This window comes from Saccharopolyspora dendranthemae (assembly GCF_007829955.1).
GTDB classification, from domain to species: Bacteria; Actinomycetota; Actinomycetes; order Mycobacteriales; family Pseudonocardiaceae; genus Saccharopolyspora; species Saccharopolyspora dendranthemae.
Genome location: NZ_VIWX01000003.1, coordinates 565196 through 676932, shown reverse-complemented (window position 1 = coordinate 676932; position 111737 = coordinate 565196). Strand labels below are relative to the sequence as shown.

Genomic DNA, 111737 nt, shown 5'->3' with positions numbered 1-111737 from the left:
CAAGCACGAATAATTGATAAATTCATGCGTCATGGGCATGGATCTGACGGTGCAGCAGCTCCGGCTGGTTCTCGCGGTGCACGACACCGGCGGGTTCACCCCGGCCGCCGAGCAGCTGCACCTGGCGCAGTCCTCGATCAGCCGCGCGGTGCGCGACGTGGAGCGACGACTCGGCATCACGCTGTTCCAGCGCACCACGCGCCACTTGGTCACGACCCCGGAAGGCGCCGAGTTCTGCCTGGTCGCGCGGCGGGTCGTGGATTCCTTCGACTCCGGGATCAACCACTTCCGCGGCTTCCTCGCCGGTACCCGCGGACGGGTCCGGGTCGCGGCGCTGCCGTCGATGGCGGCCGTCCTGCTGCCCTCGGCCGTCTCCGCCTACCACTCGGAGCATCCCGACGTGGAGCTGTCGATCGAGGACGGCATGTCCGACGAGGTGCTGGCGAAGATCAGGGCCGGCACAGCCGACCTCGGCGTCACCGTCGTCGCCGACGAACCGCCCGATCTGGCGGTGCACCCCATCGCGACCGACCGGATGTGCGCGGTGTTCCCGCCGGAGCACCGCTTCGCCTCACGCGAGTCGCTGACCTGGGCGGAGCTGGCGACCGAACCGCACATCGCGTTCGCGTCGAACTCCAGCATCCGGCAGCACGCCGACCGCGCCTTCACCGCTGCGCGAGCGCATCCCGACGTGGTCCTGGAATCCGGCAACATCACCGCCGTCGCCGGCCTCGTGGCAGCGGGCCTGGGTGCCGCGGCGATGCCCGGGATGGTCCTGCCCCTGGTCGCCTTCGCGGCACTCGCGCACGTCCCCCTCGCCGCGCCCGAAACGCACCGCCGCATCGCGGTGATCCGCGCCCCGGACCACCCGCTGCCCCCGGCCACCCGGGCGTTCATCGCGGCGCTCACCCAGACGCGACCGAACACCCCCGAAACGACCTGGGCCTAGAGTCTTCGGAGCGGTTCCTAAGAGCTTGTGAGGAGTGCGGCGGAGCCGCTGTTTCAGGTGTGGGACTCAGCCCGCAACAGCCCCTAGGCGGGGTTCTTGGCGTGGTGGATGGTGACGACACCGCTGGTGAGGTTCTTCCAGGTGGTGTCGGTCCAGCCGGCTTCGCCGATGAGCTCGGCGAGGGCGCGCTGGTCAGGCCAGGATCGGATCGACTCGGCCAGGTAGACGTAGGCGTCCGGGTTGGAGGACACCGCGCGGGCGATCGGGGGCAGCGCGCGCATCAGGTAGTTCATGTAGACGCCGCGGAAGGGCTGCCAGGTCGGGGTGGAGAACTCGCACACGACCAGTCGCCCGCCGGGCCGGACCACGCGCCGCATCTCCTGCAACCCGGCGACCGTGTCGGCGAGGTTGCGCAGGCCGAAGGAGATCGTCGCCGCGTCGAACGCGTCGTCGGCGAACGGCAGGTTCAGGGCGTCGGCGGCCACCAGGGGCACGCCGCGGTCCTTGCCGACCGAGAGCATGCCCAGCGAGAAGTCCGCCGCGACGCAGTAGGCACCGGCCCTGGCGAACTCCACGGTCGAAACACCGCTGCCCGCAGCGAGGTCCAGGATCCGCTCGTCCTTCTGGGGCGCGAGCAGCTGCCGGGTCACCTTCCGCCAGCGCCGGTCCTGCCCGAAGGACAGCACGGTGTTGGTCAGGTCGTACCGACGCGCGACGCCGTCGAACATCGCCGCGACTTCGCGAGGGTTCTTGTCCAAGCCTGCCCGAGACACACCCGAAGCGTACGTGGCCCGATCCGGAGCAGGTTCAGGCAGCTGCCGACTCGACGTACCCGCTGACCGCCGCGTAGTGATCCACCAGCTGGCGGCACAGCGCGGGCCAGGTGCGACCCGCGACGGCGTTGCGGGCGTGGATGCCGAAGCGCTCGCGCAGCGCCGGGTCGCGCAGCTCGGAGATGGCCCTGCGCAGCGCAGCCGCGTGCTCGGCGTCGTCGTGCGCGGGCAGCAGGTATCCGGTGCGGCCCACGTCGACGAGGTCGCGAGGCCCGCCGGCATCGGGCGCGACGACCGGGACGCCGGAGGCCATCGCCTCCTGCACGGCCTGGCAGAACGTCTCGTGCGGACCGGTGTGCACGAACACGTCGAAACTCGCGTAGAGGCGTGCCAGCTCGTCACCGGTGCGCTGGCCGAGGAACGCCGCGTTCGGCAGCTCCTCGCGCAGCCGCTCACGCTCCGGCCCGTCGCCGACCACGACCACCCGCACGCCCGGCGTGCCGTCCAGCTCGGCGAGCCGCTCGATGCGCTTCTCCGGCGCCAACCGGCCGACGTAACCCACCAGCAGCTCGCCGTTCGGGGCCAGCTCCGAGCGCAGCCCGGCATCGCGCTTGCCCGGGGTGAACCGGTCGGTGTCCACGCCGCGGCCCCAGCGGTGCACGCGCGGAATGCCGTGCTCCCGCAGCGTCTCCACCGCCCACGTCGAGGGGGCGAGCGTGCGGTCGGCGTGGCAGTGCAGGCGACGGATCCACTTCCACGCCGCCTTCGCGGTCAGCCCGAGCCCGTAGGACTCGGCGAATCCCGCCACGTCGGTCTGGTAAACGGCGACCGTCGGAACGCCCAGCCGGCGAGCCGCGTTGAGCCCCCGCGCCCCCACCACGAACGGTGAGGCCAGGTGCACCACGTCGGGTCCGAACTCCTGGAGACCGCGCAGCACGCGGCGGCTCGGGAACCCGATGGGCAGCGAGGACACCACCGGCAGGTCCACCGCGGGCAGCCTGATGACGGGGAAGCCCGCGTACTCGTTCGGGCCGGGTCCGGGCGCGATGACCAGGGCCTGGTCGCCTCGACGACGCAAGTGCTCCAGCACCCGCAACACCGAGTTCGTCACTCCGTTGATCTGCGGCAGGAAGCTCTCGGTCACGATCGCGATGCGCACGCACATCACGGTCGCCGCCGCTTCCGGCGAGCAGCCGAAGGCAATGTGACGCGGCCGCCAACGACAACCGAAGAGCACCCCAACTCGGTCATCGGCCCGCAAACGTGGCTTGCGGGCCGATGGCCGGTCACCTCGGCTTTGCTGAGCGGTCACCCGCCACGCGGAGGCTGGGGACGCATGACGGCCCTGCCTTCCCCACCCGCCCAGATCGAACCGGCCCTGGTGTCGCGGGCTTTCGAGGTCGCCGGTCGACTGGCCAACGACGCCGCTGACGTGATCATCGCGACCGCGGGCAGGGGCGCCCGGCCCGCGCCGAGCGAGTCGCCGTTCGACTGGGTCACCGACACCGGGCGCACGCTGGAACGGCACACTCGCCGCATCCTCGCCGACGAGTTCCCCGGCACACCGGTGTTCGGCGAGGAGTTCGGCGCGGAACCGAGCGTGCCACCGCAGCAAGGCGTCTCGCACTTCCGCTGGTCCGTCGACCCGGTCGACGGGACCGCCAACTACGTGGCCGGACTGCCGTGGTGCGCCTACAGCCTGGCGATGCTCGACGGGTACGGGCCGGTCGTCGGCGTGGTCGCCGATCCGTACCGGACGCAGATCTACGCGGCCGCCCGCGGCCGGGGCATGCGGGCCAACGGCACGCCGGTGCGCCTGCCCGACCGGTCCGAGATCCGCGGCGGCATCGTGTGCACCGAGCTCACCAAGAACGGGCCGTGGCCGGGCATGGACCGGTTCATCACCAACGCGGCGAGCGCGCAGGTCGGCGTGCGCTTGCTGGGTTCACCGGCGCTGGCCATCGCCCAGGTCGCGCTCGGCCACAGCATCGCCGCGGTGCTCGACCACTACGAGGAGTGGGACGTGGCGGGCGCGCTCGCGCTGGCCACCGAATCCGGTGCGACGGTCCTCGACCGCCGGGGCCGGCCCGACCCGCTTCCCCGCGACGGCCTGCTCGTCGCAGCACCCGGTGCGGCAGCCGAGGTGCACGAGTGGTGGACGCAGGCAGCGGAGGTACCGGCTAGCTGACGGGTTCGGGCAGGACCGCCGAGATCGGGCGCAGAAGCGGGAACCGCGCGCGCAGCTCGCGCACCCGTTCGGCGTCGGGGTCCTCGACGAGTTCCAGCACCTCGCCGGTGACCGCGCCGAAGCGCTTCTCCGCCTCGGTGAGCTCGGCGCGCACCCGCCCGGCTATCTCGGCGTCGCGCGAGCTGCTGCCCAGACCACGGCCGAGTTCGGCGAGCACGCGCAGGTTCGGCAGCTCGGCATCCATCCGGCGCACGACGGTCCGCAGGCGGTTGCGGGCCTGCTGCGAGGACATGGCCTCCACCGACCGGCTCGCCCGCAGCACCGCCTGCTCGCAGTGCTGCACGTGCGGCTCCCACACGTCCGGTGGCATCCGGGGCAGCGGGTCGGGCTCCTCCGCCGCGACCTGCTCCTCGGGACGTCGGCGCAGCGCGAGCACCACGCCCGCTCCCGCACATCCGGCCATCAACGCCACGAGCACCTGCAACCAGATCTGGTCCATCCGCGTTGCGCCCTTCCACTAGACCCCGACCGAGGAACGCGGGAAGCCCCCAGCAACGCCTCCCGCGGTTCCGATCCCCCTCGATCAGGGTGCGCCCGGCCAGGGCTCATCGGCTTGCGGGGAACTACTCATCTTGCATTTCGTTTCCGACACTTCCCGGTCCTCGCTCGTCCACCGGCTTCTGCGGGACCCGGCCGCTGGCCAGGCCGGCCCGGACCAAGTACTGCAGGTCCGCCAGCAGGAACTCCATGGATTCGGTGTGCGCGCCGTCGCGGCCGCCGGGCGGCGCGAACTCGCCGAACGCGCCAGGGGCCGGAGCGTCCAGGCGTGCGATGGAGAACACCTCGTCGAGCGCCTGCCCGGCGCGCACTCGCACGCTCGCGGGGTCCACCCCGCAACGCGCGTCGGCCAGCCGCGTCTCGACCGGGTGCGCGACGAACAGCTCGGCGGCCAGCGGCCACACGCGGTGCAAACCAGAGCTCATCAGTCGCGGCCCGCCCGGTCCGGAGTCGCCGAGCTTGATCAGCCACTGCGCGGCGTGGTCCCGGTGCTGTTCGAGCAGCTGCAGCGACCGCGCCGCCAGCGTCCCCAGAACCGCGTCCCGGCTGGTGGCAAGCTCCTCGAAGACCGCGAGCCGCCAGGTGCTGAACAGCAGCAACCGGGCGACGGTGGTCGGGAAGTCGCCACCCGGCCCCGGTCCGCAGTCGACCTCGACCAGTCGGACGTTCCGGAACTCGGCGGGTTCGCGCAGGTAGGCGAGCTGCTCCTCGTCCTCCGCGCCGCGCACCTCGGCGGCCCGGCCGAGCAGGACACGCGCCTGCCCGAGCAGGTCGTGCGCGATCCCGCCGAGGGCGGCGGATTCCTCCAGGCCCGCGCGCATCCCCCACTCCGACAGGCGGTGGGCGAGCACCAGGGCGTCGTCGCCGAGCATCGTGCAGTAGAGCGCCAACTCGGCGGGATCCACCCCGTCGGGCACCGATCGATCGACGGTGGACAGCACCGGGGATCCGAGCACCCACTGCTGCTGGTCCTGCGACGAGCTGGACAACGCTCCTGGCGTGTTCATGGGCAACGACCTCGCAGACGCGGGGTCGGCACATCGACCTGGGTTCCACCGACCCCCTTTCGGCGGATGCCCAAGTCTGGCACCGGGCGAGGGTTCTAGGAAGGGCCCTCAGCCTCTGTTAGATCGTCTGAGCAGCCAATACGTCGGAAGCAGGACCGCCCACAGGATGGCCAGCGCGCTGAAGACGGGCAGCAGCGAGATCAGCGCGGTGCGGCCCTCGGCGCGCACCAGGTCGGGGTTGCGGGAGTCGTACTCGACCCGCACCAGCTGCCCGACCTGCAGGTCCGTCGGGTAGAGCACGCCGTTCGGCGGGATGTAGACGCGCCCGTCCTCGGTGTTGAAGCGCACCACGGTCCGGGTCAGCGAGGTGTCCACGACCTCGGCGACCGCCTGACCTCGCGATTCGGTGATGGTGACGTCGTTGATGAAACAGGCACCGATGATCGACAAACCCATGACCGTCAGCAACGCACCGGTGATGAGCACGCCGCGCGCCACCCTGCGGCGAACCCGCCCAGGCGAGGGTGTCGACACCGACCGGTCACCGTCCGTGTCTGAGCCGGTCACCGAGTCGGCCGCGTCCTGGGTCACCGCGTCGCCTGCCACGGTGACCGATTGTAGGGGCCAGCGGTCGTGTCCAGGGCCACGCGGCCGCTGAGCCCACCGGAATCCGCACTCCGAATACGCTCCAAGCGTGGCGATTACTTCCAGGCGGCTGACGGCGCGCACCCGCAGGCTCGATCCAGCCGACCCACGGCACGGCCGACCGCTGCTGGAGCTGCTGCCCGGTGGCGAGTCGCTGAGCTGGGTCCGGGAGGGCGAGGGCTTGGTCGGTTGGGGTTGCGCAGCGCGGCTGGACACGTCCGGCACGGCGCGCTTCACCGACGCCGACTCCTGGTGGCGGCAGCTGTGCGGGCACATCGACGTCGAGGACGAGGTGGGGCTGCCGGGCTGCGGACCGGTCGCCTTCACCAGCCTCGCCTTCGCCGACCAGCCGGGGGACTCGGTGCTGGTGCTGCCCGAGGTCGTGGTCGGTGAGCGCGACGGGGTCCGCTGGATCACCACGATCGGCGACGCGCCGGAGCCCGTGGTCGAGCCGGTCCGCCAGCCCGGGACGGTGTCCTACAGCGACGGCCGGTTGTCCTCAACGGGCTACCGGCAGGCGGTGACCGCAGCGGTCGATCGGATGCGCGACTCCGGCGGGGACCTGCTCAAGGTCGTCCTCGCGCACGACCTCGTCGCCAACACCTCCGAGCCGCTCGACGAGCGGTTCCTGCTGCACAACCTGGCCTCGCGCTACTCGAACTGCTGGACCTTCGCGGTGGACGGCTTGGTCGGCGCCACCCCCGAACTGCTGCTGGAGCGACGCGGCTACGAGGTCCGCTCGCGGGTGCTGGCGGGCACGGCTTGGCCGCACCCGGGCCGCACCGACGACGAGATCGCCGCGGAGCTGCTGGCGTCGGCCAAGAACCGCAGCGAGCACCAGTACGCCTCGGAGTCGCTGGCGGAGCGGCTGCGGCCCTTCTGCAGCGAGCTGTCCGTCCCGGCCTCGCCCTCGGTTCTGCGGCTGCGCAACGTGCTGCACCTGGCCACCGACGTCGAGGGGAAGCTGGCCGACACCCCTGAAGGTCCGGGACTGCTGAGCGTCGTCGAAGCCGTGCACCCCACAGCCGCCGTCGGTGGCACGCCCACGGCCAACGCGGTCCCGTTGATCGCCGAGCTGGAGGGCATGGACCGGGGCCGCTACGCGGGTCCGGTCGGCTGGATCGACGGTTCCGGCAACGGCGAGTTCGGGATCGCCCTGCGCTGCGGGCAGGTCGAACAGCAGAGCACCGCCGGCGCTGGGTCCGGCGGTGCTCGCGGTGGCAGGGTTCGGTTGTTCGCCGGAGGCGGGATCGTTCCCGACTCCGACCCTGATCAGGAAGTGGCTGAGGCCGAGGCGAAACTCCTCCCGGTGCGGGAAGCGCTGGAAGGAGTTCGCTGACCCCCGCGTCCTTTCAGAATCGCTGTGCCGAACTGGCTCAGCCGTGGTCGTGCAGCAGTTCGTGCGCGCGATCGATCTCGGCGACCGCGGCAGGTTCGGGCACGTTCTCCCGGGCGGCGCTGGCGGCGACGCCGGTCGCCGGGCTCACGGCCGGCTTGCCCTTGGTGAACAGCCAGGCGTTGAACAGCTCGTCGAGCTGCTTGCCGGACTTCTGCTCCGCCAGCTCGATGAACTGCTCGACGGTGCCGGTCGAGTTCCGGTGCTCGGCGACCCAGGTGCGGGTGATGTCCAGCATCGCCTCGTCACCGACGGCGGTGCGCAACGCGTGCAGCGCCATCGCGCCCCGGTCGTAGACCGCGGTGTGGAAGACGTCCTCGGCGCCGGGGTCTCCCGGCGGGACCTGCCAGAACGGGTCGTCGGCCGGGTAGGAGTTGTAGTAGTGGTCGAACAGCTCCTGCGTGGTGCCGGTGCCGTGGGCCTCCGACCACAGCCACTCCGCGTAGGACGCGAAGCCCTCGTTGACCCAGATGTTGCGCCAGGTGTCCACCGACACCGAGTCGCCGAACCACTGGTGCGCGTTCTCGTGCACGACCACCGAGACGTTCGCCGCGCGCTGGAAGAACAGGTGGCTGTAGGTCGGGCGGGTCTGGTTCTCCAGCGCGAAGCCGAGTCCCTCGGACGGGACGACACCGCCCTGCGCGCTGAACGGGTACTCGCCGAACAGCTGGCTCAGGAAGTCCAGGACCTCCGGGGTGCGTTCGACGCTGGCCTTCGCCGGTCCGGCCAGCGGGCCGAGCTTGTCGGAGTAGGCGGTGACGAACGGCTGGCCGAACGCGCCGGTCTTGCTGCTGATCTCGTACTGGCCGATGGCCATGAACGCCAGGTACGTGGCGGTCGGTTCGGTGTTGCGCCAGTTCCAGGTGGTCCACCCGGCCAGGCTGCTGTTGCGGGTGTTCACCCCGTTGGAGATGGCCTCGGTCCCGTCGGGAACGGAGATGGCGACGTCGTAGGTGGCCTTGTCCCTCGGGTGGTCGTTGCCGGGGAACCACCAGGCGGAGATCTCCGGCTGGCCGACCGCGAGCGCTCCGTCGGAGGTGCGCACCCACGGGTTGACGGGGCCGACGTCGGCGGCGGAGGGAGTGCCCTCGTACTCCACGACGAAGGTCGCCATCTCGCCCTGCGGCAGGGTCGCCGACGGGGTCACGGTGAGCTCCAGGCCGTTCTGGCTGAACTGCGCCGGCATGCCGTTGACCCGCACCGACTTCGCGGTGAGCGCGAAGTCCAGGTTGAAGGCCGTCAGGTCCTGCGTCGCGTTCGCGACGATCGTCGCGGTGCCCTGCAGGTGGTCGTCCGCGGGTTGGTAGCGAAGCTGCAGGTCGTAGTGCGAGACGTCGTAGCCGCCGTTGCCGTACCCGGGGAAGTAGTCGTCGCCGGCTCCGGGCGCACCCGGCCCTTCGGCACCCGCGAGCGCCGGTGCGGCGAACACCGCGCTCGCGCAGCAGGCCGCGATCACCGCGCGCAGGCCCTGTCGTCGAATCACCCTGCCACCTCCTCGAAAAACTGGTTCCGATCAGGAGACTAGGCAACCACGTTCACACTCGGTGCGCTTTTCGCACCGAGTTTTTCCCATCATCACGCGGAAAAACGCGAATGCACACCAATGGGGCAACGCGGTGATGCGACCACAGTGGCCGGTCGACCCGGACTCCACCTGACGAGGAAACCGTCCCGTCACGTCCGGGCAGCACGAACCGGGCTTCACGCAAGAGTTCTCACGTCCGGTGGTGGATCACCCGAGAAGAGCCGAGCGGACCGCCGCGTGCAACCGCTGGTGAACCGCGCGCAGCTCGTCCCTGCTCGCCCGCACCTCGACCACGCGCAGACCGGACGCGGGACGCAGGGCCTCGCGCAGTTCGGAGTGACCCGGCACCTGGACGTGCTCGACACCGTGCGCCGCGCACAACTGCCCCAGGTCGGTGCCGTGCGGCGTCCCGAAGACGCGGTCGAAGGAGTCGTTGTGCTCGGGGCCGCCCTGTTCGAGGAGGCTGAAGATGCCGCCGCCGTCGTCGTTGAACACCACGATCGTCAGGTCGGGCCGCTGCTCGTACGGGCCGAGCATCAGGCCGTTGCTGTCGTGCAGGAACGTCAGATCGCCCAGCAGCGCGTACGCCGGGCCGTCGTGCCCGGTGGCCGCGCCGATGGCGGTCGAGATCGTCCCGTCGATGCCGGCGGCCCCGCGGTTGCGGTGCACCAGCACGTCGGGTCGCTGCCGCGCGGCGAGCGCGACGTCCCGGCTCGGGTTGGACGACCCGAGCACGAGCAGGGAATCCTCCGGAAGCGCTCCGACCAACTCGCGCGCCACAGCGGGACCGTTCGGCCACCGCTCCAGGTCGAGGGCGGCGTGCAGTGCGGCGGAGGCCTTCTGGTCGGCCTGCTGCCAGGCCGTGAGCCACTGCGGGTCCACGGCGCTGTCGGGTCCGGCTCCGAACCCCTCGGCCACCTCCCTGACGTTGTGCGCAGGGGCCGGCCAGTCGACCCCGCCGTGCGCCAGCAGCACCTCCACCCCGGTGTCGGCCAGCAGCTGCTGGACTTGACGGAAGACCGTCGGCCGACCCACGCACAGCACCTGCTCGGGCCGGTGCTCGCGGATGAACTCCGGCAGGTTGAGCAGCCACATGCCCGTGCTGATCGCAGCCGGGCCGGACACCCCGACGCCGCCGACCTCCGACAGCACCGGCCAGCCGCAGCGCTCGCCCCAGGCGCTGGCCGCCTCGGAACCCCAGTCGCCCACGAGCACCAGTCCACGACCGGACCGCAACCGCGAGAGGGAGCTCGGCGCCACACCGCGGTCGGCGACCTCCGTCCACGGATGTCCGTCCGGGCGCCCTTCCAGCGACTCGAACCACTCGGTATCGCCATCGGGCACCAACGGCTCGCGGAACGGCACGTTGAGGTGCACCGGACCGCCGCGCATCCCGCAGTCGGCGGCGGCCCAGACCCGGCACACCTGACTGCGCCAGTAGGCGTTCTGACCCGCTCGCGCCTCGGCGACGCCGAGCTCGTCGAACAGCCGCACCTCGCTGCCGTACAGCCGGTGCTGGTCGATGGTCTGGTTCGCACCCGCCGCGCGCAGCTCCGGCGGCCGGTCGGCCGTGATGACCAGCAGCGGAACACCTGCGTGGTACGCCTCGCTGACCGCCGGGTGCAGGTTGCTCGCGGCGGTGCCAGAGGTGCAGAACACCGGTACCGGTCGGCCCGTGCGGGCCGCGATGCCCAGGGCCAGGAATCCGGCGCTGCGCTCGTCGATCCGAACGTGCAGCCGCAATCGCGCAGAGTGCGCGGCCCGGTGCAGAGCGTAAGCGAGAGGTGCGTTGCGCGACCCCGGGGCGAGCACCGCGTGCCGCACCCCGTTTCGGACGAGCTCGTCGACGATGACCTCAGCCTGGGCTGTGGACGGGTTCAACCGATCACCTCTGAAATCGCCTGGCGGACAACGGCGAAGGATCCGCGGTATCCCACGCCGACGTCCACGCAAGCACCGGACGGTCACGGGGAGGACCCCGCACCGAGCACTTGCTACGCCTATTGTCCCAGGTGTGCAGAATCCCGTTGTGTCTGAGCTGTTTGACCCGAAGTTGTGGGAGCCGGTCGAGGGCTTCGACTTCACCGACATCACCTATCACCGCTGCGTCGAGGACGGCCCCGGCAAGGGCACGGTGCGCATCGCCTTCGATCGCCCCGAGGTCCGCAACGCCTTCCGGCCGCACACCGTCGACGAGCTCTACCGCGCCCTGGACCACGCGCGCATGAGCAGCGGCGTCGGATGCGTGCTGATCACCGGCAACGGCCCGTCCGCCAAGGACGGCGGCTGGGCCTTCTGCTCCGGTGGCGACCAGCGCATCCGGGGCCGTTCCGGGTACCAGTACGCCGGAGGCGAGACCGCCGAGACGGTCGACCCGGCGCGTGCCGGCCGACTGCACATCCTGGAAGTGCAGCGCCTGATCCGCTTCATGCCCAAGGTCGTCATCGCGGTGGTCCCGGGCTGGGCCGCGGGTGGCGGGCACAGCCTCCACGTGGTGTGCGATCTCACCCTCGCCAGCGCCGAGCACGCCATGTTCAAGCAGACCGACGCCGACGTCGGCAGCTTCGACGGAGGCTTCGGGTCGGCGTACCTCGCGCGCCAGGTGGGGCAGAAGTTCGCTCGCGAGATCTTCTTCCTCGGGCGTCCCTACACCGCCGAGCAGGCTCACCAGATGGGCGCGGTCAACGAGGTCGTCCCGCACGCCGAACTGGAGGCCACCGCGCTCCAGTGGTCCAGGGAGATCAACGGCAAGTCCCCGACGGCGCAGCGCATGCTCAAGTACGCGTTCAACGCCATCGACGATGGGCTCGTCGGTCAGCAGCTCTTCGCCGGTGAAACCACCCGGCTCGCCTACATGACCGATGAGGCCGTCGAGGGCAGGGACGCGTTCCTGGAGAAGCGGGACCCCGACTGGTCCTCCTTCCCCTGGTACTACTGAGACCTCCCACTCGCCTTCGGGCAGGACGCCGGACAGGAACAGCCCGGCAGGGCGCTCCTCGTCCGGCGTCCCCCACCCGGGGTCGACCGGGCCGGTGGCATCGCCGACTCCCGACCTGTCTCGTCGCGACCACGAAGACCGCTGTTGCGATGCCTGGGATGACTGGGGCGACTGAGATGACGGGGGCGTTCCGGTGAAGACCGGGACGACCACCACGAAAACGAGGAACATCGCCTTCTCCTTCCGCTCGTACCCAGAACATCGGCCGCGCCATTCGAACACTTGATCGCTCGAACAGGTGAGCTAGTGCCGGAGGTCTCGGGCGCCCGGCTCCGCCCGGAGGCGCGGCGACGCCGAGAATGGGTGCCATGCCGAACGCCCGGGACCTGGAGCCGCTGGAAGTGCCTTCGGGCACCGGAGCGTTGGAGGTGCTGCCCGCGCTGCGCCGCGCGCTGGACGGCGAGGGCCCCGCGCTGCTGCCGGTCGCGGCCGATGCCCCCGACGAGGCGCAAACCCTGATCACCGCGCTCAGCGGGCCGCTGGGTCCTGGAGAGGACGCCGAGCACGACCCGACAGCCCTGGTCATCGCCACCTCGGGCTCGACCGGCGTCCCCAAGGGCGTGCTGCTGCCCGCGAGCTCGCTGCGCGCGTCGGCGGAGTCCACCCACCGCAGGCTCGGCGGTCCCGGGCACTGGCTGCTGGCGATGCCCGCGCACCACGTCGCCGGGATCCAGGTCCTGATCCGCGCGCTGCTGGCAGGCACCGCTCCGCACGCCGTCGACACCTCGGGCGGGTTCCGCCCCGACGTCTTCGCCGCCGCTGCGCGCGAGCTGCCGTCCTCCGGCCGGCCGCACTACACGGCCCTGGTGCCGACCCAGCTCTCCCGCCTGATCAACGACGGCGGCGAAGGCCTGGCCGCGCTGCGCGGGTTCGACGCGGTGCTGCTCGGCGGCGCCGCGACCCCACCTGCCCTGCTGGCCCGCGCGAGGGACAGCGGCGTGCGGGTGACCACCACCTACGGCATGAGCGAGACCGCAGGCGGCTGCGTGTACGACGGGGTCCCGCTGGACGTCGCGGAGGTCGACGTCGATGGCGAGCTCGGACCGATCCGGCTCGCCGGGCCCATGCTGGCCAGGGGCTACCGCAACCAGCCGGACGCGCCCGCGTTCGCCGGCGGCTGGTTCCGCACCGGCGATCTCGGGCGGTTCGCCGACGGCAGGCTGGAGGTCCTCGGACGGGCCGACGACGTGATCATCACCGGTGGCGAGAAGGTCGCGCCGCTGCCGGTCGAGCGGGTGCTGACCGAGCAGCCGGGCGTGCGCGAGGCCTGCGTGCTGGGCGTTCCCGACCCCGAGTGGGGGCAGGCGGTGGTGGCCGCCGTCGTCGCCGACCCCGCCGCGCGACCCGACGAGGACGCCCTCCGGGAGGCCGTGCGCGGGCGGCTGGGAGCCGCGGCCGCCCCGAAGCGGATCGCGCTGGTGGACGAGCTCCCGCTGCGCGGGCCGGGCAAACCGGATCGGCGGGCGTTGGCCGAGCAGCTGACCTGCTAGCCGACGGGCTTGCCGGGTGAGCGAAGATGTTGCTCATGGCGACTGTCGCGCAATGGATCGAAGGTGCCCGTCTGCGCACCTTCCCGAATGCGATCACACCGGTGCTGGCCGGGTCCGGCGCCGCCGCGGGGATGGACGGGTTCGACCCGCTGATCGCACTGCTGGCGCTGGTCGTCTCGCTGAGCCTGATCATCGGGGTGAACTTCGCCAACGACTACTCGGACGGCATCCGCGGCACCGATGACTCCCGCGTGGGCCCGTTCCGCCTGGTCGGATCGCGATCGGCCGCACCGGGTGCGGTGCGCAACGCGGCCTTCGCCTGCTTCGGGATCGCAGCGCTGGCGGGACTCGGCGTGGTCGCGCTGAGCGGCCAGTGGTGGATGCTCGCGATCGGCGCGCTGTGCATCGCGGGCGCCTGGTTCTACACCGGCGGCAGCAAGCCCTACGGCTACGCGGGCTTCGGCGAGGTCGCGGTGTTCCTGTTCTTCGGCCTGATCGCCGTGCTGGGCACGATGTTCGTGCAGGCCGGGCAGGTCTCCGGGTTCGGCATCGGTGCCGCCGTGGGAGTGGGCGCGCTGTCGTGCGCGGTGCTGGTGGCCAACAACCTCCGCGACATCCCCTCCGACCAGGTCTCGGGCAAGCGAACCCTGGCGGTCATGCTCGGCGACCGCGACACCCGCACGCTCTACACGGCGCTGGCCCTGGTCCCGTTCGTCATCACGGTCCTGATCGGCCTGCGCAACTCCTGGGTGCTGCTGGGCTTCCTGGCCCTGCCGCTGCTGCTGACGCCGCTGCGCGCCGTGGTCCGGGGAGCGACCGGCCGGTACCTGATCCCCGCCGTCCGGGACACGGGATTCGCCATGCTCGGCTGGGGCACCATCACCGGTCTCGCCCTGGCCTTCGGCTGAGAGGGGTGTCCCGCGAGCGGACGAACCGCTCGCGGGACACCGCTCGATCACGCGTGGGTCTTGCGCCTTCCGACTCCGAACACGCTGACCGCGAGGAACGGCGCGACGGCGACGATGACGGTCCCGAACTGCGCGATGCGGTTCTTGGTGGCCAGCTCGTAGATGGTCACCTGCGAGCCGGTGCGGATCCGAACCGGCGTCGTGCAGGTCATGTCCGCCGAACCGGAGAACCAGGGCGTGATCCGGTTGACCCGGTACCGGCTCTCGTTGCGGTAGCTGGTCACGTCGCGCGCCTCACCCTGAGCGGGCACGACGTGGCAGACGGCGGTCTTCTTCTTGTCCGAGCTGACGATCATCATCGGCTTGCCGTCCCACTGGTAGACCGGGCCGGACGAACCCGATGCCGTGGAGGACTTGGCCAGCGAAGTGCCGCTGAACATGGCCGTTCCGAGGAGCACGGCCGCGATCAGGCCGATCAGCACCGCCCACCCGATGGTGATGCCGAGTAACGTCTTGCGGTTCATCGTTGTTCAGTCCACCCCTCACCGCAGGAACGAATCCGGCGGTTCGTCGTCGTAATCAGCCCCGGCCGACCGGTTCGGATCGTTGTTGATGACGGTCGCCGGATCGTAGCCCGCGTCGAGCATGTCCTTCGCTTGCTGCATGTTCTGCACGCTCGCGGAGAACGCCGACCGCACCGACTCGTCGCGGAAAGCGGTGCCGTCGGCCACGTCCTGCCAGCTGAACTCACCCTCGTCGACGCGGCGCTGGAAAGCGACGATCTCCGGTGGTGCGTTGCCGTTGCGGATCTGCTGCTCGATCTCCTCGATCCGCTCGTCGGTGAGCTTCACCTCGGGCAACTCGGACTCGAACAGGGTCGCCTTCGCCAGCGCCTCCTCGGCCTGGGTCATCCGCTCCTCGACCATGTCCTCGGCCGCGCGGATCTCCGGTGTCTTGCCGTCTGCGCTCATCGCGGATCCCCCGATCAAATGCTGCCGGACGACAGCGTCTGGAAGCCGCCCGAGCCCGTTCCGGAACCGCCCGACGTCGCGGAACGCACGCCCTGGGCGGAGTTGCGCACGCCCGTCGCGGCACCGCGCGCGCCCGTGGCCGCCTCGGACACGGCGGTGGCGTCGTCCTTGGCCTGGATGCCGACGTTGACCACGTCGCCGAGGCTGTTCGCGTCCTTGATCTGCGCGAGGTTGGTGCCCGCGCCCTTGATGGCATTGACCAGCTGCACCACGGATTCGTACATCTGCTGCAGCGCTTCGAAGAGCTCCAGCACCGCGATCACGATCTCGACGCACTTCTCGACGTTGCGCACGACGTTCGCCCAGCCGGCCACCGGGATCCAGCCGGTGGCGGCCGTTTCGATGAGCCGGTCGACGAGCTTCTTGATCAGCTCGAGCGCCTTGTCGGTCATCTTGCGCGACATCTCGGCGGCCTTGGTGAAGCCCTTGCCGACGAGCTGCGCCAGCATCGCATCGCCTTCGAGGGCGACGGTCCAGGTGCTCACCAGCAGGGTTTCGAAGGCGATCGCGCCGTCGCCGTCCCAGCTCTCCCGGAGATCGCTGATGCCCTGGTTGAGGTTCTTGCGCACCGCGCGCAGCGCTTCACCGATCTGGTTCCACGCCTCGGCGTTGGTCTCGATCTTCGAGAAGTCACCCGTGATCGGCGAGATGAGCTGCTCGATGAGGTTCTCGCCGGTGACCTGCTCGTAGACCCAGTTGACGGTCTGGACCTGCCAGCCCGCGTCCTCGATGGCCTGCTGCAGCGAGTCCTGGTTGCTCTGGCTCGGATCCGCTTCGAGGAGGGCGATCGGGTCCTCGGCGTCTTCGTAGGAAGCCATGTCCGCTCCTCCCTCAGACCTTGATCTCGTCGAGGTCGGACTGGATCTTCTGGAACATCACCGCGATCTTGCGTTCGGTCTCCTCGTAGTCCGAGACCGTTTCGGCGAGGTCTTCCTTGATCTTCATCAGCGCGGAATTCGCCAGATCCAACGTTTCGCCGTAGAGCGCGGTGACCACCTCCACGACCGGGACCAGCACCACCATCAGGCCGGTGAATCCGCTGGTGTCCGACGCGGTGCTTTCCGCCCATTCGCCAATTTTCCGGAAATGTCCGGCATTCCGGTCGAGGAGCTCGCCGAATCCGTTCAGCTCCTCCGGAATCGCGCGCAGGTTCTCCGCCATCACATCCCCCATCTCTGCACAGTTCGGGGATCGCACTGGCATCACCTGGCACGATGAACCCGGCCGGTGCTGGCGCGATGACCTTCCCGGCGACGCCGCCCGAAGGAATCGCGGCGTGGGAATTGCCCCCCAGATGCGATCTTCCCGATCGCCAGGATTCGACCTGATCGGGTTGATCAGCGCGGAAGGTTCACGGGCAACGTTACGAGTTCGAGATCCACTGCGTCAGCGAACCACGGCGGCCATCGCGTACTGGGCGATGTCCGAGGCGGTGGTGCACTGGTCGGCGTCGGTCTCGCCGGTGATCACCGAGATCTGCAGCGTGGCGTCGGCGACGGGGGCGTAGACGGTGCATCCCCCGGTCCGCATCACCTGGGTCCCGCGGACCGCACCGAGCTCGACCTCCTCGGTCCCGAGATCGGCGAAACCCGCGGGCTGGGCTCCGACGAGGACTTCCCGGTTCCCGCTGCGAGCGTGGAACCCGCATCCGCGCACCGGGGGCTCGATCCCCACTTCCCGCGGCACGCCGGGCTCGACGTCGAAGGCCATCGCCGCGATCTCCTCGGGCCGGATCAGCCCGCACAGGTCCGCCGCCGGGAGCGCTCCGAGCATCCGCCGCTGCTCCGGCGGGACCTCGCGCGTGATCGACGGGGCCGTGCTGGTCTCCGCGGACTCCTCGGACGTGCTGGGCTGCGCTGAGGGCGGCCCCGGCACGACCTCCTGCACCGCGGTGCAGGAGGTGAGTCCGGCGCTCGCGAGCACCACGCCGACCAGCACGCGCTTGGCGACCACCAGATCATCCTCCGGGCGAATTCGTCGATGTGCGGATCAGGGGTGTTTCGGAGCGCGGCGGGGATCGCTCAGCTCGTGCTGCGACCTCAACCCGCCTGGAACTCGCCGGTGGCGTGGAAGTGGTCCAGCACCTTGAGCGGAGCGTCGAGGTCCATGCCCTGCTCGCGGACCCAGCGGTCGTCGAAGTAGGTGTTGGTGTAGCGCTCACCGCCGTCGCAGAGCAGCGTGACGATGCTGCCCGTGCGGCCCTCGGCGAGCATCTGGGAGACCAGCTCGAACACGCCCCACAGGTTGGTCCCGGTGGAACCGCCGACGCGGCGACCGAGGACCTGCTCGGTGCAGCGGATGGTGGCGATCGAGGCGGCGTCCGGGACCTTGATCATCCGGTCGATGGCCTCCCCGATGAAGGACGGCTCCACCCGCGGCCTGCCGATGCCCTCGATGAGCGAGCCCGATCCGCTGGTCAGCGAGAGGTCGTGATCCCGCCAGGCTTCGAAGAAGACGGAGCGCTGCGGGTCGACCACGGCCAGCCGGGTGCCGAGCCTGCGGTAGCGCACGTAGCGGCCGATGGTGGCGCTGGTCCCGCCGGTTCCGGCGCCGACGACGATCCACGCCGGTTCCGGGTGCGGTTCGAGCGCGAGCTGCTCGAAGATCGACTCGGCGATGTTGTTGTTGCCGCGCCAGTCGGTGGCCCGCTCGGCGTTGGTGAACTGGTCCATGAAGTGGCCGCCGAGCTCCGCCGCCAGCCGGCGGGACTCGGTGTAGATCGCGCCGGGCTCGTCGACGAAGTGGCAGCGCCCTCCCTGCCACTCGATCAGCGCGACCTTCTCGCCGCTGGTGGAGCGGGGCATGACGGCGATGAAGGGGAGCCCCAGCAGCCGGGCGAAGTACGCCTCCGAGACCGCGGTCGATCCGGACGACGCCTCGATCACGGGTGTGTTTTCGGTCACCCACCCGTTGCAGATGGCGTAGAGGAACAGCGAACGGGCCAACCGGTGCTTGAGCGAACCGGTCGGATGTGTTGACTCGTCCTTGAGGTAGAGGTCGATTCCCCACTCCGCGGGCAGCGGATACCGCAGCAAGTGGGTGTCGGCGCTGCGGTTGGCGTCGGCCTCGATGATCCGGACGGCCTCGCTGGTCCAGGCTCGCGTGCGCTCGCAGGAGCGGTCGACGTCGCTGGTCATTCGGCGTCCGCCGGGGCGTCGCCGCGCAGTTGCGCGCGCAGCCGCTCGCGGCGTTCGCGGCGGTCCTGGGTGTGCTCGGCCATGCCGACCGCGACCCGGCGCCGCAACCGCCCGAAGACCAGCAGCGACAACGGCATGACCACGACGACGGACACGGCGAGCGCGACCAGCACCGGCACCTGAGCCAGCATCAGCAGCACGGCGACGACCGCGACCAGGCCGAACCGGGCAGCGGTGTAGAGCGCGATGTCGAGAGCAAGGTTGGGCTTGACCTCGGACGTCTCACCGGTCGCCTGCTGCGCACCCGCTCCGGGGGCGGCGACGGCCGGGGCTTCGGACTCGTCCGTTCTCGTCTCCTGCTGTTCCCGCACGTCATCCAGGGTAGAGCACCCCGCGCACCGGATTGACCGGCGGCCGCATCGCCCGAGGTCACGCGCCCGAAGCGCCGTTTTCGTCCCTTACCTTCCCTTTACCTAAACCCAAACGTTCGAGTACCTGGCCCTCCAGGTGCCACGATGCGACCGGAATGCCCGAATACCAGTTATCGCAAAAGTGGAGGTCACCTGTGACCGCGTCGACTCAGCAGCCTCGCCAGAACGGTCAGGAGCAGCTCCTCACCCCGGGTGAGGTCGCGGCGCTCTTCCGGGTCGACCCCAAGACCGTGACCCGATGGGCGACCGCCGGGCGGATCGGTTCGATCCGCACCCCCGGTGGCCACCGTCGCTTCCGCGAGTCTGAGGTCCGCACCCTGCTGGCCGAGCTGACCAACGACGTGAACCGCACCGCCTGACCACAGGTCCGGCAGCGGAGAACGTCGGAGAAGCGGCGCGGAAGTCAAGGCTGCGGCATCGAGATCACTTGTCAGACCCCTCGTGACGAGTGCCCTCGGCGCACCGCAGCCGGCGCCGGAGAAGCAGTCGCAACAGCCGTGAATCACTGCACGAAGTCGAAGATCGCCTGGGCGGCCGGCCGATGACGACCGCCGCCTCTGGTGACGCCTCGCGTCCCTGCGAGGCGTCACCAGAGGCCCGCTCGTAAATCGGACACCTCCGGACAAAGACACCAGCCGCTCTGATTGGCTACTGTCGTAAGCGGAACGGTTTGGAGGTGGCCCACGATGATCTACGCCCTCGCCGCCATCGGCGCGCTCACCATCGCTGTGCTGATGTGGAAGGCGTTCGGCCCGCAGCAGGCCACGACGCGCCCGCGCCAAGCCCCGGTCGCCCCGGACGACGACCCGGAATTCCTCCGCAAGATCGCGGAACAGCAGCGCAAGAACCACAACCCCGCAGAAGAAGACTGAGAAAACCAAGAGGGCCCGAGAAACCAAGAGCGCGCACCCAAGCCCGTCAGGCAACCGGCGAAGCCGGTTTCTCAGTGCCCACGCAAGCAACCGGCACCGCCGCGGGTTCTCAGACGCCTTCTGGCGAGGACAGCCGCGCCGTGGTCGCGGCCCCTTCTCACGCCCATGCCGTCACGCGCGCGATGATCAGCGAAAACCCAGCAACGCCCACGAGCTCGGGTTCAGCTCAGCGAGAACGGTTCCCAGTTTTAGTCCAAACCGAGGAGCCTCCGCGCCCGGAATGTCCGCTCAGTTTGGACTAAAACTGGGAATTGCCGCGCTCTGCCCACCTGGAGCGCCGCGGTGGGCGGGGTGGACTTGATCAGCCCTGCTGCTGGCGGCCTGGGGCGTGGGGGAAGTCGTCGGCGACCATCGCCGCCAGCTCCAGCAACGCCATCCGCGTGGGCGCGGCCAGCTGGTCGAGTTCGACTTCGGCTCCCTCTTCGAGGTGCGGGTCGAAGGGAATCCGCGACACCGCGCGGCAGCGGGACGCGAAGTGGGCTCCGAGCTTGTCGACGTCGACCTTGCCGGAGGCGGGCCGGACGGAGTTGATCACCGCTACGGAGCGGGAGACGAGGCCGCCGTAGCCGTGGGCGTCCAGCCAGTCCAGGGTGGCCGAGGCGCTCCGGGCGCCGTCGATGGAGCTGGAGGAGACGATCACGAGCGAGTCCGCGACGTCGAGCACGCCCTTCATCGCGGAGTGCATGAGTCCGGTGCCGCAGTCGGTGAGCACCACGTTGTAGAAGTGCTCGAGCAGGGTCACGGTGCGCCGGTAGTCGTCTTCGCTGAACGCTTCGGACACGGCGGGGTCCTGCTCGCTGGCGAGGATCTCCAGCCGGCTGGGGCCTTGCGAGGTGTAGGAGCGCACGTCGCTGTAGCGGCGGATGCGGTGGGCGTCGCGCAGCAGGTGCCGGACGGTGGCGGTGGTCTCCAGCGGGATCTTCTGGCTGAGCGTGCCGCGGTCCGGGTTGGCGTCGACGGCGATGACGCGGTCGCCGCGCAGCGAGGCGAAGGTGGCGCCGAGCGTGGCGGTCGCGGTGGTCTTGCCGACGCCGCCCTTGAGGCTGAGCATCGCGATCTTGTAGCAGCCCTGCAACGGCTGGTTGATGCGGGTGATCAGCTCGCGACGTCGCTGGTCGGTGGGACCTTCACCGAAGTTGACCTTCTTGCCGCTGGCCATGTAGACGGCCTTGCGCCAGCCGGACTGCGGCGGCCGCTTGGTCTGCCGCAGCAGCTGCGCGGACGACAGGTCGGTGTTCGGCGGCTGGCCCTGCTGCTGGAAACCGGGCTGCTGCTGACCCGGTTGCTGGGGTCCTTGCTGCTGCGGTCCGGGCTGCTGGTTCGGCGGCTGCTGCGGGTACTGCTGACCGGTCGGGTACTGCTGACCGGTCGGGTACGGCCCGGAGGGCCCGCCGGCGACCGGCGCGTACGGGCTGACCGGTGCCGGACCGGAACCGCCGTCGGCCACCTGGTGCGGTCCGGAAACCTGGTGCGGTCCCGAGACCTGGTGAGGCCCGGACGGGTTCCCGGGGTGCCCGGGCCACTGCTGCTGCGGGTGCGGTCCGGACTGGGACGGGTCGGGGTACACCGGCGCTCCGCTCGGGTTCGGGTAGTACGGCTGCGGGTTGTCCGCGACCGGGAAGGGGCCGGACGCGTCGGGCTGCGACGGGTCCACGTACGACGGTTCCGGGTGCTCCGGAACCGGTTTGGGCTGCTGAGGCCGCGTCTCCGGTTCGGTGTAGGAGCTGTTCCCGCCCTTGTTCCCGGTCTCGGTGCCGGTTGGGCCGTCGGCCTGCGGCGACACGGCACCGACATCCCGCCGCGTCTCGGGCTCCTCGTACTGTCCCGTCACCGTTGCCGTCCCTCCACGTTCGAGTCGAGCTGTGCCGCGCTTCCCGCGAAGCAACCTAAACCCACCAATACCCCCTAGTCACCATAGGTGGCTGGTAGGCGCCGCGGGTTTCTCACCGACACCAAACGCGATGCACGCCACGGCTGCGAGCCGAACGCGCCGCGGCGCTCCTGCGAACGCCGGATCGAGTGCCGCTCACAGCCCGGCGTAGGAGTGCAGACCCGAGACGACGAGGTTGACGAAGAACAGGTTGAAGATCATCACTGCCAGGCCGAGGACGTTGATCCAGGCCGAGCGCACCCCGCGCCAGCCCGCGGTCGCCCGGGCGTGCAGGTAGGCGGCGTAGACGATCCAGGCGATGAAAGCGCAGGTCTCCTTGGGGTCCCAGCCCCAGAAGCGACCCCACGCGGCCTCCGCCCAGATGGCACCGGCGACGATCGCGAACGTCCACACCGGGAAGATGATCACGGTGGCGCGGTAGGCCATCCGGTCCAGCGCCTGGCTGGTGGGCAGCCGCGAACCGAACTTGGACATCTTCAGCGGGTTGTTCTCGTACCGGCTGCGCAGCAGGTAGAGGACGCTGGCGGTACCGGCGAACAGCAGCGCGCCGCTGGAGACGATCGCGGCGGCGACGTGGATGACGATCCAGTACGACTGCAGCGCGGGCTGCAGCGGCGCGGCCTGCGCGTAGAGCACGGTTCCGGACAGGAACAGCAGCACCACGACCGGCAGCATCAGGAAGCCGCCGAGGCCGCGCAGCTGGGCCGGGGTCGCCTCGCGCCGGGAATTGCGCAGCTGCCGGAACAGCACGATCAACCAGGCCACCACCGCGGCGAGGCAGATCGCCGAGCCGAACTCGTACATGTTGCCCCACGGCACGCGGTCGGTGGCCAGTCCGCGGGTGAGCAGGGATCCGAAGTGCACGAGCGCGCCGAGCACGGTCATCGACACGGCCATGCCGCCGAGCTTCTCGGCGAGCGGCCGCTTGGGCTTGGCCGGGACGTGGCCGACGACGTCCCGGGAATCCGCCGTCGTCACCGTCGAGGAGTTGGAGGACCCCACCAGGGCGGCTTCGCGAGCGGCGGTGCCGGTGGCGACCCGGCCGAGGGCGAACTCGCCGAAGTACAGCAGCATCGCGGCGATGTAGATCACCACGGAGGTGGCGTAGGCCATGTCGCTGTAGTTCGACAGCGTCTCGTTGACCGGCATCAGCTCTTCCTTTCGCGCGCGGTCCCTGCGTCCGCGCGGGGCTGGGGCGAGTGGTCGACATCCGCGCCGAGCAGGTCGTCGGCGATCCGGGCGAACTCCTCGCCGTATCCCGCCTGGTCGGTGCGGGCGAGCCCGCCGACCTCGACAACGGTACGCGCGGCGGGGGTTTCACCAGGTTCCGGGTGCGGGGCGGCCCGCACCCAGATGCGTCGGCGCTTGACGATGAGCGAGGTGCCGAGTCCGAAGATGATGAGCACCGCGAAGACCAGCACGGAGGTCTGGAACGGGTCGTGCGAGACCTGCAGGTTCGCCCAGCGCTCCACGCCGTCGAAGCGGACGGTGGTGCCGTCGTCGAGGCGGATCTCCTCGCCGATGCGGACGTTCTCGCGCGCGACCCGCTTGAGCCTGCCCTGCTCGACCATCGACTGGTCCACGCCGAAGATCGACTGCCCGCGTCCGGAGTCCAGGCCCAGGTCGCCGCGCATCACGTCGATGGCCGCGGTCGGGTCCAGCAGGTCGGGATACCCGGAGCTGAGGATCTTGCCGTCGTAGGAGGCGGTCGGCGCGAACAGGCCGGTGATGGCCATCTGGCTCTGCCTGCGCTGCACCTCGTCGGTGACTCCGGGCTGGTCGAACTTGGTGGCGCCCTGCGAGAGCATCGTCTGCGGCGACATCGGCTGCCACTGCACGAGACTGGTGCGCTTCTGGCCGTCCGGCCAGGTGACGGTGAACTGGGGCGCGTAGCCGTTGCCGGTCAGGTACACCCGGTCGCCTGCGGTGCGCAGCGGGTGGTTGACCTGGAGCACGTACGGCTTCCAGGCGTTGTTCTCCAGGTCTTCCTCGGACTGGTACTGCATGCCCACGTGGTAGCTGGCGACCTGGCCGCTGGGCTGGTACTTGATGTCGAAGTCGTCGACCTTGACGCAGAACGGGGACAGCTGGGTGCCGTCGACCGACAGTCCCGCGCGGAACGAGTCGTAGTTGTAGGTGCCGGAGTTGCAGAACTCCGAGCCGTCGGCGACCACGATGACCTGGCCCTCGTAGCCGTAGAGCTTGCCTCCGGCGAGACCGATCAGCAGGCCGACGAGCGCGAAGTGGAACACGAGGTTGCCTGCCTCGCGGAGGTATCCGCGCTCGGCGCTGATGGATCGGGCGCCGTCGGCTTCCTCGTGCTCGACCATCCGCCAGCCGCGCAGCCGCTTCTTGGCCGCGGAGATCGCCTCGTCGACGGAGGAGTCCTGGAACGTCTTCTCGGCGTGGTGCGGCAACCGGCCGAGGTTGCGCGGGGTGCGGACCGGCTTGCTGCGCCACTGCTTGTAGTGGTCCCAGCAGCGCGGCAGCAGGCAGCCGATCAGCGAGATGAACAGCAGCACGTAGATGGAGGCGAACCAGACGGAGCTGAACACCTCGAACATGCCGATCTTGTCCAGGAACGGCGCGAGGTCCGGGTACTCCTGGAAGTACTTGTCCACTTCGGTCTGGTTCAGCGAGCGCTGCGGGATCAGGGCGCCCGGCAGCGCGGCCATGGCGAGCAGGAACAGCAGCACCAGGGCGGTGCGCATGGACGTCAGCCCGCGCCAGGTGTTGCGCAGGAAGGCGAATGCGGTCTTGAGGTGCTCGCGCATCAGATCGGCGTCTCGAAACCGTTGATCGGGCCACGAAGCATCGAGATCAATTCTCCCCACAGACCGGTGACGAGCAGCAGGCCCACCACCACGAGCAGCACTCCTCCCGCGATCTGGATCGCGCGTCCGCGTCGTCGCAGCCAGCCGGCGCTGCGCACGGCCCAGCGAGCGCCGAGCGCCAGCACCACGAACGGAACGCCGAGGCCCACGCAGTAGGCGAGCACCAGCAGGATTCCGCGCAGCGCGGTCCCGGTGTCGACATCGGTGCCCGCGGCGACCGAGATGACGCCGACCAGGGTCGGCCCCAGGCACGGGGTCCAGCCGAGGCCGAACACCGCGCCGAGCAGCGGCGCGCCCCACATCCCGGCCCGGGGCACGCGGTGCACCCGGACGTCGCGCTGCAGGGCGGGGATCAGGCCCAGGAACACCAGGCCCATGGCGACCGTGACGACGCCACCGATGCGCTGCAGGAGCGGTTCGTTGGCGATCAGGGCGTCGGAGACCCCGAGCAGCAGCAGCGCTCCGGCCGCGAACACGACGCTGAAACCGGCCACGAACAGCAGCGCAGCACCGGCGACCCGCCAGCGACCGCGCCGGTTCTCCCGGGATTCAGCCTCGTCGACGGGCGGCGCATCGGCTCCCACGACTCCGGCGAGGTACGCCAGGTAGCCGGGCACCAGCGGCACCACGCAGGGGGAGGCGAAGCTGATCGCCCCCGCGAGAGCCGCGATGACCGCCGCGAACAGCAGCGGTCCGGACGCGGCGAGCTCGGTGGGGTTCACGCTTCGAGGGTAGGAAAGCCGACGTCGCCCTCACGCACCGGGCTAGGTGAACGACCCCACAAACGCCCAGGTGAAAGCGATGCCCAGGCACGAACCACACCCCCGGAGGACCAAGGTCCCCACAACAACAGGACCAAAGCCCAAGAACAAGAGGCACAAGTCACAGGGAAAAGAGAGGAAGGAGAAGAAGCCCAACCCACGTCAGAAGCGCCGAAGGTGCTTTCGCCCTACCCCAGCAAGCAACCCACGTCAGGCAAGCACCGAAGGTGCTTTCTCAATACCCCCCAGCAAGCAACCGGCACCGCCGCGGGTTCTGAGCGGCTCTCTGGTGAGGACAGCCGTAGCGCCGCGTATCCGTTCATACTCAAGTCTCGGATCCCGGAGCCAGAGAGCCGCTCAGGTTCCGCTTCCGGCACCGCGAAGCAACAAGACCACAGAGCAGTGTCAGTAGAACCGACCCGAACCAGAACCCGGCGCAGTCACTCCACACGACACCACCGCTAGACCCGAACACGGATCAAGCCGGCTCAGAAGCGATCTTCTGCACCTCTGGAAGCAGCTCACTCTCGAGCATCTCGGTCAAAAACACGGCCGCCACCCGGTGCTGCCGGTCGAGCACGATGGTGGCCGGCACTGTGCTGCGCGGGAACTGCCGGAGCGACAGCAGTGTCCGCCCGGCCGGGTCGAAGATCGACGGGTAGGTGAGTCCGCGATCGCGGTGGAAGTCGGCTGCCGCGCTCTGGGTGTCGCGCACGTCGATGCCGAGCACCTGCACGCCTTGCGGGCCGAGCTTGTCCTGCACGGCTTGCAGGTCGTCGGCTTCGGAGCGGCAGGGTCCGCACCAGGAGCCCCAGATGTTGAGCACCACGACCTGGCCGGGGAAGTCCTGGATTCCCAGCTGCTTGCCGGGGGTGAGCAGGTCGTCCCCGGAGAGCTTGCTGATCCGGCCGCGCTCGGCGGCCGGGTAGAAGATGCGGGTTTGGCCGCCGGGCGAGACGAAGGTGAACTCGCCGCCGGCCTGGGGGTCGTCGCCTTGGGTGGCGCAGCCACCGACCATCGCCAGCACGGCCGTGATCAGGCCGAGCCGTACCAGAAGCTTCCTCATGCGCCCGTCACTCTCGGATCGGTGCCACCTGCGGGTTCGACGTAGGCCACCCGCACCAGTTGTTCGCCGCGGAACACCAGCGTCGTCAGGGACGCCAGCGAGCACTGCCTGCGCCTGGGGTCGTGCCACATGGGTTTGCCTTCGACGTAGCGCCGAAGCGTCCAGATCGGCAGCTGGTGCGAGACGCACACCGCTTCTCGTCCGGCGACGGCGGCACGCGCGCGGTGCGCGGCGCCGAGCATCCGGTGCGCGATCTCCAGGTAGGGCTCGCCCCAGGAGGGTTCGAACGGGTTCCACAGCTTCGGCCAGTGCCGGGGGGAGCGCAGCGCGCCGTCACCGACGGAGACCTTCAGCCCTTCGAAGCGGTTGTCGGCTTCGATGAGGCGCTCGTCGGTGGCCACGTCGGCTTGGAACATCGCGCCCAGCGGGCGGGCGGTCTCCTGCGCGCGTTGCAGGGGCGAGGCGATCACGCGGGCGATGTCGTGCCCGGAGAGGAATTCGGCGACGAGCTTGGCCTGCCGCTCGCCGTTGTCGGACAGCCGGTAGCCGGGGAGACGTCCGTAGAGGACGCCTTCCGGGTTGTGCACCTCGCCGTGGCGGAGGAAGTGCACGAGGGTCTTCTCTCCTTGCGGTTCGCTCATTTCGCCGCCTCCGGAGCGGTCGCCGCAGCGGCGGCGCGCGCGGCGTGCGGCAGGGCGTCGGCGATCTGCTCGAACGCCGCGTCGTCCATGGCGGCGTTGACGAACCAGCTCTCGAAGGCGCTGGGCGGCGGGTAGATGCCGCGGGCGAGCAGTTCGTGGAAGAACGCCGGGAAGCGCCAGGTCTGCTGGGCGCGGGCCTGCTCGTAGTCGTGCACCGGCGTCTCGCTGAAGAAGATGCTGAGCATGTTGCCCGCGGATGCGATCTGGTGGACGACGCCTTCGGCGTTGAGCGCGGAGCCGATGAGCTCGCGCAGCCGGTCGGCGTTGCGGTCGAGCGTCGCGTAGATGGAGGCGTCGGCGGCGCGGAGGTTGGCGAGGCCGGCGGCGACGGCGATCGGGTTCCCGGCCAGGGTGCCCGCCTGGTAGACGGGTCCGGTCGGTGCGAGGCGGGACATCACGTCGGCGCGTCCGCCGAAGGCGGCGGCGGGAAGCCCGCCGGACATGACCTTGCCGAAGGTGTAGAGGTCGCCGGCGACGCCGTCGATGCCGAACCAGCCCGCTGCGGAGACGCGGAAGCCGGTCATGACCTCGTCCATGATCAGCAGCGCGCCGTGGGCGGCGGTGAGCTCCTTGAGCCCGGCGTTGAAGCCGGGGACGGGGGCGACGGTGCCCATGTTGCCCGCGGCGGCCTCGGTGATGACGCAGGCGATCTCGTCGCCGAGTTCGGCGAAGACCTGCCGCACGGCGTCGAGGTCGTTGTAGGGCAGCACGATGGTGTCGGCGGCCTGGGCGCCGGTGACGCCCGGCGAGGTCGGCAGACCGAGGGTCGCGACGCCCGATCCGGCGCCGGCCAGCAGCGCGTCGACGTGACCGTGGTAGCAGCCCTCGAACTTGACGATCTTCTGCTTGCCGGTGAAGGCGCGGGCGAGCCGCACGGCGGTCATGGTCGCTTCGGTGCCGGAGTTGACGAGGCGAACCTGCTCGACGGGTTCGACGCGGTCGATGATCTCCTGCGCCAGGTCGATCTCACCGACGCCGGGCGTGCCGAAGGACGTGCCGTGCACGGCGGTGTCCCGCACCGCGGCGACGACGTCGGGGTGCGCGTGCCCGTTGATCATCGGGCCCCACGACGACACCAGGTCCACGTACCGGTTGTCGTCGGCGTCCCAAATGTGGGGTCCTTCGCCGCGCACCATGAACCGCGGCGTGCCGCCGACGGACTGGAAGGCGCGGACCGGGGAGTTGACGCCGCCGGGCGTCACCGCCTGCGCGCGATCGAACAGCTGCCGCGACTGCGGAGCCGGATCGTCGTGCCGGGTCGAAGCGGAGTTCGCAGAAGCTGTCACGTCACCAGTTTGACACTCCTGGCGGTGTGGCCGGGCGCACCCCGACCCGGGGTCGCCCTCGACGCGGGTGCCGCCGCTTCATCCGTTCGGCGAATCCTTCGCCCGCGGGAGCGCTGCACGGGTTCGCAGCGCGCACGCGGTGGCGCCGGTCGTCCGCGGCGGGTCAGGTCCTGCCCGCGCCCTGCCGTTCGGGGAAGTGGTCCCGGCCCGGCTTCACGCTCGGTCACCACCCGCTCGGATGGCGAGGGCGGCCTGGCGGAGGACGTCGATGAGCAGCAGTCCGGCGAACGTGGCGGCGACGACGGCACCGGACAGCCAGTTGCCGAGGGTGCGGGTGACCACGTCCGCGGCGCCGCCCGGTCCGGGCAGGTAGATGGTCACCGTGCCCTGGTCCCAGGCCCACCACGCGAGCAGGGCCAGCGCGACGGCGGCGACCAGTTCGAGTCCGGCCACGGCCGCGCGCCACGGCTGGTTCAGCCGGCCGCCGGAGCGCTCCGGTTCCGCGTCGCCGTCGAGCTTCGGGCCGCTGGCGGGCCACGGTTCGGCAGTTGTCACGGCGGAAAGCGTCTCACACGTCGCGGGCGTCGAGGGCCGCGCTGATCTCGTCGGTCCGCTCGGCGTGCCGGGCCGCGTCCTGCGAGAGGTAGCCGAGCAGGCGGTAGATGCGCTCGTGGTACTCGGGCAGGTCGAGGTAGAAGATCGGCTCGTGGTGCATGACCCGGTTGCGGAAGTCGAGGATGCCCATGAAGTCCTCGTGCAGCGCGCTGCGCGGTCCGCTGTAGTGGGGGAAGGCGCGATGCGCTGCGGGCACCCAGATCTGCCGGTCGTGGGTGCGGCTGAGCAGCGAGACCCAGAACCCGAAGGTCAGCTCGGCCACCACGTCGTCGGGGGTGTGGTCCTGGCGGCGTTCGATCTTGCGGCGAGCGCGGCCGATCTTGAACTTGGCGTTGTCGGCCAGCTGCGCGGCCTTCCACCAGTCCTCCCTGCCGAAGCGCTCCCGCAGCCGGTGGTGCAGGGCGTTGCGCAGCGCGACCTCGAGCCAGTGCAGCGGGCCGTAGAAGGCCGCCGAAGCCTGCAGGTTCCAGTCGTAGAGCCGGACCGCGACGTCGACCTCACCACCGGCCTTCTTGAGGTACCGGTCGAAGCGGGATTCCGACAGCAGTTCCCGAACCCACGCGGGGAGTTCGGCGTTGTCCCTGGTCAAGGGGATTTCCTTTCGACCGCTGTGGATCTCCTGCTAGAGTGGACGGCGTAGGCCCCGGGTCCGCCTCTGCTCAGGCATGCCACCCGGGGCACTTTGCTGTTCAGACTTCGGAGCTGTTCAGAGCTCGGAGCTGTTCAGAGCTCGGAGCTGTTCAGAGCTCGGAAGCCCGCTTGTCGACGAGCTTCACCAGTTCCGCGGACAGCGTCTCGGAGTCCTTGGCCCAGGCCAGCACGACGGTGTCGTCGTCCAGCCGCAGCGGGATCTCGCCTGCGCCCTTCGGCACGGTCCAGCTGCCGCCCAGCACCCTGGCGCCGACGGGCGCGCCCACGTCGCTGACCTGCGCGATGCGCTTGACCTCGATCGTCTCCCTGCCGAGCACCAGTTCGGACGGGGTGAGGCTGACCGCGAGCAGCCGCCGCCTGCCGTAGGCCCAGACGGCGGCGGCGATGGCGAGCCCGAGGCCGACCAGGATCCACATCGCGACGTGCTCCGGGCCGAGCGTCACCTGCTCGGCCAGGATCCCCAGGACCGCGAACGCCGGGCCCCACAGCACGGGCCACCAGCTGCTGCCGCGTTCGGAGTACAACACCGGATCGCTCATCGCTCACCTGTCAGGAAGTCGGAGCTCTGCTGCGCCCACATCAATACGGTTCCAGCCGCGCCCAGCACAAGCAGCAGGACCGGAATCCCGAAGCCCGCACCCGAAACGATCATCAGCACCAGGTGCACGGCGGCGAACACCGTGAGCACGAGCCGGGCCCACGCCACGCGGCGGAAGACCAGCGCGCCCAAGGCGAGGTAGATGGCGGCCATGACGGTCCCGACAACGGTGTTGACCAGCATCAACCGTCCGTCGACGGTGGGATCGAACCAGGTCAGTGCGGTCTCCAGCAGGAGCAGCAGGGCGACGGTCCACCACAGGACGACCGCGATGCGCAGCGGTTTCGGCGGCGGCATCAGTACCGACGACTCGCCGCGTCGAAGAAGGCGTTGGACTTGGGCAGGAAGACCAGCGCGACGAACGCGACCGTGCCGATGATCCCGAGCCCGCCCTGCGCGTAGCTCAGCGCGTAGTAGGAACCGGGAAGCGCCTCGGTGTCGCTGAGACCCGCCATGCCGCCCGATCCGATGGTGCCGAGGCTCGACATCGCCCAGAACCCGGCGAGGATCGTCAGGGTGATCCGCGCCCAGTTGCGCCCTGCCCGCAGCTTGAAGCCGAAGGTGATCCACAGGCCGGTCAGGATCAGGTAGAAGATCGTCAGGATGATGAAGAAGACCAGCATCACGCCGTTGACCGCGGAGGCGACTTCCCGCTCGACGTCGTCCGTGCCTCCGCCGATCGACTCGCGCACGTGGCCCTGCAGCACGAGGTAGCTGACCACGTTGAGCACCGTCACCAGGAGCGGGAGCACCACGGCGATCCAGAACGCGGTCTCCACCTGCGCGGGCCGCTGCGGCACCGCCATCTCGTGCATCGGCACCGGCGGCGCGCTGAACGGGTTCTGCGAGTAGGGCTGGTATCCGCCGGGCTGCTGCTGCGGCTGCTGCGGAAAACCGCCGGAGGGAGTCCCCGACTGCGGGTATCCACCCTGCTGCCAAGGATTCTGCGGGAAGTTCACGCACGAACCCTAGAAACCACCCGATACCCCTGTCCACCGGTTCGGGTCAAGTCCCCCGCAGACGACGCGCGCGCGTTGCGAATATTTCGTTTGTTTCGGATACTGCGAATAGCAGCCCGAACGGGAGGTCGTCATGGCTCACCTCGCCCTCGACTCGATCCAACCGAGCAAGACCGACTCGGCCACCGCGGTCAAAGCACTTCCGCACATCCGGGACTACCTCGACAGGCACCACGAGAGCGGCGTGCGTCTGGCGGACGAGGATGGTGATCAACTCGTCGTACCGCGGGGCGCGGTCGAACTCTTCGCTCGCATCTTGGCGCACATGGCAGCCGGCAAGGGAGTATCGGTCGTCCCAGCAGGTGCGGACCTGACGACGCAACAGGCCGCCAACTTGCTCAACGTCTCGCGGCCGTACCTGATCGGCCTGCTCGAAGCGGGCGAGATCGAATACCGCATGGTCGGCACGCACCGCAGGGTCAAGATCGAATCCGTGCTGGAGTACCTGCGCAACGACGACCACCGCCGTCGCGAAGCCGCCGAAGAACTCACCCGGCTCACCCAAGACATGGACCTCTAGATGGCCTTCACCGTCATCTACGACGCCAACGTCCTCTACCCGAGCGTCCTGCGCGACCTGCTCATCAGGGTCGCGCAGGCCGGGCTCGTGCAGGCCAAATGGACGAATCAGATCCTCGACGAGACTTTCCGGAATCTCAAAGAGAACCGGCCCGATCTCGACCCTGCGAAGCTCGACCGCACTCGCGAGCTGATGATTCGAGCGATTCGCGACTGCCTGGTCCAAGGGCACGAACCGCTGATCGAATCCATCACACTTCCCGACCCTGGGGACCGGCACGTGTTGGCTGCTGCGATCAAAGCCCGCGCCCAAGTCATCGTGACCACGAACCTCCGCGACTTTCCCCGCGAGTCACTTGCCGTGTGGGATGTCGAGGCCAAGCACCCAGATGCATTCATCCTCGATCAGATTCACCTCGACCGGGCGGCAGTTTACGCGGGTGTCCAACGCATCGCGGATTCCTGCACCAAGCCGCCACGCACGATCCAAGACGTGCTCGGGCGCCTCGAAGACCTCGGCTTGGTCGAATCAGCGGCGGCTCTGCACGCCTGACCGAGGAGCCTGACCTCAGCGGGGTTGGAGGTAGTGGTTGGAGGGGGCGAGGTAGGCGTAGACGATCGTGGCGCCGACGGCGACCATCTGGAGGACGGCGACCAGGGCCGTGCCGATCCCGCCTGCCGCGCCTCCGAGGACGGTGGGGATCGACAGCAGGAACCACAGCGCGCCGATCACCGTGATCACGACGCGGGCCCAGTTGCGGCCGTTGCGCATGAAGATCAGGAACATGATCCACAACCCCGCCAGCACCAGGCAGAAGACGACCACGATCGCGATGGTGACGCGGAACAGCGCACGCACCTGGTCGATGTCGAGCGCCGGCTGACCGGCCGCGCCTGCCTGGCTGAGCACCATCTGCAGCTCGGCGTCGTTGATCGTCGCGAACGACAGCGCGATCAACACGAATCCGATCACGGGACTGGCGATCCCGGCCCAGAACGCGAAGTCGATCGTGCGCGGACGCTGCGGCCCGGACGATCGTTCCGGCGGAGGCGGGGCGGAACCGTACGGGTTGGCTGCGTCTGGCGGCGTCACCAGGTCAGGCTATGAACGAAACCGGGACGTGTCCACCGAAACGTCACCACACGGTGCGAGGACGTCGCGGAGCGGCACCGCGCATCTCGCGGAGGAAGCGGTTGGCCTCCGGGCGGTACAGGAACACGATCGCCACGATCTCGACCGCTGCCACCAGCACGGCGAACACCACGTCCAGCGCGCTCACGGTCGTCCCGGTCAGCCGCTTGATCAGCTCCTGGCCGACCAGCGACACCGTGAGCACCGTGATCACCGCGTTGAACACGCCGAATCCGCCGAACACCGTCAGCGTCACCCGGGCCCAGTTGCGCCCCTCCAGCATCCGCCTGCTCAGCAGCACGTACACCATCAGCGTGAGCGCCTTGAACATGAAGGTGAACAGGATGCCGCTGTTGGCCGCCGCGTCGAGGTCGGTCTGGGTCATCTCCGGTTGCAGCTGTCGCAGCTCGCGGATCAACCGCTCGCGGTCGAGCAGCTCGATGAACGCCTGCACCACTCCGACGAGCACCGCTCCGACCCACAGCCACCGCGCGATCTGCAGCGCCTTCGGCGGCTGCGGAGGTTCCGGCGGCTGAACCGGTCGGCCGAACGCGTCCACCCGCTGCTCCAAGTCGGTCATGCGCGCGCGTCCTGCAGCCACTGCGCGGCTTCGGTGGCCCAGTAGGTGAGCACGACGTCCGCGCCCGCGCGGCGGATCGAGGTCAGCGTCTCCAGGACGGTGCGACGGCGCTCCAGCCAGCCGTTGGCCACCGCGGCCTCGACCATCGCGTACTCGCCCGACACCTGGTAGGCGGCGACGGGGACGTCGGCCACACCGGCGATGTCCCGCAGGACGTCCAGGTAGGACATGGCGGGCTTGACCATCACCATGTCCGCACCCTCGGCCAGGTCGAGGTCGGCTTCGCGCAACGCCTCGCGGCCGTTGGCCGGATCCTGCTGGTAGGTCTTGCGGTCGCCCTTGAGCTGCGAGTCCACCGCCTCGCGGAACGGGCCGAAGAACGCGGAGGCGTACTTCGCCGAGTAGGCCATGATCGACACGTCGTCGTAGCCGGTGGCGTCCAGCGAATCGCGGATCACGCCGACCTGGCCGTCCATCATGCCGCTCGGGCCGACCATGTGAGCCCCGGACTGCGCCTGCACCACGGCCATCTCGCCGTAGATCTGCAGCGTGCGGTCGTTGTCGACGTTGCCGTCCTCGTCCAGGACGCCGCAGTGGCCGTGATCGGTGAACTCGTCGAGGCACAGGTCGGCCATCAGCACCGTGCTGTCGCCGACCTCGGAGCGCAGGTCGCGCAGGGCGACGTTGAGGATGCCGTAGGGATCGACCGCGCCCGAGCCGGACGCGTCGTGCTCCTGCGGCACGCCGAAGAGCATCAACCCGCCGACACCCGCGCTGACCGCCTCCGCCGCCGCCTTCTTCAGCGAGTCGCGGGTGTGCTGCACGACCCCGGGCATCGACGTGATCGGCACCGGTTCGGAGGCACCCTCGCGGACGAACATCGGCAGCACGAGGTGCCGCGGTTCTACGGAGGTCTCGGAAACCAGCCGACGCACCGCCGGGTTGCGGCGGAGTCGACGGGGACGGCTCGTCGGATACATAACTGCGGCTCCCCAAGCTGACTAGGCGGGGTGACCCCCCGAGCGTAACGACACCGGAAAATCGGACTCCGCTGACCTCTACCGGGCGTGAGCGAATCCTCAGCGCCCGAATGCCGAACCCGGTCGGCTCGCCGACATCGCCGCGCGAGGCCGCACGCCCTGACAAGCTGGAACGCCGGAAACAAGGCGAAGGGACACCGCACGTGAGAATCAGGCCCGTCGACGAGCGGGATGTGAGCGTCGAGGACGATCACCCCGTCTTCCGGGTGCACCTGTGGTCCCCGACCGCTCCCGCCGCGCAGGTCCCTCCCGAACGGATCGGCTGGTGGAACGACTCCTACGAGCTCCGCGAGTGCGACGTGCACGACGCGATCGCGTGGGCGCAGGACAACTCGCCCGAGGACGGTCGCTACGTGCTGCAGGCGTGCCACCGTCGCGAGGACGGTCACCTGGCCGCGATCGTGCTGGCCGGGCGGGAACCCGCGGGTCCTGCCGCGTGACGCCGAAGGGCGCCTTCCGTCCTGGGGACGGGAGGCGCCCTTCTTCGCTCAACGATCAGCTGCGGCGAGCTCGCTTGGCCTTGCGCGGGGGCGGCAGAGCGCCTTCCGCGCGGAGGCGTGCGGCGTGGTCCGCGAGGGCGTCGACCAGCTCCTCGACCCGGGGGGCCTCCGGCTGGACGTCGACCCGCAGGCCGAACTCCTTCGCCGTCTCGGCCGTGTTCGGGCCGATGCAGGCGACCAGCGTGCGGGCGTGCGGCTTGCCCGCGATGCCGACGAGGTTGCGGACCGTGGAGGACGAGGTGAAGCAGACGGCGTCGAAACCACCGGTCTTGATCATCTCGCGGGTGTCGGCCGGCGGCGGCGCGGCGCGCACGGTCCGGTAGGCCGTGACGTCGTCGACCTCCCAGCCGCGCTCCTGCAGACCCGCCGACAGCGTCTCCGTGGCGATGTCGGCGCGCGGCAGCAGCACCCGGTCAACCGGATCCAGTATGTCGTCGTGCGGCGGGAACTCCTGCAGCAAGCCCTCGCTCGACTGGTCACCCGAGGGCAGCAGCTCCGGGATGATGCCGAACTCGCGCACCTTCTCCGCGGTGGCCTCACCGACGCAGGCGATCTTCACGCCGGAGAACGCGCGGGCGTCCAGACCGAACTCCGCGAACTTCTCCCACACCGCGCGGACCGCGTTCGCCGAGGTGAACACGACCCACTGGTAGCGGCCGTCGACCAGGCCCTTGACCGCGCGCTCCATCTGCGCGGGGCTGCGCGGCGGCTCCACGGAGATGGTCGGCACCTCGTGCGAGACCGCACCGTGCGACCACAGGCGCTCGCTCATCACTCCGGCCTGCTCCTTGGTGCGCGGCACCAGGATCTTCCAGCCGTACAGGGCTCGGGACTCCCACCAGGACAGCTTGTTCCGCTCGGAGACGACGTCGCCGATCGTCACCACCAGGTGTCCCTGGAGCTCGCCGGCATCGGCGGCCAGGGAAGCCAGCGTGGTGTCGATCGTGCGCTGCTGCACCGTGGTGCCGGACGCGGTCACCGCGACCGGGGCGGTCGCCGGACGGCCGTGCTCGACCAGCCGCGAGGCGGCTTCGGCGAGGTGGCTTCCGGTGGTGTGCAGCACCAGCGCGCCGGGCACACCGGCCAGCGCCGGCCAGTCGGCGTCACCGCGGACGTCGACCTCGGTGTGCACCGCGCCCAGCGCGATGCCGGCGTAGGCCGGAACCGCGCTGCCGCCGGCAACACCGGGGATCACGTCGAACGGCGCCTCGGTCTTGGCGACCTCCTGCGCCTCGCGGACCACCGCGTCGGCGGTCAGCGGGTCACCGGCGACCAGACGCACCACGTTGCGGCCGGTGTCGGCCTCGTTCGCCAGGTCCTTGGCCACGTCGGCCGGGTCGCCGACGGCGGGGCGGACCTCCGCCCCCTCGGCTGCCAGCGCGACGATGTCGGCGGGTACGTCCGGGTCGGTCACCAGCAGCGAAGCGCGGGCGATCACATCCCGGCCCCGAACGGTGAGCAGTCCCGCATCACCAGGACCGGAACCCACGAAAGCAATCCGTCCGGGGGTCTTACGTGCTCGGGTCATCAGGGCACTCCCCATCAACTACTGCCGGGACCGCTGAGCAAAGCGGCCCTGGCTTCGAGCAGCTCATCGGCCAGTTCCAGGCCGAGCTGCTCTGCGGCGGTCGTCTCACCAGTGGCGGAAGCGCGGACCAGGACATCGTCGTCGGTCGCTACCACTCCACGCAGGGACAGGCGCAGCGCCACGCGCCCGTCATCGTCGAGGTCCTCCACCACTTCGGCCAGCGCGCCGACCGGCGCGTGGCAGCCGGCTTCAAGCCGGGCCAGCACAGCGCGTTCGGCGGCAACCGCGGCGCGGCTGGCCTGATCGTCCAAAACGGACTGCAGCAAGTGCTCGGTGTCGACGTCATCGACGCGACATTCCACTGCGAGCGCGCCCTGAGCGGGCGCGGGCAGCATCTGCAGCGGATCGAGCGTTTCCGTGATCACCGAAAGCCGGCCCACCCGGGCCAGCCCGGCGCGGGCGAGGACGACGGCGTCCAGCTCACCGTCGGTCACCTTGCGCATTCGAGTGTCCACGTTGCCGCGGATGCCGCGCACCTCCAGTCCCAGGCCGGAGGCCCGGAGCTGGCTGGCGCGGCGCGGCGAACCGGTGCCCACAACGGACCCCGGGGGCAGTTCGCCGAGCGTCAGACCGTCCCGTGCCACCAGCGCGTCCCTCGGGTCCTCCCGGACCGGGACTGCGGCCAGCGACAACCGGGGGTCCGGTTCGGTCGGCAGATCTTTGCAGGAGTGGATGGCGACGTCGACCTCGTCGGCCACCAGCGCCTCGCGCACGGCGGAGGTGAACACGCCGACGCCGATCTCGGCGATCGGGGCCGACGACCGGTCACCAGGGGTCTCGACCGCCACCAGCTGAGTCGGGTACCCGGCGGCCTCCAGCTGCTCGGCGACCCACGTGCTCTGCGCCATCGCCAGCGCGCTGCCGCGGGTACCGATCCGGAGAGTCTTGTTCAACGGTCCTCACCGTCCTGTTCCGCCCGGCCGCGCAGCAGCGCCTGGGCGACCGTGACCCCGCCGGGGAGGTTCTCCTCGGCCTGCGGGGTGCCGATCACCGCAGCGGTCTGCGGGTCGAGCTCGAAAAGCTCACGTAGTGCGTCGGCGTAACCGGAGCCACCCGGCTGCGACGCCAGTTGTTTGACGCGGACGGTCGGCGCGTGCAGCAGCTTGTCCACCACGCGGCGCACCGTGCGGCTCAGCTCCTCGCGCGTCGGCTCGTCGATGTCGGGCAACCGCGAGTCCAGCCGCAGCAGTTCGCTGTCGACGACCTCGGCGGCCCGCTTGCGCAGCGCGGTCACCGTGGGGGTGACCTCCGCGGAGCGCTGCGCGGCGAGGTAGCCGCGCACCTCCTCGGCGACGATCCCGGCTGCGCGCTCGGACTCGTTGCCGCCCTGCTTGGCCGAGAGCCGCTGCTGCAGGCTCGCCAGGTCCACGACGGTGACACCGGGCAGGTCGCCGACCTCGGCGGCGATGTCGCGCGGCAGACCGAGGTCGCAGCACAGCAGGGGCTTGTCGTCGCGGGCCATCTCCCGGCGCATCGACGCGGCGGCGGACACCACTTCTTCGGTCACCACGGCACCGATCGCGCCGGTGCAGGCGACGACCAGGTCGGCCTCGGCGATCGCCTCGGCCAGGCCGGAGAGGTCCGCGGTGCCCGCATCGACGTCGTCGGCGCGCAGCGACTCCGCGAGCCGCTCGCCGTTCGCGGCGGTGCGGTTGGCGATCACGATGCGACCGATGCCGGCGCGCTTGAGCTGCGCGGCCGTCAGCCCGCCCATCGAGCCGGCACCCACCAGCAGCGCGTTCTTGCCCTCGAGGCCACCGAGCGCCGCTTCGGCGTCGGCCAGGGCCTCGGAGACCACCGAGGCGCCCTCGTTGTCGATGCCCGTCTCGCTGTGCACGCGCTTGCCGACGCGGAGCGCCTGCTGGGCCAGCTCGTGCAGCGTCTTGCCGACCGTGCCGCGCTCGTCGGCGGTGCCGTAGGCCTGGCGCAGCTGCCCGAGGATCTGGGCCTCGCCCACGACCATCGAGTCCAGCCCGGCCGAGACCGAGAACAGGTGCTCGACGGCGGCGCCCGCGTAGTAGACGTAGAGGTGGTCGGCGAGCTCGCCGACCTCGGTGCCCGAGTGGCGGGACAGCACGGCCGTCACGTCGTCGAGGCCGCCGTGGAAGGTCTCCGCCAGCGCGTAGATCTCGACCCTGTTGCAGGTGGAGATCACGAACGCCTCGGCGATGTGCTCGCGCAGGACGAGCTCGTCGAGGATCTTGTTGATGTCACCGCCACTGATGGCGACCCGCTCCAGGACGCGGACCGGGGCGCTGTGGTGGGAAATCCCGACGGTGAGCAGGTTCACAGCCGTTCCACCATCCTGTTCGCCGAATCGATCTCTCCCGGGAGGCCCGCGCCGCCGCCCGGCGGTCCAGCGCCGTCGGCTTCGCCTGCGGCAGCGGCTTCCTGCTGCCGTCGGGCCACGTGGAAGGACAGGATCTGCATCTCCACCGCCAGGTCGACCTTGCGCACCTCGACGTGCTCGGGGACCTGCAGCACGACAGGTGCGAAGTTCAGGATGCACGTGACGCCGCCGGCGACCAAGCGGTCGCAGACCTCCTGAGCGCCCTTGGTCGGGGTGGCGATGACGCCGATGGTGACCTCGCGCGTGGAGCACACCTCGACGATGTCGTCGACGTGGCTGACCGGGATGCCGCCGACCGGCACGCCGACCAGGTCGTCGTCGAGGTCGAACAGCGCCGAGACCGGGAAGCCGCGGCTCGGGAAACCGCCGTAGTTGGCCAGCGCGTGACCGAGGTTGCCGATCCCGGCCACGGCGACGCTGTGCTTGCGGGTCAGGCCGAGCGTCCGCTCGATCTGACCGACCAGCACCTCGACCTCGTAGCCGACGCCGCGGGTGCCGTAGGAACCGATGTAGGAGAGGTCCTTGCGCAGCTTGGCGGAGTTGACGCCCGCCGCGGTGGCGAGCTCCTCGCTGGAGACCGTGGTGGTGCCCTGCTCGGCGAGCGCGGACAGGGTCCGCAGGTAGACCGCGAGCCGGGCGACGGCGGCTTCCGGGATGGCTCGGGCGCGCTCGCGGGCGGCGGGCACCGCGATGGCGGCCCCGTTGGCGTCGGTCCCGTTCGCCCCGGTTCCGCTGGCGTCGGTCGTGTTGGCGTCCGGGGTGCGCGGAGACGCAGCGGTCCGGGCAGTGGTTCGCCCGTCTCCTTCTGGCACGTCCGCTCCTTGGGCCGTCACGCTGGATCTCCCTCGCCTGCTGGTGGTCTGCCCCTCGGGCGGCATCGGAGTGGCGCGAACACCGGGGAAACGGTGAGTCGGGGCCACCCGATCCGCTGATCCGCGCCGGAAAATCCGGCGGGGAGTTCCGGCGGCACGACCCTTACACCGTAGCCATTTGTGAATGCATGCACAAAGTCGGCGGGGCGAGCGCACCGGAGGCGCAAACCTTCTCCGCCATCATTCCGGATACCCCCCTGAAGTGCCAAAACGGGTGGTACAGGGCACGTTGGCCGCTCAGCCCGGCCGACAACGAGGTCAGTTCCGGAGCGCTCGGCGGAGGCGTTCTTCCTCGACCTTCCAGAAGCCGTGCTCGACTCCATCGATCAAGATCACCGGAACCTGGTCTCCGTACTCGGCGCGCAGCTCCGCGTCGGCGTCGACATCGCTCACCGACCAGGGCACGCCCAGCTCATCGCAGATCCGGCGCACCTCGACGATCGCGTCATCGCAGGCGTGGCAGCCCTCGCGGGACATCACGGTCACCTCGTGCACGGCGGCTCCTCGGCGCGTCGGTTCGAAAAAATTTCGACGGCTCCAACGTACTCAGCCCGCGACCGCGCGGAGAGCTGGCTCACCAGCCCGATCGTCCTGCTCACGTGTGCAAAATCACGCGGAGTGATCAGGCTCATTCCGCCCGAACGACACGGAAAGCGACCGGACCGTCACCGCATTGCCCTACCTACTTCTGAGTAACAACACGTATGCTGCTGCTCCAACGCCCACGCGAGTGGGAAACGGCCAGTCGAGTGAAGGCCCGATCGAGCGGTACCGGCGCGACCCGTCGGCCTGATCGGTCCCCGGATCAGGTGTCCGCCACGGGCACGACGACATGGTTGCCGACCCGGTGAGTCCCAACACCACCGAGCCGGTGAAGCCAACGAAGGCAGGAGGTCGCCGGAGATGAGCAGTTCCAAGACGCTCACACCCCCCGCCCCCGACACCGCAGGCCGCATTCATCACGTCTCGCCCCGGCCGGTGAGTTCAACGACGACGACGACGAACGTGTCCCTCCCGGACAGCTGGACCTGCGAGACGATCACCCCGGAACCCTGGGCCGCCCCCGACAACTGGGCCTACGTCAGCGCTGCGCAGCAGGGCGACAACGACGCCTTCGGCAGGCTCTACGACGAGTACTCCCAGACCGTCTACCGCTACGTGCTGTTCCGGGTCAGCGATCACTGCCTGGCCGAGGACATCACCAGCGAGACGTTCCTGCGGGCGCTCCGGCGCATCGCCTCCATCAGCTACCAGGGCCGCGACGTGGCCGCCTGGTTCATCACGATCGCCAAGAACCTCATACTCGACCACATCAAGTCGAGCAGGAACCGGCTGGAGGTCCCGACCTCCGAGGTCACCGACCACCTGCCCGCCAAGGGCTCGCACGCCGGGCCCGAGCACCAGGTGCTGCTCGACGCCACCAACGACGAACTCCTGCAGTGCATCCGCCAGCTCAACCCCGACCAGCGGGAATGCATCCGGCTGCGGTTCCTGAAGGACATGTCGGTCACCGAGACCGCCATCGCCATGCAGCGCAACGAAGGCGCGGTGAAGGCGCTCCAGCACCGCGCCGTCCGCCGGCTGGCACAACTGCTTCCCGACGATCTCCGGTAGTCGGTTGCCGATCCCGGCGGAGGTGCGCAATCGTGGCGCGGACGAGGTCTTAAGCTATGAGGTAGCCGGCCCTGCTCGGGGTCGGCTCGGACCACGGATCTCGCACACCACTCCGGAGGACCCTGGGAGGCGCGGCGGTGCCGACACGGCAGGGCTCGGCCGATGACGCGGACCACAACGGCATGCGCACGTCCAGCACAGATCAGATCGACAGCGCGAAAGTAGCGGGTCGAGCCTCGGCCGAGGCAGCGGTCGCCGCTGCCTCGGTCCAGGACGGCACGCTGACGACACCGCCGGACTTGACCGCGGCGGCGTTCTTCGACGTCGACAACACGATGATGATGGGCGCCTCGCTGTTCCACTTCGCGCGCGGACTGGCCGCCCGGAAGTTCTTCAACCCGGGTGACCTGGCCGGGTTCGCCTGGCAGCAGCTGAAGTTCCGGATCGGTGGCCGGGAGAACCCGCAGGACATCCAGGCCAGCCGCGAGCAGGCGCTGTCCTTCGTCGCCGGGCGCAGCGTCGAGGAGCTGGTCAACCTCAGCGAGGAGATCTACGACGAGCTGATGGCCGACCGGATCTGGGCAGGCACCCGCGCGCTCGCGCAGATGCACCTCGACGCAGGGCAGCGCGTGTGGCTGGTGACCGCGACCCCGGTCGAGCTCGCCTCGATCATCGCCCGGCGGCTGGGGCTGACCGGCGCGCTGGGCACCGTCTCCGAGAGCGAGGACGGCATCTACACCGGACGCCTCGTCGGCGAGATGCTGCACGGCCGCGCCAAGGCGCACGCGGTGCGCGCGATCGCCGCCAGTGAAGGCCTGGACCTGCGGCGGTGCACGGCCTACTCGGATTCGGCCAACGACATCCCGATGCTGTCGGTGGTCGGCACAGCGGTGGCGGTCAACCCGGACCAGCGGCTGCGCGAGATCGCCCGCGCCCGGAGCTGGGAGGTCCGCGACTTCCGGACCGGTCGCAAAGCCGTCCGGATCGGGTTCAACTCCATGCTCGGCGCGGGCGCCGCAGCAGGCGCGGTCGCAGCGGGAATGGCCTACCGCAGGCGCGACCGCTCCTGACCAGCGCCGAAGGGTCTGAGGTTCCCCCACCCGCACCGCTTAGCAAGCCGACGACCGTCAAGCGGAAATGTCGACCATCCAGTTGATGCCGAACTTGTCGGTGCACATGCCGAACTCGTCGCCCCACATCTGCTTCTCGATGGGCACGTGGACCTGGCCGCCCTCGGACAGCGCGACGAAGTAACCGCGCAGCGCTTCCGCGTCCGCCGCGTCGCCGCTGATGCTGATCGAGAAGTTGTTGCCCGGCTGCGGGGTCATGTCCGGCGGGGCGTCGGCGACCATCAGCGTGAAACCGAGCTGGGACGTCAGGCTCCCGTGCATGATCTTGTCCGCGAGCGGCCCGTCGGCCTGGCCGAACTGGCCGTAGGTGTTCAGCGCGGTCTCGCCGCCGAGCACCGAGTGGTAGAACTCCAACGCCTGCTTGGCGTCGCCGTTGAACTGCAAGTACGGGTTGAGCTTCGCCGTCATCGGACATCGCCTCCGATCGTCGGGATGCGGTCGGGTCGGCGCGGCGCCATCCCCGCCCGCCGCGCCGACCCGCTACATCCTCGTCACGCGGCGGCTCGGCACGCACGCCCGACGGCCGCGCATCATCAGTCCGGGTGGATATCAGCCGAGGAAAACGCTCGTGCGCTGGGACAGCAACCGGTAGAGCATCTGCTGGATGTTCTCCCGGACCTGGTCGGAGAGGCTGAAGACCAGCATCGGATCGTCCGCGGCACCCTCCGGGTAACCGCTGGTCTCGATCGGTTCGCCGAACTCGATGTACCACTTGGAGGGCAGCGGAACCGCACCCAGCGGCCCGAAGTGCGGGAACAGCGGCGTCACCGGGAAGTAGGGCAGCCCGAGCAACCGTGCGATCGGCTTCAGGTCGGCCAGCTTCGGGTAGATCTCCTCGGCGCCGACGATCGCGCACGGGATGATCGGCGCGCCGGTGCGCAGCGCGGCCGAGACGAAACCGCCGCGGCCGAAGCGCTGCAGCTTGTAGCGGTCCTTGAACGGTTTGCCGATGCCCTTGAAGCCCTCCGGCCACACCCCGACGAGCTCGCCGCCGGTCAGCAGCCGCTCGGCGTCCGGGCTGCAGGCCAGCGTGTGCCCGGCCTTCCGGGCCAGCGGACCCAGCATCGGCATCCGGAACACCAGGTCCGCGCCCAGCATCCGCAGGTGCCGCTCGGCGGGGTGGTGGTCGTGCAGCGCGACCGTGGTCATCAGCGCGTCCCACGGCAAGGTCCCGGAGTGGTTGGCCACCACCAGAGCGCCGCTGTCGGGCACGTTGTGGGCGCCGATCGTCTCGACCCGGAACCACTTCTCGTAGAACGGGCGGATCAGCCGCAGCAGGACTTCGTCGGTGAGCTCCTCGTCGAAGCCGAACTCGTCGACCCGGTAGTCGCCGAGCAGCCTGCGACGGGCGAAGGCGAGCACGTCGATGACGGCTTCCTCCCACCCGGGTTCCCCCGGCTGGGGCGGGACCTGGTCGCCGTTCTCGGGTCGCAGCGGGATCACCTGCGCATCGGCCATCGCGCCTCCCTCTCGCCTTGCACTCACCGCAGCCTCGAAAGCAGGTCCCCGGCGCGCTGTTCCAACCCCACGATGTTCTCCGGCGTCACCACGGGGCGCAGCCCTCGGCCGCGCACGAAGTCGTCGAAGGCCTGCTGCGTGGTCCAGCGCGGGGTGAACCCGAACGTCTCACGAAGCCGCGTGGTGTCCAGCACCCGGCCGAAGTTGAGGAACCGCAGCTGCTCCGGCGAGAAGTCCACCAACCGGGCGCTCCGGAACAGCTGGGTCACGGCGGGCACCGACGGGCTCGGCAGCGGCAGCGCCACCCGGCCCGCCCGCCGGATCGCCTGCGACAGCATCAGCACGCCATCGCCCGCGACGTTGTAGACACCCGTCTTGTCCCCGAAGGTCGCGCGCTCCAGCACCGCCAGCGCGTCCTCGGAGTGCAGCAGCTGGAAGCGCGCGTCGAAGCCGAGCACGGTGGGAACCACCGGCAGCATGAAGTAGCGGGCCAGCATCGCGTCGATGCGCGGACCGATCAGGTTGGAGAAGCGCAGCGTCGTGACGTCCACGTCGGGCCTGCGGCGGCCGAAACCGCGCACGTAGCCCTCGATCTCCACCGCGTCCTTGGCGTAACCGGACGACGGCAGATCCTTGGGCTCGATGTCCTCGGTGAACACCGCGGGATCCCGCGAGCTCGACCCGTAGACGGCGCAGGTGGAGCGCACCACGACCTTGCGGACCCGCGGCGACTGCTGGCAGGCGGCCAGCAGCTGCATGGTGCCGATGACGTTCATCTCCTTGAGCGTCGCCCGGCCACCGGGCCCCGTGTGCGTGTTGATCGCCGCGTGCACCACGGTGTCGACCCCGGCGTTGCTGATCACCTTGCCGATCAGCGGATTGCGGATGTCGGCGCGCACGAACTCGGTGCGCCCCATCCGCCGCAGGAGGTCGCGGCCGGGCTGGACCGTGTCCACGCCCAGCACCCGGTCGATCGAGGGGTCCGCCGCCAGCCGCGCCGCCAGGTGACCGCCCAGGAAACGGCTCACACCCGTCACGAGCACGACGTTCGGCCCCATGTTCACCCCGCGCAGTCGAAGGAGCGCTGACCGAGATCGATGCTACAGGCGCACCTGCGGACGACCGGCCGACCCGGCGTTACCGAACGGGGTCGAAACAGCAAAAACCGCCGTCGACATCCGATGGTCGACGGCGGTTCGTGGGAGTTGCCCGGAACGAGGCGGTAGCCGCTGGACTACGCGAACCGGCCCCGGAACGGCCCCCGGTAGATCACTTGCCCAACTTGCGACGCTGGACGCGCGTCTTGCGAAGCAGCTTGCGGTGCTTCTTCTTGGACATACGCTTGCGGCGCTTCTTGATGACCGAGCCCATGCGGACTCCTTCACTCTTGACGGCGGTTCGAACGTCTTCCGTGCCGGAGCAGCTGCCAGGAGCGCATCAGGCACGACCAACCCAAAACTTTACCTGCCCTGGTCTCGGCCCTGCCGCCGTGGTCCGGCAAGCGCCCTCGAATCGCCCCCGGGAGACCCCGGGAGCGATCTTCGAGACGGCTCAGCCCGCGTCGTAGTAGGCGTGTTCGAGGTAGGCGTGAACGTCCTTCTCAGCCACGCGGAAGGAGCGGCCCACCCTGGCGGCCGGCAGCTCACCTGCGTGCACGAGGCGGTAGACCGTCATCTTCGACACCCGCATCAGCTTGGCCACCTCGGCGACGGTGAGGAACCGCACCTGCCCCATGCTGGGCGGTGCCTGCTGGCCGGGTTCGGAGTTCGAAGACATGCTTCACCGTGCCCTCCACACGTGTCGCCCCCGGCGGCTTCCCCTTCCGCCGGAAACCTCACGCACGTGCTCTACCGAGACTAACGGGACAAACAACAATTGTTGAGTTGACTTTTGTCCCTTGGGGGTCCGTGGGTCACCTTGCTTAGCGGTGCGGGTGGGGGAACCTGAGCGGCGCTGTGGACTCCGCGCGCCACTCCTGATGTATGCCAATACACGTCGTCGCGGCGTGCTCGCCACGAAGCCGCTCAGAACCCCCGGCGGTGCCAGGTGCTCAGGTGGGGTACTGCTAAACCGGCTTCGCCGGTTGCCTGACGGTGGGGCCGGCTGCCTGGTCAGGCTTCGTCTTCGTCGTGGGCGCTGCCGAGCTCTACCGAGCGGTCTCGCGCTGCTTCTATGGCGTCGATGAGGGCCGCGCGGACTCCGTGCTTCTCCAGCTCCCTGATGCCCGCGATGGTGGTGCCCGCCGGCGAGGTGACCGCTTCGCGGAGCATCACGGGGTGGCCGCCGCCCTCGCGGAGCATGGCTGCCGCGCCGACCGCGGACTGGACGATGAGGTCGGCGGCGGTCGCGCGCGGGATGCCCAGCAGGATCCCGGCGTCGATCATGGCCTCGACCAGGTAGAAGAAGTAGGCCGGGCCCGATCCGGACAGCGCGGTGACCGCGTCCTGCTGGCTCTCCGGAACCCTGGCGACCTTGCCGACGCTGCCCAGCAGCTCCTCGACCAGGTCCAGGTCTCGGCCCTCGGCGTGCGCACCGCCGGAGATGGCGGCCATGGCCTCGCCGACCAGCATCGGAGTGTTGGGCATGACCCGGACGACCGCCGTCCCCTCGGGCAGGCGCCGCTCGAACAGCTTCGTCGGCAGGCCCGCGCACAACGAGACGATCAGCTTGCCGCTCGGGAGCTTCGGCGCCACCTCGTCCAGCAGCGGCTCGATGTCCTGCGGCTTGACCGCCACCACGATCACGTCCGCGCGCTGCACCGCCGCGGGCACGTCCACGTGCGAGATGCCGTAGGTCTTGGTCAGCTCCTCGGCACGGGTCGGGAAGCGCTCGGTGAACAGCAGATCGGACGGGGCCCGTCCGGCCTTGATCAGGCCCGAGAGCAGGGCTTCTCCGATCTTTCCGGCTCCGAGCACGGCGATGGTCGTCATGGAGCTCAGGGTGCCAGACCACGCTGCGTGTCGACCCCTCCCGTTGTCCCGCAGCTCCGGCTACTGTGTTTCGCACCACAAAAACGAAGGTCTTTCATCCCGTCGCAGCCGAGCGATCTCCCCACGGAAGCAGCGAAGGAGCTTCGACCATGTTGAGCACGATGAACGACGGTCCCCTCTCGATCGCCCGGATCCTGCAGCAGGGATCCGGTCCGCACGGCTCCTCCGCCGAGGTGGTGACCTGGACCGGTGCCGAACCCCGGCGCAGCTCCTTCTCCGAGGTGGGCCGGGAAGCCGCTCGGCTGGCGCACGCGCTGCGCGCGCTCGGGGTCACCGGTGACCAGCGCGTCGGCACCTTCATGTGGAACAACGCGGAGCACCTGGCCGCCTACCTCGCGGTTCCCTCGATGGGCGCGGTGCTGCACACCCTCAACATCCGCCTGTTCCCCGAGCAGGTGATCTACGTCGCCAACCACGCCGAGGACCACGTGGTGCTGGTCGATCACACGCTGCTGCCGCTGTTCGCGAAGCTCCTGCCGGAGATGAAGACCGTCCGGCACGCCGTGGTCGTCGGCGGCGACGCGAGCGCGCTGGAGGCCCCTCCCGGGGTCGAGGTGCACGGCTACGCGGACCTGCTGGTCGGTCAGCCGGAGGAGTTCGACTGGCCCGTGCTAGACGAGCGATCCGCCGCCGCCATGTGCTACACGTCCGGGACCACGGCCAACCCCAAGGGCGTCGTCTACTCGCACCGCTCGATCTACCTGCACTCGATGCAGGTGTGCATGACCGACGGGATGAGCCTCGCTCAAGGCGACCGGGGCCTGGCGGTGGTGCCGATGTTCCACGCGATGTCGTGGGGCCTGCCCTACGCGGCGTTCATGGTCGGCGCCTCGATGATCATGCCGGACCGGTTCCTCCAGCCCGAACCGCTGGTGGAGATGATGGCCGCCGAACGCCCGACGATGGCGGCCGCGGTGCCGACGATCTGGCAGGGCGTGCTCGCGGAGCTCGAGTCCTCACCCCGCGACATCTCCTCGCTCGACGACGTGGTGGTGGGCGGTTCGGCGTGCCCGCCGGCGATGATGCGGACCTTCGAGGAGGACTACGGCATCACCGTGGTGCACGCCTGGGGCATGACCGAGACCTCCCCGCTGGGCAGCCTCGCCCGGCCACCGGCCGGGGTCACCGGCGAGGAGCAGTGGGCCTACCGGGCGAGCCAGGGCCGGCTTCCCGCGTCGGTCGAGGGAAGGCTGGTCGGCGACGACGGCCAGGCGCTCCAGCGGGACGGGCAGAGCGTCGGTGAGCTGGAGGTCCGCGGCCCGTGGGTCGCCAAGGCCTACTACGGCGACGACGACCCGGAGCGGTTCCACGACGGCTGGCTGCGCACCGGCGACGTCGGGTACCTGACGCCCGAGGGCTTCCTGCACCTGACCGACCGGGCCAAGGACGTGATCAAGTCCGGCGGCGAGTGGATCTCGTCGGTGGAGCTGGAGAACCAGGTGATGGCCCACCCCGCGGTGGCCGAGGCGATGGTCATCGGGGTTCCGGACGAGAAGTGGTCGGAGCGACCGCTGGTGGCGGTGGTGCTCCGCGAGGGGCAGATCGCCGACGCCGCGGAACTGCGGGAATTCCTCTCCGGCTCGGTCGCCCGCTGGCAGCTGCCCGAGTACTGGACCTTCCTCACCGAGGCCCCGAAGACCAGCGTCGGCAAGTTCGACAAGAAGCGCCTCCGCACGCAGCACGCCGAAGGCGCACTCGACGTCGTCCACCTGACGTGACGTGGGGTGGGGAAGTTTTCATGAGAACTTCCCCACCCCACCCGCACGACATTCGAATCGCGCTGGTCAGGACGGCGACAGGGCGAGCTGGCGGGATTGGCAGATGAGGCGGCCCACGGAGTCGACGACCTGGACGTCCTCGTCGAACCACTGGCCGTGCACGGCCCGGCAGTCCACGTGCATGCGCAGCCAGCCGTTGGCGGGGTGGGCGCGCAGGTAAGCGGTCAGCTGAACCGTCGGGGCCCAGCCGAAGCGCCCCATGTTCAGCGTCACCGGAACCGTGAGGTCTCCCGCGACCAGCCCGAACAGCAGGTCGGGCTGACCTTCGCGGGGCTTGACCCACATCCGGTAGCGGGGCTCGCCGGTCCCGCCGTTGAGGAACTCCGCGGTGTCCGGGTCCAAGCGCATGTCGCAGACGTCCGCGAGGTGGAAGAACCTCGTCGACTGGCTGAGATCGATGGCGTCCGGCGGCGGGTTGACCGGCATGGACGGCAGATCCGACCACTCCGGCTCGGCGGCCGGCATCCTGCCCGCCGTCACCGTCGAGTCGACGCACACCTGCCCCCGCTGCTCCAGCACCGCGCGCACGACCGTGACGGTCTTGCCGGTCTTGAGCGCCTGCACGCGGACCATCACGGGCCCGACGCGAGGGGGACGCAGGTACTGCGCGCTGATCGACAGCGGTTCGAGCCCGGTTCCCTCGGAGACGGCTCTGGTGAGCAGCGCCAGCAGGTACCCGCCGTGCGGGTTGTCCCCGACGGCCCAGTCCGGGTGGAGGTTCGCGACGTAACTGCCGTCGCCGAGCGAACGCACCGAAGTGGCCGCGGAGAACGGATCCTGGACCTCGGTCACGTGCGATCCACCGGTCGAACGCCCACTACGCGCAACGAGTTCATGGTCGAAGATTCTAATGACCTTCACCGAAGTTGATCATCAGGCGTCGGTTAGCGACCCTAAGCGGTCGTTTCCGATCGCGGCGAGGGACGCCGCTCCAGGTCCGGCCTCCGCGGGCACCGCCGAGCGAGGCACCCCGCACCGGCTGCTAAGCCCCGAGAGGCTCCAGGTGGAGGCGGGCGAAGAGCAGCGCTTCGGCGAGCATGTCCGCTCGTTGCTGGGGATTCCGGGCCTTCCGAGTGTTCACCTCGAGCACCACCGAGCCGTCGTAGCCGTCGGCCGCCAGCGCCTCGCAGACCTCCGCGCACGGCTGGTTCCCCTGCCCCGGCAGGAGGTGCTCGTCGCGGGCCGCTCCCGTGCCGTCCGCGAGGTGCACGTGCGCCAGCCCGTCCCGCATCCGCTTCAGCAGTTCGATGGCGTCCACGTGCGCGGCGGCGGCGTGCGAGAGGTCCAGCGTGTAGTTGCGGAATCCCACGTCGGTGGGGTCGGGGGACGGCTTGAACGCCGAGAGCCCGCTGTTGGTCCTGCCGCCCGGAACGCGTCCGTTGCGGAGCCGGTTCAACGAGTTCGGCGGGCGCAGCGGGAACATGTTCTCCACCGCAACCTTGATGCCGCTCGTCTCCTCCAGCTCCTCGACCAGCTCGGAGAACGCGTCCGCGTAGCGGCGCTGCCAGCGGAACGGCGGGTGCACCACGACCGTCGAAGCGCCCAGCTCCTCCGCCACGACCACCGCCTTGCGCAGCCGCTCCTCAGGTTCCGGCGACCAGACCCGCTGGGTGATCAGCAGGCAGGGCGCGTGCACCGCGAGCACCGGAACCCCGTGCTGCTGCGACAACCGGCTCAGCGCCTCGACGTCCTGGCTGACCGCATCGGCCCACACCATCACCTCGACCCCGTCGAAGCCGAGGTCCGCGGACATCTCGAAGGCCGCCCGAGCGGGCTGCGGCCACACCGAAGCGCTGGACAGCCCCACCGGTGCGCGACCGGCGGTGCCCTGGCGCTCAGGCGGCTGCGATTGTCCCGTCATCTCGAACCAAGCATGACCTACGACTCGTAGGAGGTTGCGCGGCGGTGGGCGGGCCGGCTGTCACCTGTCCGGCCACTTCCACGACCTCTCACTGGTTGATCAACAGCAACGCGGCGGGCGACACCGTGCAGAACAGGCCGACCAGCACCGAGAGCAGGATGGTCTGCAGGTCGTTGGTGCGGAAGAACTTCCACGCGACGAGCACCAGGAGACCGGTGAACACCAGCGCCGCGCCGAACGCGGCGATCGTCGCGTTGATCCACAGCCAGCGGAAACCGACCCACACGGCACCGCCACCGACGAGGCCGGCGATGCCCTGCAGGGCGAGGGTGCCCCACTCCTTGCCCGCCGACGGAGGCCGATCGCCCTCGTCGGGGTCGTAGTCCTCGTCCAGGCCCGCGGGCGCGGAGTTGTCGTAGTCCTCGTCGTAGGACTGCTGGTAGCCGACGTCGTCGGCGAAGACCTGCCCGGAATCGCCGAAGGAGTCGTAGTCGTAGGGATCGGCGTCCGGCTCCGCCTGAGCCGGGTACGCCTGTTCAGCACCACCGTCTATGCGCGGCAACTGCTCGGTCAGGTTCTCCGGCAGCTGCGGCGGACCGGCGGGCGCGATCGGCGGCCTCGATCGAGCGGGCGGCAGCGCGGGCTGCCGGACCGTCGCCTCGGCGTCGTTGCTGGGCGCGGAGGGCGCCGGTGGAGTGGCGGCAGCACCACCAGCGCCGCTGAAGCGCTGTGCCCAGTACCCGGCGCTGCCCGGCTGCGGACCGGACTCGGCGGGAGGTTCGCTCGCGGGCTGAGGCTTGGCCGGTGAAGCGGGCCCGGCGGCCTGCGCCTGCTGCTGAGGCTGTGCGGCGGGCGGTGGTCCAGCGGGCGGTTGTGCGGGCTGCTGGGTCGCGGGCTGCTGAGTCGCGGGCTGCTGGGCAGCCGCGGGTTGCGCGGCAGGAGGCTGGGCCGCGGGAGGCTGGGCCGGGGGCGGGCCTGCTGGAGCCGCCGGTGGCTGACCGTTCGCCGGACCGGGGTTCCTGCGGCTGCTCGGCGGTTCCTCGTCGGGCTTGACCGGGCGCATCTTGCCGCTGTCCGACAGCACCCGGTTGATGATCTCCTGCGGCGCCGTCTCCGACGGGTCCTCGGGCTTCCTGCGCCGACGCCGGGAGCCCTTCTCCGAGCTGCCGCCGTACTCGGCGAGCAGCTCCGCAACGGTGCGCTGGGTGGGCTGATCCGCCCCGCTGTCCCGACTCATCGTTCCCACCGTGCCCCGTGCCGCGTTCGCAGTCCAGTTCCGTCCACCGGTGCCTCGGTTTCATCCCGTGTCGGGCCGGGCGCATTCTCCTGCGCCGGCACGAGCCCGTCCGTGCCCCCCGCACGCACCGGAACGCCGCTCTTGAACGCAGTGTGACTATCTCCGTTGGTGTGGTCCAGCCGCCGAAGGATGACTCCCTCGCGCAGCGCCCACGGGCAGATGTCGAGCTCCGTGACGCCCAGCGCCTTCATCGCGGCCTCGGCGACCAGCGCACCGCCGACGAGCTGGTGCGACCGCGCCGAGCTCACGCCGTCGAGCGCGGCCAGGTCGTTGGAGGACATCCTGGTGATGAACGCCAACAGCTGCCGCAGGCCGGTGTCGGTCAGCTTGCGCGACACGCGCTGCCCCGCCGAGGACGGTGCGGACCCGGTCAGCCTGGCCAGGGAGCGGAACGTCTTCGACGTCGCCACCACGCGGTCCGGCTTGGCCAGCTTGCGGAACTGCTTGGCCGTGGGCGCGAGCTGGCCCTCGAGCCAGTCCCGCAGCTTCTTGATCTCGTCCTGCTTCGGCGGGTCCTTGAGCATCGTGCGGCTCATCCGGCCCGCGCCCAGCGGCAGCGAGACGGCCAGGTCCGGCTGCTCGTCGATGCCCAGAGCCATCTCCAGCGAGCCACCGCCGATGTCGAGCAGCAGCAGGTTGCCCGCCGACCAGCCGTACCAGCGGCGGGCCGCGAGGAAGGTGTAGCGGGCCTCGTCCTCGCCCGGCAGCACCTCCAGCTCGATCCCGGTCTCGGCGCGCAGCCGGTCCAGGACCTCCGGGGAGTTGTCCGCGTCGCGGATCGCCGAGGTCGCGAAGGCCATCACCTCGTCGCACCCGGCCGCCGCGGCGGCTTTCTGCGACTCGCTGATCGTCCTGATCAGCTCGTCGGCATCGTCGTCGGAGATCCGTCCGTCGTGCGCGCCGATCCGCTCGGCGAGCCGCAGCACGGTCTTGTCCGATGTCATCGGAGTCGGATGCGCACCGCGGTGCGCGTCCACCACGAGCAGGTGGACGGTGTTGGATCCGACGTCGAGGACCCCTAGGCGCATGACCAACAAATTACCGGCTGCGCACGTGGCGGGGCGGCAGGTGGGCGGGAAACTGCGTTCCGGAACACTCCTGCCACGCCCGCCACCAGGTCAGCAGGCCCCCGGGGATGCGACGAATCACACCCGGCCGGCTCAGGCCTCGAACTTGTAGCCGAGACCACGGACAGTGATCAGGTAGCGCGGGTCCGCCGGGTCCGGCTCGACCTTCGAGCGAAGTCGCTTGACGTGCACGTCGAGGGTCTTGGTGTCGCCGACGTAGTCCGCGCCCCACACCCGGTCGATGAGCTGACCGCGAGTGAGCACCCGGCCGACGTTGCGCAGCAGGTACTCCAGCAGGTCGAACTCCTTGAGCGGCAGGCTCACGTCCTCGCCCTCCACGGTCACCACGTGCCGCTCGACGTCCAGCCGCACCGGACCGGCCGCGAGGACCTGCGGCTGCAGCTCCTCCGCCTCGCCGCGGCGGCGCAGCACCGCGCGCACCCGGGCGATCAGCTCGCGCGCCGAGTAGGGCTTGGTGACGTAGTCGTCGGCGCCGAGCTCCAGGCCCACGACCTTGTCGATCTCGCTGTCGCGGGCGGTCACCATGATCACCGGGACCGCGGAGCGCTGCCGCAACTGCTTGCACACGTCGGTGCCGCTCATCCCGGGCAGCATCAGGTCCAGCAGCACGATGTCCGCGCCGTTGCGGTCGAACTCGTCCAGGGCATCGGTGCCGTTGGTCGCTACGGCGGCCGTGAAGCCCTCCTTGCGCAGCAGGAAGGCAAGTGGGTCGGCGAAGGACTCCTCGTCCTCCACGATCAACACTCTGGTCACCGGACTCCTCCCGTTTCGACGGTTGTCACGCCGTCCGCACTTTCGGTGGTGGACCGCGCGGCAGGTGCCGCCCGATCGGGCTCGGTGGCCGGCTCCTCGCCCTCGACCTCGCCCGCGCTGTGCCTGGGCACCCGGATCGTGAAGGTGGAGCCCGTCCCCGGCCTGCTCCACAGCTTCACCTCGCCTCCGTGGTTCGCGGCGACGTGCTTGACGATGGCCAACCCCAAACCGGTACCGCCGGTGGCCCGCGAACGAGCGGGATCCACCCGGAAGAACCGCTCGAACACCCTTTCGTGGTGCTCGGCTTCGATCCCGATACCGCGGTCGGTGACCGCGATCTCGACGTAGTCCTCGGACAACCGGCGCGAGATCGACACCGGGCTCCCGTGGGACGAGTAGTTGATCGCGTTGGTGACCAGGTTGGTCAGCGCGGTGACCAGCAGTGCCCGGTCGCCTTCCAGCAGGTAACCGGACGATCCGTCGACCGCGATCTCGATGCCCGCGGACTCGGCGGGCAGCCGGGAGCGCCCCAGCGCCTCCTCGACCACCTCGTCGACGTCGATCGTGGTGAGCTCCGGCAACCGCTCAGCGCCCTGCAGGCGGGACAGCGCGATCAGCTCGGACACGAGCGTTCCCAAGCGGGTCGACTCGTGCAGGATCTTGGTGGAGAAGCGCCGCACCTCGTCCGGGTCGTCCGCGCTGTCCAGCAGCGCCTCGGCCAGCAGCGCCAGCGCCCCCACCGGGGTCTTGAGCTCGTGGCTGACGTTGGCGACGAAATCGCGCCGGGTCGCCTCCAGGCGCACCGAGTCGGACTGGTCCGCCGCGTCGACGACGGTGAAGCCGTCGCCGAGCGACCGGACGTCACCGAGCACGGCGCTCGGGGCGCGACCGGACAGCGAGGCTCGTCCGTCCAGCGGGCCGAGGTCGACGGTCACCGTCTCGCCGGTCTCGCGCGCTTGCTCAGCGGCCTTCTGCGCGCGGGGATCGGCCCGGTAGTCGTGGATGACGCCCAGCTCCACGGCACGCGGGTTGTGCAGGACCACGTCGCCGAAGCGGTTGAGGAGCACGACCCCGCTGGTGCTGGTGTGCACCTGGCGCTGCAGGAGCTCGGCGACGGTGGGGCCCTGCGGCTGGGACTTGCGGTAGGGCCGGGGTCCTCCGGCTGCCACGAATCCGCCGGCCGCGCCCAGCAGGAGCGCGGCGATGATCAGGGCGGTGTAGCCCAAAGCGGTCACATCTGCATCGTAAGCAAGCGGTGGTGGGGAAAGGCCAGTCCACAAGGGCGTTCAGTGACGCCCATGACACGAATCGGGAGCTTCTTCACCTGTGGTTCACCCCCTGATCGGAGCTGGTTCAGCTACCGACCGGGCTGCCGTAGCGCTCCGTTGGGCAAGTGGGCGAATTCTCGCCACCCATCACCCACGTGAGTGACGACTGGAGGGCACCTCGGATTCGTGCTCCGAGATGCCCTCCAGTCGACGGCTCGGGTTCAGCGACCCTGGTTGGCCACGGCCGCGGCGGCCTGGGCAGCGGCCTCCGGGTCCAGGTAGGTGCCACCCGGGTTGGTGGGCTTGAAGTTCTCGTCGAGGTCGTAGCGCAGCGGGATGCCCGTGGGGATGTTCAGCCCGGCGATGCTCTCGTCCGAGATCCCGTCCAGGTGCTTGACCAGCGCGCGCAGCGAGTTGCCGTGGGCCGCGACCAGCACGACCTTGCCGGCCTTCAGGTCGGGCACGATCGCCGACTCCCAGTAGGGCAGCAGCCGGGCCACCACGTCTTTGAGGCATTCGGTGCGCGGCATCTCGGCACCGAGATCGGCGTAGCGCGGTTCCGCGTCCTGGCTGAACTCGTCGCCGAGCTCGATCTCCGGCGGCGGGGTGTCGTAGGAGCGGCGCCAGAGCATGAACTGCTCTTCGCCGTAGGACTCCAACGTCTGCTTCTTGTTCTTGCCCTGCAGGGCGCCGTAGTGGCGCTCGTTGAGCCGCCAGTCGCGCTTGACCGGGATCCAGTGCCGGTCCGCGCCGTCCAGGGCGATGTTGGCGGTGGAGATCGCGCGGCGCAGCAGCGAGGTGTGCAGCACGTCCGGCAGCGCCCCCGCCTCGCGCAGCAGATCACCGCCGCGCTTGGCCTCGGCCTGGCCCTTGTCCGACAGCGGGACGTCCACCCAGCCGGTGAACAGGTTCTCGGCGTTCCACGTGCTCTCACCGTGCCGCAGCAGCACCAAAGTCGAAGTCATGGCCCCAGGCTATCCGCACCGATTCCCGAGGCAGCGGGGTTGTGAGGTTCACCCGAGAGTTACGGGATCACCGCACGGATGTGACACGACAGTGGCGATCGTCACTTTCCGTCGAAGATATGGGCCTCTCCAGGGCAGGTGCCTTAGATTTCTTTCACAACATCACACGAATGGAGTAATGCGGCGGCCTTGTGGCGGCTACGTAACTCTGCGAAGTTGACAATGCTCTCCTTGATCGGCTCCCACGCACTCCCCGATCCTGCGAGAGCGAGAAACGCGGTTCAGCTCCCCCAACGAACCGCACCCGCCTGGCCTCAGGGTGCCCCCCGCCCTACGGCCCTTCAGGCGGGACCACCGTGGTGGGGCGGCTCGAGCTCGTGACTCCCCCTCTCTCCCGAGCCGCCCCCCTCGTGGGGGCTCTCTATTCGGGGTCACCTTGCTCAGCGGTGCGAGTAGCGGAACCTGAGACGCCGCCTGGACTCCGCGCGCCACTCCTTGAGTATGTGAATACGCGGCGTCGCGGCGTACTCGCCAGACGACGTCTCAGAACCCGCGGCGGTGCAAGCTGCTCAGGTGGGGCAAGGAGAAAGCACCTTCGGCGCTTGCCTGACGTGCTCTTTTGTGGCTTTTGCCTTCAGTCTTCTTGGTCCACGAGTTGTTTGAAGGGTTGGAGGTTGGCGAGGGACTCCCCTCGGGACTCGCGCCAGGCCCATTCCCTGCGGATGGCCGTGGCGAAGCCGAGTTCCAGGAGGGTGTTGAAGTCTCCGTCGGCCGCTTCCAGGACCTGGCCGAGAATCCTGTCCAGCTCCTCCGCGGTGACCGCGTGGAGACCGATCCGGCCCACCAAGTAGATGTCGCCGGTCTTGTCGATCGTGTAGTGGACGCCGTAGAGCTTCGCGTTCCGGCGCAGCAGGTAGCGGTAGACGTTCTCGTGGGCCTCGTCCGGCTGCCTGCAGACGAACGCCTCGACGAGCAGCGCGTGCTCGGCGACGATCAGCCAGCAGTTGGTCTGCAGCTTCTTCGTCCCCGGCAGCGTCACGAAGTACCGGCCGCCGCCCTTGTCCTGGTAGGCGAGTTCGTTGGCCTCCAGCGTGGACGCGATCACCTGCTCGGGGCTCACGCCGTCACCTCCTCGATCGGCAGATTCCGGTGGAAGGCCAGTTTGGCCTGCGCGTAGGCGTCGAGCAGCGACTCGGTGGTCCGCGCCCACGAGAACGCCGTCGCGTGCGGACGCGCGTTGCTCGCCAGCCGCGCGCGCAAGCCGGCGTCGAGCACCAGCGACCCGAGCGCCTCGGCCCACTGCTCGGTCCGGTGACCGTCGACGAGCAGCCCCGACACGCCGTCGCGGACCGCGACCGGCAGACCGCCGACCGCAGCTGCCACCACCGGCGTGCCGCACGCCTGCGCCTCCAGCGCGACCAGGCCGAACGACTCGTTGTGGCTGGGCACCGCGACCACGTCGGCCGCCCGGTACACCTGCGCCAGCTCCGCACCACCGCGCGGCGGCAAGAAGCGCACCACGTCGTCGATCCCCAGATCCACCGCCAGCTGCTGCAAGGCGCGGGGGCGCTCCAGCCCGCTGCCGGACGGACCGCCCACGATCAGCACGACCAGCCGCTCGCGCAGTTCGGGACGGCGCCGCAGCAGTTCAGCCGCGGCGCGCAGCAGCACGTCGGGGGCCTTCAGCGGCTGGATCCGCCCGATGAACGCCAGCACCAGCGCCCCGGCCGGAACGCCCAGCCGATCGCGCGCGGCCTGCGCGTCGCCGGGCGTGAAGACGTCCACGTCCACGCCGGGCGGGATGGTGGCCACCGCGTCCGGATCGGCACCGTAGCGGTCGACGAGGTCGGTGGCCTCGAAATCGGTGTTGGCCACGAGCATGTCGGCCTGGTCGACCACCTGCTCCTCGCCGAGAACGCGGACCCGCGGTTCCGGCGAATCCCCCTCGGCCAGGCTCGCGTTCTTGACCTTCGCCAGGGTGTGCGCGGTGTGCACCAGCGGCACGCCCCAGCGCTCCCGCGCCAGCCAGCCGACCTGACCCGACAACCAGTAGTGCGAGTGCACGAGGTCGTAGTAGCCCGGTTCGTGCCGTGCCTCCACCCGCAGCGCGCCGGCGGCGAACGCGCACAGCTGCGAGGGGAGTTCGTTCTTGTCCAGGCCCTCGAACGGGCCCGCGACGACGTTGCGGACCAGCACGCCGGGTGCCAGTTCCGCGATCGGCGGGACGTCCGACGAGGTGGCACGGGTGAAGATCTCCACCTCGGTGCCCAATTCGGCCAGCCGGCGGGACGTCTGGGCGATGTAGACGTTCATGCCGCCCGCGTCACCGGTGCCGGGCTGCTCCAGCGGCGAGGTGTGCAACGAGAAGACGGCGGCGCGGCGAGGCCGCATGCGTAATGTCCTGGAAGTCATCTGCTGCCCATCGCAAGCCGGTCGGCCCGAGTTGTTCGGACCCGATCAACCCCGACACCGCACGCCGCCGAAACATTCCCGTCGACACGTCGAAACCTCGGAGCCAACCCACGACGCTACCCCCGAGAGGCGGCGAAACCTCCGCTCCGCAGCCCCTCGGTGGCTTCCGTCACAGACCGTCCGCACTCCCACGCGGCGTGGTGCCGGGGGTGGGGAAGTTTTCATGAAAACCTCCCCACCCCCAACATCGATCACAGCGCCGACTTGGCCTTCCACTGGTCCCACGTGAGGATCCAGTCGTAGACGTCGTAGCGCGGCTCCATCGCACTGGCCGAGCCGGTCACCTCGACGGGATCTCCCAGCAGGGCGCTGTCGTAGTAGGCCTTCGCGTCGGCGGCGCTGAGGTTGACGCAGCCGTGCGAGTTGTTGACCTTGCCCAGCGCTGCGGCGTTCTCCTGGTTCTCGTGGATGAACTCACCGTGGTTGGAGAAGCGGGCCGCGAACGTCTTGCGCACGTCGTGGTAGCCGTAGCGCGGGTTGTCCATGATCTCGACCGGGTTCTTCTGCATCACGATGTACGTGCCGTTCGGGGTGTTGCGCCCGGGGTCGTACTCCTCGCCGTAGCTGGCCGGGTAACTGGCGACCTGCTTGCCGTCGCGCATCACGACCATCTGGTGGGTGCCCACCGCGGCCTTGACGATCTGCGCGCGACCGATGTCGAAATCGCTGGTCAGATCGGCCAGGCCGTAGGACCCGTTGCCGTAGGACACGCCGTAGAGATCGGCCTTGACCGTGACGTGCGTGTTGGCCGGCCAGTACTCCTTGGGCCGGTAGTCGACCTGCTTGTCCGACAACCACGCCCACGAGCCCTCCACCGGTGTGGAGGCCTGCACGCTCAGCGCGCGCTCCGCGGCGGCCTTGTCTTTGACGGGCTCGTCGAACTTGACGCTGATCGGCATCGCGACGCCGACCTGCGCGTCGTCGGTCGGGTTGACCGTGGCGCGGACGGTCTTCTTCGGCTGCACCGTTCTGAAGGAGCCCTGCACCGGCGCCTTCTTCCCATCAGCACCCGAGGCCTGCCCGGACCAGGTGTAGTCCTTGCCGTAGCCCAACGCCTCGGTGGCCTGCCAGCTCTTGCCGTCGGGCGACAGCTGCCCGGCGACGGCCTTGCCGTCGGCGTTGGTCAGCTGGACGGACTCGAAGCGGCCCTGGTCGACCGTGGCCTTGATCGGAGCGGTCGGACTGACCTCACCCGCACCGGCACCCGGCTCGAAGTGGACCGCGGCGACCGGCGGAGCGGGCTCGGGCTGTCCCTGAGGCTGCCCGGAACAGCTCGAGATCAGCAGGACGGCCGCCAGCGCCCCCAACAACACGCGCCACGGCAGCCGCATCACACCACTCACTTTGAAAAATCCTCTCTGAAATTGAGTTCATAACTGAACAAAAAGGACATCACCGAAAAGGCGGTCGCTTTCCCGCTTCTCCCCGGCCGACGGATTTCCTCGCCCCCACCAAGAAAGACGTGTGGCGACCCGAAAAGATGTCCGAACGTCGCTGTGCATCGCATCACAAACGTCGAAGAGCACGTCAACCGGCTCGCGAGACGTGCATTCCGCCGAAAAGGGCTTTCAGCGAATATTTCGGGACGATGCGCGCGAAACGCCCTCAGACTCCGAGCGGTTGCGATTGCGGGTTGAGCCGGACGTCCAGCTCCGCGAGCACGTCCCCGATCGGAGTCGCATAACCGATCGTGCCATCCCCCGCACCGGCCACGTGCAGACCCACCAGCCGGCCCGCCGGATCGACCACGGCCGCTCCCGCATCGCCCTGGCCGCAGAACCGCGGCTGGTCGGTGGTGATCCGGATCTGCTCGCGCAGCACCCGAACCCCCAGCGCCGCCCCGTGATCCACCCGGATGGTGGCGTCCACCGACGTCACGAATCCGTCGGTGAGACCGGTGCCGAACCCGTGCTTGCGGACCAGCTCGCCGGGATAGGCCCGGGCGTGGCCGGTCACCTGCCCCAGAGCGCCGATCTCGCAGGAGGCCGCGAGCCCGGGGACCAGGCTGACGGCGGCCGCATCGACCCTGCCGGACAGCGCCGCCCGCGCGAGCTCGGCGTGGACCCTGCCGCTGTCCGCGTCGGCCATCCGGTCACCCACCGACCACGCGTCGTCCAGGCAGCCCACGTCGAAGGTCGTGAGCCCCATCGGTTCGGCGGAATCACTGGTCACGATCACCCCGAGGGTGCCGATGCGGTGGTAGTCGCGCACACCCAGCCGGACCGACCGGCACGGCGCGAGGCCGCTGCCGCCGCGCACCGCTCGGATCGGGCAGCCGGCGCGGCCGTCGTCGGACCCGATCGCCCGCCTCGGCCACGGCAGCTGCTCGTCGCACGCGCGGTGGATGTGCTGGAGGACCGGTTGCTCCTCGACGACGTCCGTCGGGATGCCGAACACCTCGGTGGGCACGCAAGCGGCACGAGCGAGTGACTCGCGCGGACGCTTGCCCACCACCGACACGACGATCGCCTGCTCCCGGAGGCGGCTTCCCGCGCGCGTCCTGCTGCCGATGTCCACGCCGGTCACGCCGGGCAGATCCAGCAGCTGATCCTCGACGGCGCGCTTGATGGGGCGGATCACCGCCCGGTCCCTCAGTTCCCTGATGCTCAGCATGTGGGCCCCTCCACCCACACCATTTAACACGCAGTGTTATCAATCAGTCACTAAGAGTCACCCTTACGGTCGCTAGTCAGACCTCGCAGTCGACCATGACCGGCTCCGGCACGAGGGTGACCCCGAAGGCCGCACGCACGCCGTCCCGGACCTCGCGCGCGAGTTCCAGCAGATCAGCGGTGGTGGCCCCACCTCGGTTGGTCAGCGCGAGGGTGTGCTTGCTCGACAGCGCCACGCGCCCGCCCGGCCCCTGGTGCCCCTTGGCGAAACCGGCGCGCTCGATCAGCCACGCCGCGGACAGCTTGCCGCCGCCCTCGGCCGGGTACTGCGGAATCCGCTGGTCGGCACCGACCTTCGCGGCGATGCCCGCGATCACCTCGGGCAGGTCCGCCTCGGCGATGATCGGGTTGGTGAAGAACGAGCCCGCGCTCCAGGTGTCGTGATCGTCGGGATCGAGCACCATGCCCTTGCCGCGCCTCAACTCCAGCACCGCCTGACGCGCCTTCGCCGCCTCGACCCGCTCGCCCGGTTCGACACCCAGCGTTCGGGCGAGCTCCGCGTAGCGGATCGGCGCCGACAGCCCGCTGTCGCGGAGCGAGAACCGCGCGCGCAGCACCACCGCGGCGTCGCTGTGCTTGAGGACGCTGTTGCGGTAGGTCAGGCCCAGATCAGCGGCCTGCACGGTGCGCACCCGACCGGTGCGGCGGTCCAGCAGGTCCACCGAGACCAGCAGCTCCGAGATCTCCACGCCGTAGGCGCCGACGTTCTGCACCGGGGTCGCACCGGCCAGACCGGGGATGCCCGACAGGCATTCGAGCCCGCCCAGGCCCTGCTCGACCGAGTCGGCGACCACCTCGTCCCAGTCCTCGCCCGCCTCGGCGGTGAGCTGGACCACGCCGTCACCGACGTTGTCGTACTCGCGGCCCTTCGTGACGATGCGCACGACGTGACCGGCGAACCCCTCATCGCTGATGACCAGGTTCGAACCGCCGCCGAGCACCAGCAGCCGGTGTCCACCGTCGTCGGCCGCCCTGACCGCGTCGATCAGCTCGTCGTCGCTGGTGGCGACCACAGCGCCGGTCGCGGGACCGCCGAGCCGCAGGGTCGTGTGCTCGGCGAGCGGCGAGCCGCGGCCCGGCCGCTCGCCGGGCAGGGCAGTGTCGTCGCGCACTTCTTCGGCACCGGACATAGAGGCACTCACGATTGCCAAAGGTAACCTCCGCTGCATGGCACGCCGCATCGAGCACCGCAGCACCTCCGAACGGTCCGCCGTCGAGGTGTACCGGGCGCTGATCGATTCCGATTACCTCGCAGCACGCCTCGAGGAGCTCGGCGGATCCACGGCGTCGCTGGTGAAGCACGTGGACACCGACGACGGCGCTCGCTTCCAGACCCGGCAGGGCATCCCCGCCGACAAGCTCCCGTCGGTGGCCCGAACGGTCGTCGGCGGCGATCTCCTCATCGACCGCAGCGAGTCGTGGCGACGCGAGGAGGACGGCCACTACACCGGCGAGATCGCCGCGGAGATCGCCGGCGCGCCGTGCTCGGTCACCGGATCGATGTGGTTGCGCGACCTCGTGTCGCCGACCGGCACCGCCGTCAGCGAGCTCGTCGTGGAGGGCACGGTCAAGGTCACCGTCCCCTTCGTCTCCGGCAAGCTCGAAGACCTCGTCGTCGACCAGGTGCAGAAGATGCTGGTGGACGAGGACAACTTCACCGCCGCCTGGCTGGCCCAGCGCGGCTGAGCCGCGATGAACGTTCCGAAGAAGCGCAACCCACGGCTCGCCGCCGGCCGCGCCAGGGCGATGGGCATGCCGACCCGGGGCACCACGAACCCCAACCGGCTGCGCCGCATCGACCGCTGGATCGCGGGAACGCCGCAGGTGGCGCGGGCCGTGCGCAGCTCGGACGAGCCGGTGGTCATCGACCTCGGCTACGGTGCCACCCCGACGACCACGGTCGAACTCGCGCAGCGGCTGTCCGGGCTGCACCCGCGGCTGCGGGTGGTCGGCCTGGAGATCGACCCCGACCGGGTGGCAGCGGGCAAGGCCGTCGCCGACCCTCCCCGGCTGGAGTTCCGCCGCGGCGGCTTCGAACTCGCCGGGCTCGCCGCGGGGATTCGCGGCGCCTCCGGTCCCGCGCTGATCCGAGCGCTCAACGTGCTGCGGCAGTACACCGAACCGGAAGCGTGGAAGGCCTGGGACGAGCTGTGCTCCCGCCTCGCGCCCGAAGGACTGCTGGTCGAGGGGACCTGCGACGAGATCGGCCGCCGCTGCTGCTGGGTGACCCTCACCCGGGAAGGGCCGCGCACGCTCACCTTCGCCTGCCTGCCCTCGGACATCGAGAAGCCCTCCGACCTCGCCGAACGCCTGCCCAAGACGCTGATCCACCGCAACGTTCCGGGTGAGCGGATCCACGCGCTGCTCACCGAGCTCGACGTGTGCTGGGCCAAGGCCGCTCCGCTGGCCCCCTTCGGTCCCCGGGCGCGCTGGGCGCACGCCGTCGGCCTGTTCGCCGAGCGGGGCTGGCCGGTGCTCGACCGGCGCCGCCGCTGGCGCCTCGGAGAGCTCACCGTCCCCTGGACGACGGTCGCCCCGGAGATCTGAGCCGCCTTCCGGCACAGGGTTTCCGCGGGGACCGCGACGACCCGCGGGAGTCGTTCCTTTTCGCGTGCGGGGCGAAGCGACTTTAATGGGGGCATGGCTCTCGACTTCCACCTCAGGGCGTTCCAGGAGCAAGCGGAGTCCTTCCGGCGCGCGGTGCTGCAGGCGGACCCGGACACCGTCGTGCCCACCTGCCCCGGCTGGGACATCCGGCGGCTCACCGGGCACGTCGCCCGCGCCTACGCGCGCGCTCGGACGTCGCTGACGGTCGAGCCCGGCGGCACCAGGCCGGAAATCGCCGAGGCGCCAGCGGATTTCGACGCCGCGCTGTCCTGGTGGGACGAGCTCCGCGAGGACCTGCGAACCCGGCTGTCCACGATGGACCTCGACCGCGAGGTGTGGTGGTTCTCCGCGAGCGCCACCCCGGAGGACTGGGCCCGGCGGGTCGCGCACGAGACCGCGATCCACCGCCTCGACGTCGAACTCGCCCTCGGGCAGGGCGGTGACCTGTTCTTCGATCCCGAGCTGGCGGCCGACGGCATCGACGAGATGCTGACCAGGCTGCTGCCGCTGGGCGACTGGACGACCCGGCAGCACGAGGGCACGGTGCTCTACCACGCGGCGGACGCCGGCCGGGCCTGGCTGGTGACCTACCGGGCGGGCGAACCGCCTGCGACCGGGGCTCCGTCCGACGCCGGGCTGGAGACCGGCGCGACCGTCGCCGGGACCGCCGACGCCCTCTACCGCCGCGTGTGGGGACGACCGAGTTCCGCTGTGGTCACCGGCGACACCGCACTCGCCGACGTGGCCGCCGGACGCTGAGAGAACCCACCCCACCTGCAACAATCATCTTCGTGAGCTCTTCCGAACGCCGTTTCGTCATCAGCCTCGGCTGCCCCGACCGCACCGGGATCGTCGCCCGCGTCTCCGGTTTCCTCGCCGAGCACGGCGGCTGGATCGTGGAGGCCGGTCACCACACCGACACGGCGACCGGCTGGTTCTTCACCCGGCAGGAGGTGCGCGCGGACTCCCTGCCCTTCGGCGTCGACGAGCTGCGCGCACGCTTCGCCTCCGTCGCCGAGGAGCTCAGCGAGCGCGCCGAGTGGCGGATCTGGGACACCGCCGAACGTCGCCGAGTCGTCGTCCTGGTCTCCAAGGAAGCGCACTGCCTGCACGACCTCCTCGGCCGGGTCGCTTCGGGCGAGCTGGACGTCGAGCTGTGCGCGGTGATCGGGAACCACCCCGAGCTCGGCCCGATCACCGAGGCGCACGGGATCCCGTTCCACCACGTGCCCTTCAGCACCGACCCCGACGCCAAGGCGGCTGCGTTCGACCAGGTCAGGGCACTGGCGGAGGAGCACGACCCGCACGCGATCGTGCTGGCCCGCTTCATGCAGGTGCTGCCGCCGGAGCTGTGCGAGCGGTGGACCGGGAAGGCGATCAACATCCACCACAGCTTCCTGCCGTCGTTCGCCGGTGCCCGGCCGTACCACCAGGCCTACGAGCGCGGGGTGAAGCTGATCGGCGCGACCTGCCACTACGTGACGGCGGAGCTCGACGCGGGACCGATCATCGAGCAGGGCGTGATCCGGGTGGATCACACCGACGACGTGGCCGACATGGTCCGCAAGGGCCGCGACATCGAGAAGATGGTCCTGGCCAAGGGCCTCCGAGCCCACGTCGAGGACAGAGTCCTGGTCCACGCCAAGCGCACAGTCGTCTTCTGAGCGCCCGATCTCGGAGCCGTTCCGGGAAGGCGCGCCGCACCAGGTCCCAGTTTTAGTCCAAACCGAGGACCCTCCGCGCCCGAAATGTCGGCTCAGTTATGACTAAAACTGGGACGGGATCAGCGGGCGAGGTCTTCGACGATCTCTGCGGTGGGGAGTGCTGCGAGGACTTCCGCCGGGGTGATGAGCTTGCTGCGGCGGAGGCCGCTCCCCACGACCACCACGCCCGCCTCGACGACCCTCGGATCGATCAGGACCGGCCACGAGTCGGGGAGCCCGAACGGGGTGATCCCGCCGTACTCCATGCCGGTCAGCGACACGGCCTCGTCCATCGCGGCGAAGGACGCCTTGCGGACGTCGAGCCGGCGCTTGACCACGCCGTTGACGTCGGCCCGGGTGGTGGCCAGCACGACGCACGCCGCGTGGCGGACCTCGCCGGACCGCTTGCCCGCGACCACCACGCAGTTCGCCGACCGCTCCAGCGGCGAGCCGTACTCCTCGCAGAACGCGGCGGTGTCGGCGAGTTCGGGGTCGATCTCGGTGGCACCCACCCGGTCGTCACCGATGCCGCGCACGGACTCGGCGACCGGATCGGCCAGCAGGTCGAGCCGTTCGAGCGCAGTGGTGACGTCCAGCTTTCCCGCCGCTTCGGACCAGTCGAATCCCATGGCCCGAACGATAGAGGCTTCAGCGCAGGAAGTTCGTCAGCAGGTCCCGGAGCTGCCTGCGGTGGGTGAGCATCGGGGCCTGCGACTCCAGGAGCTCCAGCCGCGCCTCGCGGAACGCGGCAGCCGTCGCCTTCGCGGCCGACGCCGGGTGCAGGGGATCGTCGGTCGCACCGATGACCAGCACCTCCGCGGTGGCCTCGGCCAAGGCGCCCGCGTCCGGGACGGGGACCTGCTCGGGCAGGTCGCGCAGCGCTTCGGAGAGCCGGGAGAGGGCGTGGGCCCGCTGGTCGAGGTGATCGCCGACCTCGACACCGGGCGGGATCTCGGCGGCCAGGACCTCGCGCAGGCTCGCACCGCCGTCGTCGGCGGCAACGGCATCGGCCAGGCGCTCGTAAGCCCAGGCCGCGGCGGGCTCACGAGGACGGTCCAAGGCCGCGGGGAGCAGCAGCGCGAGCCGCTGGAAGCGGTCGGGACGTTCGGCGGCGATGCGGGTCAGCGCGCCGGATCCGAGCGAGACGCCGACCGCTTGCGTCGCACCGGCCTCGTCGGCGACCGCGAGCACGTCGGCGGCGACCGAACCGTAGTTCCAGTAGCCCGCCGGAGCGTCCGGAGCCGATCCGTGGCCGGGCAGGGTCACCACGACCCGGGTGCCGCGCAATCCGGATGCGGGGATCCGTGCTTCGCCCTCGGTCGCGCCGAGTCCGTGCACGACCAGCGTCACCGGGGCGCCGGTCCCGAGCACCCGCGAGCGGGCGCGCACTACCAGGACCGTCCCTGGACTTCCTTGACCTTGGGCCGCACGTCGACGATGTAGACGAGCGCGGCGACCAGACCGGCGATCCAGATGATCCCGTACGGACCGCGCATGTCGAGGATCAGCAGGACCGCGGCGGCGCCGGTGATCCCCATCCAGGCCAGTTTGTTCAGCTTGTCCGCGGCCGTGAAGGCATCCGCGCGCTGCAGCGCGGCGTGCACGAACGCGAAAACACCGACCGGGACGCCCGCGATCCAGATGACCGACAGGATCCACCAGTACAGCGGCATTCCGCTCGAAAAACCCACGGCTCCACCTTACGTGTCGGGCTCAGCGGAAGGCACCCGCCTTCACAGCGGTCGGTCCCGGCACCCCTCGGGTACCGGGACCGGCGCTCGCGGTGATCAGTTGCCGCTGGTCTTGGGGCTGGTCGACTTCTTGGCGGTGGTCGCCTTGGGGGCGGCCGGCTTGGCCGCCGGTGTGGCCTTGGCCGCAGCCGGCTTGGCCTCGGCGGGCTTCGCCTGAGCGGGCTTGGGCTCAGCGGGCTTCGCGGTCGCCTTGGCCTCGGCCGGCTTCGCGGCCGGCGTGGTGGCGGGCTCGGCCGGGGTCGACTGGGCGGTCTCCGGCTCCGAAGCGCCGGTCTCCTCGTTGGTGAAGGTCCGGGTGACCCGGCCCAGCACGTCGTCGGCCAGGCCGCGCACGTCGCCGACGGTGTCCTCGACCCGGCCCTGTGCGGTGCCCACCTGCTCGCGGACCTTCTTCACCTGCGAGGAGTCCTGCAGCTTCTTGAAGGTCTCCTCACCGTGCTCGGTGAGCTGGTCGTAGATCTTGCGGGCCGACTCGCCGTAGGTCTCCAGCTGCTTGCGGACCTCGGACGGGTCCAGCTTCGCCTTGAACTCGGTGAAGTCCTTGGGCAGCTCGGAGCGGGCGGACTCGGTGCGCTCGTTGACCTGCGTGCGGAACTTGTTCACGGCGTCGAGCACGGCCTGAGCGGCCAGGTCACCGGCGCCCAGCGCCGCCAGCAGCGGGGTGCGCGCCTGGTCGACGCCGTCCTTGAAGGCCTTGTTGACGTCGTCGGTCTTGGGGAAAGCCGGCATCGCGGTTCACTCCTCGGGTTGGTGGGTGTTCCCGTCGGTGTCCCCGTCCTCCGCGGCGTCCTGCTCGCGCCGGAACGAGGAGTAGATGTCCAGAAGCACTTGTTTCTGCCGCTCGTTGAGCTCCGGGTCGGCGAGGACCGCGTCGACCACGGGCCCTGACTCGCGGCTTTCCAGGATCCCGGCCTGCACGTAGAGCGCCTCGGCGGAGATCCGCAGACCCTTGGCGATCTGCTGCAGGATCTCCGCGCTCGGCTTGCGCAGGCCGCGTTCGACCTGGCTCAGATACGGGTTGGACACTCCGGCGAGCTTCGCCAGCTGCCGCAACGAGATCTGCGCGTTGTTGCGTTGGGTCCGGATGTAGCTCCCGAGGTCGCTGACCGCCTGGTTCACAGCTTTGGGGACGGCTTTGTCCATCCGCTCCATCGGGCACCTCTCCGGCTCAAGACCCACGATAACGCCGAGTGCTAACTATTGCAAGCACCCAGCTAACACCTTGCTCCCACTCCGCGAACAACCCTACTGAGCTGCGCACATGCAGAAGGGATGACCTTCTGGATCGGCGTAGACGCGGAAGTCCGCGTCGAGCCGATCAGCCGGTTGCGGCAGCTGGACCGCTCCCGCGGCCAGCGCTCGCTCGTGCCCCTCGTCGAGCGTGCGCACCCGGACGTCGAGGTGCGCCATCTGCGGAACCTCCGGGCTCGGCCAGCTGGAAGGCCGGTGGTCCGGGGCCAGTTGGAAGGCGAGCGGGGCCCCACCCGACGGATCGGCGAGCTCCACCCAGTGATCCTCGGACTCCGGCTCGTCGATCTCCCAGCCGAGCAAGCGCCCGTAGAACTCGGCGAGTCGTCGCGGGTCGGTGCAGTCGATCGCGTACGCGGCGAGCTTCAGCGCGGTCATCCTCATCTCCTCCCTAACCGATGAACGTGTGACGACGGTTACTAACCGTCAAGAGGCAGGATGCTGGTTAGCGGGGTCGGCCGCAACCCCCTACTGGCTTACGATGGTGTCCGTGAACAGCAGAGCTGTCGCTCCGGAAGTGGACCGCGCGTCCGTGCTGGAGGCGGTCGGACTCGACTTCGACCACGACATCGAGCTAGTCCTGGCCTTCCTCAACACCTGCGACGCGGAGAAGGGCACCGAAGCCCTCGGCGATCACGCCGACTGGCAGCGGTGGTGCACCGAACGCGGACTGGTCGTGGTTCCCGAGGTCGAAGCCGCCCGCGAAATGCGCGACACGATGCGCTCGGCGGTCTCCTGCGGGATGCGTCCCGCAGGCTTCGCGAACACGACGTGGCCGGTGCAGGTCCAGCTGCGCAACGGCGTCCCGTCGCTGGTCGGTGTGGACGCGCTCGGCAGCGTCCTCGTGGCCGCCGCGCGCCTGGTGCACACCGAGCACTGGGATCGGATCAAGATCTGCCCGGCCGAGGACTGCCTGTGGGCCTTCTACGACCGCTCCCGCAACCGATCCCGCACCTGGTGCTCGATGCGCGTCTGCGGCAACAGGGAGAAGGCCCGCTCCTGGCGCGAGAGGCACACCACGGCTTAGGCGCTCGCAGAGATCGGGTGCCCGTCGCCCAACCTCAGAACAGCAGCTCCGAGATCGTGTAGATCGCGAGGCCGGCCAGGGCGCCGACCACGGTGCCGTTGATGCGGATGAACTGCAGGTCGCGGCCGACCTGGAGCTCGATCTTGCGCGAGGTGTCCTGGGCGTCCCAGCGCTCCACCGTGTCGGTGATCAGCGTGGTCAGCTCGTCCCGGTAGTTGGCCACGACGTAGGTCGCGGCGCCCTCCAGCCAGCCGTCCACCTTGGCGCGCAGCTCGGGTTCGGCGTGAAGCCGGGCGCCGAGCGAGCGGAGACCGTCCCTGACCCGCACGCGCAACTCGCTGGAGGAGTCTTCGGCGGCGTTGAGCAGCATCTTCTTCGCGGTGCCCCAGGCCGAGGACACCAGGTTCTGCACCTCGGGGTGCTCGAGCACCTGGTGCTTGATCTGCTCGGCCCTGGCCATCGTCTTCTCGTCGTGCTGCAGGTCCTCGGCGAACTCGACCAGGAAGCGGTCCACCGCCTGCCGCATCGGGTGCTCCGAGTCGGTCCGCACCGCCCAGGCGAAGGAGAGGACCTCGGCGTAGATCTTGTCCGCCAGCATCGCGTCGACGAACTTCGGCGACCAGGACGGCGCCCGCTGGCTCACCACCCGCAGCACGGTCTCGTGGTTGTCGCGCACCCAGTCGTAGGCGCGGTCGCAGACCAGGTCGACCAGCTTGTGGTGCGAGCCGTCGCTGAACACCTGGCCCAGGATGCGGCCCAGCGGCGGCCCCCACTGCTGGTCGACGAGCTTGCGGACCACGCCGTGCTCGATGATCGCCTGCACGTCGTCGTCGCGGAGCACCTGCACGGCACCGCGCACGGCCGTGGCCAGCTCGGAGGTGACCCGCTCGGCGTGATCGTCGGCGTCGAGCCAGAGCCCGATCCGGCGGCTGATCTCCGCGCTGCGCAGCTTGTCCCGCACCACGTCCTCGGCGAGGAAGTTGGTGCCGACGAAGTCACCGAGGCTGCGGCCGATGGTGTCCTTGCGGGTCGGGATGATCGCGGTGTGCGGGATCGGCAGCCCCAGCGGGCGGCGGAACAGCGCGGTCACCGCGAACCAGTCGGCGAGCGCGCCGACCATGCCCGCTTCGGCAGCGGCTCGGACGTAGCCCACCCAGGCGCCGGCCCCGGCGTTCTCCTGCCAGCGGGCGAAGAAGTAGACCACGACCGCCACCAGCAGGAATCCGGTGGCAACGGCCTTCATCCGCCGAAGACTCCGGCGCTTTTCCGTATCGGGAACCGATGTGGGGTGCACACATCGATTGTTGCAGCGTTTCCGGACGAAACGGGGCGAACGTGGTGGCGTGGCCTTCCTCATACCCGTGTCCGCGCCGCCGCCGAAGCTCCTGAGGCGGGAACAAAACGCTGGTCACGGGCTTCGTCCGATGCATTAGGCTCCGCAGGCGTGCGCACTCCTGCTCTGACCTCCCGCCTCCGGCCCTTCACGTCCACGATCTTCGCGGAGATCACCGAGCTGGCCCGCCGGACCGGCGCGGTCAACCTCGGCCAGGGATTTCCCGACACCGACGGCCCGGAGAGCATGCTGCGCGTCGCGCAGGAGGCCATCGCCAACGGCGTGAACCAGTACCCGCCCGGCGCGGGTGAGCCCGAGCTGCGCGCGGCCATCAGCGAGCACCGCGCCGCTCGCTACGGCATCGAGCACTCCCCGGAAGATCAGGTGCTGGTCACCGTCGGAGCCACCGAAGCGTTGACGGCGACGATGATCGCGCTGGTCGAGCCCGGTGATGAAGTCGTGCTCATCGAGCCGTACTACGACTCGTACCCGGTCGCGGTCGCCATGGCCGGCGGGGTCCGCAAGACGGTCGGTCTCCGCCAGGGGCCCGACCACCGGTTCGAGCTCGACCTCGACCAGCTGCGGTCGGTCGTCGGCCCGCAGACGCGCGCGCTGGTGCTCAACTCGCCGCACAACCCGACCGGCACCGTGTTCACCGACGACGAGCTGGCCGCGATCGCCGAGGTCTGCCGGGACAACGACGTCGTCGCGGTCACCGACGAGGTCTACGAGCACCTGCTCTTCGACGGCCGCGAGCACCACCCGCTGGCCGGGCTGCCCGGCATGGCCGACCGGACCGTGTCGATCTCCAGCGTCGGCAAGAGCTTCAGCGCCACCGGCTGGAAGATCGGCTGGGTGTGCGGTCCGGCCGAGCTGGTCGGAGCCGTGCGCGCCGCCAAGCAGTTCATGACCTTCGTCGGCGGCGCACCGTTCCAACCGGCCGTCGCGCACGCGCTGCGCACCGAGCTTGCCTGGGTGGATCGGCTCCGCTCCGACCTGCAGGGCAAGCGGGACCGGTTGTCGCAGGGCCTCACCGAGGCCGGGTTCGACGTGCTCGACAGCGAGGGCACCTACTTCATCTGCGCCGACGTGCGGCCGCTCGGTTTCACCGACGGCGCCGACTTCTGCCGGTCGCTGCCGGAGCGCGCCGGGGTCGCGGCCATCCCGGTTCAGGTGTTCTGCGACAACCCCGACGACTTCAGGCACCTGGTCCGCTTCGCGTTCTGCAAGAAGGACGAGGTCCTCGACGAGGGCATCCGCCGCCTCCACAAGCTGCGGTAGTCCGGTCGCTCAACCACCTCCGTAGCCGATGCAGATGAACCCGGTTTCTCCGTGCCGCGCTTGGGCTTCCGCGAGCGCTGCCGCCGGTGGCAGGCCCTCGTCGAGCGCGTCGTGCAGCGCCAGCATCACCTCCGCCGTCCGCTCGTCGGGGACCGGGACGACGCTCGCGATCACCGTCGCCGTTCCGCGATCGAGCAGGGTCGCGGTCAGCCCGCTGAGCTGATCGCCCTTGCTGATCGCGGACTTCCCCACGTCGCAGGCCGAGAGCACGACCGTGGTGGGGCTGCGGCGCAGGCCGTCGAGGTCGTGCGCGTAGAGCGGCCCGTCGTCGAGATCGAGGCACGACAGCAGCGGCTGGTCATCGCGGAAGTGACCGTGAGCGGCCAAGTGCGCGACGCGGGCTCCGTCCAGTTCGGACAGGACGAGATCGGTTCTCGCCCTCGCCCCGGTGAGCACGCGTCCTCCGTTGCGCCGCTGCAGCGCGGCGACCTCGGTTTCGGCGTGGTCGAGATGCGGGCCCGCCACCCACACCTTGGCCCCGGCCGGATCGGCCGCGCGAGCACGCGCCGCTCCGCCCAGCCAGCAGCGGATCGACGGGCTGACCGTGACCGCGGTGCCCCGGCACGCGGGCAGCACCGCCCACGGCAGCAGGTGCAGCCGACCGGTGGGCACCACGACGAGTTCACGTCCCTGATCGAGCGCGGGCAGCACCGGCGCCAGCAGCTGCGCCTGGAGCTCGGTGGCCGCCAGCTCGACGCCGTGCTCGAACATCGGTGCCGCTCGCGAGGCGATGCCGCAGGCCTGGCGTGCGAGCAGGTGCCGGAGCCGAACCGCCTGGCTCTCCGCGGCGGCTTCGGGGCCGAGCACGTGCAGTTCGACCTCACCGTCCACGATGGACACCGCGAACAGCCGGCCCCGTTCCGAGAACAGGCTCAGCAGCACGGCGTCCCCGAGCTCCGCGCTGATCTCACCGAGCTCGGCGGGTGCGCGCAGCCGGTCGGTGCGGCCCTCCACCAGAACCGCCTGGTGCCGCACCCGTTCTTCGAGCTCGGCAACGGTGCTCATCGCGCTCGGCACATCTGCCGCGCGCTGAGCGTCGAGCACCGCCCCGCGCAACCGGACCAGGGCGGCGTTGAGCCGCGGATCTGACGGCGGGCGCAGCGCTCGCCGGTGCAACGCGCCGGCCCGGGACCGCTCGGTCCAGCGCAGCACCAGTTGGGGATCGCCGATGCGCAACGCGGCGCGCAAGGCGACCTCGCCGAGCTCGTCGATCAACCCGAGCGCGTGCACCCGCAGTTCGAACGGAGCCATGCCCGCGGCCTGACCGTCGACGGCCTCGAGCCCGGCGCGGCATGCCCGCAACAGCCGCGAGGTGCTGCCCTCCTGCTCGGCGAGCAGCGCCTCGGCCAGCCACCTCAGAGCTCGCAACTGCGGTGGCATGGCGCGCTCACGGAGCTGGGCGCAGCGCCCGAGCAGCTTGCGCGCCACCGAGTTCAGCCCCGCCAGCTGCGCGGTCCGCCCGGCCGCGAGACGGAGCTCGGCAGCGGTGGCACGCCACCCGAACTCCTCGCACGCAGCGGCCGCCCGGCGCGCCGCCGTCAGCGCGTAGCGGGTGTTCTGCCCTGAGGCCAGCTTGGCCTGCCACACGATCGCCGACGCCAGAGCGGCCCACGCCGGGCGCTTCTGCCCCCGGAACAACCGTCGCGCCGCGCTCGCCGCCTCGGCCGCTGCGGCCGGATCGCCGTCGCGCAGCGCGCATCCGGCCAGCGCCAGCCGGGTTTCCGCGAGCCTGCCCTGCCTCCCGGTGGCGGCCAACCGCTGCGCGGCCTGTTCCATGACCGAGCGGGCCTGCCTGGTCAGTCCCGCCGCGGCGAGCGCTTCGCCCCGGTCGACGAGCGCCTCCGGGTTCGCGGTGCCGTCGAGCCCAGCAGCCGCAGCCTCCTCGAAGAGCCGCAGCGCCAGAGGCAGATCGCCTGCCCGGAACGCCACGCAGCCACGGTTGTGCGTGCAGGCCGCTGCTCGCATTCCCCGGCCATCGGCGGCGAAGATCCGCTCGGCGGCGGCCAGGTCCTGCTCGGCTTCGGTCAACCGGTTGGTGTAGAGGTTGGCCAGACCGCGGCCGAGCAGCGCGTTGGCGCTCCAGTGCCGGTCTCCCTCTAGGTGCACCAGCGCGCTGGTCAGGCGCATCCGCGCGTCGCGGTGATGACCGCGCTGGCAGTGCAGCAGCCCGCGCAAGCAGGTCGCCCGCGGCCGGTCCTCGGCCGGCAGGTGCGGTTCGGCGGCGGCGAGGTTGGCCCAGCTCGCGCCGGTGGCCCCGCGTTCCAGCTCGATCCACGCCAAGGTCAGCTGGAGCTGCGCCGCCCGCTTCGGCCATCCGCCGCGCTGCGCGGTGGAGAGCCCGAGCCGCACGTGCCTGCGGGCCTCGTCGACCCGTCCGAGCTCGACCGCCGCGAGCGCGGCGATGTGCCGGGCCAGCACCCGCAACTCGCCTTCCGGAGCCGCGCCGGACAGCAGCCGCTCGGCCTCGACCAGCGCGGCCCTCGGTGCTGCGGTCGCCTCGTCGCGCCAGCGCAGCGCTGCTGCGATGGCGCCCGGCGGTGCCACCGCCGTCGCGGCGCTCAACAGACCAGCCAATCGGCGATGGCGGCCTCTGCCCGCGCGGGGCGGAAGCCGACGCTCAGCGGCCCGCGCGGAACCTCGGTCACCTCGAACGCGCCGTGCCGGTCCAGTTCGCCGATGCGCTCACCGTCCGGGTGGCGCAGCACGACCTCCCCGGTCGGCGTCGCCTGTCCGGCCCGGTTGAGCACCAGCCCGGACACCGTGACCAGACCGGCGGCCGTGGGCACCAGGTCCATCTCGAGCACCCGTCCGGGCATCGCGAACGTCAGCACGCGCGGCCGCGGTCTCCCGGAACGCACTCCGACGAGTTCGTCAGCGGAATCGCCGACGAGCTTGAGCTCCCCCCGGTCTCGGCCGGCCGCGCGCAGAGCGACCGCCGCGTACGAGTCGGCCAGCACTCGGTCCGGGACCGGGTCCTGGGTCTGGAACATCTCGCGCAACCGGCGCAGTTCCGCCGGGATCGACTGCTTCATCCCGCCACCTCCTCGGGCAGATCGGTGCCGACGAGCCGCCTGCGCAGCTCGGCCAGGCACCGGCCCTTCTTCGGGCCGATCGTTCCTCTGGGTATTCCCAACGCCTCGCTGACCTGGGCGTAGCTCGCCTCTGGCGTGACCGCCAAGACCCGCAGGAGCTGCTGGCAGCGCTGCGGCAGCGCTCCGAACGCCTTCGCCAGGCGCGTGCCGGACACCATGCGCAGCGCCAGCTTCTCGGCGGCCTCGGAGTGCTCGGTCGCGCCCAGGTGGTCGGTGTCGAGCCCGACCGGCGCCTCTCTCGCACGGGCGCGGCGCAATCTGATCGCCTCGCGCCTGGCGGTGGTGACCAGCCAGCCGGGCAGCGCCTCGGGATGGCGGAGGCGCTCGAGGTTCTCCGCCAGCGACAGCCAGGTCGCCTGGCAGACGTCCTCGGCATCGGCGGTGCTGCCGGCGAACGCTCGCGAGACACCCCAGATCACCGGCGTGTACACGTCCACCAGTTCCCGCCACGCCTGTTCGTCCCCTGACGCCGCCCGATTCAGCAGCACCGCAGCCGGACCGGCTTCCCCGACCTCGTACACGACCAGCACCTCCGGAGCTCGGTGATCTCTCTTCCTTCCCACCGAGTAAGAGGACGAAGGGGGCCTCAAAGATTCAGTTGGCGGCGGATACCGCACGATCGGGTAAAGCTGATCACTCCGCGGCGACGGGCTCCGGCAACGCCGTCGCGTACGGGTAGAAGTGCTCGACGAGTTCGCGGGCCCGCGCGGGATCCCGGTCCGCCTGCAAGGCGGTGGCGACCACCGCGGCGACCCGGGGCGCGGCGAAGGACGTCCCGCTCCAGCGCGCGTAGCCGTAGCGGCGACCGCCGCCGGACGTCAGGCGGACGAAGCTGCTGCGCACGTCGACACCGGGTGCCGCGGCGTCGACCCAGTCGCCCGTGTTGGAGAAGGGCGCGACCTTGCCGTCGGGGCCGGTGGCGGCCACCGCCAGCACCTCCGGCGCGGCTGCCGGCCAGAAAGGCCTGGTGCTGCCGTGGTTCCCGGCGGCCGCCACGACGACGGCCGGGGACATCGCCTCCAGCGCCGCGGTCAGCACGTCCGGGCAGCGGTCGTCGATCGTGCGGCACCCGGAGGACAGCACCACCACGTCGACCGGCTCGCCGCGGCGCTGGGCCGCTCGGCGCAGGGCGCGCAGCCCGGCGGCGACGGTGTAGTCGTCGGTGAAGCCCAGCGAGGACAGCACTCGTCGCGGCCTGACGATCGCCCCAGGGGCGTGCTGCAGCACGACACCGCTGACGAACGTGCCGTGTCCCGCCTGCCGGTCCTGACCGGAGTCGTCGTCGGCGTCCAGCTCTTCCGGAACGGCCTCGAATCCGGAGCGGCCGGCGAACCAGGGATGCGGATCGCAACCGGTGTCGAGCACGCCGACGAATATCCGCGGTTCCCATTCAACCCAGGGCGGCTCGGCGACCGGACGGGTGAATTCCGCTTCCTTTCCGGTGCCGAACATCACGGGCGTTCCGAACATGACCGGGCTGCCGACGTGAACGTTGTTCACCGACACTCCCGTGCCTTCCCTCGCCAGATCGACGCAGTGGTCGCGTTCCGCATCGCGGAGTCGAATTCGGGCGAGCAACAAGTCTTCGTCGTGGTGCACCCGATCTATCCACCTGCGGTATCTGTCGAGAACGGGGTCCAGCGAATCCGCCGGGGCGAGCAGCTCACCCCGCCTGACCAGGCATTCCCCATTCCCGCCTGGATCGTGCAACAGCATCTCGTGGCCGTAGGAGGCCCAGATGCGATGAAGGTCATCGAGACCCAGTCGTTCCTGAATTTGTTCCTGATCCACAGCGGACACTCTGCATGTTTCGGGCCAAGTCCACAGCGGACGAGACTCCTTCGAGGAAAGGGGACTAGTCCGTCCGGCAACATTTGGCCCTTCCCGGGTCCCCCGAATGCATGGAGAATGCTGGCCCAACTGTCGTGATCGTCGCTCCAGGTGGTCCGAAATCGCCCCCTGGAGTGGTTGAATGTCAGCCGGAGGCGCCGTTCGCGGCGCAATCGTTGCCCCACCGCGCCGAGCAGCGCGGACTGGACCGAATTGGCGGTGGTGACCGTGAAGGGAATTCGCGCAATGCGCGGTCCCCGGTCGCGCACCGCCGCGTTCCTCGTCCGGACATCGGTCTTCAGCTTCCTGTGCCTGGGTGTGATGGTCGGCGGCGCTTCAGCAGCGTCCGCTGCCGAGAACGCGCACGCCGACAAGCCGAGCGCCTCGCACTCCGTCTCCGCGCACGCGTCGAGCGAGCCGGACTCCGGCCCGAAGACGAAGGGGTCGGACTCCGCCGGATCGGCCAAGCCCGCGGCGAAGGCCTCCGAATCGAAGACCACCGGCGAATCCGCCGGGCAGGGGAAGCCCCGGAAACCGGCAACACCGGCCAAGCCGGCGAAGACCAAGCCCGCGAAGGCCAAGCCCGAGAAGGCCGAACCTGCGAAGGCCGAGCCGGAAGCGCCCCGGGAAGCCGAACCGGCGACCCCCGCGGTGCCCGCTCCCGCCGAGCCCGACGTTCAAGCTCCGGCGGAACCCGAGACCGGCACCACCGCATCGGCTCAGGGGCAAGCGGACTCCGCGTCGAACGCGAGCTCCGCCTCGAACGGCAATTCCTCGTCGAACGCGAACTCCGCTTCCGAGAGCAATTCCTCGTCGAACGGGAACTCGTCCGAAGGCAAGTCCGCCTCCCAGGGCAAGCCCGGTTCACCCGCGAAGGCGGGCCAGCCGCGCTACGTCAACCCCCAGGCCATCGCCCACGCTCAGCCGAACGACCCGGACCCCGCCCTGTTCAGCGGGCCGGCGACGCGTCAGTCGGCGAAGGCGACGAGCACCAGCACCGCCCGCGACGACGCGCAGCCGCGAGCGCCCGACGACGGTCGAGCGCCGGACGCCGAACCGCCGGGCAGCTCGAGTCCCGCTGCGCCTTCTCCCTGCTCGCCTCCCGCGAGCTCGTTGACCGCTGCGAACGTCGGCGGCATCGGAGGCCTGCGCAACGCGCACGCGATCCTGCCCAGCGCACCTGATCTCTCGGACAGCGCCGCCTTCTTCGTGGCTCAGCGCGACATCGGTCCGGACATCAGCACCCGATCGGCCGAAACCACCGCATCGCCTGACTAATCACGGCAGGCCGACCTGCGTCGAACCGCTTCTGCGGCGACGCTTGTGCCAACACACCCGATGAACTCCGATCCGGACGTCTGCGCCCGACCGGATCGGAACGGGGCGCCACCAGCCCATCCGGCGGAGTCGCTGTGAACGATCGCTGATCAAGCGTTTCTGACCTGCCGATACTCGGGACTGGGCCCTGGCCCCGGTGCCGCAATTGCCCCTGCGGCACCGGGGTGGCGTCCTTCAGTCGAACCGTCCGTCGGCACGTCGAGGGGCCGTGCCGACGGACGGCCGACAACCACTCCTGGGTGAAGTCCGTGCGGTATCCGCACGAGATCTCGCGCGGATTCCACCTGGCGCGGGGCCTGAAGTTCTCTACGAGGGGTGTGAGCTTCAGGCGATGGGAACGGTGAGCGGGTTCGGTGCTGGTCCAGGCCGCACCGAACCCGCTGCCGCAGCCAGCCGCTGGATGGCTTCGACCAGCCGCTCGCCCGGAAGCGTGTAGGGAACCCGGATCCAGCGCTCCAGCGACCCGTTGACCGAGAAGCGGGCGCCCGGCGCCAGCCGTACCGCGTGCGCCTCGGCCGCGACGGCCAGCCTGCTGGCGATGGGGGCGCCGACGTCGCACCACAGCGACAGCCCGCCGTCGGGCATCCGGAAACGCCACTCCGGCAGGTGTTCCCGCAACGCCGCGGCCAGGACCTCCAGTCGCTCCCGGGCTTCCTCCCGCCTCCGGGCGAGCAGCGGTTCGGCGTGGTCGAGCAGTTCGGCGAGCAGCAACTGCTCGAGCACCGGTGTTCCCAGGTCCGTGGCCGCGCGCCCGAGGATCAGGCGCTGCACGAACTCCTCGCTCGCGCGGACCCAGCCGAGACGCAGCCCGCCCCAGAACGACTTGCCCGCCGAGCCGATCGTGATGGCGCGCTCGGTGAAGCTCGCCATCGGCGGTGGTGGCTCCTGCCCTGTGAGGTCGATGTCGATCAGCGTCTCGTCGATGACCGCGTTGGTGCAGTTGCGGGCCAGCGCCGTCGCTAGCCGCGACCTGCCCTCGGCGTCCAGCCGCACGCCGGTGGGGTTGTGGAAGTCGGGGATCAGGTAGGCGAGCCGGGGCGCGGTCTGGCGCAGCGTCGCGGTGAGCAGCTCCAGGTCCCAGCCCTCGTCGGTCATCGGAACGGCCACCGGCATCACGCCGTGGCCGCGCAGCGCTTCGAGGGCGTTGGGGTAGGTGGGGTGCTCAACGAGCACGCGCTCGCCGGGAGCGACCAGAGTGCGCAGGACCAGGGCGAACGCGTGCTGCGCACCGTTGGTGACCAAGATCTGCTCGGGGTTGGTGGGCACGCCTCGCGCGGTGTAGCGCTCGGCGATGCGAGCGCGCAGCGAGGGCAGCCCGTGCGGCTGGTAGCCGTGGTCGCCGAGCTGCTCGACGAGCCGCACCTGCGCGCGTTCGACGGCCACGCGCAGCTCGGGCGGAGCCGCGGGCGTGGCCTGGGCGAGGTTGAGCACTCCCGGGTCGCCGGAGGGGAACCAGCCGCCGTGCATCTCGTTGGCCCGCCGCGAATCCGGCAGCGTCACCCACGACCCCGCGCCTCGGCGGCTGGCCGCGAAGTCGTCCTCGCGCAGGCGTTCCAGAGCCCTGGCGACCAGGGTCCGGCTCACGTCGAGAGCGGCGGCGAGCTCTCGCTCCGCGGGCAACCGGGTTCCCGGCGGCAGCCGTCCGTCGAGCACCAGCTGGCGCACGCTCTCGGCCAGCAGCTGCGAGGAGGGCCGGGATCCGCCGCGCCAGGCTCCGAGCAGGTCGACGAGCTTGTGGGCGTGGATGTGCGCGCCTGGCGTCGGCAACATGAGTCCAGATTAGCGAAATTGGATATCGATATGAAGTCCAATCGAACCGTATGAAGGGTTCATGGCCTCAACACAGGTCCAAGTGGATCTCTCACTGCTGTCGATGCGATTCCGCCCGCTGGCTCGGTTTCCGCAGTTGGTCGGCGGTCTCCTGCTCTACGGCGCGAGCCTGGCGCTGATGGTGCGCGCCGATCTCGGCCTGTCGCCGTGGAGCGTTCTCGACCAGGGCATCTCCGAACGCTTCGGGGTGAGCATGGGCGCGGCGAGCGCGCTGGTCGGTGTCGCGGTGCTGCTCGCCTGGCTGCCGCTGCGGCAACGTCCGGGCGTGGGCACCGTCGCCAACGTGCTGCTGATCGCGATCTCCGTCGACGCGACCCTCGCCCTGCTGCCCCCGGTGGAGGGCCTGGCGCTCCAGGTCCCGCTGCTGGTCGCCGGGATCGCGCTCAACGCGCTGGCGACCTCGACCTACGTCGGCGCCCGCCTCGGCCCAGGTCCGCGCGACGGGTTGATGACCGGGCTCCACGCGCGGACCGGCACGTCGGTCCGTCTGGTGCGGACGTCCATCGAGGTCTGCGTTCTCGCGGTGGGATGGTCGCTCGGCGGCACCGCGGGCCTGGGGACCGTTCTCTACGCGGTGGCGATCGGACCGCTCACACAAGCATGCCTGCCGTTCACCGCCGTGCGAGTGAAAAAAGATCTCTGCCCCTAGAGACATCTTGGATACCACGCAGTAGCATTGACGCCGTCCACCTGACCCCCAGGGGTGGACCTTGACGCCCCCGCACTCCCGGTAACCCCCAGGCCGGTCGAGCGCGGGGGCGTCGTTACGTCTAGAGGGCGTTGATTGTGGACGGCGCCCGCTCGACCCGGCTCAGCGCGCGCAGCACCGCGGTCTGCCCGTGCCTCCCGACGGCCAACCTGGACAACAGCGCCAACACCGGCTCCAACACATCAGACGGCAGTTCCGGTGTCGCGAGCCCAACGCTGACCGCGAGGTCATCGTTGTGCACTGCGATCTCCATCATGCGCGTGACCAGGTAGTCGTCCAGCCTGATGGCCCGACGGGCGTGCTCGACGAGCTTGCCTGCCGGAGCGGCGGAAAGCGCTGTGCGCGACTCGTCGACCGCGGCGTCGAGCCTGCCCAACAACGCCGCGTGTCCCTCGGCCGCGACGTCCTCGCCCAATTCCCGCAGCTTCACGTTGATCTCGGCGTGCACATCCGCGCCGACCCAAGGCATCCCGGTGTAGTAGTCGAGCAACGAGATCGGCTCACCGGCCGGGCCGTCGGCAGCGAGCAAGCCGGGCAAGCGCAACACCTGCGCGCCCAGATGCCCCACCAGCCCGGACACCCGGAACTCGGCCAAGGCGCTGTCGCGTTCCCAAGCTTCGGCGACCGAAGGCTCGCGCATCAGCTCGACGGCGATCTCGGCCGCCTTCAGATAAGCGTCCCGCACCACGAAGGCCTCCCCACTTCCGGTCGCGGTGAAGCTACCGCCCGCCACCGACACCCTTCCGCCGAGACGCCGTCCCCGCACCGAGGAGATCTTGCAATCCCCACTCCGATGTCGTCCGGTCGACCTATCGTCACCGCCATGGACTTCCTGGGGGAGCTGACCCGGCAGCTCGGTGCCTTTCGCGATCTGCTGCACGGGGACCTGTCCGTCCCGATCGAGCACTGCCCCGGCTGGACGCTGCGCGACCTGGCCGATCACCTGGGCAACGAGAACCGCTGGGTGGCCACCGCGGTTCGCGACGGGCACGGCGACCACGTGCGCGCTCCGGCGCCCGATCACGCGCTGATCCCCTGGTTCGAGGAGACCTGCGCGGAGATGCTGGCGGAGCTGACGACGGACCCGGACGAACCGGCGTGGACGATCGCGCCGCCGAACACCGTCGGGTTCTGGCACCGTCGACGTTGCCACGAGACCGTGATCCACCGCTGGGACGCCGAGAACTCGCTGGGCCGAATCACTCCGATCGATCCGGACCTCGCTACCGACGGCGTCGCCGAGGTCTTCGACACGATGGCCCCGCGCCAGGTCGCCCTGCGACGGTCCCCGGCTCCGCAGCATGCGATCCGCTTCAACGCCAGCGACACCGGCTCGGCCTGGACCTACGGCCCCGGTTCGGCGGTCGCCGACTGCACGGCACCGTCGGAAACCCTCTACCTCCTCCTCTGGAACCGTCTCGCCCCGAATGATCCAGCGGTCACCTGGTGCGGAGATCTCGAAGCCGCCCGCACCACCCTGACTGGCCGGCTGGTCCCGTGACGGTGATCTGCCGGTCCTGCGGGTGGATCTATCCGGGCAGCTGGGAAGGGGCCGGCGCGAGGGCGCTGCTGGCCTTCACCGGGCGTCACCCGTGATCAAAGCCGTCCCTCGGGACGAAACGGGCGCGGCCGTCGGGGTGGCGTGGCAGGATTTTCCAGGTGAGCAGGTCATCCGGTGGTGCGGCGCGGTTGCGGGACCTGGCCTTGCTGCGGCAGGTCCGGGACCGGATCGACCGCGAGCACGCGCAGCCGCTGGACGTCGAGGCGCTGGCCCGCGGGGTGAACATGTCCGCAGGTCACCTCAGCAGGCGGTTCCGAGCCGCCTACGGCGAGTCCGTCTACTCGTACCTGATGACGCGTCGGATCGAGCGCGCGATGGCGCTGCTCCGCCGCGGTGATCTGAGCGTCACCGAGGTCTGCTTCGAGGTGGGCTGCTCGTCGCTGGGCACCTTCAGCACCCGGTTCGCCGAACTCGTCGGGATGCCGCCGAGCGCGTACCGGCGCGAGGCGGCCGGAACGGTGGCGATCGTGCCGTGCCTGGCCAAGCAGGTCACCAGACCGGTCAGAAATCGAGAAGCACCCGGCGCGGGCAGCTCCTAGCGTGATGGCCATGGACATCAGCATCAACGCGAGCTTCCTCCCGCAGGACGACCCGGAGGCCGCCCTCGCCTTCTACCGCGACCTGCTCGGCTTCGAACTCCGCAAGGACGTCGGCTACGACGGGATGCGCTGGCTGACCGTCGGCCCGCCCGGACAACCCGGCACCTCGATCGTGCTGCACCCGCCGGCCGTCGACCCGGGGATCACCGAGGACGAGCGGCGGATGATCAGCGAGATGATGGCCAAGGGGACCTACGCTGGAATCCTGCTGGCCACACCCGATCTCACCGCCACGTTCGACGAGCTGCAGGCGGGGGACGTCGAGATCGTCCAGGAACCGACCGACCAGCCCTACGGGATCCGCGACTGCGCGGTCCGCGACCCCGCCGGGAACATGATCAGAATCCAGGAAGTGCAGTGAACGGAGCCCCGATGCACGTCGCCGACAGCCACGACCTGATCCGGATCCACGGTGCGCGGGTCAACAACCTCCAGGACGTGAGCGTCGAGATCCCCAAGCGCCGGTTGACCGTGTTCACCGGCGTCTCGGGATCGGGCAAGAGCTCGCTGGTCTTCGGCACGATCGCCTCCGAATCGCAGCGGATGATCAACGAGACCTACAGCGCCTTCCTGCAAGGCTTCATGCCGACGCTGGCCCGGCCCGACGTCGACGTCCTCGACGGGCTGACCACCGCGATCATCGTCGACCAGGAGCGGATGGGCGCGGACCCGCGCTCCACGGTCGGCACCGCGACCGACGCCAACGCGATGCTGCGGATCCTGTTCAGCAGGCTCGGCCAACCGCACATCGGCTCGCAGCAGGCCTTCTCGTTCAACGTCGCCTCGATCAGCGGCGCGGGTGCCATCACGACCGAGCGCGGCGGGACGAAGGTGAAGGAGCGCCGCGAGTTCAGCGTCACCGGCGGCATGTGCCCGAGGTGCGACGGGCGCGGCGCCGTGTCCGACTTCGACCTGACGCAGCTCTACGACGACTCGAAATCGCTGCGCGAGGGTGCGCTGACCATTCCCGGCTACACCATGGACGGCTGGTACGGCCGCATCTACATGGGCTCGGGTTTCCTCGACCCGGACAAGCCGATCCGCTCCTACACCAAGAAGGAGCGGCACGACCTGCTCCACAAGGAGGCCACGCGGATCAAGGTCGAGGGCGTCAACGTCACCTACGAGGGCCTGATTCCGAGGATCCAGAAGTCGATGCTGTCCAAGGACCGCGAGGGGATGCAGCCGCACATCCGCGCGTTCGTGGACCGCGCGATCACCTTCGCGACGTGCCCGGAGTGCGACGGCACGCGGCTCAACGAGGGCGCCCGGTCCTCGAAGATCGCGGGCATCAACATCGCCGACGCCTGCCGCATGCAGATCAGCGATCTGGCCGAGTGGGTCAGCGGGCTGGACGAGCCGTCGGCGAAACCGCTGCTGGCCAAGCTCCGGCACACCTTGCACTCGTTCGTCGAGATCGGACTCGGCTACCTCTCGCTGGACCGGCCCGCCGGAACGCTCTCCGGCGGTGAAGCTCAGCGCACGAAGATGATCCGGCACCTCGGGTCGTCGCTGACCGACGTGACCTACGTCTTCGACGAGCCGACCATCGGGCTGCACCCGCACGACATCCAGCGGATGAACGACCTGCTGCTGCGGCTGCGCGACAAGGGCAACACGGTGCTGGTCGTCGAGCACAAACCGGAGACCATCGCCATCGCCGATCACGTCGTGGACCTCGGTCCGGGAGCCGGAACCGACGGCGGCGCGGTGTGCTTCGAGGGCGACGTGGCGGCGCTGCGCACCAGCGACACCGCGACCGGCACGCACTTCGACGACCGGGCTTCGCTGAAGCCGGAGGTTCGCGAGGCCACCGGCGCGATGGAGATCCGCGGTGCGACCGAGAACAACCTGCGCGACGTGGACGTCGACGTCCCGCTCGGCGTGCTGTGCGTGATCACCGGTGTCGCGGGTTCCGGCAAGAGCTCGCTGATCCACGGATCGCTCCCGACCGGCGAGGCGGTGGTGTCGATCGATCAGAGCGGCATCCGCGGTTCGCGGCGCAGCAATCCCGCGACCTACACCGGCTTGCTCGACCCGATCCGCAAGGCGTTCGCCAAGGCCAACGGCGTGAAACCCGCTCTGTTCAGCGCGAATTCCGAGGGCGCGTGCCCGAACTGCAACGGCGCCGGGGTCGTCTACACCGACCTGGGGATCATGGACACCGTCGCCACCACCTGCGAGGAGTGCGAGGGCAAGCGGTTCAGCGCCTCGGTGCTGGAGTACCGGTTCGGCGGGCGCGACATCAGCGAGGTGCTGGACTTCTCGGTCGCCCAGGCGGAGGAGTTCTTCGGCTCCGGTGACGCCCGCACGCCCGCCGCGCACAAGATCCTGCAGCGCATGGACCAGGTCGGACTCGGCTACCTGCGTCTCGGCCAGCCGCTGACCACGCTCTCCGGCGGTGAGCGGCAGCGCCTCAAGCTCGCCACGCACATGGGCGACAAGGGCGGGATCTACGTGCTCGACGAGCCGACCACCGGTCTTCACCTGGCCGACGTGGAGCAGCTGCTCGGCCTGCTGGACCGGCTCGTGGACTCCGGCAAGTCCGTGATCGTCATCGAGCACCACCAGGCGGTCATGGCCCACGCGGACTGGATCATCGATCTCGGCCCCGGCGCCGGCCACGACGGCGGCGAGGTCGTCTTCGAAGGAACACCGGCCGACCTGGTCGAGTCCGGCGAGACGCTCACCGCGAAGCACCTCGCGGACTACGTCGGCGGCTGACGCTCCCGAGAGCGCTCGGGCCAGAGGTGACTCCTACTCGGTCGGGCAGGGCTCCTGACGCGGGTTGCCGCACGGCTTGTTGCCGCTGCCGGTCAGGATGTCGCGGACGTCGTCGCCGGTGATGTACTCCCGGAACTTGGTCAGCAGGGGGTTCGCCTGCCCCGTGCTCCTGGTGTAGAGGCTCTCCACCGCCCGGAACTCGTAGCCCTCCTCCCCGGGCTCCTTCCCGTCGATGGGGATGACCTTCAGGTTCGGGGCCTGCGCGGGGTCGAGGGCGGCGTTGGCGTCGGCGAACCCGATCGCGCCAGGTGTGGTCTCCACCCGGTTGAGAACAGCCCGGGTGTCGGAGGACCAGCAATGCACCGGTGCGGCCGGGGCAAGCATCTTGCTGTCGCAGGGATCCTCCGGCGACTCGATGGTGCCCTTGATGATCTCCGACTCGAACACCTTCCGGGTGCCGGAGAGATCGCGACGGTCGACGATCTTGATCGGCCCCGGTGTGCCGCCGACTTCCTGCCAATCGGTCACCTGTCCGGAGAAGATGCTCCGGAGCTGCTCCGAGGTAAGCCCCGGAACATCGGCCTGCTCGTTGATGACGACCGCGAAGTTGACGACCGCGATCGGCGTCCGGTGGAAGTTCCCGTCAACGGCGGGAGCGTCCGAGAAGACCGCGTCCACCGAAGAAGAACCCGTCTCCTGGCCGAGCATTTCCAGACCGTCGATGCTGCCGGAAGCCGACGTGCTGATCTCCGCCGCGCGGCACTCCTGCTCGTACTTCTGAACTGCGCGATCGACGACCGGCATGAACGCGCTCGAACCCTCGACGTGGATCGTGCCCGTCGCGCAGTAGGCGGGCTCGGTGGCGGCGACCGAGTTGATCGAGGTCGCGACCAGCGCGCCCGCGAGCAGGACGCTCACACCCATCATGGCTCCGGCCCAGGTCAGGCGCGGCTTCTTCTTCTCGTCCCGGATCCAGCCGTTCTCGATCCGGCCCTCGACGTCCACGGTCTTGGTGAGCTCGTGGCCGGTGTGCTCGTCGGGTTCCTGAAGGACCACCACGAGCTTGAACTTCTCGTTGCGCTTCAGCGCCAGGCGACCCAGCCGCACCCCGTGCCACTGCGGGCCGAGCTCGGTCTGACCGGCTTCGATCGTGGTGAACATGCGGCTCTTGAGCCACTTGCGCACGGCACCGAGATCGCCTGCATCACCGTTCGGGGGCTTGCGCCGCGGCGCGTGGTCCTCGGTGAAGAACGCCATGTGCTCGCGGCACGCCGAGCGCAGTTCCGGTGTGCTCGCCTCCGAGATCCGCGCGTCCCAGACGACGCGCTTGCCGAACGTGAACGAGATCGGCTCGTCGAAGTCCTTCTTCTCGATGTCGTAGTTGCCGACGTTGCGGATGCGGATGATGACCACGCTCATCCGGCCCGCCATGCTCGTGAGGTGCCGGAGCCTCGGGTCGGCGTCCGAGGAGAGCTCGTCGTCCTTGTCGTGCTTGGAGAGCGGGTCGAGACCGATCTTCGAGTTGTACAGAACCCGGTAGTCGATGCGCTTGCGCCGGATCACCAACCGGTCGACGAGTGGCGCGGCGAGCATGAGCAGCGCGGCGAACGCGATCCACCCCGGAGTGCCGAGTTCGGCGAAGATGCCGACCAAACCGGTCCACACAGTGCCCATTCGCTCTCCCATGCGGCTCTCGTTCGCCACAGCGTATGAGCGGGCCCCGTCGCGCAGGCCGCGCGAAGTCCTTTGTTCACGGCCAGTTCACCGAGCAGGCCCCTGGCGATCCGATCCTGCGGATGCGCTCCGCTAGCGGCGTGCGCGACGCGGCAGGCAACCATGTCAACCCGGCGCGCGATTTTCGTCGCCCATCACCCTCTGGCCAGCGCTGATGCCGTTCCTCGCACGGGGAACTACGAAAAGAGCCTGGCGGCCATTGGGGTGAAGCAGACCGTGCAAGCGCACCTCCGCGATGGGCCGACCGTTGGTACATCCACCTGGCGAAGATGCCTTCCAACGAAAGGACGCCCATGCGTGGAAAACGTCTGTTCGTGACCGCCGCCTTAACGGCAGCAACCGCTCTTCCCCTCACCGCCGCCCCCGCAACAGCAGCAGCGCACGACCCGGTGATCTTCGTGCACGGCTGGAACGGCAGTGCCTCCAACTGGAACGACATGATCGGCGATTTCAAGGCCGACGGCTACACGGACGACGAGCTCACCGCCTGGAACTACAACACCGCGCAGTCGAACAAGACCACAGCAGAAGAGCTTTCGGCTGTGGTCGACGACGTGCTCGCCAAGACGGGTGCGGCCAAGGTCGACATCGTCACGCACTCGATGGGCGGGCTCAACAGCCGCTGGTACCTCAAGTTCCTGGGCGGGGCCGACAAGGTCGACGACTGGGTCTCGCTCGCCGGCCCGAACCACGGAACCACCAGCGCGGACGCCTGCTTCGACGCGTCCTGCACCGACATGCGCGCGGGATCGGAATTCCTCACCACGCTCAACGACGGGGATGAATCACCGGGCGCGACCAACTACGGGACGTGGTGGTCGACCTGCGACGGGACCATCAATCCCGCTGACAGCACCATCGTCTCGGGCGCCCGGAACACCCAGACCGGGTGCATCAGCCACCTGGGTTTCCTGACCGATGACGGTGTGTCCCAAGACGTGCGCACCTTCGTCTCCTGACGATCTGCTGAGAACCGGTGCGGGCCAGACGTTCTCGATCCGGTCCGCACCGGAATCAGGCGATGTGCCGCTCGGCGGCGTGCCGGACCAGGGCCACCCGCTCGTCGAGCCGCGCCGCGGGCACCTCGACGAGCCGGAAGCCGAGTTCGCGGTAGGTCTGCTCGTGCAGCTGCTCGAAGACCAGCGAGTCCTCGTAGCTGATCTGCCTCGCGGCCGTGGGCTCGACGAAACCCCGGTTGCGCACGAAGAAGACGGTCGAGGCGTAGGCGTTCGCGGTCACGACGCGCTCGACCTCGTCGGCGAGCAGAGGAGTGGGTGCGAACCCCAGGTAGCGGCTGAGAGCCAGGGTGCACACCGGCGAGCGGTCGAAGAACGCCGTGGCCGAGCGGACAGCACCCTGCCTCCGCTGCTGCAGCCGGATCACCTCGTCGATGAAACCCTCCTCCTCCCAAGGTTTTCCCACTCCACGGGCCTGCTGGAGCGCGATGACGTCCGTCGCGGATTCTTCAACGACGACGTGACCGTCGAGCTCCAGCTGCCGCAGGATCGCGGTCTTCCCGGCACCGGGTGCACCGGTGAGGACGTAACGAGGCACAGCGTCTCCTTCCAGGGACAGGTGAAAAGGGCTGGTCGGCGGGGAAGTCAGTACCCTGAGAACAGGGGAATCATCAGCGGAAGGGCGCCTCGCATGATTCAGCACCTCACGATTCCGCGCGGGCCCTTCGAGCTCGCGGCCGACCTGCACCGCCCGGACAACGACGCTCCACCGCGTACCGTGGTCCTCTCCACGCCCGGCAGCAGCGTCAAGGAGCAGATCGGCGCGAACTACGCGTCCCGCCTCGCCGCCCGAGGCATCACGGCGCTCACGTTCGACCCCGCCCACCAGGGCCGGAGCGGTGGCGAGCCACGCGATCTCGAAGACCCGTACCGCCGGGGCGAGGACCTCTCGTACGCGATCGACGCGCTCAGCACGATCGACGGCATCGACGCGGAGCGGATCGGGGTCCTCGGCATCTGCGCCGGCGGAGGCTACGCGGTGCACACCGCCCGCACCGATCACCGGATCAAGGCGGTCGGCACGGTCGTGCCCGTCAACATGGGCACCTCGTTCCGGAGCTTCCACCCTTCCGACCCTGCGTCGGCGCTCGACGACATGGCCGCCGGGCGCACCGAGGAGAACCGGAGCGGTGCGCTGACCCGCGTGAACTGGCTGCCCGATTCCCTCGACGAGGCCGCTGCGGCCGGGCTCACCGACATCGACACGACCCAGGCGATCACCTACTACCGCACCGAGCGCGGCAGGAACGAGCACTCGACGAACCGCAGGCTGTCCCGCGGCGACGCGCTGCTGCTCGGCTACGACGCGTTCCACATGGTCGAGACGCTGCTGACGCAGCCGTTGCAGGTCGTGCTCGCCGGGCGCCGCGGCAACACCGGCAGCTACGAGGCGGGCACGCGGTTGTGGGAGCTCGCCCCCAACCCGGTCGACCTGATGGTGATCGACGGCGCGGGCCACTACGAGCTCTACGACGACCCTCGCTACGTCGACCCGGCCGCGGATCGGCTCGCGACGTTCTTCTCGAAGCACCTGTGACATTCGGGCTGCCCCCACGGTCGTCCCTCGCGCCGGACGGTCCGCACGACCGGTCCGGGCTTCGCCGCTCCCGCCGATGGGACCTTCAGCGCCGCGTTCACCGTGGTAGCCCGCCCGGGGCGGGCCGCTTGTAGGCTCGCTGGCATGCCCGACACGCAGTACGAAGACCTGCTCCGCCACGTGCTGGACACGGGAGCCCGGAAGAACGACCGCACCGGGACCGGCACGCGGTCGATCTTCGGCCACCAGCTGCGCTACCGGCTCGCCGACGGATTCCCGCTGATCACGACGAAAAAGGTCCACTTCCGCTCGGTCGCCTACGAGCTGCTGTGGTTCCTGCGCGGCGACTCGAACGCGCAGTGGCTGCAGGACAACGGCGTCACGATCTGGAACGAGTGGGCAGGACCGGACGGCGACCTCGGCCCGATCTACGGGGTGCAGTGGCGCTCCTGGCCGACGCCGGACGGCGGGCACATCGACCAGCTCAGCGAGGTCCTGCGCACGCTGCGCGAGAACCCGGACTCGCGGCGGATCATCGTCTCCGCGTGGAACGTCGCCGACATCCCGCGGATGGCGCTGCCGCCCTGCCACGCGTTCTTCCAGTTCCACGTCGCCGACGGCAAGCTGTCGTGCCAGCTGTACCAGCGCAGCGCCGACCTGTTCCTGGGCGTGCCGTTCAACATCGCCAGCTACGCGCTGCTCACGCACATGATCGCGGAGCAGGTGGGTCTCGGCGTCGGCGACTTCATCTGGACCGGCGGCGACTGCCACATCTACGACAACCACGAAGAGCAGGTCCACAAGCAGCTCGCCCGCGACGCCCGGCCGTTCCCCACGTTGAACCTCAAGCCGGCGGACAGCCTGTTCGACTACACCTACGAGCACTTCGAGATCAACGGCTACGACCCGCACCCGGGGATCAAGGCTCCGGTGGCGGTGTGATCGGGCTCGTCTGGGCGCAGTCGTCGACGGGTGTCATCGGTCGCGACGGCACCATGCCGTGGCACCTGCCTGAAGACCTCAAGCACTTCCGCACCACCACCGCGGGCGCCACGGTGCTCATGGGCCGCCGCACCTGGGAATCCCTCCCGCCCCGCTTCCGCCCCCTGCCGGGCAGGCGCAACCTCGTGCTCTCCCGCACCCCGCAGGACGGCGCCGACACCTTCCCGGACCTGACGCAGGCGCTCGCCTCGGCGTCCGGCGACGTGTGGGTGATCGGCGGCGCCGCCGTCTACCGGGCAGCCCTCCCGCTGGCCGACCGGATCGTGGTCACCGAGATCCGCGAACCCTTCGACGGCGACACCTACGCCCCCGAAGTGGCCCGCCCAGCCGACACCACCGGAGACTGGCAGGAATCCACCACCGGCCTCCACTACCGCTTCCTCACCTGGGAATGACTCCGCCCAGCACGGTGTCGGTGTGCACGGCCGGGCACTAGCGCCGGATGCCGATTTGACCACTCGCCGGTGATTTCGCATTCTCGAACGAGCCTCGAGAGTCGCCTCATTGCAGCACCGGAGGAAGTCTCTCATCGCAATCGAAAACGACCAGGAAATCTGCTTGGACGCGCGGCCCCGAACTCCGCACTCACACTCCGAGGTCCGTCCGAGATGCCTGGGCCAGCTGTCGCACGAGATCGTCAGGAATGGGCTTGCGCGCCGAGAAGGTGACGCCGGTCTTGCTCGCCTTGAGACCGGCGGCGGCGATGTCGTCGGCGAGCGCCGTGATCGCACCGGGCGACAGGTAGAGACCGCACTGTCGGCTGAACGCCGCGTACCCGGCGACGATGGAGCCTCTTACCTGAAACCCGGGCATGTTGTACTTCATGACTTCATCCGCATCCGGAAGCGAAGCGGAAAGCTGCGCCCGCACCTGCTCCAGAAGTGGCCTGAGGCTCTCGGCAGCCTCGGCGATGTAGGCGGCATGATCAGACATCGCACATTCCTCTCGAACGGCGGGTTTGTGCTCAAATATGCCTCTAGCTGCTGCTCACCCCAAGCAGGTAGCACCGCGTCCGGCCGAGATCGGGGGAAGACGCAAGACCAGGCGCCGGATCTGACCGTGCAGCGGACACATCCACGCAGCGAACCGAGACCCAAAAAAGCCCCTCCGGGATCCGGAGGGGCTTCTTCGCAGGTAAGAGCGGTGGCCAGGGGCGGGGTCGAACCGCCGACCTTCCGCTTTTCAGGCGGACGCTCGTACCAACTGAGCTACCTGGCCGATAGCGTCCGGCTTGATGCCGTTCGCCTTGGCGACCCAGACGGGACTCGAACCCGCGACCTCCGCCGTGACAGGGCGGCGCGCTAACCAACTGCGCCACTGGGCCATGCTTCACTCTTCAGTTGTTCGTACCCCCAACGGGATTCGAACCCGCGCTACCGCCTTGAAAGGGCGGCGTCCTAGGCCGCTAGACGATGGGGGCTTGACCGATCCGAAACCGGTCCGGCCTTCGCCTCCAACCGGCTTTCCCTTTCGGGGCGCCCCGTTGGCAGTGATGAAAGCTTACGACACACGTTCCGGGCCTCCCAAACGGGGGGTCCCTTGAGCCGCACAGCTCCGCCGCGGACCGCCCCAGCGTCCCGCGCCCGGGGTCGATACTAGTGACCTGACCTGGCTGTTCGCCACGGTCGACTGGAACCCCTGGGGACGCGGTCCGATCCGGTTTTCGGGCTCCGCAGGGCGCGGAAGCGCCCGGAACGGGCCTTCGCGAGGTTGTGTGATCCACACCTCATGATCATCCGGCTGCGACGGCTTCCCTCGCGCCACCGACCATGAGGCCGGGCAGCAGGACCTGCCACGCCTCCTCCAAGCGGACGCCCAAGCGCTGGAGGTCACCACCCACCAGCAGGTTCGTCCCGACGACCATCGCGTAGCAGACGCGGGCGGCCGCGGCCGGATCCAAGCCGGGACGCAGCAGGCCCCGATCCGCTGCGCGGCGGACCAGGTCGTCGAACAGGAACTCCCAGCCGTCGGTGTCGGTGCCGACGTGGTTGCAGGCGAGGAACAGGCCGGCTCGCAGCAGCACGTCGTCCTCAAGACGACGGGCCGCATCGCAGGTGAGGCCGACCATGGTTGCCAGCGGGTTCTGCGCTCGCTGGTACCACCGGTTGCTCAGCTCGTCGAGGTTCTCGCGATAGCGCTCGACCAGGGCGTGCGCGACCTCGTGCTTACCGCTGAAGTGGAAGTAGAACGCACCCTTGGTGATTCCACAGCGACGCAAGATCGCGCTCAGCCTCGCGGCCTCGTACCCGACCTCATCGATCTCCGCCGCCGCGGCGACCAAGATCGAGTGGCGCGTGAGCTGCGCCCGGTGCTGCTGTGCCATTGCTCGACTCCGGCCCCCGATGGCAATGCGTGACCCGCCCCGTGCGGGCGATGCCCGCCCGAACGGATGATCAAATATGCCACCGGAAGTTACCCCGGAACCAAGCCTTTCGCCCAGCGGAACACCTGGCTGTCACACGTTCGGAGAACGCGTGCCGACGGTGAGGTCGACTGCGATCCCGACATGCCTCGTGACCGGCCCGCACCCGGTACGGCCATCGGCGCGGACCAGGTCAGCGCGCCACCGGCGGTTGCCCGTCCTCGTCGGGAACCAGGCCCAGCATGTCCAGCAGCAGTCTGCAGTCCTCCGCGCTCTCCGCACTGCGAGCGACGGCGATCCTGGCTCGGTGGACCTGCTCCTCCGAGATGCGCGAGGGCTCGCCGACGCGCTGCCCAGGCACCGCGCCCGCCTGCCGCGACTGCCCGTCATCCTGCTGCCACAAGAACTTTCGTACGTCCAGCGACCCGTACATGACGCCTCCCAGGCCTCGGGTTCCGGCCGCAGGTTATCCACAGGTTGTCAACAGCCGCAGCCCCCCAGAGAGTGATTCGGAGTGCACTGAGAGTAATCGCGTGCGTGCGTCGATCCACTTCGGATATTGCCTGCGTCACACCCTGCGTCCACCCCGGACAACGAAACGGACAGCGCGCGCATTCCGGATCTTGAGGAGCTCACAGCTCGTAGCGGCGACCGGAGCCGCCGACCGGACGTCGCGGGGCTGCCAGATGCACGAATCGTGGTCGCAGCGCTCCCCACGCGAAGGAGGCGCATGCCACAATCGGCGGCGCTGACACACCCCCTGTCAGCATCTGTGGAGATCCCCTCCGGCCCCCGTGCTCCTCCCCCTGGCGCGGGGGCCTTCCACGTCAGGGCGGGTTTTCGCCATTCGCCCGCGTTGCCGCGACACCCGCTGGTGGGCGCCTCGCGCGCCCGCGCGCGAGGCGAACTGCACGCTCGCCGCGATAGGCATGCCGCAACACAACCGTTATCGTGTCCGCGTGGCTCTAGGACGAACCAAGGCGAATCGGCAGCGCAAGCCTGCCGAGGAAGCCGAACCGGACCCCGAATTCGAGTCGTACCTGGCTGCGCTGGACCCGGAGGAAAACCTCGAATCCACCGGATCAGGGCGTCGCTTCGGTGCCGCTCAGGTGTACCAGCTGCGCCTGCCGCTGCTGGCCAACGAGCGTCTCCGCGAGCTCGCCTTCAAGCAGGGCACATCCCCGGCCGCGCTCGCGCGCGACTGGGTGATGCAGCACCTCGAGATCGCCGAACAGGAACACGCGGCCCAGCCGCAGGCGCAGCAGCCGACGGCTCAGGCGCCCGCCTGGCCCGGCCAGGACGGCTCATACCCCGACAACACCCCCGACCCGATGCACACGCAGCTCACCGGCGGAATACCCGACGTAGAGCGAACCGAAGAAATGACCGTCCCGGTCGATCGCTACCGACCGATGTGAGGCGGGAACAACGAGGTCGTGGCCGCGAACCCGATTCGCGACCACGACCTCTCGTCTTGGATCAGGCGGGGAGGCCGAGCTCCCTTGCGATGAGCATGAGCTGGACCTCGCTGGTCCCCTCCCCGATCTCGAGGATCTTGGAATCCCGGTAGAAGCGGCCCACGAGCGTCTCGTTCATGAAGCCGTAGCCGCCGAAGACCTGGGTGGCGTCGCGGGCGTTGTCCATCGCCGCGTTCGAGGACGCCAGCTTGGCGATGGCGGCCTGCTTCTTGTACGGCTCGCCGCGCAGCATCCGCGCGGCCGCGTCGTAGTAGGCGAGCCGAGCGGTGTGCGCCCGCAGCTCCATCTGGGCGACCTTGAACTGCATCGCCTGGTACTCGCCGATCTTGTGCCCGAACGCCTCACGCTCCCCGAGGTAGCGCACGCACTCGTCGACGCAGCCCTGAGCCGTGCCGACGCCGAGAGCGGCGATGGCCACCCGCCCCTCGGTGAGCGTGGCCAGGAACTGCGCGTAGCCGCGGCCGCGTTCTCCGACGAGGTTCTCCGCCGGGACCCGGCAGTCGTCGAAGGACAGGGCGTGCGTGTCGGAGGCGTTCCAACCGACCTTCGAGTACTTCTTGGCCACGGTGAACCCCGGCGTGCCGGAGGGCACCTGGATCGCCGAGATCTCCTTGCGGCCGTCCGGGCGCTCGCCGGTGACCGCCGTGACCGTGACGAACCCGGTCATGTCGGTGCCGGAGTTGGTGATGAAGGCCTTCGAACCGTTGATCACCCACTCGTCGCCGTCGAGGACGGCCGTGGTGCGCGTCGCGCCCGCGTCGGAACCGCCGTCGGGCTCGGTGAGGCCGAACGCGCCCAGCACCTCGCCTGAGGCGAGCTTGGGCAACCAGGTCCGCTTCTGCTCGTCCGAGCCGAAGCGCAGCAGCGGCATGATGCCCAGCGACACCCCGGCTTCGAGGGTGATGGCCACCGACTGGTCGACGCGGCCCAGCTCCTCCAGGGCCAGGCACAGCGCGAAGTAGTCGCCACCCATGCCGCCGTGCTCCTCCGGGACGGGCAGGCCGAACAGCCCCATCTCGCCCATCTTGCGGATCAGCGGGTACGGGAACTCCTCCCGCTCGTAGTAGTCCGCGATCACAGGAGCTACTTCCTTGCGCGCGAATTCCTGCACGCTCTCCCGCAGCGCTTCGTGCTCCTCGCTGAGACGGTGATCCACCATCGCGTCATCCCTCCCCTTCTGCGGTGAGGACGGCGAGCGGCTGGTCCAGCCCGACCGACTGCCCTCTCCTCGCGTGAACTTCGGTGACGGTTCCGTCGATCTGGGCGGTCACGGTGTGCTCCATCTTCATCGCCTCGACGACGAAGAGGCGTTGCCCGCTGCGCACCTGCTGGCCCTGGGTGACGTCGGCGACCAGCACCGTCCCGGGCATCGGGGCGGTGACGACGCCGTCGGAGCGGCCGGCGGCGTCGTCGCGCTCGGCCAGCAGCCGGTGCTCGGTGAGCGCCCACGCTTGACCGTCGGCGGCCAGCCAGGTGGTGCCGTCGACGTGCGCGCACCGGTAGCGGCGGGTCCGGCCGCGGAAGGTGACGGTGAGCAGGTCGCCGTCCGCGCGGGCCGCGGCCTCGGCCGACTCGGTCGTCGTCCCGGTCTCGACCGCCACCTCCGCGCGGTCCGGCGACCCCCGGAGGTGGACCTTGAGATCACCGGAGAAGCGCCAGGTGCTCCAGGCCGGGCGTCCGAGGCGCCAACCGCTGGGGACGCCCCAGAGGTCGGAGCCGCTGCTCGGCTGACCGGCGATGAGGCGTTCCAGAGCCGCGGCGACGTAGGCGTGCTCGGGAACCTCGGCCTCGACCAGGACTTCGAGGTCGCGTTCGACCAGACCGGTGTCGAGCTTCCCGGCGAGGACGTCCGGGTGCTGCAACAAACCGCGCAGGAAGGCGACGTTGGTGCTGAGGCCGAGAACGGTGGTGTCGGCGAGGGCCTTGTCCAGGCGGCGCAGGGCGTCCCCGCGACCGGGAGCCCAGGCGATCACCTTGGCCAGCATCGGGTCGTAGTCGGAGCCGACGCTGCCGCCCATCCTGATCCCGGAGTCGACCCGGATCCCCGGTCCGGTCGGTTCGTGGACGGCGAGGAGCCGGCCACCGGTGGGCAGGAATCCTCGGGACGGGTCCTCGGCGTAGACGCGGGCCTCGGCGGCGTGACCCTCGATGGTCAGGTCCTGCTGGGCCCAGTCCAGGCGCTCACCGGAGGCGACCCGGACCTGCTGCTCGACCAGGTCCACCCCGCGCTCGCCGCGCACCGCCGTGACCAGCTCCGTCACCGGGTGCTCCACCTGCAGGCGGGTGTTCATCTCCATGAAGAAGAACTCGTCCGGCCGGTCGGAGGACACGATGAACTCCACCGTTCCGGCGCCCGTGTAGCCCACCGCGCGGGCGGCGTCGGCGGCGGAAGCACCGATCCGGGCGCGGGTTCCGGCGTCGAGCAGCGGTGACGGCGCCTCTTCGATGATCTTCTGGTGCCGCCGCTGGAGGCTGCACTCGCGCTCCCCGAGGTGCACGACGGTGCCGTGCGCGTCGGCGAGGACCTGGACCTCGATGTGCCGGGGACGCGAGACGAACCGCTCCACGAACAGCGTGTCGTCGCCGAAGGAGGCACCGGCCTCGCGGCGCGCGGAGGCGATCTGGTCGTCGAGCTCGGATTCGGCGTGCACCAGCCGCATTCCCTTGCCGCCGCCGCCCGCCGAGGGCTTGAGCAGGACGGGGAACCCGACGTCCACCGCGGCCCGGTGCAGGTCGGCGTCGGTCATGCCGGGGTCGCTGCGCCCCGGAACCACGGGGACGCCCGCGCCCGAGACCGTCTGCTTGGCGCGGATCTTGTCGCCCATCGACTCGATCGCGCCGGGGGGCGGTCCGATGAACACCACGCCGGCCTGCTCGCAGGCCCGCGCGAAGTCCGCGTTCTCGGCGAGGAACCCGTACCCGGGGTGGATCGCCTGCGCCCCGGTCTCCCGGGCCGCGTCGAGGATCCGCTTGCCGTTGAGGTAGCTCTCGGAGGCCAGCGCAGGTCCGATGTGGACGGACGTGTCGGCCTCGGCGACGTGCCGGGCTTCGCGGTCGGCGTCGCTGAACACCGCGACCGAGCGGATGCCCAGCTCACGGAGGGTGCGGATGACGCGTACCGCGATCTCCCCGCGGTTGGCGACCAGCACTGTGTCGAACATGCTCAACCCTCACATCCGGAAAACGCCGTAGGAGATGGGTTCCAGCGGCGCGTTGCCCGCCGCGGAGATGGCCAGGCCCAGCACATCCCGGGTCTGCGCGGGGTCGATCACGCCGTCGTCCCAGAGCCGTGCCGTCGCGTAGTACGGGTGACCTTGGTTCTCGTACTGATCGCGGATCGGCTGCTTGAAGGCGTCCTCGTCCTCGGCCGGCCACTCCTCGCCGCGCGCGTCCTTCTGGTCGCGCCGGACGGTGGCCAGCACCGATGCCGCCTGCTCGCCGCCCATCACCGAGATCCGGGCGTTGGGCCACATCCACATGAACCGGGGCGAGTACGCGCGGCCGCACATCGAGTAGTTGCCCGCGCCGAACGATCCGCCGATGACCACGGTGAACTTGGGGACCCGGGCGCAGGCGACGGCGGTGACCATCTTCGCGCCGTGCTTGGCGATGCCGCCGGCCTCGTACTCCTTGCCGACCATGAATCCCGAGATGTTCTGCAGGAACACCAGCGGGATCGAGCGCTTGTCGCACAGCTCGATGAAGTGCGCGCCCTTCTGCGCGGACTCGCTGAACAGGATCCCGTTGTTGGCGACGATCCCGACCGGCTGACCGTGGATGCGGGCGAACCCGGTGACCAGCGTCTGGCCGTAGTCGTGCTTGAACTCCTGGAAGCGGCTGCCGTCGACGATCCGCGCGATCACCTCGCGCACGTCGTAAGGGGTGCGCGAGTCGGTGGGGACGGCCCCGTAGAGCTCACCCGGGTCGACCGCCGGTTCCTCGCTGGGCGCGGCCTCCCACGGCAACGGCTCCCGCGGGCCGAGCGTGCTCACGATGGAGCGGACGATGCGCAGCGCGTCGGCGTCGTCGGCGGCCAGGTGGTCGGTGACGCCCGAGGTGCGCGAGTGCAGCTCGCCGCCCCCCAGCTCCTCGGCGGTCACCTCGGCGCCCGTGGCCGCCTTCACCAGCGGAGGACCGCCGAGGAAGATCGTGCCCTGCTCGCGCACGATGACCGCCTCGTCGCTCATCGCGGGCACGTACGCACCGCCCGCCGTGCAGGAGCCGAGGACGGCCGCGATCTGCGGGATGCCGCGCGCGGACATGGTGGCCTGGTTGTAGAAGATCCGGCCGAAGTGCTCGCGGTCCGGGAACACCTCGTCCTGCCTGGGCAGGAACGCGCCGCCCGAGTCGACCAGGTACAGGCACGGCAGGTTGTTGTGCAGCGCGACTTCCTGCGCGCGCAGGTGCTTCTTGACCGTGACCGGGTAGTAGGTGCCGCCCTTGACGGTCGCGTCGTTGGCCACGATCACGCACTCGCGGCCGGACACCCGCCCGACCCCGGTGATGATGCCCGCCGAAGGGGCCTCGTCGTCGTAGAGGCCGTGCCCGGCCATCGGCGACAGCTCGAGGAACGGCGACCCCCTGTCCAGCAGCGCGTCGACCCGGTCGCGGGGAAGCAGCTTGCCGCGCTCGACGTGCCGGGCGCGCGCCTTCTCCGGCCCGCCGAGACGGGCCTTGTCGAGCTGCGCGTTGAGGTCGTCGACGAGCGTGGCGTGCTGCTCGGCGTTGTGCGCGAACTCCGGCGAGTCCGGGTCCACCGAAGTGCGCAGAACGGGCGCATCCATGAGGCACACCTTCCGCAGTGGCTCGTGTTAGTCATCGTTAACTTGGAGCCATGTTAACGGTGGTTAACTTCTTCGTCTAGTATCCGGGGGCATGTCCACCGATGCGGCGAAGCCGAGCCGGCGCGAGCAGATCCTGACCGCGGCCGCCGAGAAGTTCGCGCGGGCGGGCTTCCACGGCGTCGGCATCGACGACATCGGGGCCGCGGTCGGCATCTCCGGCCCCGCGCTCTACCGGCACTTCCGCAGCAAGGACGCGATGCTGGCGGAGCTGCTGACCGGCATCAGCGACAGGCTGCTGTTCGGCGGCAAGCACCGCGTCGACGCCGCGTCCGGCCCGCAGGACGCCCTCGACAAGCTGGTGCGCTGGCACGTCGAGTTCGCGCTGCACAACCCGGCTCTGATCACCGTGCACATGCGCGATCTGGACAGCCTCTCGGACCGCGACCGCCGCAGGGTCAGGGAGTCCCAGCGCCACTACGTCGAAGTGTGGGTCGAGGTGCTGCGCCACGCCCGCCCGGAACTCGACCGCCCGCGCGCACGCGCAGCGGTCCACGCGGTGTTCGGCCTGATCAACTCGACCCCGTTCAGCGCCCACCTGGACACCTCGGCGATGTCCCGGCTCCTCCGCAACATGGCCCACGGAGCAGTCACGGCGATCTGAGCCTCGCGCGATCCCAGTTTTAGTCATAACTGAGTGGACATTTCGGGCACGAAGGGTCCTCGGTTTGGACTAAAACTGGGGATTGCCGAGGTCACCGGCGTTGCTTCAGGTGTGGGGTTCAGGCCGGACCCCCACGCAAGGCGATTCTGCGGTGACCCCAGAACCGGGACCTGGTGGCGGGGAGGGACGCGGGCGATTGCGGGGTGGTGGGACGGGGGCAAGACTGGGGCCAGGCCGGAGAGGTCGTCCGCCCAGCCGGAGGGGACATGGCCACCACCGACATGCCACCGACCGCCGTACCCAGCCAGAGGTCGACCGGACGCCGCCCGCGCAAGGGCGCGCGGCTGGTCCCGTGGCTGCGCACCACCGATCCCAAGGACATCGGGATCCTCTACCTGATCACCTCGTTCGCCTTCTTCATCACCGGCGGAGCGATGGCGTTGCTGATCAGGGGCGAACTGGCGGCTCCCGGGCTGCAATTCCTGTCCCAGGAGCAGTACAACCAGCTGTTCACCATGCACGGCACGATCATGCTGCTGCTGTTCGCGACACCGATCGTGTTCGGCTTCGCCAACGTGATCCTGCCGCTGCAGATCGGCGCACCGGACGTGGCGTTCCCCCGGCTCAACGCCTTCTCCTACTGGCTGTTCCTGTTCGGCGGGCTGATCGTGATCAGCGGACTCCTGATGCCGGGTGGCGCGGCGGACTTCGGCTGGACCGCCTACGCGCCGCTGTCGCGCAGCGTCTTCACCGTCGGGCCGGGCGGCGACCTGTGGGCGGCCGGCCTGATCGTCAGCGGCCTGGGCACCATCCTGGGCGCGGTCAACATGATCACCACCGTCGTCTGCCTGCGCTGCCCCGGCATGACGATGTGGCGGATGCCGATCTTCACCTGGAACATCCTGGCGACCAGCATCCTGGTGCTGATGGCGTTCCCGATCCTGACGGCGGCGCTGTTCGGACTGCTGGTCGACCGGCACCTCGGTGGCCACGTGTTCGACCCGGCCAACGGCGGGACGATCCTCTACCAGCACCTCTTCTGGTTCTTCGGCCATCCCGAGGTCTACATCGTGGCGCTGCCGTTCTTCGGGATCGTCACCGAGATCCTGCCGGTGTTCAGCCGCAAACCGCTGTTCGGCTACACCGGGCTCGTGCTGGCGACCATGGTGATCATGGGCCTGTCCGCGGTGGTGTGGGCGCACCACATGTTCGCGACGGGTGCCGTGCTGCTGCCGTTCTTCTCCTTCGCGACGTTCCTGATCGCGGTGCCGACCGGCATCAAGTTCTTCAACTGGATCGGCACGATGTGGCACGGGCACCTGACGTTCGAGGCCCCGATGCTGTTCTCCCTCGGGTTCCTCGCGACGTTCCTGCTCGGCGGGCTGACCGGCGTCCTGCTGGCGTCACCGCCGCTGAACTTCCACGTCACCGACACCTACTTCGTGGTGGCGCACTTCCACTACGTGCTGTTCGGGACGATCGTGTTCGCGGTGTTTGCCGGCGTCTACTACTGGTTCCCGAAGATGACCGGCCGGATGATGGACGAGCGGCTGGGCAAGGTGCACTTTTGGCTCACCTTCATCGGGTTCCACCTGACGTTCCTGGTGCAGCACTGGCTCGGCGACGAGGGGATGCCGCGCCGCTACGCCGACTACCTGGTCACCGACGGCTTCACGACGCTGAACCTCGTCTCCACAGCCGGGGCGATCGTGCTCGGCGCCTCGATGCTGCCGTTCCTCTACAACGTCTTCATCAGCTACCGGTTCGGCGCGCAGGTCGACGTGGACGACCCCTGGGGCCACGGCAACTCCCTGGAGTGGGCGACGTCCTGCCCGCCGCCGCGCCACAACTTCACCGAGCTGCCCCGCATCCGCTCCACCCGCCCGGCGTTCGAACTCCACTACCCGCACATGTCCGACCGGCTGGAGTCCGAGGCCCACGTGATGAAGCGACGACGCCTCCCGCGCTGAGCGCGCGTGCGCTGGGCCGAACGGGCGGCGCGGGCAGTGGTGCGGTTCATAGTCGAACGAGGAAGAGCTCGGGCGCGACTACTGTTGAACATGTGCGAAGCGCCATCGTCGGCGTCTTCCTGAATCGTTTCCGCAGATCGCGCACCAGCAAGGCGATGACCGCCTGAGAACGCCGTGCAGTGCAGCGCGCGCGGAAGAGAAGAGACCACCACCTTCACCACACGGGAGAATTCCTTGCCCATTGCCCTGTTGGCCCTGGCCATCGCCGCATTCGGGATCGGAACGACCGAGTTCGTGATGATGGGGCTGCTGCCTGAAGTGGCCACCGACCTGCAGGTGTCGATCCCCGATGCGGGTGGCTACATCTCGCTGTACGCGCTGGGCGTCGTGATCGGCGCACCCGTGCTGACCATGATCGGGCTGCGTTCCCGCCGCAAGACGATGCTGCTGAACATGCTGGTGCTGTTCACGGCGGGCAACCTGTTCTCCGCGTTCGCGGTGAACCACGAGACGCTGCTGGTCGCGCGGTTCATCTCCGGTCTGCCGCACGGCGCCTTCTTCGGCGTCGGCGCGGTCGTGGCCGCCGGTCTGGTCGCCGCCGACCGGCGCGGGCAGGCGATCTCGATGATGTTCATCGGCCTCACCGTCGCCAACATCGTCGGCGTGCCGATCGGCACCCTGCTCGGGCACGCCCTCGGGTGGCGCTGGGCGTTCGGCCTGGTCGCCGTGATCGGCGTGATCGCGCTGGCCGCCGTGGCGGTGCTGGTGCCCAAGCAGCCCAAGCCCACCGAGGTCAGCCTCCGCGGTGAGCTGCGGGCGTTCCGCAACCCGCAGGTGTGGATCGCGTTCGCCGTCGTCGTGTTCGGCTTCGCCGCGATCTTCTCCTTCTACAGCTACATCAAGCCCGTGCTCACCGACGTGTCCGGCTTCAGCGCCACCGCCGTCACCCCGCTGCTGGCCGTGTTCGGCGTCGGCATGACCGTCGGCACCGCGGTGGGCGGACGGCTCGCCGACCGCTCGCCGCTGAAGACGCTGTGCGCGGGCATCTCCGCGCTGGCGGTGTCGCTGGTGGTGTTCGCGCTGACCGCGCAGAACCCGATCATGGCTCCGATCATGGTCTTCCTGATCGGTGCGACCGGGTTCACCGCGATCCCGAGCATCCAGGCCCGCATCCTCGACGAGGCCAAGGAAGCCCCGGCGCTGGGTTCGGCGAGCATCCAGTCCACCTTCAACATCGCCAACTCGCTGGGCGCCTACCTGGGCGGCGTGGTGATCGCCGCCGGCTTCGGGCTGGTCTCGCCGAGCTGGATCGGCGCGCTGCTGGCGCTGGTCGGACTGGGCTTCGCGGTCCTGTCGGGCCGGCTGGGCAGCCGCCCGAAGCGGGGCGGCGTCGTGGCCTCGCACCAGGCATCGCCCGCGAGCGAATCCGAGTTGACCGCCTGATCTGCGGTTGCTCAGGCCACAGGAGTGCTTTGGAATGCAAGAGGCCCTGAATCGGTTCCAGCCGGACGGAGGCCGTTGGGCCAGACCAATCCCGAAATCGGTGGAGGAAACACCCACATGACTCAGGTTCCGAACGTCACGCTGAACACCGGTGCTTCGATGCCGCAGCTGGGCTACGGCGTCTTCCTGGTTCCGGCCGACGAGGTCATCGCTCCGGTCCGGGCAGCGATCGACGCCGGGTACCGCAGCATCGACACCGCGAAGGTGTACGGCAACGAAGAAGGCGTGGGCAAGGCCATCGCCGACTCGGGCGTCAAGCGCGACGACCTGTTCGTCACCACCAAGCTGTGGAACGACGACCAGGGCTACGACAGCACGATGAAGGCCTTCGACGACAGCCTGTCCCGGCTGGGCCTGGACTACGTGGACCTCTACCTGATCCACTGGCCGGTCCCGAGCCAGGACAACTACGTCGACACCTGGAAGGCGTTCGAGAAGATCTACAACAGCGGTCGCGCCAAGGCGATCGGCGTGTCGAACTTCCAGATCCCGCACCTGCGCCGCCTGTTCGACGAGACCAGCATCGTGCCCGCGCTCAACCAGATCGAGCTGCACCCGAACCTCCCGCAGGCCGACCTGCGTGCCTTCCACACCGAGCACGGCATCGCCACCGAGGCGTGGAGCCCGCTGGGTCGCAACAACGGCCTGCTGGACAGCGCCACCGTGGCCAACCTGTCGGAGAAGTACGGCAAGACCCCGGCCCAGATCGTGCTGCGCTGGCACATCGAGCTGGGCAACGTGACCATCCCGAAGTCGGTCACGCCCTCGCGCATCAAGGAGAACATCGAGATCTTCGACTTCGAGCTCGCCCAGGACGACATCAAGTCCATCACCGCCCTGGAAACGGGCGTGCGCGTCGGCCCGGACCCCGACGAGATGTGAGTCGCCGCTCTCGCTGCGAAGCCCCCCCGCCGGATCAACCGGCCGGGGGGCTTCGTCGTTCGCCGGTCAGGCGACGCGGAGGCGCGGCTTGGGGGACAGCGAGCGCAGGACGTTGCTGCCGGAGCGCAGCGAGGCGACCTGGCTGCGGGTGGCCAGCCACCCCGGGAAGCGGGCGATGCGCTGGATGGGGGTCCTGCGCTGAGCGGTGGTCAGCGCCGCCGTGCGGGAGACCTTCAGAACCCTGGGACGGCGTTCGTACTCGTAGGCGCGCAGCTGCTCGGCGGGCGACCCCTCGGCGTCGGCCAGGCACTGGGTGAGCAGCCAGGCGTCTTCGAGGGTCTGGTTGGCGGCCTGGGCGACCGCGGGCGGCATGGCGTGCACGGCGTCGCCGAGCAGCGTGCTGCGCGGCCCGCCCCAGATGTGCGGGACCTTGTGCCGGATGTGCGGGAAGAAGCCCAGGTCGTCATCGGTGACCGAGGCGAGCACCGCCTCGACCGGCCCCGGCCAGCCGCGGAACAGGTCGCGCAGGTCCGCGACGGTGTGGACCTGGTCGCCTTCCTTCCACGGCATGTCGAACCACCAGTGCAGGAGTCCGTCGCCGGTCGGGATGAGCCCGCAGTGGGCGTTGCGGCCCGCGATGTTGAGCGTCTGCCGTCCTCCGGCGACCGGCAGGTCGCTGCGGGTCAGGCCCTGCCAGCTGGCCCACCCGGTGGGCTTGGCCGGATCGCCGCCCAGGACCTGCTGCCGCACCACCGAGCGCTGCCCGTCGGCACCGATGAGCACGTCACCGACCGCGCTGGACCCGTCGGAGAACTCGACGCGCACGTGGTCCGGGTGCTCGGTGACGGAGACGCAGCGGCGGCCGAACTGCAGCGCGCCCGCGGGCAGCGAGGTGGCCATCTCGGCGATCAGCTCGCGGCGCGGGATCTGGACCGTCGGCGACCCCAGCCGCTCGGTGACCTCGTCCAGATCGGCTTCCCAGAGCAACCGTCCGGATTCGGTGAGTGACCGCAGGCTGTGCAACTGGTGCCCGCGGTCGGTGATGTCGACGCCCAGCTCGCGCAGCGCCGCAGTGCCGTTGCTCCACACCGTGATGCCCGCGCCGGACGTCCTCAAGGCGTCGTGGTGTTCGTAAACTTGCACGTCATGGCCTTTGCCGAGCAATCCGTTGGCGACTGCGAGTCCCCCGACTCCGGCCCCGATCACGAGAACTCGCATCGTCTCCATCCGTCATCCCCGACATAGCTGCCGCTACAATTTTATCCACTCGACCGTATGTACCGAATTGTCCTTGGTCACACGCCGTGAACGACTGTGCCGCACCCGACCGGGATCTGTTTTCGGAAAATGAAAACTCGGCTAGGCACACGGGTACCCGAGAACTATGTTGCGTGCCATGAGCCCACGTGTTGCACCTCCGTTCCGGGCCGACCACGTCGGCAGCCTGCTCCGCCCCGAGCACCTGTTGGAAGCCCGGGAGTCGCACGCGGCCGGCCGGATCGACGACGCCGAGCTGCGCGGGATCGAGGACGAGGCGATCACCCAGGTCGTCAAGATGCAGGAGGACGTCGGTCTCCAGAGCGCCACCGACGGGGAGTTCCGCCGCAGCTCATGGCACATGGACTTCCTCTACCAGCTGCAGGGCGTCGAGCGCGTCGACGACAACAGCCTCAAGGTCCAGTTCCACAACGCCCAGGGTGACATCGAGTTCATCACCCCCGATCTGAAGGTCGCCGGCAAGATCGACCTCGCCGGCACGATCTTCGCCGATGCCTTCCGCTTCCTGGCGTCGAAGACCACCAGGAACACGCCGAAGCTGACCATCCCCTCCCCGGGAATGCTCACCTACCGCGGCGGTCCCGCGGCCGTCGACTCCGACGTCTACCCGGACATGGCGGAGCTCCGCTCCGACCTGGCCGCCGCGTACCGCGCCGAGGTCCGCGCGCTGGCCGACATGGGCTGCCACTACCTGCAGCTCGACGACACCAGCCTCGCCTACCTCAACGACCCCAAGCAGCGGGAGATGCTCAACGCCCGCGGCGAGGACGGCGAGAACGCGCACGTCAGGGACATCGAGCTGATCAACGAGTCGCTGCGCGGGCGTCCGGACACGCTGACGGTGACCACGCACATGTGCCGGGGCAACTTCCGGTCGTCGTGGGTGGCCGAGGGCGGCTACGACTTCGTCGCCGAGGCGCTGTTCGGCCAGCTCGAGGTCGACGGCTTCTTCATGGAGTTCGACGACGAGCGCTCGGGCTCCTTCGCCCCGCTTCGCTACGTCCCCCAGGGCAAGCACGTGGTGCTGGGCCTGGTGACGACCAAGCGCGGCGAGCTGGAGTCCAAGGACGAGCTCAAGCGCCGCATCGACGAGGCGGCCAAGTACGTGGACCTCGACCAGCTGTGCCTGTCCCCGCAGTGCGGTTTCGCCTCGACCAAGGACGGCAACGCGCTGACCTACGAGGAAGAGGTCGCCAAGCTCCGCCTGGTCGTGGAAACGGCGCAGGAGGTGTGGGGCTGATCGTTCGCGGGCGGTTGCGCAGGGCAGCCGCCCGCGGCTCAGGCCGCTTCTTCCAGGAAGCGGCCCGCCACCAAGCCCGGTGCTTCGGCTCCGTCGAATCTCACCCAGAGAACGGGGCCTTCGAAGACCTGCGGGAGACCGGTGGCCGCCTCCACCACCGTGCCCTCCTGATCACGGAACCGGCCGAACGTGGCACGCACCCGCACGCCTGGTTCAAACGGGCTCGATGATTGCTCCATGAGGGTGGACGGTACGTGGCCGCACCGACAACGCGGAAATCGCCCGCCCCTTCTATGGAAATCACCACACGTCCGCGAGTGAACCCGGGTGGGAGGATGACCGCGGGGAGGGTTGATGCGGACGATCAAGCGGCCGGGCGAGCACGAGATCGAGGTGCGGAAATCCCGGTTCCTCTGCTCGCTGGCGCGGGTGACCGAGGAATCCGAGGCGCGGGAGTTCATCCAGCTCCAGCGCAAGACGCATCACGACGCCCGGCATCACTGCTCCGCGTTCGTGCTCGGCGACTCCGGCGAGATCCAGAAGTCCAGCGATGACGGCGAACCCGCGGGCACGGCCGGGGTGCCGATGCTGGAAGTGCTGCGCCGCAACGAGATCACCAACACCGTCGCCGTGGTGACCCGCTACTTCGGCGGGGTGCTGCTGGGCGCGGGCGGGCTGGTCCGCGCCTACGGCGGCGCGGTGTCGGCGGCGATCGAGCACGTCGGCCTGCTGTGGCGGCGGCCGGTCCGGGTCGTGTCGGTCGAGGCGGACTACCTGCTGGCCGGAAGATTGGACAACGACCTGCGTTCGGCCGGTTACCAGGTCGCCGACACCTCCTACGACGCGTCGGTTCGCTTCCAGGTCAACGTGCCCGTCGAGGACGTCGAGGAGTTCCGGACCTGGCTGGCGGCCACCACCGCGGGCGCGGCTGAACCCTCCGAGGGACCGCTGATCCACGCCGAGCTGAGCCTCTAGTTCTGCGGCTCGCACCAACGCGTTCGGCTCGTCGTGGGTCGTGTGGGTGGGGTGGGGAGGTTTTCATGAAAACTTCCCCACCACACACACGACAGGCATCAGGTTCCACCACCCGAAGCAATCCCCGAACCAGTTCAGGAGAACAGCCGGTCCAGGTAGTGGTCCACGGCCGCGACCGCCTCCGCCGGCGTGCGGTGTCCCAGCAGGAGCCCGAAGGACAGGCCGTCGGGGACCACCACCAGCAGCTCCGCCTCGCGCTTCGGATCGCGGTCGGCGGGCAACTCGCCTTCGTCCTGAGCTCGTCGCAGCTCTGCGGCCACCCAGTCCTCCAGCTGCGGCCAGGACTGGCGGTAGAGCTCGGCCAACCTAGGTGAGCCCAGCGCGCGGACGAAGAACGAGACCGCGGTGAGGAACTCGGTGCGGCTCTCCTCGGACAGCGCGAGCATCTCGATCATCAGCACACGCAGGACCTCGCGCGGGCGCGGAATCGTCACCGCGACGTCGAACTGCGCCTTGATCCGCTGCTCGGCGCGGCTGTTCACGTGCTCCATCGCGTGGGCGAGCATGTCGTCCTTGGAGCGGAAGTAGTGCTGCACCGCGCCCATCGACACGCCTGCCTCCGCGGCGACGTCGCGGAGGCTCACCGCCTCCAGCCCGCCCTTGCTGGCCAGCCGCATCAACGCCTCGGCGATCTCGCTGCGCCGGGCCTCGTGGTCCACCCGTTTCGGCACGCTCCACAACCTTTCCAATGCAATCGCATTGCAAACAGCTGCCGAGGCTGTTTACCATGCAGTCGCATTGTAACCTTCCGTATCCAGCGGAGGATCCGACCTGGGGGACGACATTGACTCAGCTGCACGCGCCACCGTCGCGGTTGACCGCGATCGACCTGGTGCGCGGCGTGGCCATCCTAGGCACGCTCGGCACCAACATCTGGATCTTCACCACCCCGAACGGACCGGCCGATCTGCTCAGCACCGCGAACCCGGACACGTTCTCCGGCGCCGTCGAGACCGCGCTGCGCACGCTGGCCAACGGCAAGTTCCTCGCACTGCTCACGCTGCTGTTCGGCGTCGGTCTCGAACTCCAGTACCGCTCGGCGCTGCGACGCAGCGGACGCTGGCCCGGCTGGTACCTGTGGCGCGCCGCGCTGCTGTTCACCGAAGGACTCCTGCACTACCTGCTGATCTTCGAGTTCGACGTGCTGATGAGCTACGCGGTGACCTCGATGCTGGTGGCCTACCTGATCGGCCGCAGCGACCGGGCCACCGGATGGTGGATCGGCGTGATGGGCGCGCTGCACGTGGCGTTCATCGGCCTGGTCACGGCGGCGCTGCTCAGCGGCACGGCGTCCATGAGCGGGCAGCCCACCGACCTCTACACCCGCGGCAGCTGGCCCCAGCAGATCGCGGCACGACTGGCGGACTGGCCGACCTACCGGCTGGAAGCGATCTTCATCATCCCGATGTCGGTCGCGCTGTTCCTCGTCGGCGCCCGACTGCAGCGGGCGGGCGTGTTCGCCGCCGACGGCCAGCGGCTGCGGAACCGGTTGATGATCGCCGGTCTCGGCCTCGGCGTGCCGCTGAACCTGCTCACCGCGTTCGCCGGACCGGGGTGGTTCATGGTCGACCGCTACGTGCTGCCGTCGCTGGTCGCGCTCGGGCTGCTCGGGCTGATCCCGTCGGTGCTGCGCGGCACCGGACTGATCGGGCTCGGTTTGACCTCGGTGGGCCGGACCGCGCTGTCCTGCTACGTCTTCCAGAACCTGGTGGCGTGCGTGCTCTGCTACGGATGGGGACTGGGCTTGGCCGCAGAGCTGGACTGGGCGCGGCCGTGGTGGACGATCGCGGCCTGGGCGGGGATCTGCGCGACGTTCATGACGCTGTCGACGTGGTGGCTGCGTCACCACCAGCGGGGTCCGTTGGAGGCGGTCTGGCACTGGGCCTACCTGCTGCCCCAGCGCTGAGGCTGCCGCTCCACCGTCCCGTCGACGGCTTCAGGACGTCGCCGCAGCGGCGGTCTCGTCGGCGTTGGCAGGGGCGGCCGGAGGGACTACCTGCTGGCCGGAAGAGTGGACAACGATCTGCGTTCGGCCGGTTACCAGGTCGCCGACACCTCCTACGACGCGTCGGTTCGCTTCCAGGTCAACGTGCCCGTCGAGGAGTTCCGGACCTGGCTGGCCGCCACCACCGCGGGCGCGGCCGAGCCCTCCGAGGGACCACTGATCCACGCCGAGCTGAGCCTCTAACGCTGGTCCGAGAGCGGTGCGGGCGGGACCTGAGCGGCTCCGTGGACCCGTGCGCCACTCCTCGATGGATCGACCACGCGTGCGGCTCCGGCGCTCTTCCGCAGATTCGCGCAGCTCGGCAGGAGGCTGCGACTGGGCAGAGGCGGCAAACGCAGCTGTCCAACTACCCGGTTATGGGCTATTTTGGGGGAGTCGGCATGTCGGAAATCGCGACGTGAGGAGGTGCGTCATGGCGTCCACGCTCAGCCGCGAGGATCTCGATCGGAAGGTCGAGGCAACGTTCGACGCCGTCGACAAGCTCGATGAACAGGTCGTCGTGATCGAGCAGACGTTGCCCGAACAAGCCCGTGAGATCCAGTCGGTCATGAGCTCCATGCTGAGCCAGGTGCCCCCGCTGGGGACGGTGCTGGCCAGCAGGCTGCTCGAGGTCGACCGCAAGACCGTCGCTCACTGGGCAGACCAAGGACTGCTGGTCGAGGTCGACGAGGGCACTTCACACCGTCGGCGGTTCGACCCGTTGCGCTTGCACCAGGTCCGGCACGTGGTGCGTCAACTCCGCAGTGCTGGGCAATCCCGCAACCTGCTCGATGCGATCTGGTTCCGCCTCGAGGACCAGGCCGTGCTCGATCGCGAGGACCTCGCGCGCAGCCTGCAGCAGCTGCGCGACGGCGACGTCGTCGAGGCGTACTGATCGCTCGGTCGGTGCCCTGTGGCACTCTGCTCGAATGCCCGTTGTCGTGATGATGACCCGTGAGGCAGAGCAGCAGCGAAAGCGTCTGCGCGGCAGCGTGGAGAAGTCGTACACCAGTTGGCTCGAGCGGATCCGCAACGATGGGTGCCGAGCCATGGGATACCGGATGACCGGCGCGATAGTCGAGCACCTCTGCGTCCAGCACCTCCGCGACAACTGGCGCGTGATCGCGAGCTTTCACAGCCCGCGGCGCGCCACCGTCCTTCTCATCGGCCAGCACCTCGATCACGCCCCCGCACTCGACGTCTACGCGAGGTTGTACGCACTGGCCGGCGTCGAGCCTCCCGGCAGCAAACGAACCAAGCC

116 protein-coding genes and 3 tRNA genes (1 of these 119 cut by a window edge) are annotated in these 111737 nt (G+C 69.7%); 41 read left to right on the top strand and 78 right to left on the bottom strand.

Going from position 1 to position 111737, the window contains the following annotated elements; genetic code table 11:
- The first annotated feature begins 31 nt into the window (after positions 1–31).
- Positions 32–949 (top strand): LysR family transcriptional regulator, encoded by a 918-nt coding sequence (locus FHU35_RS18475; RefSeq protein WP_145741283.1) that lies wholly within the window; start codon positions 32–34, stop codon positions 947–949.
- An 83-nt stretch (positions 950–1032) separates the two neighbouring features.
- Here the strand turns inward: FHU35_RS18475 and FHU35_RS18470 are convergent, their stop codons facing one another.
- Positions 1033–1722, bottom strand: a complete 690-nt coding sequence (locus tag FHU35_RS18470; RefSeq protein ID WP_145741280.1) for a demethylmenaquinone methyltransferase — start codon at positions 1720–1722, stop codon at positions 1033–1035.
- A gap of 34 nt (positions 1723–1756) precedes the next feature.
- The gene (locus FHU35_RS18465; RefSeq protein WP_145741278.1) at positions 1757–2887 is read right to left on the bottom strand and encodes a glycosyltransferase family 4 protein; all 1131 of its coding nucleotides are present in this window, start codon (positions 2885–2887) and stop codon (positions 1757–1759) included.
- A 171-nt stretch (positions 2888–3058) separates the two neighbouring features.
- Here FHU35_RS18465 and FHU35_RS18460 point away from each other — a divergent pair, with 171 nt between their 5' ends.
- Entirely contained in the window at positions 3059–3910 is an 852-nt protein-coding gene (locus FHU35_RS18460; RefSeq protein ID WP_145741275.1) for an inositol monophosphatase family protein, read from the top strand.
- Here FHU35_RS18460 and FHU35_RS18455 read toward each other — a convergent pair.
- The 3 genes from FHU35_RS18455 to FHU35_RS18445 form a co-directional block, all read right to left on the bottom strand.
- Positions 3903–4409 carry a hypothetical protein gene (locus FHU35_RS18455; RefSeq protein WP_145741272.1) on the bottom strand — a complete coding sequence of 169 codons (507 nt, stop codon included), beginning with the start codon at positions 4407–4409 and terminating at the stop codon, positions 3903–3905. The genes FHU35_RS18460 and FHU35_RS18455 overlap by 8 nt on opposite strands.
- A gap of 124 nt (positions 4410–4533) precedes the next feature.
- The gene (gene paaC, locus FHU35_RS18450; protein ID WP_145741269.1) at positions 4534–5475 is read right to left on the bottom strand and encodes a 1,2-phenylacetyl-CoA epoxidase subunit PaaC; all 942 of its coding nucleotides are present in this window, start codon (positions 5473–5475) and stop codon (positions 4534–4536) included.
- A 108-nt stretch (positions 5476–5583) separates the two neighbouring features.
- Entirely contained in the window at positions 5584–6081 is a 498-nt protein-coding gene (locus FHU35_RS18445) for a DUF3592 domain-containing protein (RefSeq protein WP_222429418.1), read from the bottom strand.
- An 88-nt stretch (positions 6082–6169) separates the two neighbouring features.
- Between FHU35_RS18445 and FHU35_RS18440 the strand changes: the two genes are divergently transcribed.
- Complete coding sequence (locus FHU35_RS18440; protein ID WP_246110397.1) at positions 6170–7459, top strand: isochorismate synthase; 1290 nt, start codon at positions 6170–6172, stop codon at positions 7457–7459.
- A gap of 37 nt (positions 7460–7496) precedes the next feature.
- Here FHU35_RS18440 and FHU35_RS18435 read toward each other — a convergent pair whose 3' ends face one another.
- Together FHU35_RS18435 and menD are read right to left on the bottom strand one after the other, a co-directional pair.
- A complete protein-coding gene (locus FHU35_RS18435; RefSeq protein WP_145741267.1) occupies positions 7497–8999 on the bottom strand; it encodes a M1 family metallopeptidase in 1503 nt (500 codons plus the stop codon).
- 249 nt (positions 9000–9248) lie between these two features.
- Positions 9249–10922, bottom strand: a complete 1674-nt coding sequence (menD, locus tag FHU35_RS18430; protein WP_145741264.1) for a 2-succinyl-5-enolpyruvyl-6-hydroxy-3-cyclohexene-1-carboxylic-acid synthase — start codon at positions 10920–10922, stop codon at positions 9249–9251.
- A 133-nt stretch (positions 10923–11055) separates the two neighbouring features.
- Here menD and FHU35_RS18425 point away from each other — a divergent pair, with 133 nt between their 5' ends.
- The 3 genes from FHU35_RS18425 (at position 11056) to FHU35_RS18415 (ending at position 14437) form a co-directional block, all read left to right on the top strand.
- Positions 11056–11979: a 1,4-dihydroxy-2-naphthoyl-CoA synthase gene (locus tag FHU35_RS18425; RefSeq protein WP_145741262.1), complete on the top strand. Its 924-nt coding sequence runs from the start codon at positions 11056–11058 to the stop codon at positions 11977–11979.
- Between the two features lie 368 nt (positions 11980–12347).
- Positions 12348–13529, top strand: a complete 1182-nt coding sequence (gene menE, locus FHU35_RS18420; protein WP_145741259.1) for an o-succinylbenzoate--CoA ligase — start codon at positions 12348–12350, stop codon at positions 13527–13529.
- A 35-nt stretch (positions 13530–13564) separates the two neighbouring features.
- Positions 13565–14437 (top strand): 1,4-dihydroxy-2-naphthoate polyprenyltransferase, encoded by an 873-nt coding sequence (locus FHU35_RS18415; protein WP_145741257.1) that lies wholly within the window; start codon positions 13565–13567, stop codon positions 14435–14437.
- 47 nt (positions 14438–14484) lie between these two features.
- Here the strand turns inward: FHU35_RS18415 and FHU35_RS18410 are convergent, their stop codons facing one another.
- The 7 genes from FHU35_RS18410 to FHU35_RS18380 all read right to left on the bottom strand — a co-directional run bounded on the left by FHU35_RS18410 (position 14485) and on the right by FHU35_RS18380 (position 18976).
- On the bottom strand, positions 14485–14961 hold the full coding sequence (locus tag FHU35_RS18410) for a hypothetical protein (RefSeq protein WP_145741255.1): 477 nt from the start codon (positions 14959–14961) through the stop codon (positions 14485–14487).
- Between the two features lie 18 nt (positions 14962–14979).
- Positions 14980–15408: a hypothetical protein gene (locus FHU35_RS18405; protein WP_145741253.1), complete on the bottom strand. Its 429-nt coding sequence runs from the start codon at positions 15406–15408 to the stop codon at positions 14980–14982.
- Between the two features lie 14 nt (positions 15409–15422).
- Positions 15423–16286, bottom strand: a complete 864-nt coding sequence (locus tag FHU35_RS18400; RefSeq protein ID WP_145741251.1) for a WXG100 family type VII secretion target — start codon at positions 16284–16286, stop codon at positions 15423–15425.
- A gap of 13 nt (positions 16287–16299) precedes the next feature.
- A complete protein-coding gene (locus tag FHU35_RS18395) occupies positions 16300–16641 on the bottom strand; it encodes a hypothetical protein (protein WP_246110396.1) in 342 nt (113 codons plus the stop codon).
- 213 nt (positions 16642–16854) lie between these two features.
- Positions 16855–17421, bottom strand: coding sequence for a DUF3558 family protein (locus FHU35_RS18390; protein WP_186459489.1), 567 nt, complete (start codon positions 17419–17421; stop codon positions 16855–16857).
- Positions 17422–17507: 86 nt separating this feature from the next.
- Complete coding sequence (gene cds1, locus FHU35_RS18385; RefSeq protein ID WP_145741247.1) at positions 17508–18605, bottom strand: L-cysteine desulfhydrase Cds1; 1098 nt, start codon at positions 18603–18605, stop codon at positions 17508–17510.
- Complete coding sequence (locus FHU35_RS18380) at positions 18602–18976, bottom strand: DUF4229 domain-containing protein (RefSeq protein ID WP_145741245.1); 375 nt, start codon at positions 18974–18976, stop codon at positions 18602–18604. Before FHU35_RS18380 ends, cds1 begins: the two co-directional genes overlap by 4 nt.
- 194 nt (positions 18977–19170) lie before the next feature.
- Here FHU35_RS18380 and FHU35_RS18375 point away from each other — a divergent pair, with 194 nt between their 5' ends.
- Together FHU35_RS18375 and FHU35_RS18370 are read left to right on the top strand one after the other, a co-directional pair.
- Positions 19171–19395 (top strand): BldC family transcriptional regulator, encoded by a 225-nt coding sequence (locus FHU35_RS18375; RefSeq protein ID WP_093414319.1) that lies wholly within the window; start codon positions 19171–19173, stop codon positions 19393–19395.
- Between the two features lie 327 nt (positions 19396–19722).
- Complete coding sequence (locus FHU35_RS18370; RefSeq protein ID WP_145741243.1) at positions 19723–19908, top strand: hypothetical protein; 186 nt, start codon at positions 19723–19725, stop codon at positions 19906–19908.
- Between the two features lie 361 nt (positions 19909–20269).
- Here FHU35_RS18370 and FHU35_RS18365 read toward each other — a convergent pair whose 3' ends face one another.
- The 12 genes from FHU35_RS18365 to FHU35_RS18310 all read right to left on the bottom strand — a co-directional run bounded on the left by FHU35_RS18365 (position 20270) and on the right by FHU35_RS18310 (position 31330).
- The gene (locus FHU35_RS18365) at positions 20270–21799 is read right to left on the bottom strand and encodes a MinD/ParA family ATP-binding protein (RefSeq protein ID WP_246110395.1); all 1530 of its coding nucleotides are present in this window, start codon (positions 21797–21799) and stop codon (positions 20270–20272) included.
- A 195-nt stretch (positions 21800–21994) separates the two neighbouring features.
- The gene (ccsB, locus tag FHU35_RS18360) at positions 21995–23008 is read right to left on the bottom strand and encodes a c-type cytochrome biogenesis protein CcsB (RefSeq protein WP_145741240.1); all 1014 of its coding nucleotides are present in this window, start codon (positions 23006–23008) and stop codon (positions 21995–21997) included.
- A complete protein-coding gene (resB, locus tag FHU35_RS18355) occupies positions 23008–24633 on the bottom strand; it encodes a cytochrome c biogenesis protein ResB (protein ID WP_145741237.1) in 1626 nt (541 codons plus the stop codon). Before resB ends, ccsB begins: the two co-directional genes overlap by 1 nt.
- The gene (locus FHU35_RS18350; protein ID WP_145741234.1) at positions 24633–25415 is read right to left on the bottom strand and encodes a cytochrome c biogenesis CcdA family protein; all 783 of its coding nucleotides are present in this window, start codon (positions 25413–25415) and stop codon (positions 24633–24635) included. Before FHU35_RS18350 ends, resB begins: the two co-directional genes overlap by 1 nt.
- A 517-nt stretch (positions 25416–25932) precedes the next feature.
- Positions 25933–26520 (bottom strand): TlpA family protein disulfide reductase, encoded by a 588-nt coding sequence (locus tag FHU35_RS18345; protein WP_186459488.1) that lies wholly within the window; start codon positions 26518–26520, stop codon positions 25933–25935.
- Positions 26517–27161, bottom strand: a complete 645-nt coding sequence (locus tag FHU35_RS18340; protein ID WP_145741231.1) for a histidine phosphatase family protein — start codon at positions 27159–27161, stop codon at positions 26517–26519. Before FHU35_RS18340 ends, FHU35_RS18345 begins: the two co-directional genes overlap by 4 nt.
- Positions 27158–28507, bottom strand: a complete 1350-nt coding sequence (gene hemL / locus FHU35_RS18335; protein WP_145741229.1) for a glutamate-1-semialdehyde 2,1-aminomutase — start codon at positions 28505–28507, stop codon at positions 27158–27160. The genes FHU35_RS18340 and hemL overlap by 4 nt, the downstream gene beginning before the upstream one ends.
- Before the next feature lie 213 nt (positions 28508–28720).
- A complete protein-coding gene (locus FHU35_RS18330; protein ID WP_145741226.1) occupies positions 28721–29062 on the bottom strand; it encodes a hypothetical protein in 342 nt (113 codons plus the stop codon).
- Between the two features lie 13 nt (positions 29063–29075).
- Positions 29076–29711, bottom strand: coding sequence for a hypothetical protein (locus tag FHU35_RS29355; protein WP_186459487.1), 636 nt, complete (start codon positions 29709–29711; stop codon positions 29076–29078).
- 151 nt (positions 29712–29862) lie between these two features.
- On the bottom strand, positions 29863–30312 hold the full coding sequence (locus FHU35_RS18320) for a DUF3093 family protein (protein ID WP_145741224.1): 450 nt from the start codon (positions 30310–30312) through the stop codon (positions 29863–29865).
- Positions 30309–30668, bottom strand: a complete 360-nt coding sequence (locus FHU35_RS18315) for a hypothetical protein (protein ID WP_145741222.1) — start codon at positions 30666–30668, stop codon at positions 30309–30311. Before FHU35_RS18315 ends, FHU35_RS18320 begins: the two co-directional genes overlap by 4 nt.
- On the bottom strand, positions 30668–31330 hold the full coding sequence (locus FHU35_RS18310) for a hypothetical protein (RefSeq protein ID WP_246110394.1): 663 nt from the start codon (positions 31328–31330) through the stop codon (positions 30668–30670). Before FHU35_RS18310 ends, FHU35_RS18315 begins: the two co-directional genes overlap by 1 nt.
- Before the next feature lie 133 nt (positions 31331–31463).
- Here FHU35_RS18310 and FHU35_RS18305 point away from each other — a divergent pair, with 133 nt between their 5' ends.
- Both FHU35_RS18305 and FHU35_RS18300 read left to right on the top strand, forming a co-directional pair.
- Positions 31464–31910 (top strand): excisionase family DNA-binding protein, encoded by a 447-nt coding sequence (locus tag FHU35_RS18305; RefSeq protein WP_145741220.1) that lies wholly within the window; start codon positions 31464–31466, stop codon positions 31908–31910.
- The gene (locus FHU35_RS18300; protein ID WP_145741217.1) at positions 31911–32462 is read left to right on the top strand and encodes a PIN domain-containing protein; all 552 of its coding nucleotides are present in this window, start codon (positions 31911–31913) and stop codon (positions 32460–32462) included.
- Positions 32463–32477: 15 nt separating this feature from the next.
- Here FHU35_RS18300 and FHU35_RS18295 read toward each other — a convergent pair whose 3' ends face one another.
- The 3 genes from FHU35_RS18295 to hemB are packed head-to-tail and all read right to left on the bottom strand — an operon-like array spanning position 32478 to position 34601.
- Positions 32478–33002 (bottom strand): hypothetical protein, encoded by a 525-nt coding sequence (locus FHU35_RS18295; RefSeq protein WP_246110393.1) that lies wholly within the window; start codon positions 33000–33002, stop codon positions 32478–32480.
- A 43-nt stretch (positions 33003–33045) separates the two neighbouring features.
- Positions 33046–33621 carry a hypothetical protein gene (locus FHU35_RS18290; protein ID WP_145741211.1) on the bottom strand — a complete coding sequence of 192 codons (576 nt, stop codon included), beginning with the start codon at positions 33619–33621 and terminating at the stop codon, positions 33046–33048.
- Positions 33618–34601 (bottom strand): porphobilinogen synthase, encoded by a 984-nt coding sequence (gene hemB / locus FHU35_RS18285; RefSeq protein WP_145741209.1) that lies wholly within the window; start codon positions 34599–34601, stop codon positions 33618–33620. The genes FHU35_RS18290 and hemB overlap by 4 nt, the downstream gene beginning before the upstream one ends.
- A gap of 203 nt (positions 34602–34804) precedes the next feature.
- Here hemB and FHU35_RS18280 point away from each other — a divergent pair, with 203 nt between their 5' ends.
- Positions 34805–35101, top strand: a complete 297-nt coding sequence (locus FHU35_RS18280; protein ID WP_145741207.1) for a hypothetical protein — start codon at positions 34805–34807, stop codon at positions 35099–35101.
- A gap of 55 nt (positions 35102–35156) precedes the next feature.
- On the opposite strand, the gene FHU35_RS18275 is transcribed toward FHU35_RS18280, so the two are convergent.
- The 5 genes from FHU35_RS18275 to FHU35_RS18255 all read right to left on the bottom strand — a co-directional run bounded on the left by FHU35_RS18275 (position 35157) and on the right by FHU35_RS18255 (position 40466).
- Positions 35157–36689, bottom strand: a complete 1533-nt coding sequence (locus tag FHU35_RS18275; RefSeq protein WP_145741205.1) for a bifunctional uroporphyrinogen-III C-methyltransferase/uroporphyrinogen-III synthase — start codon at positions 36687–36689, stop codon at positions 35157–35159.
- Positions 36690–36703: 14 nt separating this feature from the next.
- Positions 36704–37642, bottom strand: a complete 939-nt coding sequence (gene hemC / locus FHU35_RS18270) for a hydroxymethylbilane synthase (protein ID WP_145741203.1) — start codon at positions 37640–37642, stop codon at positions 36704–36706.
- Positions 37639–39039, bottom strand: coding sequence for a glutamyl-tRNA reductase (locus FHU35_RS18265; RefSeq protein WP_145741201.1), 1401 nt, complete (start codon positions 39037–39039; stop codon positions 37639–37641). The genes hemC and FHU35_RS18265 overlap by 4 nt, the downstream gene beginning before the upstream one ends.
- Positions 39036–39911: a redox-sensing transcriptional repressor Rex gene (locus tag FHU35_RS18260; RefSeq protein ID WP_425474154.1), complete on the bottom strand. Its 876-nt coding sequence runs from the start codon at positions 39909–39911 to the stop codon at positions 39036–39038. Before FHU35_RS18260 ends, FHU35_RS18265 begins: the two co-directional genes overlap by 4 nt.
- Positions 39912–40229: 318 nt before the next feature.
- On the bottom strand, positions 40230–40466 hold the full coding sequence (locus FHU35_RS18255; protein WP_246110392.1) for a glutaredoxin family protein: 237 nt from the start codon (positions 40464–40466) through the stop codon (positions 40230–40232).
- A gap of 408 nt (positions 40467–40874) precedes the next feature.
- Between FHU35_RS18255 and FHU35_RS18250 the strand changes: the two genes are divergently transcribed.
- Positions 40875–41585 carry a sigma-70 family RNA polymerase sigma factor gene (locus FHU35_RS18250; protein ID WP_145741196.1) on the top strand — a complete coding sequence of 237 codons (711 nt, stop codon included), beginning with the start codon at positions 40875–40877 and terminating at the stop codon, positions 41583–41585.
- 182 nt (positions 41586–41767) lie between these two features.
- Positions 41768–42655 (top strand): HAD family hydrolase, encoded by an 888-nt coding sequence (locus FHU35_RS18245; RefSeq protein ID WP_145741540.1) that lies wholly within the window; start codon positions 41768–41770, stop codon positions 42653–42655.
- Positions 42656–42712: 57 nt separating this feature from the next.
- On the opposite strand, the gene FHU35_RS18240 is transcribed toward FHU35_RS18245, so the two are convergent.
- The 6 genes from FHU35_RS18240 to proC all read right to left on the bottom strand — a co-directional run bounded on the left by FHU35_RS18240 (position 42713) and on the right by proC (position 47103).
- Positions 42713–43123, bottom strand: a complete 411-nt coding sequence (locus FHU35_RS18240; RefSeq protein WP_145741194.1) for a VOC family protein — start codon at positions 43121–43123, stop codon at positions 42713–42715.
- Between the two features lie 141 nt (positions 43124–43264).
- Complete coding sequence (locus FHU35_RS18235; RefSeq protein ID WP_145741192.1) at positions 43265–44173, bottom strand: lysophospholipid acyltransferase family protein; 909 nt, start codon at positions 44171–44173, stop codon at positions 43265–43267.
- Between the two features lie 23 nt (positions 44174–44196).
- Positions 44197–45231 (bottom strand): NAD-dependent epimerase/dehydratase family protein, encoded by a 1035-nt coding sequence (locus FHU35_RS18230; RefSeq protein ID WP_145741190.1) that lies wholly within the window; start codon positions 45229–45231, stop codon positions 44197–44199.
- A 211-nt stretch (positions 45232–45442) separates the two neighbouring features.
- Entirely contained in the window at positions 45443–45544 is a 102-nt protein-coding gene (locus tag FHU35_RS18225; protein WP_010241351.1) for a 30S ribosomal protein bS22, read from the bottom strand.
- A 180-nt stretch (positions 45545–45724) separates the two neighbouring features.
- Positions 45725–45949 (bottom strand): helix-turn-helix domain-containing protein, encoded by a 225-nt coding sequence (locus tag FHU35_RS18220; RefSeq protein ID WP_145741188.1) that lies wholly within the window; start codon positions 45947–45949, stop codon positions 45725–45727.
- 335 nt (positions 45950–46284) lie between these two features.
- The gene (gene proC, locus FHU35_RS18215) at positions 46285–47103 is read right to left on the bottom strand and encodes a pyrroline-5-carboxylate reductase (RefSeq protein WP_145741186.1); all 819 of its coding nucleotides are present in this window, start codon (positions 47101–47103) and stop codon (positions 46285–46287) included.
- Between the two features lie 149 nt (positions 47104–47252).
- On the opposite strand from proC, the gene FHU35_RS18210 reads away from it, so the two are divergent.
- On the top strand, positions 47253–48881 hold the full coding sequence (locus FHU35_RS18210; protein WP_145741184.1) for a long-chain fatty acid--CoA ligase: 1629 nt from the start codon (positions 47253–47255) through the stop codon (positions 48879–48881).
- Between the two features lie 66 nt (positions 48882–48947).
- Here FHU35_RS18210 and FHU35_RS18205 read toward each other — a convergent pair whose 3' ends face one another.
- The 12 genes from FHU35_RS18205 to FHU35_RS18150 form a co-directional block, all read right to left on the bottom strand.
- Positions 48948–49733: a thioesterase family protein gene (locus tag FHU35_RS18205; protein ID WP_145741182.1), complete on the bottom strand. Its 786-nt coding sequence runs from the start codon at positions 49731–49733 to the stop codon at positions 48948–48950.
- A gap of 190 nt (positions 49734–49923) precedes the next feature.
- Positions 49924–50802 carry a sugar phosphate isomerase/epimerase family protein gene (locus tag FHU35_RS18200; protein WP_145741180.1) on the bottom strand — a complete coding sequence of 293 codons (879 nt, stop codon included), beginning with the start codon at positions 50800–50802 and terminating at the stop codon, positions 49924–49926.
- Positions 50803–50890: 88 nt separating this feature from the next.
- The gene (locus tag FHU35_RS18195) at positions 50891–52039 is read right to left on the bottom strand and encodes a hypothetical protein (RefSeq protein WP_145741178.1); all 1149 of its coding nucleotides are present in this window, start codon (positions 52037–52039) and stop codon (positions 50891–50893) included.
- Positions 52036–53127 carry a Ppx/GppA family phosphatase gene (locus tag FHU35_RS18190; protein ID WP_145741176.1) on the bottom strand — a complete coding sequence of 364 codons (1092 nt, stop codon included), beginning with the start codon at positions 53125–53127 and terminating at the stop codon, positions 52036–52038. Before FHU35_RS18190 ends, FHU35_RS18195 begins: the two co-directional genes overlap by 4 nt.
- Before the next feature lie 132 nt (positions 53128–53259).
- The gene (locus tag FHU35_RS18185) at positions 53260–53940 is read right to left on the bottom strand and encodes a response regulator transcription factor (protein ID WP_132621411.1); all 681 of its coding nucleotides are present in this window, start codon (positions 53938–53940) and stop codon (positions 53260–53262) included.
- Positions 53937–55175 (bottom strand): sensor histidine kinase, encoded by a 1239-nt coding sequence (locus tag FHU35_RS18180; protein WP_186459486.1) that lies wholly within the window; start codon positions 55173–55175, stop codon positions 53937–53939. The genes FHU35_RS18185 and FHU35_RS18180 overlap by 4 nt, the downstream gene beginning before the upstream one ends.
- A gap of 254 nt (positions 55176–55429) precedes the next feature.
- The gene (locus FHU35_RS18175; protein ID WP_145741174.1) at positions 55430–56173 is read right to left on the bottom strand and encodes a phosphoglyceromutase; all 744 of its coding nucleotides are present in this window, start codon (positions 56171–56173) and stop codon (positions 55430–55432) included.
- Between the two features lie 634 nt (positions 56174–56807).
- Positions 56808–57293 carry a type III secretion system chaperone family protein gene (locus FHU35_RS18170; protein ID WP_145741172.1) on the bottom strand — a complete coding sequence of 162 codons (486 nt, stop codon included), beginning with the start codon at positions 57291–57293 and terminating at the stop codon, positions 56808–56810.
- Positions 57290–58585 carry a D-inositol-3-phosphate glycosyltransferase gene (gene mshA, locus FHU35_RS18165; protein WP_145741170.1) on the bottom strand — a complete coding sequence of 432 codons (1296 nt, stop codon included), beginning with the start codon at positions 58583–58585 and terminating at the stop codon, positions 57290–57292. The genes FHU35_RS18170 and mshA overlap by 4 nt, the downstream gene beginning before the upstream one ends.
- A 251-nt stretch (positions 58586–58836) precedes the next feature.
- Positions 58837–59976, bottom strand: a complete 1140-nt coding sequence (locus FHU35_RS18160) for a L,D-transpeptidase (RefSeq protein WP_145741535.1) — start codon at positions 59974–59976, stop codon at positions 58837–58839.
- A 274-nt stretch (positions 59977–60250) separates the two neighbouring features.
- Complete coding sequence (locus FHU35_RS18155; protein WP_145741168.1) at positions 60251–61258, bottom strand: chymotrypsin family serine protease; 1008 nt, start codon at positions 61256–61258, stop codon at positions 60251–60253.
- Between the two features lie 76 nt (positions 61259–61334).
- On the bottom strand, positions 61335–62447 hold the full coding sequence (locus FHU35_RS18150; protein WP_145741533.1) for a UDP-N-acetylmuramate dehydrogenase: 1113 nt from the start codon (positions 62445–62447) through the stop codon (positions 61335–61337).
- 37 nt (positions 62448–62484) lie between these two features.
- Between FHU35_RS18150 and FHU35_RS18145 the strand changes: the two genes are divergently transcribed.
- From FHU35_RS18145 to purU, 4 genes are all read left to right on the top strand, one after another.
- The gene (locus FHU35_RS18145; protein ID WP_145741166.1) at positions 62485–63003 is read left to right on the top strand and encodes a DUF2505 domain-containing protein; all 519 of its coding nucleotides are present in this window, start codon (positions 62485–62487) and stop codon (positions 63001–63003) included.
- 6 nt (positions 63004–63009) lie between these two features.
- A complete protein-coding gene (locus FHU35_RS18140) occupies positions 63010–63864 on the top strand; it encodes a class I SAM-dependent methyltransferase (protein ID WP_145741164.1) in 855 nt (284 codons plus the stop codon).
- 93 nt (positions 63865–63957) lie between these two features.
- Positions 63958–64683, top strand: coding sequence for a maleylpyruvate isomerase family mycothiol-dependent enzyme (locus FHU35_RS18135; protein ID WP_145741162.1), 726 nt, complete (start codon positions 63958–63960; stop codon positions 64681–64683).
- Between the two features lie 32 nt (positions 64684–64715).
- Positions 64716–65588, top strand: coding sequence for a formyltetrahydrofolate deformylase (gene purU, locus FHU35_RS18130; RefSeq protein WP_145741160.1), 873 nt, complete (start codon positions 64716–64718; stop codon positions 65586–65588).
- Positions 65589–65707: 119 nt separating this feature from the next.
- On the opposite strand, the gene FHU35_RS18125 is transcribed toward purU, so the two are convergent.
- From FHU35_RS18125 to FHU35_RS18100, 6 genes are all read right to left on the bottom strand, one after another.
- Positions 65708–66256: a YbaK/EbsC family protein gene (locus FHU35_RS18125; protein ID WP_145741158.1), complete on the bottom strand. Its 549-nt coding sequence runs from the start codon at positions 66254–66256 to the stop codon at positions 65708–65710.
- Between the two features lie 19 nt (positions 66257–66275).
- Positions 66276–67016 carry an alpha/beta fold hydrolase gene (locus tag FHU35_RS18120; protein ID WP_145741156.1) on the bottom strand — a complete coding sequence of 247 codons (741 nt, stop codon included), beginning with the start codon at positions 67014–67016 and terminating at the stop codon, positions 66276–66278.
- Entirely contained in the window at positions 67016–67300 is a 285-nt protein-coding gene (locus FHU35_RS18115; RefSeq protein ID WP_145741531.1) for a DUF2516 family protein, read from the bottom strand. Before FHU35_RS18115 ends, FHU35_RS18120 begins: the two co-directional genes overlap by 1 nt.
- A gap of 114 nt (positions 67301–67414) precedes the next feature.
- Entirely contained in the window at positions 67415–68107 is a 693-nt protein-coding gene (locus FHU35_RS18110) for a hypothetical protein (protein WP_145741154.1), read from the bottom strand.
- Between the two features lie 6 nt (positions 68108–68113).
- Complete coding sequence (locus FHU35_RS18105) at positions 68114–68530, bottom strand: helix-turn-helix domain-containing protein (RefSeq protein WP_145741152.1); 417 nt, start codon at positions 68528–68530, stop codon at positions 68114–68116.
- A 93-nt stretch (positions 68531–68623) separates the two neighbouring features.
- A complete protein-coding gene (locus FHU35_RS18100; protein ID WP_186459485.1) occupies positions 68624–69004 on the bottom strand; it encodes a VOC family protein in 381 nt (126 codons plus the stop codon).
- Positions 69005–69107: 103 nt separating this feature from the next.
- Between FHU35_RS18100 and FHU35_RS18095 the strand changes: the two genes are divergently transcribed.
- Entirely contained in the window at positions 69108–69653 is a 546-nt protein-coding gene (locus FHU35_RS18095; RefSeq protein WP_145741148.1) for a CGNR zinc finger domain-containing protein, read from the top strand.
- Positions 69654–69687: 34 nt separating this feature from the next.
- Here FHU35_RS18095 and FHU35_RS18090 read toward each other — a convergent pair whose 3' ends face one another.
- Positions 69688–70896, bottom strand: a complete 1209-nt coding sequence (locus FHU35_RS18090) for a DUF445 domain-containing protein (protein ID WP_145741146.1) — start codon at positions 70894–70896, stop codon at positions 69688–69690.
- 201 nt (positions 70897–71097) lie between these two features.
- Here FHU35_RS18090 and FHU35_RS18085 point away from each other — a divergent pair, with 201 nt between their 5' ends.
- Positions 71098–72267, top strand: a complete 1170-nt coding sequence (locus FHU35_RS18085) for a pyridoxal phosphate-dependent aminotransferase (protein WP_145741144.1) — start codon at positions 71098–71100, stop codon at positions 72265–72267.
- A gap of 9 nt (positions 72268–72276) precedes the next feature.
- Here FHU35_RS18085 and FHU35_RS18080 read toward each other — a convergent pair whose 3' ends face one another.
- From FHU35_RS18080 to FHU35_RS18065, 4 genes are all read right to left on the bottom strand, one after another.
- Positions 72277–74889 carry a CHAT domain-containing protein gene (locus FHU35_RS18080; RefSeq protein ID WP_246110390.1) on the bottom strand — a complete coding sequence of 871 codons (2613 nt, stop codon included), beginning with the start codon at positions 74887–74889 and terminating at the stop codon, positions 72277–72279.
- Complete coding sequence (locus tag FHU35_RS18075; protein ID WP_145741142.1) at positions 74886–75359, bottom strand: hypothetical protein; 474 nt, start codon at positions 75357–75359, stop codon at positions 74886–74888. The genes FHU35_RS18080 and FHU35_RS18075 overlap by 4 nt, the downstream gene beginning before the upstream one ends.
- Positions 75356–75982 (bottom strand): RNA polymerase sigma factor, encoded by a 627-nt coding sequence (locus FHU35_RS18070; RefSeq protein ID WP_246110389.1) that lies wholly within the window; start codon positions 75980–75982, stop codon positions 75356–75358. The genes FHU35_RS18075 and FHU35_RS18070 overlap by 4 nt, the downstream gene beginning before the upstream one ends.
- Positions 75983–76052: 70 nt before the next feature.
- Positions 76053–76919, bottom strand: coding sequence for a S8 family peptidase (locus FHU35_RS18065; RefSeq protein ID WP_246110388.1), 867 nt, complete (start codon positions 76917–76919; stop codon positions 76053–76055).
- Between the two features lie 576 nt (positions 76920–77495).
- On the opposite strand from FHU35_RS18065, the gene FHU35_RS18060 reads away from it, so the two are divergent.
- A complete protein-coding gene (locus FHU35_RS18060) occupies positions 77496–78527 on the top strand; it encodes a hypothetical protein (RefSeq protein ID WP_145741137.1) in 1032 nt (343 codons plus the stop codon).
- Positions 78528–78911: 384 nt separating this feature from the next.
- Here the strand turns inward: FHU35_RS18060 and yczR are convergent, their stop codons facing one another.
- Complete coding sequence (gene yczR / locus FHU35_RS18055) at positions 78912–80357, bottom strand: MocR-like transcription factor YczR (RefSeq protein WP_145741134.1); 1446 nt, start codon at positions 80355–80357, stop codon at positions 78912–78914.
- 61 nt (positions 80358–80418) lie between these two features.
- Between yczR and yczE the strand changes: the two genes are divergently transcribed.
- Complete coding sequence (gene yczE, locus FHU35_RS29350; RefSeq protein ID WP_246110387.1) at positions 80419–81066, top strand: membrane protein YczE; 648 nt, start codon at positions 80419–80421, stop codon at positions 81064–81066.
- A 121-nt stretch (positions 81067–81187) separates the two neighbouring features.
- Here the strand turns inward: yczE and FHU35_RS18045 are convergent, their stop codons facing one another.
- Positions 81188–81814 carry a maleylpyruvate isomerase N-terminal domain-containing protein gene (locus FHU35_RS18045; protein ID WP_246110386.1) on the bottom strand — a complete coding sequence of 209 codons (627 nt, stop codon included), beginning with the start codon at positions 81812–81814 and terminating at the stop codon, positions 81188–81190.
- Between the two features lie 135 nt (positions 81815–81949).
- Here FHU35_RS18045 and FHU35_RS18040 point away from each other — a divergent pair, with 135 nt between their 5' ends.
- The 4 genes from FHU35_RS18040 (at position 81950) to FHU35_RS18025 (ending at position 86010) form a co-directional block, all read left to right on the top strand.
- On the top strand, positions 81950–82627 hold the full coding sequence (locus tag FHU35_RS18040; protein WP_145741132.1) for a maleylpyruvate isomerase family mycothiol-dependent enzyme: 678 nt from the start codon (positions 81950–81952) through the stop codon (positions 82625–82627).
- Positions 82628–82785: 158 nt separating this feature from the next.
- Positions 82786–83226 carry a helix-turn-helix transcriptional regulator gene (locus tag FHU35_RS18035; protein WP_145741130.1) on the top strand — a complete coding sequence of 147 codons (441 nt, stop codon included), beginning with the start codon at positions 82786–82788 and terminating at the stop codon, positions 83224–83226.
- 10 nt (positions 83227–83236) lie between these two features.
- Positions 83237–83647: a VOC family protein gene (locus FHU35_RS18030; protein ID WP_145741128.1), complete on the top strand. Its 411-nt coding sequence runs from the start codon at positions 83237–83239 to the stop codon at positions 83645–83647.
- 11 nt (positions 83648–83658) lie between these two features.
- Positions 83659–86010 (top strand): ATP-binding cassette domain-containing protein, encoded by a 2352-nt coding sequence (locus FHU35_RS18025; RefSeq protein WP_145741523.1) that lies wholly within the window; start codon positions 83659–83661, stop codon positions 86008–86010.
- Between the two features lie 33 nt (positions 86011–86043).
- Here the strand turns inward: FHU35_RS18025 and FHU35_RS18020 are convergent, their stop codons facing one another.
- On the bottom strand, positions 86044–87684 hold the full coding sequence (locus tag FHU35_RS18020) for a substrate-binding domain-containing protein (protein WP_186459483.1): 1641 nt from the start codon (positions 87682–87684) through the stop codon (positions 86044–86046).
- Between the two features lie 374 nt (positions 87685–88058).
- Here FHU35_RS18020 and FHU35_RS18015 point away from each other — a divergent pair, with 374 nt between their 5' ends.
- Positions 88059–88703 (top strand): esterase/lipase family protein, encoded by a 645-nt coding sequence (locus FHU35_RS18015; protein ID WP_246110385.1) that lies wholly within the window; start codon positions 88059–88061, stop codon positions 88701–88703.
- Positions 88704–88758: 55 nt separating this feature from the next.
- Here FHU35_RS18015 and FHU35_RS18010 read toward each other — a convergent pair whose 3' ends face one another.
- Entirely contained in the window at positions 88759–89298 is a 540-nt protein-coding gene (locus FHU35_RS18010; RefSeq protein WP_145741121.1) for an AAA family ATPase, read from the bottom strand.
- 93 nt (positions 89299–89391) lie between these two features.
- Between FHU35_RS18010 and FHU35_RS18005 the strand changes: the two genes are divergently transcribed.
- The 3 genes from FHU35_RS18005 (at position 89392) to FHU35_RS17995 (ending at position 91694) form a co-directional block, all read left to right on the top strand.
- Entirely contained in the window at positions 89392–90297 is a 906-nt protein-coding gene (locus tag FHU35_RS18005; protein ID WP_145741119.1) for an alpha/beta hydrolase, read from the top strand.
- Positions 90298–90441: 144 nt separating this feature from the next.
- On the top strand, positions 90442–91239 hold the full coding sequence (locus tag FHU35_RS18000) for a thymidylate synthase (RefSeq protein WP_145741117.1): 798 nt from the start codon (positions 90442–90444) through the stop codon (positions 91237–91239).
- Positions 91236–91694 (top strand): dihydrofolate reductase, encoded by a 459-nt coding sequence (locus FHU35_RS17995; RefSeq protein WP_145741116.1) that lies wholly within the window; start codon positions 91236–91238, stop codon positions 91692–91694. The genes FHU35_RS18000 and FHU35_RS17995 overlap by 4 nt, the downstream gene beginning before the upstream one ends.
- A gap of 190 nt (positions 91695–91884) precedes the next feature.
- Here the strand turns inward: FHU35_RS17995 and FHU35_RS17990 are convergent, their stop codons facing one another.
- The 6 genes from FHU35_RS17990 to FHU35_RS17965 form a co-directional block, all read right to left on the bottom strand.
- Positions 91885–92232 carry an iron chaperone gene (locus FHU35_RS17990; RefSeq protein WP_145741115.1) on the bottom strand — a complete coding sequence of 116 codons (348 nt, stop codon included), beginning with the start codon at positions 92230–92232 and terminating at the stop codon, positions 91885–91887.
- 211 nt (positions 92233–92443) lie between these two features.
- Positions 92444–92517 (bottom strand) — tRNA-Phe (locus FHU35_RS17985).
- Between the two features lie 29 nt (positions 92518–92546).
- Positions 92547–92623: transfer RNA gene (locus tag FHU35_RS17980), tRNA-Asp, on the bottom strand.
- Between the two features lie 23 nt (positions 92624–92646).
- A tRNA-Glu gene (locus FHU35_RS17975) sits at positions 92647–92719 on the bottom strand.
- Positions 92720–93031: 312 nt separating this feature from the next.
- Positions 93032–93622, bottom strand: a complete 591-nt coding sequence (locus FHU35_RS17970; RefSeq protein WP_145741114.1) for a TetR/AcrR family transcriptional regulator — start codon at positions 93620–93622, stop codon at positions 93032–93034.
- A 232-nt stretch (positions 93623–93854) separates the two neighbouring features.
- Entirely contained in the window at positions 93855–94094 is a 240-nt protein-coding gene (locus FHU35_RS17965; RefSeq protein WP_145741113.1) for a hypothetical protein, read from the bottom strand.
- A gap of 526 nt (positions 94095–94620) precedes the next feature.
- Here FHU35_RS17965 and FHU35_RS17960 point away from each other — a divergent pair.
- Positions 94621–95079, top strand: coding sequence for a hypothetical protein (locus FHU35_RS17960; protein ID WP_145741112.1), 459 nt, complete (start codon positions 94621–94623; stop codon positions 95077–95079).
- Between the two features lie 61 nt (positions 95080–95140).
- On the opposite strand, the gene FHU35_RS17955 is transcribed toward FHU35_RS17960, so the two are convergent.
- From FHU35_RS17955 to FHU35_RS17945, 3 genes are read right to left on the bottom strand one after another with little or no spacing between them, the layout of a single operon-like run.
- Complete coding sequence (locus FHU35_RS17955; protein WP_145741111.1) at positions 95141–96298, bottom strand: acyl-CoA dehydrogenase family protein; 1158 nt, start codon at positions 96296–96298, stop codon at positions 95141–95143.
- A gap of 4 nt (positions 96299–96302) precedes the next feature.
- Positions 96303–98300: an acetyl-CoA carboxylase biotin carboxylase subunit gene (locus FHU35_RS17950; protein WP_145741109.1), complete on the bottom strand. Its 1998-nt coding sequence runs from the start codon at positions 98298–98300 to the stop codon at positions 96303–96305.
- 9 nt (positions 98301–98309) lie between these two features.
- Entirely contained in the window at positions 98310–99923 is a 1614-nt protein-coding gene (locus tag FHU35_RS17945) for a carboxyl transferase domain-containing protein (protein ID WP_145741107.1), read from the bottom strand.
- 91 nt (positions 99924–100014) lie between these two features.
- Here FHU35_RS17945 and FHU35_RS17940 point away from each other — a divergent pair, with 91 nt between their 5' ends.
- From FHU35_RS17940 to FHU35_RS17925, 4 genes are all read left to right on the top strand, one after another.
- Positions 100015–100584, top strand: coding sequence for an SACE_7040 family transcriptional regulator (locus FHU35_RS17940; protein ID WP_145741105.1), 570 nt, complete (start codon positions 100015–100017; stop codon positions 100582–100584).
- A gap of 266 nt (positions 100585–100850) precedes the next feature.
- Entirely contained in the window at positions 100851–102554 is a 1704-nt protein-coding gene (gene ctaD, locus FHU35_RS17935) for an aa3-type cytochrome oxidase subunit I (protein ID WP_145741103.1), read from the top strand.
- A 234-nt stretch (positions 102555–102788) separates the two neighbouring features.
- Positions 102789–103997 carry an MFS transporter gene (locus FHU35_RS17930; RefSeq protein ID WP_145741101.1) on the top strand — a complete coding sequence of 403 codons (1209 nt, stop codon included), beginning with the start codon at positions 102789–102791 and terminating at the stop codon, positions 103995–103997.
- A gap of 117 nt (positions 103998–104114) precedes the next feature.
- On the top strand, positions 104115–104939 hold the full coding sequence (locus FHU35_RS17925; RefSeq protein ID WP_145741099.1) for an aldo/keto reductase: 825 nt from the start codon (positions 104115–104117) through the stop codon (positions 104937–104939).
- Between the two features lie 66 nt (positions 104940–105005).
- Here FHU35_RS17925 and FHU35_RS17920 read toward each other — a convergent pair whose 3' ends face one another.
- Positions 105006–106157 (bottom strand): FAD-dependent monooxygenase, encoded by a 1152-nt coding sequence (locus FHU35_RS17920; RefSeq protein WP_246110411.1) that lies wholly within the window; start codon positions 106155–106157, stop codon positions 105006–105008.
- Between the two features lie 178 nt (positions 106158–106335).
- Here FHU35_RS17920 and FHU35_RS17915 point away from each other — a divergent pair, with 178 nt between their 5' ends.
- Both FHU35_RS17915 and FHU35_RS17905 read left to right on the top strand, forming a co-directional pair.
- On the top strand, positions 106336–107457 hold the full coding sequence (locus tag FHU35_RS17915; RefSeq protein WP_145741095.1) for a 5-methyltetrahydropteroyltriglutamate--homocysteine S-methyltransferase: 1122 nt from the start codon (positions 106336–106338) through the stop codon (positions 107455–107457).
- A gap of 354 nt (positions 107458–107811) precedes the next feature.
- Positions 107812–108432 carry a YigZ family protein gene (locus tag FHU35_RS17905; RefSeq protein WP_145741090.1) on the top strand — a complete coding sequence of 207 codons (621 nt, stop codon included), beginning with the start codon at positions 107812–107814 and terminating at the stop codon, positions 108430–108432.
- A 134-nt stretch (positions 108433–108566) separates the two neighbouring features.
- On the opposite strand, the gene FHU35_RS17900 is transcribed toward FHU35_RS17905, so the two are convergent.
- Complete coding sequence (locus FHU35_RS17900; RefSeq protein ID WP_145741088.1) at positions 108567–109163, bottom strand: TetR/AcrR family transcriptional regulator; 597 nt, start codon at positions 109161–109163, stop codon at positions 108567–108569.
- Between the two features lie 113 nt (positions 109164–109276).
- Between FHU35_RS17900 and FHU35_RS17895 the strand changes: the two genes are divergently transcribed.
- The 4 genes from FHU35_RS17895 to FHU35_RS17880 all read left to right on the top strand — a co-directional run.
- Positions 109277–110398: a DUF418 domain-containing protein gene (locus FHU35_RS17895; protein WP_425474153.1), complete on the top strand. Its 1122-nt coding sequence runs from the start codon at positions 109277–109279 to the stop codon at positions 110396–110398.
- A 90-nt stretch (positions 110399–110488) separates the two neighbouring features.
- On the top strand, positions 110489–110680 hold the full coding sequence (locus tag FHU35_RS17890; protein ID WP_342788516.1) for a DUF1949 domain-containing protein: 192 nt from the start codon (positions 110489–110491) through the stop codon (positions 110678–110680).
- 229 nt (positions 110681–110909) lie between these two features.
- Positions 110910–111371, top strand: coding sequence for a MerR family transcriptional regulator (locus FHU35_RS17885; RefSeq protein ID WP_145741084.1), 462 nt, complete (start codon positions 110910–110912; stop codon positions 111369–111371).
- 34 nt (positions 111372–111405) lie between these two features.
- Positions 111406–111737 carry the 5' portion of a hypothetical protein gene (locus tag FHU35_RS17880; protein ID WP_145741082.1) on the top strand. 94 nt of this gene lie beyond the right edge of the window, so only the first 332 of its 426 coding nucleotides appear in the window; the start codon lies at positions 111406–111408; its stop codon lies beyond the right edge, outside the window.

Excerpts from the sequence above, each read along its gene's own strand:
- FHU35_RS18100 (WP_186459485.1), bottom strand. The coding sequence starts at position 69,004 with ATGACCGCGCTGAAGCTCGCCGCGTACGCGATCGACTGCACCGACCCG.
- FHU35_RS18250 (WP_145741196.1), top strand. The coding sequence starts at position 40,875 with ATGAGCAGTTCCAAGACGCTCACACCCCCCGCCCCCGACACCGCAGGC.
- FHU35_RS18200 (WP_145741180.1), bottom strand. The coding sequence starts at position 50,802 with ATGACGGGACAATCGCAGCCGCCTGAGCGCCAGGGCACCGCCGGTCGC.
- yczE (WP_246110387.1), top strand. The coding sequence starts at position 80,419 with ATGGCCTCAACACAGGTCCAAGTGGATCTCTCACTGCTGTCGATGCGA.
- FHU35_RS18465 (WP_145741278.1), bottom strand. The coding sequence starts at position 2,887 with ATGTGCGTGCGCATCGCGATCGTGACCGAGAGCTTCCTGCCGCAGATC.
- FHU35_RS18410 (WP_145741255.1), bottom strand. The coding sequence starts at position 14,961 with ATGAACCGCAAGACGTTACTCGGCATCACCATCGGGTGGGCGGTGCTG.
- FHU35_RS18240 (WP_145741194.1), bottom strand. The coding sequence starts at position 43,123 with ATGACGGCGAAGCTCAACCCGTACTTGCAGTTCAACGGCGACGCCAAG.
- FHU35_RS17925 (WP_145741099.1), top strand. The coding sequence starts at position 104,115 with ATGACTCAGGTTCCGAACGTCACGCTGAACACCGGTGCTTCGATGCCG.
- FHU35_RS18005 (WP_145741119.1), top strand. The coding sequence starts at position 89,392 with ATGATTCAGCACCTCACGATTCCGCGCGGGCCCTTCGAGCTCGCGGCC.
- FHU35_RS18025 (WP_145741523.1), top strand. The coding sequence starts at position 83,659 with ATGCACGTCGCCGACAGCCACGACCTGATCCGGATCCACGGTGCGCGG.
- FHU35_RS18405 (WP_145741253.1), bottom strand. The coding sequence starts at position 15,408 with ATGAGCGCAGACGGCAAGACACCGGAGATCCGCGCGGCCGAGGACATG.
- FHU35_RS18075 (WP_145741142.1), bottom strand. The coding sequence starts at position 75,359 with ATGAAGCAGTCGATCCCGGCGGAACTGCGCCGGTTGCGCGAGATGTTC.
- FHU35_RS18275 (WP_145741205.1), bottom strand. The coding sequence starts at position 36,689 with ATGACCCGAGCACGTAAGACCCCCGGACGGATTGCTTTCGTGGGTTCC.
- FHU35_RS17905 (WP_145741090.1), top strand. The coding sequence starts at position 107,812 with ATGCGGACGATCAAGCGGCCGGGCGAGCACGAGATCGAGGTGCGGAAA.
- ccsB (WP_145741240.1), bottom strand. The coding sequence starts at position 23,008 with ATGCCGGTCAACGAGACGCTGTCGAACTACAGCGACATGGCCTACGCC.
- FHU35_RS17955 (WP_145741111.1), bottom strand. The coding sequence starts at position 96,298 with ATGGTGGATCACCGTCTCAGCGAGGAGCACGAAGCGCTGCGGGAGAGC.
- FHU35_RS18030 (WP_145741128.1), top strand. The coding sequence starts at position 83,237 with ATGGACATCAGCATCAACGCGAGCTTCCTCCCGCAGGACGACCCGGAG.
- FHU35_RS17920 (WP_246110411.1), bottom strand. The coding sequence starts at position 106,157 with ATGCGAGTTCTCGTGATCGGGGCCGGAGTCGGGGGACTCGCAGTCGCC.
- FHU35_RS18190 (WP_145741176.1), bottom strand. The coding sequence starts at position 53,127 with ATGCGCCTAGGGGTCCTCGACGTCGGATCCAACACCGTCCACCTGCTC.
- resB (WP_145741237.1), bottom strand. The coding sequence starts at position 24,633 with ATGCGCGAGCACCTCAAGACCGCATTCGCCTTCCTGCGCAACACCTGG.
- FHU35_RS18345 (WP_186459488.1), bottom strand. The coding sequence starts at position 26,520 with ATGAGGAAGCTTCTGGTACGGCTCGGCCTGATCACGGCCGTGCTGGCG.
- FHU35_RS17940 (WP_145741105.1), top strand. The coding sequence starts at position 100,015 with ATGTCCACCGATGCGGCGAAGCCGAGCCGGCGCGAGCAGATCCTGACC.
- FHU35_RS17945 (WP_145741107.1), bottom strand. The coding sequence starts at position 99,923 with ATGGATGCGCCCGTTCTGCGCACTTCGGTGGACCCGGACTCGCCGGAG.
- yczR (WP_145741134.1), bottom strand. The coding sequence starts at position 80,357 with ATGTTGCCGACGCCAGGCGCGCACATCCACGCCCACAAGCTCGTCGAC.
- FHU35_RS18245 (WP_145741540.1), top strand. The coding sequence starts at position 41,768 with ATGCGCACGTCCAGCACAGATCAGATCGACAGCGCGAAAGTAGCGGGT.
- FHU35_RS18155 (WP_145741168.1), bottom strand. The coding sequence starts at position 61,258 with ATGCTGAGCATCAGGGAACTGAGGGACCGGGCGGTGATCCGCCCCATC.
- FHU35_RS18000 (WP_145741117.1), top strand. The coding sequence starts at position 90,442 with ATGCCCGACACGCAGTACGAAGACCTGCTCCGCCACGTGCTGGACACG.
- FHU35_RS18300 (WP_145741217.1), top strand. The coding sequence starts at position 31,911 with ATGGCCTTCACCGTCATCTACGACGCCAACGTCCTCTACCCGAGCGTC.
- FHU35_RS17915 (WP_145741095.1), top strand. The coding sequence starts at position 106,336 with ATGAGCCCACGTGTTGCACCTCCGTTCCGGGCCGACCACGTCGGCAGC.
- FHU35_RS17965 (WP_145741113.1), bottom strand. The coding sequence starts at position 94,094 with ATGTACGGGTCGCTGGACGTACGAAAGTTCTTGTGGCAGCAGGATGAC.
- FHU35_RS18320 (WP_145741224.1), bottom strand. The coding sequence starts at position 30,312 with ATGAGCGATCCGGTGTTGTACTCCGAACGCGGCAGCAGCTGGTGGCCC.
- FHU35_RS18135 (WP_145741162.1), top strand. The coding sequence starts at position 63,958 with ATGGCTCTCGACTTCCACCTCAGGGCGTTCCAGGAGCAAGCGGAGTCC.
- FHU35_RS18315 (WP_145741222.1), bottom strand. The coding sequence starts at position 30,668 with ATGCCGCCGCCGAAACCGCTGCGCATCGCGGTCGTCCTGTGGTGGACC.
- FHU35_RS18475 (WP_145741283.1), top strand. The coding sequence starts at position 32 with ATGGGCATGGATCTGACGGTGCAGCAGCTCCGGCTGGTTCTCGCGGTG.
- FHU35_RS18305 (WP_145741220.1), top strand. The coding sequence starts at position 31,464 with ATGGCTCACCTCGCCCTCGACTCGATCCAACCGAGCAAGACCGACTCG.
- paaC (WP_145741269.1), bottom strand. The coding sequence starts at position 5,475 with ATGAACACGCCAGGAGCGTTGTCCAGCTCGTCGCAGGACCAGCAGCAG.
- FHU35_RS18220 (WP_145741188.1), bottom strand. The coding sequence starts at position 45,949 with ATGTCTTCGAACTCCGAACCCGGCCAGCAGGCACCGCCCAGCATGGGG.
- cds1 (WP_145741247.1), bottom strand. The coding sequence starts at position 18,605 with ATGACCAGCGACGTCGACCGCTCCTGCGAGCGCACGCGAGCCTGGACC.
- FHU35_RS18290 (WP_145741211.1), bottom strand. The coding sequence starts at position 33,621 with ATGACCGACTTGGAGCAGCGGGTGGACGCGTTCGGCCGACCGGTTCAG.
- FHU35_RS18125 (WP_145741158.1), bottom strand. The coding sequence starts at position 66,256 with ATGGGATTCGACTGGTCCGAAGCGGCGGGAAAGCTGGACGTCACCACT.
- FHU35_RS18040 (WP_145741132.1), top strand. The coding sequence starts at position 81,950 with ATGGACTTCCTGGGGGAGCTGACCCGGCAGCTCGGTGCCTTTCGCGAT.
- FHU35_RS18090 (WP_145741146.1), bottom strand. The coding sequence starts at position 70,896 with ATGAAGGCCGTTGCCACCGGATTCCTGCTGGTGGCGGTCGTGGTCTAC.
- FHU35_RS18460 (WP_145741275.1), top strand. The coding sequence starts at position 3,059 with ATGACGGCCCTGCCTTCCCCACCCGCCCAGATCGAACCGGCCCTGGTG.
- FHU35_RS18340 (WP_145741231.1), bottom strand. The coding sequence starts at position 27,161 with ATGAGCGAACCGCAAGGAGAGAAGACCCTCGTGCACTTCCTCCGCCAC.
- FHU35_RS18105 (WP_145741152.1), bottom strand. The coding sequence starts at position 68,530 with ATGGAGCGGATGGACAAAGCCGTCCCCAAAGCTGTGAACCAGGCGGTC.
- FHU35_RS18020 (WP_186459483.1), bottom strand. The coding sequence starts at position 87,684 with ATGGGCACTGTGTGGACCGGTTTGGTCGGCATCTTCGCCGAACTCGGC.
- FHU35_RS18160 (WP_145741535.1), bottom strand. The coding sequence starts at position 59,976 with ATGCGGCTGCCGTGGCGCGTGTTGTTGGGGGCGCTGGCGGCCGTCCTG.
- FHU35_RS17990 (WP_145741115.1), bottom strand. The coding sequence starts at position 92,232 with ATGTCTGATCATGCCGCCTACATCGCCGAGGCTGCCGAGAGCCTCAGG.
- FHU35_RS18235 (WP_145741192.1), bottom strand. The coding sequence starts at position 44,173 with ATGGCCGATGCGCAGGTGATCCCGCTGCGACCCGAGAACGGCGACCAG.
- menE (WP_145741259.1), top strand. The coding sequence starts at position 12,348 with ATGCCGAACGCCCGGGACCTGGAGCCGCTGGAAGTGCCTTCGGGCACC.
- mshA (WP_145741170.1), bottom strand. The coding sequence starts at position 58,585 with ATGACTTCCAGGACATTACGCATGCGGCCTCGCCGCGCCGCCGTCTTC.
- FHU35_RS18060 (WP_145741137.1), top strand. The coding sequence starts at position 77,496 with ATGCGCGGTCCCCGGTCGCGCACCGCCGCGTTCCTCGTCCGGACATCG.
- FHU35_RS18095 (WP_145741148.1), top strand. The coding sequence starts at position 69,108 with ATGGTGTCCGTGAACAGCAGAGCTGTCGCTCCGGAAGTGGACCGCGCG.
- FHU35_RS18400 (WP_145741251.1), bottom strand. The coding sequence starts at position 16,286 with ATGGCTTCCTACGAAGACGCCGAGGACCCGATCGCCCTCCTCGAAGCG.
- FHU35_RS18195 (WP_145741178.1), bottom strand. The coding sequence starts at position 52,039 with ATGAGTCGGGACAGCGGGGCGGATCAGCCCACCCAGCGCACCGTTGCG.
- FHU35_RS18145 (WP_145741166.1), top strand. The coding sequence starts at position 62,485 with ATGGCACGCCGCATCGAGCACCGCAGCACCTCCGAACGGTCCGCCGTC.
- FHU35_RS18150 (WP_145741533.1), bottom strand. The coding sequence starts at position 62,447 with ATGTCCGGTGCCGAAGAAGTGCGCGACGACACTGCCCTGCCCGGCGAG.
- FHU35_RS18210 (WP_145741184.1), top strand. The coding sequence starts at position 47,253 with ATGTTGAGCACGATGAACGACGGTCCCCTCTCGATCGCCCGGATCCTG.
- FHU35_RS18110 (WP_145741154.1), bottom strand. The coding sequence starts at position 68,107 with ATGCCGGCTTTCCCCAAGACCGACGACGTCAACAAGGCCTTCAAGGAC.
- FHU35_RS17885 (WP_145741084.1), top strand. The coding sequence starts at position 110,910 with ATGGCGTCCACGCTCAGCCGCGAGGATCTCGATCGGAAGGTCGAGGCA.
- FHU35_RS18455 (WP_145741272.1), bottom strand. The coding sequence starts at position 4,409 with ATGGACCAGATCTGGTTGCAGGTGCTCGTGGCGTTGATGGCCGGATGT.
- FHU35_RS18415 (WP_145741257.1), top strand. The coding sequence starts at position 13,565 with ATGGCGACTGTCGCGCAATGGATCGAAGGTGCCCGTCTGCGCACCTTC.
- ctaD (WP_145741103.1), top strand. The coding sequence starts at position 100,851 with ATGGCCACCACCGACATGCCACCGACCGCCGTACCCAGCCAGAGGTCG.
- FHU35_RS18370 (WP_145741243.1), top strand. The coding sequence starts at position 19,723 with ATGATCTACGCCCTCGCCGCCATCGGCGCGCTCACCATCGCTGTGCTG.
- FHU35_RS18175 (WP_145741174.1), bottom strand. The coding sequence starts at position 56,173 with ATGACTTCGACTTTGGTGCTGCTGCGGCACGGTGAGAGCACGTGGAAC.
- FHU35_RS17970 (WP_145741114.1), bottom strand. The coding sequence starts at position 93,622 with ATGGCACAGCAGCACCGGGCGCAGCTCACGCGCCACTCGATCTTGGTC.
- FHU35_RS17950 (WP_145741109.1), bottom strand. The coding sequence starts at position 98,300 with ATGTTCGACACAGTGCTGGTCGCCAACCGCGGGGAGATCGCGGTACGC.
- FHU35_RS18140 (WP_145741164.1), top strand. The coding sequence starts at position 63,010 with ATGAACGTTCCGAAGAAGCGCAACCCACGGCTCGCCGCCGGCCGCGCC.
- FHU35_RS18230 (WP_145741190.1), bottom strand. The coding sequence starts at position 45,231 with ATGGGGCCGAACGTCGTGCTCGTGACGGGTGTGAGCCGTTTCCTGGGC.
- FHU35_RS18395 (WP_246110396.1), bottom strand. The coding sequence starts at position 16,641 with ATGGGGGATGTGATGGCGGAGAACCTGCGCGCGATTCCGGAGGAGCTG.
- FHU35_RS18225 (WP_010241351.1), bottom strand. The coding sequence starts at position 45,544 with ATGGGCTCGGTCATCAAGAAGCGCCGCAAGCGTATGTCCAAGAAGAAG.
- FHU35_RS18115 (WP_145741531.1), bottom strand. The coding sequence starts at position 67,300 with ATGCCGCTGTACTGGTGGATCCTGTCGGTCATCTGGATCGCGGGCGTC.
- hemB (WP_145741209.1), bottom strand. The coding sequence starts at position 34,601 with ATGTATCCGACGAGCCGTCCCCGTCGACTCCGCCGCAACCCGGCGGTG.
- proC (WP_145741186.1), bottom strand. The coding sequence starts at position 47,103 with ATGACGACCATCGCCGTGCTCGGAGCCGGAAAGATCGGAGAAGCCCTG.